Genomic DNA, 115,343 nt, shown 5'->3' with positions numbered 1-115,343 from the left:
ACGGCCCGGGCGAAGATCTCGTCGCGTTCGGTGCCGGCCAGCACGACCGCGCGGGCCTGGTAGGTGAAGACCCCGTCCTCCACGGTGGCGAGCGGGTCGGCGAGGAGGTTGTGGTACCAGTCCGGGTGTCTCGGGCCGCCCCCGGCCGAGGCGATGACGAGGATGCGTTCGCCGTCGGGCAGGTAGCCGACAGGAGTGGTGTGCGGGGCGCCGGAACGGGCCCCGGTGGTGGTGAGCAGGATCAGCCGGGCCCCCTCGAAGGGACCCCCGACCCGGCCGTGGTTGGCGCGGAACTCGTCGATGATCTGCTGGTTGAAGTCGTTGGGCAATGCTCTGCTCTCTGCTCGGGCAGGGATGTGCGGCCACGATGGATCGCCCGCCCGGCGACCGGTGGCGGCGAGGATGCGGATACGCCGGCGGACGACCGGCGTGGACGGTGGGAAGCGCGCTGCGGTGGACGTGACGTCGACACCGGCAATCGCGGGGACGGCGGGCCACGGGCCCGCCCCCGGCTCACCTGACGGCCGGGTGCCCTGTCCGCTCGTGGCCCATGGCCGACCCGGCAGTCACGGATCCGACCGTAGTGCGGGTGACGACGGCTGGCAAGCGCCATCCGGTTGCGGCAGCGGTGGCACGGTGACACGGTCGGGAGATGCCCGAGCTGACCGGCGTCGACGTGGACCGCGCCGTGACCGAGATGACCAACGTGCTCGGCCCGCACACCGGGCGGGACTGGACGGTGCCGGCCGGCGGGCTGGACTGGAGCTGCTGGACCACCGCCGCGCACGTCGCGCACGACCTGCTGGCGTACGCCGGCCAGGTCAGCGGGCGACCCGACGACGGCTACCTGCCGTTCGACCTGACCGTCTCCCCCGCCGCCGGCCCGGCCGAGGTGCTACGGGTCGTCGTCGCCTGCGGCGGCCTGCTGCGGGCGGCCGTCGACGCCGCCCCGCCGCAGACGCGGGCCTGGCACTACGGGCCCTGCGACCCGGCGGGCTTCGCGGCGATGGGGGTGGCGGAGACGCTGCTGCACACCGACGACATCGCCCGCGGCCTCGGGGTGTCCTGGCAGCCGCCCCAACCACTGAGCGCCGCCGTGCTGCGGCGGCTCTTCCCGGACGCGCCCGCCGGGCCCGCGCCGCAGGTGCTGCGGTGGCTGACCGGCCGTGGTGAACTGCCCGGCCGCCCCCGGCGCACGTCCTGGTCGTGGCGGGCGGCGGTGGACTGAGCGGGGGCTACGCCACCCGACGGCGCCAGGGCGGTCGCCAGCCCCGCCGGCGCGGCGCAGCCGCCGGAGGCGGGACCGGAATCGCAGCGGCGGGAGTCTTCCGCTCGGCCCGCCAGCGGCGGAGCACCTCGTCGGCGTTGACCGGGCGCACCGCGACCCGGGGCCCGGTGGGCGCACGCAGCCAGGAGAGGATCTGGGCGTTGAGGTCGGCGACGAACGCGCGCACGGACTCCTCGGTCGGCAGGTCCCGCACCTCGTCGGGCACCTGTTCGATGCGGCGGCGCAGTTGCAGTGGCGTCGGCAGCAGCAGGTCGGTGGGGAGCTTCTCCCGCTCCAGGAAGCTCTTGATCCACCACGACTCGTCGTACGGCTGGCCGCGGCCGGGGATCGGCTTGCCCATGCCCGGCAGGTCGTCGAACTCCCCCTGCTCCTGCGCCGCGCGGATGCGCGCCTCGACGGTCGCTTCCCAGCTGTCCATCTGCCGCCACCTCCCCCGGGCCCCACGGTAACGCGGCCGCCGCGTCGGGGCCGACGGAAGACGTCAGCGCACCGACCCGGCCGGGCATTCCCGGTCCGATCGGGCCCAGCGGGCGTGCCGGTGGCCGTCGCGGGGGAACGGCGGGCGGGCCGGCAGCACCTCCTGGAAGACGTAGCCGGCCTTCTCCGCGACGCGGCAGGACGCGGGGTTGTCGATCTGGTGCAGCAGGTCCAACCGCCGCAGGCCGGCGAACCGGGCGAACGCCCAGTCGGTGACCGTGCCCAGGGCGTGCGGGGCGACGCCCCTGCCCCGCGCGGGTGCGGCGGTCCAGTAGCCGACCTCGGCGTCCTCGCCGCCTTCGGTGACGTTCTTGAGGACCACCTGCGCCACCAGGGTCTCGCCGTCCGGGTGCGGCTCCAGCACGGCGAAGCAGAACCGGTGGCCGTCGTCCCAGTCCCGGTGTGCCGCGGCCAGGAACCGGCGTGCCTCGGCGGTCGTGGTCACCGGCGCCCGGGTCCAGCGCAGCAGCACCGGGTCGCGGTACGCGGCGATCAGGGCGTCGGCGTCGTCGTCGCGCCAGGGACGCAGCAGGAGCTCCGGCAGATTCGCAGTGGCGGGGGCGTGCAGCATCGGCCCAGTGTGCCGGCCGCCGTGTCGAGCGTGGGGGCGCGCGGCACGCCGGCACGGGTCGGCGGCGCGGCGGCGTACGGCGTAGGGTCGGCGCGAGCATCGGCAACGGGGGGAACCATGGTCGGTACGGGTGCACTGGTGGGCATCGCGCTGGTGGCGCTGGGGATGGTGTTGACCCCCGGGCCGAACATGGTCTATCTGGTGTCCCGGTCGGTGACGCAGGGCCGGCGGGCGGGGCTGGTGTCGCTGCTCGGCGTCGCCGCCGGATTCGGCGTCTACCTGGCCGCTGCGGTCGCCGGCATCGCCACGGTGTTCGTGCTGGTGCCCGCCCTGTACACGGCGGTCAAGCTGGCCGGCGCGGCGTACCTGCTGTGGCTGGCCTGGCAGGCGCTGCGACCGGGCGGGCAGTCGCCGTTCGCCCCGGCGCCGCTGCCGCCGGACCCGGCCCGGCGGCTGTTCACCATGGGCCTGGTCACCAACCTGCTGAACCCCAAGATCGCGATCCTCTACGTGTCGCTGCTGCCGCAGTTCATCGACCCGGCCCGTGGCCACGTGGCGGCGCAGAGCCTGCTGCTGGGGCTGACCCAGATCGCGGTGGCGCTGACGGTGAACGCGCTGATCGTGCTCAGCGCCGGCGCGCTCGCCGGGTTCTTCGCCCGCCGGCCGCTGTGGCTGCGGGTGCAGCGACTCGTGATGGGCACGGTGCTGGCGGGGCTGGCGGTGCGGATCGCCGCCGACCGGTCCCGCGCCGCCGTCGCCATGCCCTGACCGCCAGCCTCACCCCTGACCGGCGGGCCCACCCCGACAGCGCTATCCCGGGCCGCCGTCGCTGCCGGTCTCCCGGAGCACGGCCGCGCCCCCGGCGGGCAGGTGCACCTCCGTGGTGGCTGTCGCGCCGGTGAGCAGGTCGACCCCGGCCGCCGGGACCCGCTGCGGCCGGTCGGTGTGGTTGAGCAGGAACAGCCAGCTCGCCCCGGCGGCGCGTCGGCGGACCGCCTCGACCCCGGCCGGCGCCGCCGGGCAGACGGGTGTCGCGCCGGCCGCCCGCGCCGCCCGCGTCAGCAGCCGACGGTAGGTGGCGTCGTCGGGTCGGGTGGACAGGTACCAGGCCGTGCCGGCGCCGCTGCGGTGGCGGGTGACCGCCGGTAGCCCCGCGAGCGGGCCACCCGCGTACGAGGCCACCGGCTCCGCGCCGGCGAGGCGTACCGTCTCGGCCCAGAGGCGACCGGTCCCGGCGTCGGACAGGGGCACCGTCTCGCCGTCGGCGAGGGGGTGGAACTCCTCGACCCGTACGCCCAGCACGTCGCGGAACGCCCCGGGGTGACCGCCGAGCCGGACGCGGGCGTGCTCGTCGGCGACCCCGCTGAGCCACGTCACCAGCAGGTGACCGCCGCCGCGCACGTACCCGCCCACCCAGTCGGCGGTGGCGTCGGAGGCCAGGTAGAGGGCGGGCAGCACCAGCAACCGGTACCCGTCGAGCCGGTCGCCGGGCAGCACGATGTCGGTGCCGAAGCCGGCGCGCCACAGCGCCCGGTGCGCCGCCGACACCTCCTCGCGGTGGTTGAGCAGCGGCGACGGCATCCCCGGGTGGCCCAGGGCCCAGCCGCTGGCGGCGTCCCAGGCCAAGGCGACATCGGCGTCGACGGTGCCGTCGTCGACCTCCGAGATCCGCTCCAGGGTCGCGCCGAGGTCGACGGCCTCCCGGAACACGCGGGTGTCGGGGCCGGCGTGCGGCACCAGCGCGGAGTGGAAACGTTCCGCCCCGCCAGCCGGGGCCCGCCACTGGAAGAACATCGCCCCCCGTGAGCCGCGTGCGACGTGGGAGAGGCTGTGCCGGGCCATCCGGCCGGGCTCCTTGGCGTGCATCCGGCCGCCGCTGTGGATCTGGTTGGGGGCGCTCTCCATCAGCAGCCACCGCGCCGGGCGGCCGGCGTCGCCGCTGCGTCGACCGGCGCCGTGCCGCGCCCAGCCCCGGGCCAGGTCGGCGGCGAGGGCGGTCTGCTCCTCGGCGCCGCCGTCGGTGGCGTCCGGGTAGTGGTCGATCGCCACCAGGTCCACCTCGGCGGCCCAGCGGGCGTGGTCGACCGGCACCCAGTCGCCGAGGACGAAGTTGGTGGTGACCGGCACCGCCGGGTTGGCCGCGCGCAGCAGGTCGCGCTGCTCGGCGTACGCGGCGAGCAGGGTGTCCGACCAGAAGTGGCGGAAGTCCAGCAGGTGCCCCGGGTTGGCCAGGTACTGCGTGGCGCGGGGCGTGTCGACCTGCGCCCAGTCGGTGTAGTGCTGGCTCCAGAAGCTGGTGGCCCAGGCGGCGTTGAGCGCGTCGAGGTCGCCGTGCCGGTCGGCCAGCCAGCGCCGGAACGCCCGGGCGGTGTGCGCGCAGTGGCAGGTGGTGCCGTACTCGTTGTGCACGTGCCACAGCGCGAGGGCGGGGTGGTGGGCGTACCGCTCGGCGAGCGCGGCGGCGATGCGCCCGGCGGCGGACCGGTAGGCGGGCGCGGCGGCGCAGTAGGTGTCCCGGCTGCCGTGGTGCAGGCGTACGCCGTCGGCGGTCACCGGCAGGGCGTCGGGGTGGGCCAGCGAGAACCAGGGCGGGGGCGATGCGGTCGGGGTGGCCAGGGCGACGGAGATGCCGTTGTCGTGCAGCAGGTCCAGCACCTGGTCCAGCCAGTCGAAGGTGTGCCGGCCGGGCTCCGGTTCCAGCCGCGACCAGGCGAACACGCCGACGGTGACCAGGTTGACCCGGGCGCGGCGCATGAGGGCGACGTCCTCGCGCCACACCTCGGCCGGCCACTGTTCGGGGTTGTAGTCGCCGCCGTAGCGCAGCCCCGCGCCGTCACCCCACATCGCTCACCGCCAATTTTGTTGGGGAAGCGTCCAAAATATTGACGGGGTTTGCGCCTGTCAACGCCGATGCTCCGCCGATCCGATGCAGGTTGACGTTGACAGTTAGTTGAGAAGCCAAAGAAACTGGCGGGACCGCCGGAACCATCCTGGAGGAGACGCCGATGCCCTACCGACCGCCGTTGGTCCCGTACGAGACCTTCGTGGCCGACCCACCCGACCTGCCGGTGCGCGGCCCCGGCGAGGACGCGGCCGCCGTCGTCGGTCGGGCCGAGGTCGTCGCGACCGACGCGCACGGGGTGACGTTCAAGGCCGCCCTCTCCGACGGCGCGAGCATGGTGGTGCGCGTCGACGCCGCCGGTGAGGGGGTGATCCGGGTACGCCTGTCCGACGATCCGCAGGCCCGCAGCCGCTCCGCGCGGGCGCTGTCGCTGGTGCGCCCCGGCAGCCACCCGGCCACCGTCACCGTCGACGAGGCCCGCGTCCGGATCGACGCCGGCGCCGTGGTCGCCGAGATCCGGCTGGACCCGTGGCACCTGCGCTTCCTCGACCCGGACGGGCGGCTGCTGCTCGAGCAGGACCCGGGCACCCGCGACATCAGCGGCCGGCGGCGCACCCTGCCGTTCGGCCGCTCCACCGTCGACGGCGCGCCCGTCGCCTGGCACGAGAGCTTCGTGGCCCCCGGCGACGAACGCTTCGTCGGCTTCGGCGAGAAGTTCACCCCCCTGGACAAGCGGGGGCAGCGGCCGCTGATGTGGAACTTCGACGCCTTCGGTGGCGAGTCGGACCGCTCCCACAAGAACGTGCCGTTCTACCTCTCCGACCGGGGCTACGGCGTGCTGGTCGACAGCGGGCTGCCCGTGCAGTTCGACGTCTGCCAGTCCACCCACAGCAGCGTGCAGCTCCTGGTCCCCGACGACCTGCTCGACTACTACGTGCTGGCCGGCCCGACCCCGGCGCAGGTGCTCGACCGCTTCGACCGGCTCACCGGCCGTCCGTACCTGCCGCCGAAGTGGGCGTTCGGCGCCTGGGTCTCCTCGGGCTTCTTCCCCGACTCGCAGGAGCGGGTGCTGGAGCGTGCCCGCCTGCTGCGCGAACGCGGCATCCCCTGCGACGTGCTGCACCTGGACTGCTACTGGCAGGTCGCCGGCCGCTGGTCGGACCTGCAGTGGGACGCCGAGGCGTTCCCCGACCCGACGGCGATGCTGCGGAGCCTCGCGGAGCAGGGCTTCCGGGTCTGCCTCTGGATGAACCCGTACCTGATGACCGACAGCCCGCTCTACGCCGCGGCGGCCGAGGCCGGCTACTTCCTGCGCCACGCCGACGGCACGACGTACGTCGCCGACGTCTGGCACGGCAGCCACCCGGCGAGCGCCATCGTGGACCTCACCAACCCGGCGGCCGTCGAGTGGTTCACCGGGCTGCTGCGGCCCCTGCTGGAGCAGGGCGTCACGGTGTTCAAGACCGACTTCGCCGAGGGCGTGCCCGTCGACGCCGTCGCCCACAACGGAATGACGGGCGTCGAGCTGCACAACGTGTACGCGCTGCTGTTCAACGACGTCGTCGCCGAGGTGACGCAGGAGGTTACCGGGCACCGCACCGTGTGGGCGCGCTCGTCGTACCTGGGCGGGCAGCGGCACAGCGCCCAGTGGAGCGGCGACGTCAACGCCACCTGGCCGGGGCTGGCCAGCACCCTGCGCGGCGGGCTGTCGCACGGGCTCTCCGGCGTGCCGTTCTGGAGCCACGACACCGGCGGCTTCCACGGCACCCCGACACCCGAGCTGTACGTCCGGTGGACCCAGTTCGGCGCGCTGTCGCCGCTGGTCCGCCTGCACGGCACCACCAGCCGGCTGCCGTGGGACTTCCCGGCCGAGACCGAACGCGACGCGGTGGCCGCCCTGCGGCTGCGCTACCGGCTGATGCCGTACCTGTGGTCGGCTGCGGTGCGCTCGGCCGCCGACGGGACGCCGATGATGCGCGCGCTGCTGGTGGACACGCCCGACGACCCGACCGCGTGGACGACGGACCTGCAGTACCGCCTCGGCACCGAACTGCTGGTCGCCCCCGTCACGGACCCGTCCGGGCAGCGCGACGTCTACCTGCCGGTGGGCGACGACTGGGTCGACGCCGCCACCGGCGAGCGGCACCCCGGCGGGCGGCATCTGCGGGTGCACGTGCCGCCGCACCGGCTGCCGCTCTACGTCCGCCACGGCGCGCTCGTGCCGGTCGTCGCGCCGGGCGACACGGTCGGCGACGGGCCGTTCGCCGACGTCACGCTGGTGAGCTGGGGCGCGGTCGACGCCCGTACGGTGCTGCACGACGTCGACGGCGACACCGTCGTCGAGGCGGTCCGCGACGGCGACACCCTGCGGGTACGCACCGACGGTCCGCTGCGGGTGGCGCACGTCAGCGTCGCCGGCGCGGACCTGCCGGCCCGGCTGCTGCTCAACGGCGAGCCGGTCACCCCGGCACCCTTCGACGGATGGTTCCCCGACCCGGCCTGACAGCGAGCGGCGCCCGACCCGTCAGGGGTCGGGCGCCGCTCAGGCTCGGTCAGCCCTTCACCGCACCGGTGATCACACCCTTGGTGAAGTGCCGCTGCACGAACGGATAGACGATCACCGCCGGCACGACGGTCACCATCACCACCGCCATCTTCACCGCCAGGGTCGGCGGATACGCGCTGATGCCCGGCAGGCTCACCGCGGCCCCGGACACGTTCGGCGACTGGCCGGCGAGGATGTAGCTCTGCAACACCCGCTGGATCGGGAACTTGTCGTTGTCGTCGATGTAGAGCACCGCGTTGAAGTAGGCATTCCAGTAGCCGACGGCGTAGAAGAGCCCGACGACGGCGATCACCGCCCTGGACAGCGGCAGCACGATGCGCCACAGGATGTGGAACTCCCCCGCCCCGTCGATGCGGGCGCTGTCGAGCAGCTCACCGGGGACGTTCATGAAGAACGCCCGGATCACCACCAGGTTGAACACGCTGATCGCGCTGGGCAGGATCAGCGACCAGATGCTGTCCTTGAGCCCGAGGCCGGTGACCACGAGGTAGCTGGGCACCAGGCCGGGGAAGATCAGGAAGGTCAGCAGGAAGAAGAAGAGCAGCCCCCGGTGCCCCACCGAGCCGGGCCGGGACAACCCGTACGCGGCGAGGACGGTGAGCACCAGGCTCACGGTCGTGCCGAGGACGGTGACCAGCGTGCTGATCCACACGGCCTGGGTGATCTGCCCGCCGCTGAAGATGGTGACGTACGCCGACGGGTCGATCTCGCGGGGCACCATCACCATCCCGCCGGCCTCGTCGATCGTGCTGCGCGAGGCGAGGCTGGTCACCAGCACCGCCCACAGGGGCACGAGCACGGCCGCGACGAGCGCGGTGAGCACCGTTCCCTTGGCCAGCGTGCCCAGCGGCGTGGGCCGTTCCTCCCAGGCGGGTCGCCGGGACCGCCGCCGCCGGGGCGGCGGATCGGACGTCGGGCGCGCCGGCACGGGGCCGACGCCACTGAGCTGCGCGGTCATGACTTCGCGTAGACCCCCTGCTCGCCGAAGCGGTGCGCCACCTTGTTGGCGGTAAGGATGAGGACCAGTCCGACCACGGCCTTGAACAGGCCGGCGGCGGCGCCGAACCCCCACTGCTGGGTGCTGATGGCCTGGTAGTAGACGAACGTGTCCAGCACCTCGGCGGCCTCCCGGCCGACCGCCTCGCGTTGCAGGATGAACTGCTCGAAGCCGACCGACAGCGCGTCACCCAGCCGCATGATGAGCAGCAGCACGATCACCGGACGCAGGCCCGGCAGGGTGATGTGCCACAGCCGCCGCCACCGGCCGGCCCCGTCGGCGGCCGCCGCCTCGTACAGGTTGGGGTCGATCGCGGACAGCGCGGCCAGGAACACGATCGCGCCCCAGCCGACGTCCTTCCACACCGACTCGGCGGTGACCAGGACGATGAACGTGTCCGGGTTGGTCATCACGTCCCAGGGCTGCATGCCGGCCTCGCGCATCTCCTGGGCCAGCAGGCCCGCGCCGCCGAGCATCTGCACGAAGAACGTGACCACCAGCACCCAGCTGAAGAAGTGCGGCAGGTAGACGACGCTCTGCACGAAGCCCCGCACGCGCCCCGAGACCAGGCTGTTGAGCAGGATCGCCAGCAGGATCGGCAGCGGGAAGAAGAACACGAGCTGGAACGCGGTGATGGTGAGGGTGTTGCGCACCGCGTCCCAGAACAGCGGGTCGCCGAAGAGCGCCTCGAAGTTGCCGAAGCCGATCCACTCGCTGTAGAGGAACGCCTCGAGGGGGTCGTCGCCGACGAACGGGTTGTAGTCCTGGAAGGCGATGACGTTGCCCAGCGTCGGCACGTAGTGGAAGACCAGCAACAGGCACGCGGCCGGCGCCGTCATGGCCAGCAGCGGCCAGTCCCGGCGCAGCCGGTCCCGCAGGGTGCGCCGGGGCCGGACGGGCGGCGTACGACCGGCGCCCCGGCCCCGACGGCGGGGCCGGGGCGGGCGGGTGTCCGCCGGCGCGTCGACCGCGCCGGCGGTGCCCGGGCCGCTCATCGGCCGTTGTCGGCGAGCGCCTTCTCGTGGAACGCGCGCCCCTCCTCACCGCCGGAGGCGAGGAACTCCTTCGTCACCTGGTCGAGGTCGCTGATGGGGCGACGGCCGCGCAGGATGTCGCGGATCTTGTCCTCCGTCGGCTGGAGGATCTTCGACCAGTTGGCCGGCAGTTCCAGCTTGATCCCGGCGAACAGGTCCTTCTCCAGCAGGCCGATGTTCTTCTTGTAGTAGTCCAGGTACTGCTGGACGTAGTTCGGCGTGTCGCTGCTCTTCACCTTCACCGGGACCCGGCAGAAGTTGTACTGGCCGCCCAGCTCCTTGCGGCCGAGGTCGCTGGGCAGCGGACTGCCGTCGGAACCCCGGGTGAAGTGCTTGCCCTCCACGCCGTACTCGCGCAGCTCGAACTCGCGGCTGCCGAACGGCGCGGCGCACCAGTTGAGCACCCGCAGTAGCTCGTCGACCCGCTCCGCGCCGGAGCCCTTCTTCAGGAAGGTGAAGAAGATCGGCTTCTCGCTGCCCCAGATGACCGGCTGGGCGCCGGCCGCGCCGAACACCGGCAGCGGCTGCATGTCGAAGCTCGGCAGCACCTTGGACTGCTCGCCCTGCAGACCCTGCCACGCGCCGAGCCCGTCCTGGAACATCGCGATCTTGCCGGCCTTGAAGAGCTGCTTCTCGTCGGCGCCCTTGCTGGCCACCGTGTCGGGGTGCACCAGTCCCTCGGCGAAGAGCTTCGCGGTGAACTCCAGGGCCGCGCGGAAGGCCGGGTTCTCGAACTTGTGCTCCAGGCCGCCGTCGGCCTTCTTACGCCAGTACTGCTGGCAGCCGAAAAGCTGCTGCACCGAGTCGAAGATGCTGCCGAACGCCCACACCCCCTTGCCCGGGTCGGTGAGCTTCCTGCCCAGCTCGTGCAGCTCCTCCGGCGAGGTGGGCGCGGTCAGTCCGGCCTTGTCGAACAGGTCCTTGCGGTGGAACAGCGCCCACGCGAACACGCCGTCGGTGGGGTACGGCACGGCGTAGAGCCGGCCGGCCCAGACCGAGTACTCCCACGCGCCGGTGGGCAGCGCGGCGAGGTACGGGTACTTCGCGGCGTTGTCGCCCTTGAGGTGGTCGGTGAGGTCCTCGAACAGCGCCTTGACGGCGTCGGAGAACCGGGCGACCTTGTCGACCTCCCAGTTGGGAACCATGAGCAGGTCGGGCACGTCGCGGGCGCCGAGCATCGCGTTGAGCTTGTCGGCGTAGGTCGTGCCGTCCTGCAGGCTCGGGTCCAGGTCCACGCCCAGCTTGGCGTTGACCGCCGCCAGGTAGGAGTTGCGGCCCAGGGTCGGCGGGGTGGGCCCCCACCACGGGCTCATGCTGCGGATCGCCGGGCCGCCCCGGCCGGGCTGCTCGGTGACGGCGTCGACCAGGCTGCGGGGGTAGCTGAGGTAGCCGTCGGGGATCGGCCCCTCCCCGACGATGTCGGGCTTGAGCAGCTCGGCCGGCTTGTGGGTGGGCAGCACCGACCGGATCGCGTCGGCCTGCGTGGCGCTGCCCTTGCTTCCGGCCTCCTTGCTGCAACCGGCCAGGGTGGCGCCGCCCATCGTCGTGGCGGCGCCGAGGCCGAGCAGGCGCAGCAGGGACCGTCGGTCGGTGGATACGCCCGGCAGGGACGGCTTCACGGCGCACTCCCTTCGTCATCGGATAACGGTTTCGCGGACCGTTCGTGTCCGGCTAGAATTAGTTGGGGTTCTAGCCGAACAAACTAATCGACGGTGATCCGTCCCACAAGACAGTGGTCCCTCCCGCCGCGGCGGTACGCGATGATGGGTCGCGCGGCACCACCGGATCGCGCACCGTCGGCCCAGGAAACGGACAGATCGTGATCAGCATCCACAACGAACCGCAGCCGACGGACCTCGGCGACGTCCGGGTGGCCAACCGGGCCGTGGTGCTGCGGCACGTGCGCCGGCACGCGCCCTGTTCCCGGGCCGACATCGCGGCACACACCGGCCTGAACAAGGCCACCGTGTCCAGCCTGGTCGGCGAGCTGATCGAACGGCGGCTGCTGCGCGAGACCGGCCTGACCGAGAACCGGGTCGGGCGCCCCGCGACCATGCTCGTCCTCGACGGCGCCCCGTACGCGGCCCTGGGCATGCAGATCGCCGCCGACGAACTGGTGGTGGTCGCCGTCGACCTGGCCGGCACCCGGCTGCTCACCTGGCGGCGTGCCTTCGCCGCGCCGACGTCCTCCCCCGCCGAGACGGTCCGCGCGCTGGCGGCCCTGGCCCGGCGGGCGATCACCCGGCTGACCGGGCAGGACCGCCGCGTGCTCGGCCTGACCGTGGGCGTGCCCGGCCTCGTCGACGCCGACGGCGCCGTCCCCCGGGCCACCGCGCTCGGCTGGCGGGAGGTGACCCTCGCCGCCGACCTGCGCGCCGCACTGCGCGAGCCCGGTCTCACCGTCGACGTCGACACCGACGCCAACCTCGCCGTCCTCGCCGAGCACCGCCACGGCGCGCACGCCGGGGCCGCCCACCTGGTCCACCTCACCGGCGGGGCCTCCGTCGGCGCGGGGATCGTCGCCGGCGGCCGGCTGCTGCGCGGCGGACGGGGATTCGCGGGCGAGATCGGGCACCTGACGCTCGACCCGGCCGGTCCCGCCTGCGGGTGCGGGCGGCGCGGCTGCCTGGCCGCGTACGCCGGACTGCCTGCGGTCGTCGCCCGCCTGCTGCCCGACACCCAGCAGGACGGGCCGGTCACCGACTACCTGCCGGAGATCGAACGGATCCAGGCGCTGGCCCGCCAGGGCGACCCCGGCGTCCTGGCGGGACTGGCCGACGTCGGCTGCCGGCTCGGGCACGCCGCGTCCGTCCTGGCCAACCTGTTCAACCCGCAGGTCGTGGTGGTCGGCGGGCACTTCGCGACCCTGGCGCAGTGGCTGCTGCCGGCGGCCCGCACGGACTTCGCCGCGCGCACCCACGCCCCGCAGGCCGGCGGCTGCCTGCTCGACGCCTCCACCCTGGACTCGGCGGCCACCGCGCTCGGTGGCGCCACCGCCTCGCTCGCCGCCGTCGAGTCGGGCCGGCTCCCTCCGGCGTGACCCCCGGGGCCTGCAGGCCTTGACCGGACCGGCGCGGGGTGCCAACCTCGAACCGCCGCCCTGTGGCTCGGGCACCCGGGGCGGCATGTCTCGCGCAGTCGTCGAAGCGCTTCAACGCTTCCGGGCCGGCGGCCGCCACCCCCACCGCGACGCCGCTCGCGCCATCGTTCGTCGAAGCGCTTCGACACGGTCGTGACGCGGACCCACGGAAGGCGACCCGACCATGACCGACCACCCCGCCCCCTCCCCGCAGGCCATCGTCGACGACCTGCTGGACCGGCTCACCCTGCCGGAGAAGCTCGGCCTGCTGCACCAGTGGCAGGCGCCCGTGCCCCGCCTCGGCCTACCCCCCTTCCGCACCGGCACCGAGGCGCTGCACGGGGTGGCCTGGCTCGGCAAGGCCACCGTCTTCCCGCAGGCGGTCGGGCTCGCCAGCAGCTGGAACCCCGAGCTGGTCCGGGCCGTCGGCGCCGCCGTCGGCGACGAGGTGCGCGCCAAGCACCACGCCGACCCCGAGCGGGTCGGCCTCAACGTCTGGGCGCCGGTGGTCAACCCGCTGCGCGACCCCCGCTGGGGACGCAACGAGGAGGGCTGGTCCGAGGACCCGTGGCTGACCGGGCGGCTCGCCACCGCGTACGCCCAGGGGCTGCGCGGCGACCACCCGCAGCGGCTGCGTACGGCGCCGACGGTCAAGCACTTCCTCGGCTACAACAACGAGACCGACCGGGCGACCACGTCCAGCGACATGCCACCCCGGGTGCTGCACGAGTACGAGCTGCCCGCCTTCCGCGCCCCCCTCGCCGCCGGCGCGGCCGTCGCCGTGATGGCCTCCTACAACCTGGTCAACGGGGTGCCCGCGCACCTGAGCCCGCTCATCGACAACGAACTGCGCCGCTGGACGCCCGAGGAACTGCTTATCGTCGGCGACGCCGGCGCGGTGACCAACATCGCCGGGGTGCAGGGCCACCTGCCCGACCACGTCAGCGGCTTCGCCGCCGCCCTGCGCGCCGGGATCGACAGCTTCACCGAGGACGACGCCGACAGCGCCCCGACCGTCGCGCGACTGACCGAGGCGCTGGACCGGGGGCTGATCACCGGTTCCGACGTGGACCGCGCCGTCCGGCGGGTCCTCACCGTCCGGGTCCGCCTCGGCGACCTGGACCCGCCGCGCGACGACCCCTTCGCCGGCGTCGCGCCGGACGCCGCCGACCGCCCCGCGCACCGGGACCTGGCCCGCGAGGCCGCCCGCCAGTCGATCGTGCTGCTGCGCAACGACGGGCTGCTCCCGCTGACCGACGCGGGCCTGCGGGTGGCCGTGCTCGGTCCGCTGGCCGACGCCGTCCACGAGGACTGGTACAGCGGCACCCTGCCGTACGCGGTGACCGCGTACCAGGGCCTGGCCGAGCGACTGTCCACCGTCACCACCCACCCCGGCACCGACCGGATCGCGCTGCGCGTCGGCGGGCGCTACGTCGGTTGCCCGGACAGCCCCGACGGCGGCCCGCTCACCGTCGGCGCCGACGCCACCGGGTTCGACGTCTTCGATTGGGGACGCGACGTGGTGGCGCTGCGCGCCGCGGGCAACGGCCGGCACGTCGGGGCCGACGAGGCCGGCACCCTCGCCAACGACCGCCCGGGACCGGGCGGCTGGGTGGTACGCGAGACGTTCCGCTTCCACGACGGCCCCGACGGCACGGTGCTGCTGCACCACCTCGCCACCGACCGGTACGTCGCCGTCGACGCCGACGGGCGGCTGCGCGCCGACGCCCCGACCCCGGGCGACGCGACCCGCTTCACGGTGGAGCTGCTGGCCGACGGGGCCGCCGAGGCCGCCGCCCTGGCCGCCGAGGCCGACGTGGCGGTGGTGGCGCTGGGCAACCACCCGATGGTCAACGGCCGGGAGACCGAGGACCGCGTCGACCTGGCCCTGCCCGCCGGCCAGGAGACGCTGCTGCGGGCGGTGCACGCCGCCAACCCGCGCACCGTGCTGGTGGTGACCAGCAGCTACCCCTACGCCGTGGGCTGGGCCGAGGAACATCTGCCGGCGGTGCTCTGGTCGGCGCACGGCGGCCAGGAGCACGGCACCGCCCTGGGCGACGTGCTGCTGGGCGACGCCGAGCCCGGCGGCCGACTCACCCAGACCTGGTACGCCGACGCCGCCGAACTGCCCGACCTGCTCGACTACGACGTGATCGGCTCCGACGCCACCTACCTGTACCACCGGGGCGACCCGCTGTACCCGTTCGGCCACGGGCTGAGCTACACCCGCTTCGAGTACGCCGGCCTGCGGCTGAGCGTCGACGAGGCCACCGCCGACGAGGAGGTCGAGGTGAGCGTCGAGGTGACCAACGCCGGCGACCGCCCCGGCGAGGAGGTCGTGCAGCTCTACACGCGCCAGCGCCGCTCCCGCGTCAAGCAGCCGCTGCGCCAGCTGCGGGACTTCGCCCGGATCAGCCTCGCGCCGGGGCAGCGGCAGGTGGTGCGGCTGCGGCTGCGTACCGCCGAGCTGAGCTGGTGGGACGAGACCCGGGATCGGCGGGTGGTGGAGGACGCGACCCACACGGTCATGGTCGGGCGCTCCGCGCGCGACGTGCGGCTGGTCGGCACCCTCGCCGTACGCGGCGACGAGGCGGCCCCCGACGGCCGGCCGGCCGTGCCGGCGTCTGGGCGGGCGCGGTGAGCGGGGCGCGCAGGCGCCCGTCGCCCGGGCAGCCCACCATCGCCGACGTCGCCCGGCACGCCGGGGTGGCGGTGAGCACCGTGTCGTACGTGCTCAGCGGCAAGCGCGTCATCTCCGAGGTCACCCGCAACCGGGTGCTGGCCAGCATCCGGTCGCTCGGCTACCACCCGCACGCCGGCGCGCGGGCCCTGGCCAGCCGGCGGGCCAACGTGATCGCGCTGGTCCTGCCGCTGCGCGCGGGGATGCAGGTGCCCGTGGTGATGCAGTTCGCCATGGCCGTGGTCACCACCGCCCGCCGCTTCGACCACGACGTGCTGCTGGTCACCTCCGACGAGGGGCCCGCCGGCCTGCGGCGCGTCGCCGCCACCGCCCTGGTCGACGGCGTCCTGGTCATGGACGTGGAGCTGGACGACCCGCGGGTGCCGCTGCTGCGGGCGCTGGCCCGGCCCAGCGTGCTCATCGGCCTGCCCGCCGACGCCACCGGCCTGACCTGCGTGGACCTGGACTTCCACCGGGCCGGGTGGGCCTGCGTCGCGCACCTGGCCGGGCTGGGGCACCGGCGCGTGGCGCTGCTCGGCGCGCCCGCCGCCGTCTACGACCGGGGCACGGGCTTCGCGCACCGCACCCGCGCCGGTGTGGTCGAGGCCGCCGCCGGGCACGGCGTCGACGCGGTGGCGCTGCCCTGCGAGGAGGGGGCGGCGGCCGTCCGCCGCACCCTCGCCGACCTGCTGGAACGCCACCCCGACGTGTCGGGGCTGATCGTGCAGAACGAGGCCGCCGTGGACCCGGTGCTGGCCACGTTGCCGGCGCTGGGTCGGCGGGTGCCACAGGACGTGTCGGTGGTCGCCGTCTGCCCCGACCGCTTCGCCGAGCAGGCCAGCCCGATGCTCACCGCCGTGCCCGTCCCCGCCGAGGAGATCGGCACGCAGGCCGTGTCGCTGCTGATGCGCAAGCTCGACGGCGAGGCGGTGCCGGAGGTCACCCTGCTGCCGCCGCGGCTGACGGTACGCGGCAGCACCGCCGCCCCCGCCACGGCGGCGAGGGCCGGCCGGTGACCACCGGGCCGTCCCCCGCCGCGCACCGCATCGTCGACACCGCCCCCGCCGGGCGCTGGGAGGACGCGTTTCTCTCCGGCAACGGCGAGGCCGGGATCATGGTGTACGGCCGGCCGCACGCCGAACGCATCATCGTCAACCACCACCGCTTCGTCCTGCCCAACGGCACCCGCGACGCCCGGCCGCCGGAGCTGGCCGCCCTGCTGCCCCGCGTCCGTGAGCTGATCCTCGCCGGCCGGCGCACCGAGGCCAGCCGGCTGCTCGCCGGCGACGGGGTGCTGCGCTGGACGCAGTCGTTCCATCCGGGCTTCGCCCTCACCATCGACGCCGTCGCGCCCGGCCCCGTCGACGACTACCGGCGCCGCACCGAGTTCACCACCGGGGAGGTCGTCGTCGAGTGGGCGGCCGGGCGGCGGCGCTCGTTCGTCTCCCGGGCCGACGCGCTGGTGGTCACCCACGTCGACGCGGGCCCCTGCGAGGTGGGCGTCACCGGGGACCTGCCGGGCCGGCCGGAGTCGGTGCGCTACACCGTCGCCGCGTACCGCCGGGGGGATCTGGTCTTCCTGCGGGTGCGGGGCCGCTACCCCGACGCGGGCGGCGCGTACGGCTTCGAGGGGCTCACCCTGCTGCGCGGCGACGTGGCGGTCCTCGGCGACGACCGGGTGGCGGTGCGCGGCCCGGCGCTGCTGACCACGGCGCTCGACCGCCCCGACACGCCGCCGTGGCGCACCGGCGAGCTGGAGGAGCGGCTGGCGGCCCACGCCGGCGACGACTACGAGAGCCTGCTGGCCCGGCACGTCGTGCCGCACGGCCGCGCCTACGGGCGGGTGAACCTGGACCTGCGGGTGCCGGACGCGCAGCGGGAACTGCCCGTGGGCGAGTTGCTCGCGGCGCGGGACGCCGATGCGGGCACGCTGCGGCCGGCGCTGCTGGAGCGGCTGTTCCACGCCGGCCGTTACCTGCTGCTCAGCTCCAGCGGTGTCCTGCCGCCCCGGCTGACCGGGCTGTGGCTCGGCTCGTGGGACGCCGCCTGGGCGGGCGACTTCACCACCGACGCCAACCTGAACCTGCAACTGGCCGGCGCGAACGTCGGCGCCCTGCCGGAGGTGACCGCGGCCCACGCCAACCTGGTACGCGGCCAGGTCGACGACTGGCGGCGCAACGCCCGGGCGATCTACGGGGCCCGGGGCCTGCTGGCGCCCAGCCGCACCGACGGCGAGCACGGCCACCTGTTCCACCTGCACGAGGACTGGCCCTTCGCCGCGTGGCTGCCCGGCGCGGACTGGCTGCTGCACCCGCTGCACGAGCAGCACCTGGTCACCGGCGCGCCCCTCGGGGAACTGGCCGGCTGGCTGGCGGAGGTGGCGGACTTCTTCGCCGACTTCCTCACCGTCACCGACGAGGCGGGCACGGCGGTCGTGGTGCCGTCGTACTCGGCGGAGACCGGCCCGCACGACGAGCGGGGGCGGGCGGTGCACGTGGCGGTGAACGCCACGATGGACATCGCCGCCGCCCGGCACGCCCTGCGTACCGCCGCCGAGGTGACCGGCTCGCAGCGGTGGGCGGGGCTGCTGGGGCGGCTGCCCGCGTACCGGGTGGACGGGCGCGGGGCGCTGGCCGAGTGGGCGTGGCCCGGCTACCACGGCGACGACGACCACCGCCACGTCAGCCACCTCTACCCGGTGTGGCCGCTCGACGAGATCAACCCGGACGACACCCCCGAGCTGGCCCGGGCCGCGCACCGGGCGCTGACGCTGCGCGGCGACGAGAACCTCTCCGCGCACGGCAGCCTGCACCGGGCGCTGGCCGCCGCCCGGCTGCACGACGGGGCGCTGACCGCCGCGAACCTGCTGAAGATCGTCGGCAACGACATGTTCTTCCGGTCGCTGATGAGCGCGCACAACCCGGGCCTGGTGACGTACAACGCCGACGCCGCGCACGCCTTGCCGGCGGTGCTGATCGAGTCGCTGGTGCAGTCCCGCCCGGGGCTGCTGCGGCTGCTGCCGGCCGTGCTGCCGGGGCTGGACGCGGGGGTGCTGCGCGGCGTGGCCTGTCGGGGCCGCGTCGGCGTCGAGGAGCTGTCCTGGTCGCCGGGGCGGGTGCGGGCCCGCCTGCTCTCCCCCGTCGCGCAGCGGATCAGCGTGCGCAGCCCGTACGGCGAACGGGACGTGGAGCTGGCCGCGGCGACGCCGGTCGAGGTGGCCTTCGGCGCGCCGGACTGACAGCCGCGCCGGACCGCCGGGTCAGCCGGCGCGGTGCCGGCGCCGCATCCCGGCGGCCAGCGGCGCGGCGTCCAGGTCACCGGCGGCGAGCCGGGTGGCGACGGTACGGCGCACGAGCCGGTCGGCCAGCCTCGGCGCGTGCCGGGCGAGGGCCAGTTCGAGGCGCCCTCGCCTGGTGGTGGCCACGTCCCGGGGCGCCCGCCGGGCGGTGGCGGCGCGCAGGATCGCCGCGACGACCCCCGCCACCGGTTCCGGGCGGGACACCCCGTTCAGGGACAGGCCGGCGTCGGCGGTGCTGTCGTGGATCGGCGAGGCGACCATGCTCGGATAGACGACGCTCACCCCGACGTGGGTGCCCACCTCGTGGCGCAGCGCGTCGGCGTAGGCGACCAGCGCCCGCTTGCTGACCCCGTACGCGGCGGCCAGCGGCAGTGGCAGCAGGGCCATCCGGCTGGCGACGAAGACCACCCGCCCCCGGGCGGCCTCCAGGGCGGGCAGCGCGGCGGCGGTGGTGCGCCAGGCGGCGAGCAGGTTCACCTCCAGCTGCTGGCGCACCACCTCGTCGGGCGGCAGCTCGGCCGGGGCGGGTCCGCCGACGCCGGCGTTGTTGACCAGCAGGTCCAGCCCGCCGAGGCGGTCCACGGCGGCGGCGACGGTGGGCGCCACGGCGGCCGGGTCGGTCAGGTCGCAGCCGAGCACCGGCACGCCCCCGCCGTCGCCCGGGTCGCGGTCGACGGCGACGGTGCCCGGTTGCCGGTCGATGCCGACGACCCGTGCCCCGGCGGCGGTGAACGCGGCGCACAGGTGCCGGCCGAAGGTGCCGCTGGCCCCGGTGACCAGCACCCGGCGACCCGCCAGCCCGCTCACGCCGCGGCTCCGCGGGCGCGGCGGGTGCCGGCGGCCAGTTCCCGGCCCAGCTCGGCGAGGTACGCGTCGAAGTCCACCCGCATGGCGGGCCGGCGCTGCCCCCACCGGGCGGTGGCGGCGCGCAGCTCGGCCCGGCAGGCGGCGCGCTGCCGGTGCGGCTCGGGCAGCGCGTAGCGGCCGGACAGCTGCGCCGCGACCAGCTTGGCCTGCGCCTCGACCAGCGGGAACGCCGCACCGGTGGACTGCATCAGCCCGACGAACGCCAACCCGGGCGCGTCGAGGTGGAAGACGTGCCGGTACAGCGGCAGGGTGTCCGCCCCGGCGCCGAGCAACGCCGGGTCGAGGAACGGGATCTCGACCCGGTAGCCGGTGCACCAGATCACCAGGTCGACCTCGTCGACGCGGCCGTCGGTGAAGGTGACCCGGTCGCCGTCGAAGCCGGCGATGCCGGGGCGGGGCTCGATCTCGCCGTGGGTCAGCCGGGACAGCAGCCCGTCCGACAGCGTCGGGTGGTCCTGGAGGAAGCCGTGGGCGGGGGCGGGCAGGCCGTAGCGGGTGGGCGCGCCGACGGTGGCGGCGAGCATCCGTTCGGTGATGCGCTGGCGCAGCCGCCACGGCAACCGGCGGGCGAGGGCCCCATTGAGGGTGTCCGACGGGCGGCCGAGCAGGTGTTTCGGCACCACCCAGACACCCCGGCGCAACGACAGCAGGGTGCGCCGGGCCGCGTACGAGGCGTCCACGGCGATGTCCATGGCGGAGTTGCCGCCGCCGACGACCAGCACCCGCCGGCCGGCGAGCTGGTCGGGGCCCCGGTAGGCGTGGCTGTGCAGCTGCTCGGCGGTGCAGGTGCCCGGGTGGTCGGGGGCGGGCGGTTTCGGCGCCCGGTTGTGGCCGTTGGCGACGACGACGGCGTCGACGGTGACCTCGACACCGCCGTCGGGTCCGTCGGCGTGCACCGTCCACCGGCCGTCGCCGCCGCGGGCGACCCGGTCGACGGTGTGCCGCAGCCGCACCGCGTCGTGCAGCCCGAACCGGTCGGCGTAGTCGGTGAGCCAGCCGGCGACCCGGGCGTGGTCGGGGTAGTCCGGCCAGTGCGCCGGCATCGGGTGGTCGGCGAACTCGGTGCGGGCCTTGCTGGTGTTCAGGTGCAGGGTCCGGTACGCGGGCGAGCCGGGCGCCCCGTACACCCAGAGGCCACCGACGCGGTCGGCCGCCTCGAAGCAGACGGCGGGCACGCCGACGTCGGCGAGCGCCTTGAGGGTGGCCAGTCCGGCCGCGCCCGCGCCGATGACCGCCACCCGGGGCTGTGCACCCATCGCCGGCTCCTCCCCGTTAATCCAACGTGCGTTGGATAATGGCCCGGTACGGGCCGGCACGTCAAGGCGTCGCCGGCCCGTACAGTCCGTCGAGTAAGCGGTGCACGAAGGCGCGGAACTCCCGCCGCTCGCGCGCCTGCGACCCCCCGCCGGCGGCCAGGGCCACCACGTGCCCGTGCACCGCCCACACCAGGCTGCGCACCGTCACGTGCGGCGCCGGCTCGACCAGCGCCCCGGCCGCCGCGGCGGCGCTGAGCAGGTCGGCGACGAGCCGGTACAGCGGCGCCGCGTAGCGCTCGTCGAGTTCGGCGTGCCGTTGTGGCTCCAACCAGCGGCGCAGCCACAACGCGGTGGTCTCCGGCCGGTCCTCCAGGAAGTCCACGAACACGTCCACCAGGTCGTGCAGCGCCCGCCGGACCTCGCCCGGCCCGCTGTGCAGGGCCTGCCGGGCGCGCCCGGCCGCCGCTTCAAGGGCCTCCCGCTCGGCGGCGAAGACCCGCGCGAAGCAGGCGTCGTAAAGTTGCGCCTTCGTACCCGTGTGGTGCGAGACCGTGGCGACGTCGACGCCGGCGGCGGCCGCGACCTCCCGCAGCCCCACGGCGTCGAAGCCCCGCCGGGCGAACAGCGCGGTCGCGGCGGTGAGCACCACCTCCCGGGTCGGTCGGGTCTCCTCGCGGCGGGGCCGCCCGGGTCGACGGCGGGGCATGGTCATGGCCGCCATTCTGCCCCTACAATCCAGCATCCGTTGGATTGCGGGCGGCGTGCCCGCCGAGGAGGCCGCCATGACCGGGCTCGACCAGCAGCCGGCCGGCACGGACACCACCACCGCCCTTCCCCGAGGGCCGTTGCTCGGCTTCGCCGCCGGCTCCCTCGGCATGGGCGTCTGGGTGACGGTGCCCGGCCTGCTGCTGCTCTACTTCCTCACCGACGTGCTGGCCGTCGCCCCCTGGCTGGCCGGCCTGGCGCTGCTGCTGCCGAAGATCGCCGACGTGCTGCTGCACCCCTGGATCGGGCACCGCTGCGACGTCGAACAGGCCCGCCGGGGCGACCGGCGCCGACTGCTGCTGCTCGGCTGCGCCCTGCCGCTGGCCTTCGCCACGCTGTTCGCCGTGCCCGGCGGGCTCACCGGAGCACCGGCCGCCGCCTGGGTGGCGCTCGCCTTCGTCGCCGGCAACCTGCTCTTCGCCGCCTACCAGGTCCCCTACCTGGCCACCCCCGCCGACCTGCGGATCGGCTACCACGAGCGCACCCGGCTGATGGCCTTCCGGATGGTGGTGCTGACCCTCGGCATCCTCGTCTCCGGGCTGCTGGCACCCCTGCTGGCCGGCGGCGAGGACGCCACCCGGGCCGGCTACCAGCGGATGGGCGTGCTGCTGGCCGTCGGGATGCTTGCCGCCATGCTCGTCGGCGTGGCCGGCATCGCCCGGCTGCGCCGGGCCGCCGCCGCGACGCCCGCACCGCACGGCGGCGGCTGGCGGGCACTCGTCGTGGCGCTGCGCGACCGGCAGTTCCGTTGGCTGGTCGCCGCGTACCTGGCCATGTCCACCACCACCCACCTGGTCCTGGCCGCGGTGCCCTACTACGCCGAGTACGAGCTGGGCCGCCCCGGGCTGACCACCGTGCTGGTGGCCGCGTTCGTCGCCCCGGCGCTGCTGGTCACCCCGGCCTGGCTGACGCTGGCCCGCCGCGTCGGCAAGCAGCGGGCGCTGCTGGGCGCCCAGGGCGCCTTCGCGGCCGGCTCGCTGGTCCTCGCCGTCGGTCGTCCCGCCGGGCTGCCCGTGCTGGTGGCCGCCGTCGCGGTGCTCGGAGTCGCCTTCGCCGGCATGCAACTGCTGCCGTTCTCGATGGTGCCCGACGTCATCCGCGCGGGCGGCGGCGCCGCCGGCACCTACACCGGGGTCTGGACGGCCACCGAGGCCACCGGCGCGGCGCTGGGCCCGTGGGCGTACTCGCTGTGCCTGGCCGCGGGCGGGTTCGTCGCCTCCACCGCCGGCGAGGGCGTCACGCAGCCCGACGGCGCGCTGACCGCGATCCGCTGGGGCTTCGGGCTGCTGCCCGCGGCGGTGATGCTCGTCGCGCTGCTGCTGCAACGGCGCTACACCCTGGACCGCACGGCCCGCACGGCCGGCTGAGCAGCCGACCGCCGCCGTCACGCACCCCTCTTCGTCGCGCGTCGGCCGGGCCGCGATCGCTGCGACCCGGGGGCGGCGGGCGCACCGCCGCCGGCCACCGGGCCCGGCAGTAGACTCCGCCCTCGATGGACGCCGAGCCCACCCCCGCCGAGACCCGCCCCTGCGCCCACTGCGGACGCCAGGTGCCGCAGCGCGTCGGCGCCGGCCGGCCGTTCCGCTACTGCCGCGACAACGACGGCGCCTGCCAGCGGGCCTCGCGCAACAGCCGGATGCGGCACCGCAACGCCCCCGGCCTGCCCGGTCAGGTGGCCCGCACCTGGGAGGCGGTCGACCGGCTGGAGCAGGTCGCGGAGACCCTCGCCGACGCCCTGCACGCCGAGCTTTCCCCGGTGGGGGTGGAACGCCAGCTCGCGCAGGCCCGCGCCGACGCGGCGACCCAGGTCGCGGCGGCCCAGACCGAACGCGACGAGGCCCGCCGCGACGCCGAGGACGCCGCCGCGACCGCTGTCCGGGCCCGCGAGGAGGCCCGGTCCGCCGCCGCCGAACGCGACGCCGCCCACGACGAGGCCCGGCGCGCCGCCGAGCGGGCCACGGCCGCCGTCGAGCGCGCCGACCGGGCGGAGGCCGCCCGCGACGACGCCCGCCAGCAGGCCAGCGCCGCGGAGGCCCTGCGCACCCAGGCCGAACGCGACCGCGACACGGCCCGCCACGAGCTGCGTGCGCTTCGCGTCGAGATCGACGCCGAACGCCGCCGCGGCACCGAACTCACCGGCGAACGCGACGCCGCCCGCGCCGACGCCGACCGGGCGACCCGCGCCGCCACCGAGGCCCTCGACCGCGCGCAGCGCCTGCACGCCGAGGCCGAGCAGGCCCGCGAGCGCGCCGGGCAGGCCCGCGCCGAGGCTGACGCCGCCCGCACGGCCGCCGCCGAGGCCGACGCGGCCCGGCAACGCGCCGAAGCCACGCACCGGGACGCCGAGGCCGCCCGGCGGCGCGCCGAGGCCACCGCCGAGCAGGCCCGCACGGAACTGGCCGCGTTCACCGGCCGGCACGACACGCTGCGCGCCGACCTGGCCGCCGCGCGCGAGGCCGCGAGCGCCGCCGAGGGCCGCGCCGCCGAGTTGGCCGTACGGCTGCGCGCCGCCGAGACCGACCGCGACGAGGCGCAGCGGCGGGCGGCCCAGCTCGCCGAGCAGGTCAGCCACCTCGCCGCCGCCCTGGCCCACCTGGGCCCCCGCGCGGCCGGCTGAACGATCTCCGGTCACCCGCCGGCGGTGGCGGTGTAGCGGCGGGCCAGCCGCGCGAAGGCGTCCCTGAGCTCAGCCGGGCCGACGACCTCGATGTCGACGTCGAAGCGGCCGATGGAGGCGGCCAGACCCACCCACGACCACGAACCCGTGACGAGCCGGCAGCGGTGCGGGCCCAGTTCCTCGACGAGCGCGTCGTGCAGGTACCCGGACACCACGGCGGCCGGCAGGTCGAGGATCACCTCGCCGCGGCAGGGCCAGCCGCCGGCGCCCCCGGAGCCCTGGAACCGGCTGGTCACGAAGGCCGCCACGTCACCTCCGGGCAGCTCACGCGGGGCGAACCGGGGCCCGGTGGGAGTACGCGGGCTGATCCGGTCGGCGCGGAAGGTGCGCCAGTCACCGCGGTCGAGGTCCCACGCCACCAGGTACCAGCGTCCGCCCCACGTGACGAGGTGGTGCGGCTGCACCCGGCGCGTCGCGGGCAGCCCGCCGTCGGCCTCCGGTGCGGTCACGCGGGTGTAGTCGAAGCGCAGCACCTCGCGGGCGTGCACGGCGGCGCCGAGCGCCATGAGCACGCCGCTGTCGACCTGCCGGCCCGGCCGCGCCGGGGACCGCTCGACGGCGGTGACCTGGAGGATGTCGATGCGGTGGCGCAGCCGGGCGGGCATGACCTGCCGGACCGTGTGCAGTGCGCGCGCCGCGGCCTCCTCGATGCCGGCGCCGGCGGTGGTGGCGCTCTGCAACGCGATGGCCAGGGCCACGGCCTGCTCGTCGTCGAACAGCAGCGGCGGCAGCTGCGCACCGGCGGCGAGGCGGTAGCCACCGTCGGGTCCCTTGACGGCCGCGATGGGATAGCCCAGCTCGCGCAGCCGCTCGACATCGCGCCGCACGGTGCGCGCGCTCACGTCCAACCGCGCGGCCAACAGCCCTCCCGGCCAGTCCCGGCGGGCCTGCAGCAGCGACAGCAACGCCAGCAGGCGCGCGGAAGTTTTCGGCATTCCCCCATGATGCCCGCAGAAGCGGACACATCCTGTCCGCTTCGGCTGCGAACGTGGTCCACGTGCCCACCGACGACGACACGAAGGACCCGAACGCCGTGACCGACACCGCCACCGCCACGCCCCCGACGACCCTCGACCCCGAGCGGGCCGACCTGCTCGCCGCGCTCTCGACCGCCCGATCCGCCCTGACCGGCACCGTCCGCGGCCTCACCGACGAGCAGCTCGGCCAGCGCCCGACGGCCAGCGCGCTGTGCCTGGGCGGGCTGGTCAAGCACGTCGCGGCCATGGAGCGGTCGTGGCTGCGCTTCGTGGTCGAGGGCCCCTCGGCCATGTCCTTCGCCCTGCCCGACGGGGTCACCTGGGCCGACATCACGGCCGGCACGGCCCGCGAGGTGCCGCAGTGGCTCGTCGAGCACGAGGCCGGCTTCCGGATGCTGCCCGGCGAGACCCTGGCCGGGATCCTCGATGACTACGCGCAGGTCGCCGCCCGCACCGAGGAGACCGTCGCCGCCGTCGCCGACCTGTCGGCGACGCACCCGCTGCCGTCGGCGCCGTGGCACGAGGAGACGGGGGTGCAAAGCGTACGGGGGGTGCTGATGCACGTCATCGCCGAGACCGCCCAGCACGCCGGGCACGCCGACATCCTGCGCGAGAGCCTCGACGGGCAGCGGGCCACCTGAGCGCCCGGCGGGTCCCGGCCACCTGACCGGGACCCGCCCGCCCCGCACCCCGTCGATCCGCAGGGAGGACGTGCCCCGATGACCGTTCTCGACGCCCGGGCGCTCAACCGCGCCACGCTGGCCCGGCAGCTGCTGCTCGACCGCGCCGACGTGCCGGTCCTCGACGCCGTCGCGCACCTGTGCGGCCTACAGGCGCAGGAACCACAGGAGCCGTTCGTCGGGCTCTGGTCCCGGGTACGCGGCTTCGACCCGGCGGCACTGTCGGACCTGCTGACCGGCCGGCGCGTGGTGCGGATGCACCTCATGCGCCGCACCGTGCACCTCGTCACCGCCGACGACGCGCTGGCGTGGCGGGCCCGCCACGACGGCATGCTGCGCCAGCGGGTACTCGGGGTCTACCGTCGCGAACTCGCCGGCGTGGACCTCGACGAGCTCGCCACGGCGGGCCGGGAGGTGCTGGCCGACGGCGAGCCCCGCTCGATGACCGGGCTCGCGCGGGAGCTGGCCGACCGGTGGCCGGCGCCGGGACCGAGGGCGCTGGGCGAGATGCTGCTCGCCCTCGTCCCGGTGGTGCAGCTGCCGCCGCGCGGGCTGTGGCGCACGACGGCGGGCGTACGCAACGTGCCGCTCTCCTCGTGGTTGGGCCGCGAGATCGACCCGCCGCCCCCGCCGGGCCGCGACCCGGTCGGCGCGGCGCTCGTGCGGCGCTACCTGGCCGCCTTCGGTCCGGCCTCGACGGCCGACCTGCGCGCCTGGTCCGGCCTCGCCGGCCTGCCGGCGGCGGTGACCGCGATCCGCGACGAGCTGGTCGTCCTGCGCGACGAGCGCGGGCGGCGGCTGTGGGACCTGCCCGACGCACCGCGCCCCGACGCCGACACGCCCGCGCCGGTGCGGTTCCTGCCGGCGTTCGACAACGCGCTGCTCGGCTACGACGACCGCAGCCGCATCGTCGACGACGCCCACCGTGGCCTGTCGGTCGCCGGCGAGCGCGTCGTCCTGGTCGACGGCCGGGTCGCCGCCACCTGGGGCGTCGCGGCCGGCACCGTGACCGTCGCCCCGCTGCGCCGCCTCTCCCGGGCCGAACGCGCCGCCGTGACCGAGGAGGGCGCGTCGTTGGCGTCGTTGCTCTGCGACGAAGGCCGCGTACGCGTCGCGACGCACGCGCCCTGAGCATCCGCGAGCCGGCCCCGGGGCAGCGGGGCGGCCCGCCACCGGGCCATGATGCCGGGGTGGGAAAGACATACGAGCGCATCGAGGGCCGGCTGCGCAGCTTCATCGAGGACCAGCCGCTGTTCTTCACCGCCACGGCGCCGCTGTCGGGCGACGGCACCATCAACCTGTCCCCGAAGGGGCTGCGCGGCTCGTGGGCGGTCGTCGACGCGCACACCGTGGCCTACCTGGACTTCGCCGGCAGCAACGCCGAGACGATCGCGCACCTGCGGGAGAACGGGCGGATCACGCTCATGTGGTGCGCGTTCGACGGGCCGCCGAACATCGTGCGGGTGCACGGGCGCGGCGAGCCGGTGTTTCGCGACGACCCCCGCTGGGCGGAGCTGACGGGCCACTTCCCGGACATCGACACCAGCGTGCACGGCCTGCGGGCGGTCATCGTCGTGCGCGCCGAACTGATCCGCGACACCTGCGGCTACGCGGTGCCGTTCATGTCCTACGACGCCGACCGCGACCTGCACGCCCGGCGCTTCGCCCGGGAGGACGACGCGTCGCTGAGCGACTACTTCGCCGGCAAGGACCACGTGGCCCGCAGCATCGACGGGCTGCCGGGCCTGCCGCTGCCGCTGCCACCGACCCCGGCGACCTGAGCCAGCCGTCGCGACCTGCGCGGCTGCGGGGCGGCTACCATCGCCGGTGGCACAGCGGAAACCCGACCCGGCCCGGGGCGACCCCACCGGGCGGCTGGCGTGGCCGGCTACCCTTGTGCAGGCTCGCCCGGCCTCCGGGCGGGAATGGCCCGGCGGGAACGGACCGTTACACCGAGAAGACCAGCACCACGAACGAGGGGAAGTCGATCATGGGCGAGCGTATGCTGCGTGGCAGCCGTCTGGGCGCGGTCAGCTACGAATCCGACCGCAACACGGAGCTCGCGCCGCGTCAGACCCGCGAGTACCTCTGCGCCAAGGGCCACCAGTTCGAGGTTCCGTTCGCCGTCGACGCCGAGGTCCCCACGACCTGGGAATGCAAGTTCGACGGCAGCGTGGCCCGGCTGGTCGACGGCAACGAGCCGGAGCAGAAGAAGGCCAAGCCGCCGCGCACCCACTGGGACATGCTGCTGGAGCGGCGTTCCATCGCCGAACTGGAGGACATCCTCGCCGAGCGGCTGCAGGAGGTCCGCACCCGCCGCGGCCGCGCCTGAACCGCACCGTCGACGCCACGGCGCCCCGGGAGCATCCGCTCCCGGGGCGCCGTCGTGTCCGCGTCAGCTCCGGCCGGGCTCGACGATCTCTCCCTCGATGGCGCGGCCCCCGTCGACGACGGTGGGCTCGGCAACCGGCTGCTGCGGCTGCGGATGCGGCTGCTGCGGTGCGCCCCGACGCACCCGCACCCGGCGCGGCCCGAACAGGTCACCGGCGACCATCGACGACACCCGCCGCTCCGCGGCCCGCTGCACCCCGTTGCGGGCCAGCCGACGCACCGGCGGCACCAGCAACGACACCCCCACCAGGCCACTGAGCAGGCCCGGCATCGCCAGCAGCAGCGCCCCGAGCAGACCCACGAGACCGTCGGTGACCTGCCGGCCCGGCGGCTGACCGGCCTGCGCGGAAGCCTTGAAGCCACGCCAGGCGCGCATCCCCTCCCGACGCAGCAGCACCAGCCCCAGCAGCGACACCACGAACACCACCAGCAGCGCCGAGCCGAACCCGATCGCCCGCCCCACCACGACGAACACCACCAGCTCCAGCAGCGTCGCCGCCAACAGGACCAACGGCACAAACCTCAATCCTCGGCGCATCTCACCCCATTCGCCATCAGCGGCGCCTACGGCGGGGTCACCCCGCACGGGCGCCGGCGCCCCATCCAGCATGACACGCCGCCGCTCAGGGCCACCGCACCTGACCGGTGGGGGTGCCGTGCAGGCCCCGCCGCACCGCCTGCCGCCGGTCCTGCACCCCCCACGTCGTGATCCGCCACAACGCCTCCGCCACGATCAGCGGGCTCATCTTGCTGCTGCCGCGCTCCCGCTCGGCGAACGTGATCGGCACCTCCACGATGCGCGCCCCGCAGCGGTGCGCCAGCCGGGACAACTCCACCTGGAACGAGTACCCCTGCGAACAGACCGACGCCAGGTCGAACTCGTCCAGAGCCGCCAGCCGGTACACCCGGTAGCCGCCGGTGGCGTCGGACAGCGGCATGCCCAACACCAGCCGCGCGTACAGGTTGCCGCAACGCGACAACAGCAGCCGCCGCAGCGGCCAGTTCACCACCCGCGCCCCGGCGGTCCACCGGGAACCGATCACCACGTCGGCGTCGCGGGCGGCGGACAACAACGCGGGCAGGTCCTCCGGGGCGTGCGAACCGTCGGCGTCCATCTCCACCACCGCGTCGAAGCCACGCTCACGGGCCCACGCGAACCCCGCCAGGTACGCCGCGCCGAGACCCTGCTTGCCCTCACGGTGCAGCACGTGCACCCGGCGGTCGGCGCCGGCCAGGGCGTCGGCGAGCGCACCCGTGCCGTCGGGACTGTCGTCGTCGGCGACCAGGATGTCCACCGCCGGCGCGGCGCGGCGCACCCGCGCCACGATCTCCGCCACGTTGTCGGCCTCGTTGTAGGTCGGGATCACCACGAGCACCCGACCCACCCCCGGATGACCGGTCTCGGCCCGGGTGCCGGTCGTCTCGCCCACCGTCGCTCCCCCTTCGCCGGCGTACCGGCTGGTGTCACCCGGCGCGCGGCCGGCGGCGCAGCACGCCCGCGCCGACCAGCGCCGCCACGGCCAGGGTGGCCAACGCCACCTCCGGCCACAACCCGACCCGGGTGGCCAGGGTGCGCCCGTCGTCCAGCCGCAGCTGCCGCACCACGACCGCTCGGGTGTTGAACCCGGTGGCGTCGCTTACCCGCCCGTCCGGGGCAACGAACCCGGACACCCCGACCGTGGAGGCCATCAACGCCGGCCGGCCGTGCTCGACCGCCCGCAGCCGCACCATCGCCAACTGCTGGCGCGCCTCGGCCACGTCGAACGTGGCGTTGTTGGTCTGCACCACCAGCAGCTGCGCCCCGCCGACGACGGTGTCACGCACCACCTCGTCGTAGGCGACCTCGAAGCAGATCACGTCGCCGAGCACCGCCGCCCCGGTCCGCAGCACCCCCGGCTCGCTGCCCGCCACGAAGTCGGCGCGGACCCGGTCGACCTGCTTGCTGACCATCCGCGCGAGATCACGCATCGGCACGTACTCGGCGAACGGCACCGGGTGCCGCTTCGTGTACAGCTGCTCCAGGTCCGGACCGCTGCCGGGCCGCCACAGGATCCCCGCGTTGCGCACCTGCCCCTCCCCGGGGCCGCGCAGCACCGCACCGACCAGGATCGGGGCCCCGACCGCGTCGGCGGCCTGCGAGATGCGCGCCCCGGCGTCGGTGTCACGCAGCGGGTCGATGTCGCTGGAGTTCTCCGGCCACACCACCAGGTCGGGGCGGGGCCGCACGCCCGCGGACACCTGCCCGGCCAACTCGATCGTGGCGTCGACGTGGTTGTTCAGCACCGCCTGCCGCTGGGCGTTGAAGTCCAGCCCGAGCCGCGGCACGTTGCCCTGCACGATCGCCACCGTGACCGCGGCACCGCCCCCCGCACCCGACACCGGCACCAGCAGCCCCACGACGGGCACCGCGACCGACGCGGCGGCCAACCCGGCCACCGGCACCCACCAGCGCCGCCGCCCGCCCCACGGCCGCCACAGCGCCGCGACCAGCAGCCCGCCCGTCAGCGCCACCGCGAACGTCACCAGCGGCGCGCCACCCCACGCGGCCAGCCGCAGCAGCGGCGAGCCGTCCTGGCTGAACGCCAGGCGCCCCCACGGGAACCCACCGAACGGGGTGCGGTCGCGCAGCGCCTCCTGCCCCACCCACAACACGCCGGTCACCAACGGCCAACTCCACCGCACCCGCTCGACCAGCGGCGACACGTACGCGCCCGCCGCGCCCAGCAGCGCCAGGTAGCCGGCCTGCAACAACGACAGCAACACCCACGGCAGGTAGCCGGTGTGCAGGTTCGTCCAGCTCAGCAGCGGCGCGAACAACGCCACCCCGGTCAGGAAACCCAGCCCCGCGCCGGCGCGTACCCGCCGCCCGTGCGTCGCCGCGGCCAGCAACGCCACGCCCAACGGCGCGAGCGGCCACAGCCCGTACGGCGGGAACGCCACCAGCAACGCCAACCCGGCGACCACCGCCATCGGCACGGCCACCCGCAGCGGCAGCGCACGCCGCGCCACCCCGGGCGTCCCCGCCCCCACGGCGCCCGGCTGGCTGCTGTCCCCGGCCGGCGCCGGCACGTTGCCCACGATCACGGGCCGAAGGCTACCCGCCCACCACTTCCCGCCCCGCCCGGCGCCGCACCCGACGCCCCGTCACGGCGCGTACGGGCGATTCCTCCCCCGCAGGGGGCCGCAGACACAAATCGGGGCGCGGCTCACGCCGCGCCCCGATGCTCCCAGGCCCTTCCCGGCCGGTGGGGCGAGAATGAGCTGCGCCGACCTTCGGACCGACCCGACGCGGACTGGCTGCCCCCGCCTGGCCGTTGTCTACTGGCCGTGCACCTCACCCTGCCCGTACACCGGTAACCGCGGCCGGTTCGCGCCGCCCCGCCGACCCCCGCCCGCTGGACCTGGCCGCCGCGACGCACTGCTCACATGTCGCTCGGCCAGCGGACGAAGGGACGAAGCGAACAACAGCCGCTTCCCGTAGTAGGACTCAAAGACGGTACGGCGTGGACCCCCGCCGCTGTCAACCCACCCGGGCCTGTCGTGTGATGCACCACGGCGTGTCGCGTCGGCGAGTCTCAATCCGTCGCGAGGTGCCGGCGCAGCAACGCCCCCGCCGCCGCCGGATGCTCGGCGGCCAGCAGCCCACCGGCGGCCAGCACGTAGTCGACGTCGACGACCGGCCGCGCCGCACGCGGCAACGGCCACCCACCGGCGTGGTCGGCCAGCACCGCACCCAACACACCCGCCGCATCCGCCGGCGCGGCATGCCGCAGCACCCCACCGGAACCCACCAGCAGCCGCACGTCACGCAGGTCCCGCCCGGCCCGCTCACCCGTGGCCGCCCCACGGGCGTGCCGACGCAACGCCACCGTCGCCGCCAGAGCCGCGATCCGGGCGTCCACCGCACGCTCCGCGTCCCCCACCGGCAAAAACCCCGGATCACCCGCGCGCACCGCCGCCCCCGCCGCCAGGTCCTCGCCCTGCACGCCGGTCAGCAGCCGCTCCTCGACGGCCGCCCGCACCACCCCCGGCGCGCTCCACCGCATGCCCAGGTCCCCCTCGACGGTACGGGCCCGCCACAGCGACCCCGCCACCTCCCGGCCCGGCCCGGTGGCCCGCTCGTCCGGCGTGAGCACCGAATACACGTCCGTGGTGGCGCCACCCACGTCCACCACCACCAGATCACCACCGAGGGTGTCGGCCAGCACCTCCACGCCCGTCAGCACCGCGTCGGGGGTGGCCGCCCGCACCAGCCGCGCGAACCGCGACCCCCGCGACAGGCGCTTCCCGCCGATCACGTGCCGCAGGAACACCTCCCGGATCGCCGAGCGCGCCGACGCCGGCGCCAGCACCCCGATACGCGGCAGCACGTTGTCGGCCACCGTCACCGGCACCCCCGCCGACGCCAGCACGGCATGCAGGTCGTCGCGGACGTCGACGTTGCCCGCCAACACCACCGGCACCCGCCAGCGGGCCCTCGCCAACCGCGTCGCGTTGTGCGTCAACGTCTCGGCGTCACCACCGTCGGTGCCACCCACCAGCAGCACCACGTCCGGGCGGGCCGCCCGCAGCCCCGCCACGTCCGCCGCACCTAGCCGCCCCGCCGCCACGTGCACCACGTTCGCGCCCGCCGACAGACCCACCCGCCGGCCCGCCTGCGCGGTCACCAGCCGCTCGTAGCCGACGACCGCCAACCGCAACCCACCACCGGCCGACGAACACACGTACCAGGGCACCTGACCCGTCGCCAGGCCGGCGGTGGCCGCCGCCACCGCCGCGTCCAGGCCGTGCAGCACGTCCGTGCCCGCCGTCGTCGGCGCCGACGCCCCCGCCACCAACGCGCCCGCGTCGAGGTCCACCACCGCCACCTTCGTGTACGTGGACCCGACGTCGGCGCAGACCGCGTACCTCACGCCACCGGCGGCACGACCACCGTGCCGGTCGCCGTGACCGCCACGACCGGCTCGTCGAGCACCTCCGCCGCCGACTCACCCCGATCCGGGCGCCCCCGGCACACCACCCGCGCCTCGAAGTCGATGGTGCGGCTACGCGTACCCACCCGGGTCACCGTCGCCGTCACCTCCAACACGTCACCCGCCCGCATCGCCGCCCGGAACTGCACGTCCGAGTACGACGCGAACAACCCCTCGTCACCGTCGGTGCGGATACACACCTCCGTGGCCACGTCCCCGAACAACCCCAGCGCGTACGCCCCGTCGACCAGGTTGCCGGCGTAGTGGGCGTGCGAATACGGCACGTACCGCCGGTGCACGACCGTCAGACCCACCCGGGAATCACTCATGCCTTCGCCTTCTTCTCCGTGACCAACGCGTGCACCAGGAAACTCGCCACCTCACCCGGGGTGGTGCCCCGACCGAAAATCCGGTCCACGCCCAACTCGCCGGCCATCGACTCGTCGAAACGCGGCCCACCCACGATCAGCAACGGCCGGCGCCCCGCCGGCATCGCCTCCCGGAACGCCGCCGACATCTCCCGCGTGTTGTGCAGATGCGCATCCCGCTGCGTCACCACCTGCGACACCAACACCGCATCCGCGCGCTCCACCCGCGCCGCCTCCACCAACTCCGGCACGCTCACCTGCGCACCCAGGTTCGTGACCTTCAACTCCCGGTAGTACTCCAGGCCCTTCTCCCCCGCGATGCCCTTGACGTTGAGGATCGCGTCGATGCCGACCGTGTGCGCGTCCGTGCCGATACACGCCCCCACCACCGACAACTTGCGCCGCAACCGCCGCTTCACCACCGCGTTGACCTCCTTGGCGCTCAGCAGCGGGAAGTCACGCTCCACCACCTGCACCGCCGACAGGTCCACCAGATGGTTCACCCGCCCGTACACCACGAAGAACGTGAACCCGTCACTCATCGGCTTGGCGTGCACCAGCATCGCCGGGTCGATGCCCATCTTGTTCGCCAACTGCACCGCCGCACCCTCGGCCCGCTTGTCGTGCGGCACCGGCAACGTGAACGACACCTGCACCATGCCGTCGCCCGTGGTGTCCCCGTACGGCCGGACGATCTTCTTCCCGGCGTCCCCGCCGGCCTCGACGGCGCTCACGCCCGTGCCACCTCTCCACCCGCCACCGGCGCCTCCAGGATCTCCGTCGCCGGATTGAAGTAGCCCGCCTCGTGCGCGGCCACCCCCGCCAGCCCCTTGCCCCGGTCCGCCGGCCGCTTCATGATCCCGAACGTGCCCTCGGCGATCGCCGTCAACAGCGACTGCTCACCGATGCGCTCCAGCAGGTCGACCGCCTCACCCAGCACCCGGTTCGCCCGCTGCTGGATGAACCCGCCCGCCGCCGGCACGAAGTCCTCGTGCAACCCACCGGCCGCACCCAGCACGTACCGCACGTTCTGCAAAGCGATGTCCCGGTCCGACAACCACGGCGTCACCACCGCCTCGGTCATCATCCCCACCAGCAGGATCCCCTGACCGGTCATCGTGCCCACCAGGTTGAAGAACCCGTCCAGCAGATTGCCCCGGAACACGTCACCCGTCATGTGCTTCGTCGGCGGCATCCACTTCAACGGCGCGTCCGGGAACAACTCCCGCGCCAGCAACGCGTGCGCCAACTCCAGCCGCAACGACTCCGGCACGTCCGGGTTGATCTCGAACGCGTGCCCCAGGCCCAACTGCCAGTCCGCCAACCCCGCCTCGTGCGCGAAGTACTCGTTGAGCAGCTGCGACACCGTCACCGTGTGCGCCTCGTCCACCGCGTCCGCCGTGGTCAGGTAGTTGTCCTCACCGGTGTTGATGATGATCCCCGCCCGCGCGTGCACCTGCCGCGAGAACCGCTGGTCCACGAACGTGCGGATCGGGTTGATGTCGCGGAACAGGATCCCGTACATCGAGTCGTTCAACATCATGTCGAGCCGCTCCAGGCCCGCCAACGTCGCCATCTCCGGCATGCACAGACCCGACGCGTAGTTCGTCAACCGCACGTAGCGGCCCAACTCCCTCGACGAGGAGTCCAACGCCGCCCGCATCAACCGGAAGTTCTCCTGCGTCGCGTACGTGCCCGCGAAACCCTCCCGCGTCGCCCCCTCCGGCACGTAGTCCAGCAACGACTGCCCCGTCGACCGGATCACCGCGATCACGTCCGCACCCGCCCGCGCCGCCGCCTGCGCCTGCGGAATGTCCTCGTAGATGTCGCCCGTCGCCACGATCAGATAGATCCACGGCCGCTGCGCCGGATCCCCGAACCGCTTCACCAGCCGGTCACGCTCCGCGCGCCGCCGGTCGATCGCCCGGATCCCCGCACCCACCGCCCGCCGCGCCGCCTTCCGCGCCGCCGTGGCCGCCTTCCCCGTCGGCACCTCGAACCGCACCGACCCCGCCGCCGCCTTCTGCGCCAGCAACGTCACGTCACCGAGCTGCTCCCGAGCGAGCGCGTCGAACACCGGCAACGCCACCCCGTGCCCCAACCCCACGTCCGCGACCACCGCGTCCACGAGCCGGTTCACCCACGGAATACCGTCCGGATCCGCGCCGACCACCCCGGCCAGCCGCAACACCGCACGCTCCACCGACACCGTCGTGTGGCTGCGCGCCAGATCCACCACCGGCTGCCCCGCACGACGCGCCAACTCCCGCGCCCGCGCCACCAGCCGCGGATCCAGGTCAAGCTTGCCCGTCACACCGTCACCCGACCCTGCCCCGCGACGGCGCCACACGCCGTACCGATGGTTCCCACGCTCACGAAGACCCTTCCTCGTAGATCACGTCACCGCGCAACACCGTGCGCCGACACACCGGCAGCGGCGTCGGGTCCTGCGGACCACGCGCCTCCGGGTCCGCGGCCAACAACACCGGCAACCCCCGGTCCACCCCCGCCGGCGTCGACCACACCGCGAACGTCGCCGGCGCCCCCAACGCCAGCACACCCTCGTTGTCCAGCCGCACCGCACGCCACCCGCCCCGGGTGTGCGCCGCGAACGCCGACCGCACACTCATCCGCTGCGTCGGACTGTGGTGCCACACCGCCGCCCGCACCGAACCCCACGGATCCAGCGGCGTCACCGGCGAATCCGACCCGAACGCCAACGCCACCCCGACGCCGTGCATCGCACCCATCGGATTCGACTCCAACGACCGCTCCAGGCCCAGCCGCGACTCGTACATCCGACCCGCGCCACCCCACAACCGGTCGAACGCAGGCTGCATGCTCGCCACGATCCCGTACTCCACGAACCCGGCGATCAACCGCTTGTTCATGATCTCCGCGTGCTCGATGCGGTGCCGACCCGCCCGCACCCGGTCCGTGCCCAACTTCTCCGCCGCCCCCGCGAAACCCTCCAAAACCGTCGAGACCGCCGCGTCACCGATCGCGTGGAACCCACCCTGCACACCGTGCGCCGCACAGTCCAACAGATGCTCACGCACCTGCTCCGCACTCAGGTAACCGTGCCCGCAACCCCCCTCACCATCCAGGTAGTCACGCGACACGTGCGCCGTACGCGACCCCAACGCCCCGTCGGCGAACAGATCACCCCCCGCCCCCACCGCACCCAACTCCCGGGCCCGCGCCGCCCCCATCAGCTCACCCCAGTACCCGTACACCTCCGCCACACCGTCACCCGACAACGCCAACAGACCCGTGAAGTCCTCCTCGTCGGAGATCTCCGGGCCACCGCACTCGTGCACCGCCGCGATACCCAGCGACGCCGCGTGCGCCAACGCCGCCCGCTGCGCCGCCACCCGCTGCGCCCGCGTCACCGACGCGAACGCCGCCGCCCGCACCACGTGGTGCGCATCCCGCCGCAACCACCCAGACGCGTCGTACCCCGCCGCCGACACCACCTGCGGACACGCCGCCAACAACGCCCCCGACACCAACGCCGAATGGATCGACGCCTGCGACAGATAGACCCGCCGCCCCCCGGCCGCCCGGTCCAACATCGCCGCGTCCGGCAACCGCGGCACCGCCCAACCCGACTCGTCCCAGCCGTGCCCCAGCACCACCGCGTCCGACGGCAACCCCGCCGCGAACCCCGCCACCGCGTCCAGCAACTCCGCCGCCGAACGCACCCCCGACAGATCCAGCCCCGACAACGCCAACCCCGTGTCCGTGGCGTGCACGTGCGCGTCCACGAACGCCGGCGTCACCAACGCGCCGTCCAGATCCACCACCCGCTCGGCGACCGGCGCGTCCGCGTCCACCCCCAACCAGGAGATCCGGCCATCGGTGACCAGCAGAGCCGTCGCGCTCGGATCGGCCGGGCAGTGCAGCGTCCCGCCGCGGTACAGAGTCGAGGGGTTCGTCATGACCATCAGTCTGCCGCCAGACGCGCCTCGAACAACGCCCGCACCCCCGACTCCGAGCGCAACAGACCCAACGCGAACTCGGCGTGCCCCGGCACGTACCCGTTCCCGACCAGCATCGTCACGTCCGCCGCCAGTCCCTCCGCCCCCAACGCCGCCGCCGCGAAACTCGTCGCCATCGAGAAGAACACCACCGTGCCGCCGTCCTCCGTCGCCAGCACCGCACCGTGCTCACACCCCGGCACGTCCACGCAGACCACCGTCACGTCCGCCGGCGCCCCCAACGCCGTCGTCACCGCCGACGACAACGCCACCGGATCCCGCGCGTCGGCCAACGCCACCACGTCCGCCAGCCCCACCGCCGCCAGCGCGTCACGCTCCGCCACGACCGGCACCACCCCGACCGTACGGGCGGCACCCGCCCGCCGCGCCGCGGCCAGAGACAGCGACCCGCTCTTGCCCGCGCCACCGATCACCGCCACCCGCACCGGCGTCGGATCCTCCGCCCGCTCCCGCTCCGCCACGTACCGCGACACCACCCGCGCCGTCAACGCCGGCGCCCCGCACACGTCCAGCACCGCCAGGGACAGCTGCGGATCGAGATCCGCCGGCAGCACCGCCGCGATCGACCGGGCGAACAGGATCGCGTACCCGTCGCACGGCACCTGCTCGCTGCGCCCGTCCCAGCGGGCCAGCCCGTCGAGGATCGTCAGCGGCGTCAGCGTCAGCGACACCAGGGTCGCCACCCGCTGCCCCGCCCGCAGCCCCAGCGGGGACCGCCGCCCCGCCTCCTCCACGGTGCCGATCAGCATCCCGCCCGACCCCGTCACCGGGTTCTGCATCTTGCCGCGCGTCGACACGATCTCAAGCACCTCGGCGCGGACCGCGTCACCGTCCCCGCCGTGCTTCTCCCACAGCTGCCGGAAGCTCGCCGCGTCCAGGTTCAACCGCTCCACCCGGATCCGCACCTCGTTCGGCGCGATCTCCGGACTCGCGTCCAGCCGCCACGCGGCCTGCGGCAGCACCCCCGCCGGTTCGACAACGCGGTGCAGACCCACCGGTGACGTCACGCCGACCTCCCCTGTCACGCCGCCCGAAGCCCCGACCAGGGCTCGCGTAGCGGGAAAACTTACGGCAGACTAATTTCTTCACCGAATATTTTCCAGTAGCCTTCGGGGTCGCTGATCAACCGCACCACATCGAGGAGGGGCCGTGACCCAGACCCAACCGGTAGAGACCCCGCCCGCGCCCCGCCCCGCGCCGGTCGCCGTCCCCACCGCCGGACAGCCCTACGAGTACCGCCGCGCGCCCCTCGTCGAACCCGACTGGACCCGCTTCCCCGGCTGGCGCCACGTCACCCGCGACCAGTGGGAGAACGCCCAGTGGCAGCGCGTCAACTGCGTCAAGAACATCAAGCAGCTGCGCACCGTCCTCGGCGACACCGTCGACGAGACCTTCTACGCCGACCTCGAGGCCGACCAGAAGGCCCTGGCCACCATGTCCATGCTGGTGCCGCCGCAGATGGTCAACACCATGGTCCCGTTCGCGCCGATGACCACCGAGGCGTTCCTCGCCGACCCGATCCGGCGCTACATGATCCCCGTCGCCTCCGACCGGCGCACCGACTGGCCCTCCCACCCGTACGCCAGCCGTGACTCCCTGCACGAACACGACATGTGGGTCGCCGAGGGCCTCACCCACCGCTACCCCACCAAGGTCCTCGCCGAGCTGCTCTCCACCTGCCCCCAGTACTGCGGGCACTGCACCCGCATGGACCTCGTCGGCAACTCCACCCCCGCCGTCGACAAGCTCAAGCTCACCCTCAAGCCCGTCGACCGCTACGACGCCCACATCGGCTACCTCAAGGCCCACCCCGGCGTCCGTGACGTCGTCGTCTCCGGCGGCGACGTGGCCAACGTCCCGTGGAAGAACCTCGAGTCCTACCTGATGCGGCTGCTGGAGATCGAGACCATCCGCGACATCCGGCTCGCCACCAAGGCCCTCATGGGCCTGCCCCAGCACTGGCTCCAGCCCGACGTCGTCGAGGGCCTCGAACGGGTCGCCCGCACCGCCGCCCGCCGCGGCGTCAACCTCGCCATCCATACCCACGTCAATCACGCCCAGTCGCTCACCCCGCTGGTCGCAAGGGCCGCCCAGACCGCCCTCGACGTCGGCGTACGCGACGTCCGCAACCAGGGCGTGCTCATGCGCGGTGTCAACGCCACCGCCCCCGACCTGCTCGACCTCTGCTTCGCCCTCCAGGGCGAGGCGGGCATCCTGCCGTACTACTTCTACATGTGCGACATGATCCCCAACGCCGAGCACTGGCGGGTCCCGGTGTGGCACGCCCAGCAGCTCCAGCACGACATCATGGGCTACCTGCCCGGCTACGCCACCCCGCGCATCGTCTGCGACGTCCCCTTCGTCGGCAAGCGCTGGGTGCACATGCTCACCGAGTACGACCGCGACCGCGGCATCTCGTACTGGACGAAGAACTACCGCACCTCCATCGAGTCCGCCGACGCCGAGGCGCTCAACAAGCGCCACGCCTACTACGACCCGATCGACACCCTGCCCGAGACCGGGCAGCAGTGGTGGGCCGAGCACCGCAACGACTGACCAGCTGCGACACCGTCACCCCCGGAGCCGACCACCGGCCCGGGGGTGACGCGTCTGCGGCCCACGACGGGGCCGCCGCTCCTCGGGCGAGCAACCCGCGAGGGCACAGCCCGCGCTTCACCATCGACACGAACGTCAGCCCGGGACCTGCTGCCCGGGTGAGGCCCGACTTGGTACATCGTCGGCTGTACTATCGCCGACGTGGAGACGTTGACGCACGGGCAGGCGCTGGCCCGCTTCGGCCACGCCCTGTCCGACCCGACCCGGGCGCGGCTGCTGCTGGCACTGCGCGACGGGCCGGGATACCCGGCGGAGCTGGCCGAACTACTGGGCACGACCAGGCAGAACCTGTCGAACCACCTGTCGTGTCTGCGCGGCTGCGGCCTGGTGGTCGCCGTGTCCCAGGGCCGCCGCACCCGATACGAGCTGGCCGACGCCCGGCTGGCACACGCCCTCGCGGACCTGCTCGGACTCGTGCTGACGGTCGACCCGGCCGCGTGCCCGGATTCCGGCGAAAAGGGCTGCTGCTGATGACCCTCCCCCTCACCAACCTGACACCGGCGGGACCCTCGCCGGCGCGCCGCGCGGTCCTCGCCCGCCGGGTACGGCTGCTGGTGGCCGCGACGATCACCTACAACGTCGTCGAGGCGGTCGTGGCGATCACCGCCGGCACGATCGCGTCGTCGACCGCCCTGATCGGCTTCGGCCTGGACTCGGTGATCGAGGTGTCGTCGGCAGCCGCGGTGGCGTGGCAGTTCGCCGGCCGCGATCCGCAAGCTCGGGAGAAGGCGGCGCTGCGGATCATCGCGGTCTCGTTCTTCGCTCTCGCCGCCTATGTGACGGTGGAGTCGGTACGGGCCCTGGTTGGCGGCGCCGACGCCGAGCACTCCGGTGTCGGTCTCGTGCTGGCGGCACTGTCGTTGGCGATCATGCCGGGCCTGTCGTACGCGCAGCGCCGCGCCGGCCGGGAACTCGGTTCGCGGTCGGCGGTCGCGGACTCCAAGCAGACCCTGCTGTGCACCTACCTGTCCGCCGTCCTCCTCGTGGGCCTGGGCCTGAACAGCCTGCTCGGCTGGTCCTGGGCCGATCCGATCGCGGCGCTGGTCATCGCCGTGGTGGCGGCCAAGGAAGGTCGCGAAGCGTGGCGCGGTCACGCCTGCTGCCCGCCCGGGCTCACCCCTGCCGGGCCGGCGGCAGGCAGCAGGACGGAGGGTTGCGCGGACGGCTGCTGCGCGGACGGTTGCTGCGCCGACGAGCGGTAGGCCCTCCAGCCGGGCGGAGCAGCCGGCGGCCCCCGGCCGGTGTGCCGGAGGCCGCCGCACCCGGGTCACCTCGTGAAGGCGTCCTTCACGTCCCGGCCGGCGTCGGTGAGGTGCTCGCCGGCCTGTCGGGCACGCGCGTCGCTCTGCTGCGTGGCGCCCTCGCCGCGCATCCGCTCGTTGTGGGTGGCGCCGCCGAGTCGTTTCCTGGCGGCCCCCGCCACCTGTTGGACCTTGTTCTTCGCCTTGCCGGTGAAGCCCATGTCGCCTCCTCCGCACGGGCCGGGCCTCCCCCGGCCCCTGCTTGCTCGGGTGCCCTCATCACGCAGTCGGAAACCCTGCTGTGCCGGCATGGTAGGGGCCACACCCGCTAAGGCATCCTAGGACACTAGGTGAACGATGGGAAGAGGTCGTCTGATTGACTGGAGGAATGGGAGAGCTTCTGCTGATCCGGCACGGCGAGACCACCTGGAGCGCGAGCCGCCGGCACACCTCGTACACCGACCTCCAGCTCACCCCCGACGGCGAGCGGCAGGCCCGCGCGCTCGGCCGCTTCCTCGCCGGCCGCCGCTGCGCCGCGGTCCTGACCAGCCCCCGCGCCCGGGCGCTGCACACCGCGCGCCTCGCCGGCCTCACGGTCACCGGCACGCTCGACGACCTGGCCGAGTGGAACTACGGGGAGTACGAGGGGCGCACCACCGCCGACATCCGCGACGACCACCCGAACTGGTCCATCTGGGCCGACGGCTGCCCCGGCGGGGAGTCGCCGAACCAGGTCGGCGAGCGCCTCGACCGGGTGCTCGCCCGGATCCATCCGCTGCTCGACCGGGGCACCGTCGCCCTCGTCGGGCACGCCCACAGCCTGCGCGTGCTCGGCGCCCGCTGGGTCGGCCTGCCCCCGTCGGCCGGCGGGCTGCTGCGCCTGGACACCGCCACGGTCAGCGTGCTCGGCCACGAGCACGGCCGGCGGGTCATCCTGCGCTGGAACCAGCCGGTTCCCCCGACCCCCGCGAGCGCACCCGAAGCTGGGGCTCGGCACTGATCTTCGGCGAGCGGTTCTCGTACGGCGTCGACAGCACCACAGTCGTACGGGTCGTCACGTTCGCCGCCGTCCGGATCTCCTGGAGCAGCCGCTCCAGGTCGGCCGGGCTGGCCACCCGCACCAGCAGGAGATAGAAGTCCTCCCCCGCCACCGAGTAGCACGAGTCGATCTCGGGCAGGTGGGCCAGCCGCTCCGGCGCGTCGTCGGGCTGCGACGGGTCGAAGGGCCGGATCGCCACGAACGCGGTAAGCGGCAGGTCCAGTGCCTCGAAGGAGACCCGGGCGGCGTACCCCTTGATCACGCCGCGCTGCTCCAGGCGGCGCACCCGCTGGTGCACGGCGGAGACCGACAGGCCCACCCGCTCCGCCAGATCGGTGTACGACAGCCGACCGTCAGCGGTCAGCGCGGCGATGATGGCGCGGTCGATCTCCTCCACGGCGTGCAACCTACCGGGAAAACCGCGTCGCGGCGACGAGGCGGCCCGCCGGCGCGACGCGGCGCCGGCGGGGCGACGCCCGTCAGCCCTTCGCCAGCGCCCGGGAGATGACCAGCCGCTGGATCTGGTTGGTGCCCTCGACGATCTGGAGCACCTTGGCCTCGCGCATGTAGCGCTCCACCGGGTGGTCGGCCACGTAGCCGGCCCCGCCGAGCACCTGCACCGCGTCCGTGGTCACCCGCATCGCCACGTCGGTGGCGAAGAGCTTCGCCTTCGCCGCCTCGATCGAGTACGGCCGGCCGGCGTCGCGCAGCCGGGCCGCGGCCAGCGTCAGCGCCCGGGCCGCGGAGATCTGGGTGGCCAGGTCGGCGAGCGTGAAGCCCAGCCCCTGGAAGTCGATGATCGCCTTGCCGAACTGCTGGCGCTCCCGGGCGTAGCCGACCGCGTAGTCCAGCGCCGCCTGGGCCAGCCCGACCGCGCAGGCGGCGATGCCGAGGCGTCCCGAGTCGAGGGCGGACATGGCGATGGTGAAGCCCGCCCCCTCCCCGCCGATCAGCCGCTCCGCCGGCACCCGGGCCGAGTCGAAGGCGATCTGCGCCACCGGGGAGGCGCGCAGCCCCATCGTGCGCTCGGCCGCCTGCGGCGCGATGCCGGGCGTGGCGCGGTCGGCCAGCAGGCAGGAGATGCCCTTCGGGCCGGGTCCGCCGGTGCGGCAGAAGATGTTGTAGAAGTCCGCCACCTGCGCATGGGTGATCCACGCCTTGGTGCCGTCGACCACGTAGTCGTCGCCGTCACGCACGGCCTTCGTGGTCAGCGCGGCGGCGTCCGACCCGCCCTGCGGCTCCGACAGGCAGTACGCCCCGAGCAGCTCCCCGCCGACCATGTCGGGCAGCAGCTTGCGCTGCTCGTTCGTCCCGAACTGCGCCAGGGGGTAGCAGGACAGGGTGTGCACGCTGACCGCCTCGGCGACCGCCAGCCACCGGCTGGCCAGGATCTCCAGCACCTGGAGGTAGACCTCGTAGGGCTGGGCGGCGCCGCCGTGCTCCTCGGCGTAGGGCAGGCCGAGCAGGCCGGCCCGCCCGAGGGTGCGCAGCACCTCGCGGGGGAACTCCGCGCGCTCCTCGAACCCGGCGGCCCGCGGCGCGAGCTCCCGGTCGGCGAGTTCGGTGGCGAGGTCGAGCAGGTCGTGGGCCTCGTCGGTGGGGAGGATCCGGTCGACAGTCATAGCGCGATGAGCTCCGTGGGGGTGGTGTTGAGCCGTTGCACGCCGTCCGTGGCGCAGACGACGATGTCCTCGATGCGGGCGCCGTGGCGGCCCGCCAGATAGATGCCCGGTTCGACGGAGAACGCCATCCCCGGCTCCAGGGGGCGGGCGTTGCCGGCCACCACGTAGGGCTCCTCGTGGCCGTCCAGTCCGATGCCGTGGCCGGTGCGGTGCAGGAACTCCGCGCCGAAGCCGGCGGCCGCGATCGGCTCCCGGGCCGCCGCGTCGACGTCCTCGGCGGTGATCCCGGGGCGGACCGCGGCCACCGCGGCCCGCTGGGCGGCGTGCAGCACCGCGTAGTAGTCGACGAACTCGGCCGGCGCCGGGGCGCCCGCGACGTAGGTGCGGGTGCAGTCGGAGCGGTAGCCCGACGGCATCGTCCCGCCGATGTCCACGACGACCGGCTCACCGGCGCCGATCGGGCGGTCGGAGGTGCCGTGGTGCGGGCTGGCGGCGTTCGGGCCGGCGGCGACGATCACGAAGTCCACGCTCACGTGGCCGGCGGCCCGGATCGCCGCGGCGATGTCGACACCCACCTCCGCCTCGGTGCGCCCCGGCCGCAGCCACTGGCCCATCCGCGCGTGCACGGCGTCGATCGCCGCGCCCGCCTCGGCCAGCGCGGCGACCTCGGCCGGGGACTTGCGCAGGCGCATCTCGCGCAGCACCTCGGAGGCCAGCCGCTGGGTGGCGCCGGGCAGCGCCGCGCGCAGGGCCAGGACCTGCTCGGCCCACATCCGGTCGGCCAGGCCGACCGTCGCCATTGGTCCGCCGAGGGCGGCGACGAGCAGCGGGTACGGGTCGGTGCCGTCGGCGTGGTCGACGATGCGTACGCCGGTGGCCGGCGCGGGGGACGCCTCGGCGGCCGGCCGCTCCAGGGTGGGCACGATCAGCGTCGGCTCGCCCTGCGCGGGCAGCACGAGGCAGGTGAGCCGCTCCCCCTCGTGGGCGTCGTAGCCGGTCAGGTAGCGCAGGTCGGAGCCGGGGGTCAGCAGTAGCGCGTCCAGGCCCGCGGCGGCGGTGGCGCGCCGGGCATCGTCCAGCCGCCGTGGCGGATACAGCTCGTCGGATCCCACGCGCTCAGCTTAACGGTCGTTCGGGGCCGGACCCAGCCCACCCGAGGTCGGGCAGCGCCCGCCTCCATCGAACATCATCGTTGACGCGACAGTTAACAATCCTTAGGATTTGGCTGCCTCGAGGATGTCCACCCGTCCCCCACCCGTACGCCCGCACCCGGCGCCCCGCCGCCGACGCGGGCGGCACGGTCGCCACGACCCGCCCACGGGAAGGCCCCCGATGCCCTCATCGCTCTCCCGCCTCAGGTCGGCCCTCGCCGCCGGCCTGCTCACCCTCGCCACCGCCGCCACCACCCTCACCCTGGCCCCCGCCCCCGCGCAGGCCGCCGTGCTGCCCAACGGCTTCCGCAGCGTCGGCTACCTGCCGTCCTGGACCGGCGACGTCAACGCGGTGCAGTACGCCAAGCTGACCCACGTCAACTACGCGTTCGTGCTGCCCAACGGCGACGGCAGCCTCCGCCCGGTGGAGAACCCCGCCAAGCTCTCCCAGCTGGTGTCGCGCGGCCACGCCAGCAACGTCAAGGTGTCGATCGCGATCGGCGGCTGGAACAACGGCGACGACTCCGCCTTCGAGGCGCTCGCCGCCAACGCCGGCAGCCGCACGACGTTCGTCAACAACGTCGTCAACTTCGTCAACCAGTACAACCTCGACGGCGTCGACATGGACTGGGAGTACCCGGACCCGGGCGCCTCGGCCACCAACTACACGGCGCTGATGCAGCAGCTGGCCGGCGCCCTGCACAGCCGGGGCAAGCTGCTCACCGCCGCCGTCGTCTCCGAGGGCTGGTACGCCGAGGGCGTGCAGCCGGCCGTCTTCGGCCACGTGGACTGGCTCAACATCATGGCGTACGACGGCGGCAGCCCGCACGCCAACTACGACTGGTCGATCAACGCCGTCAACTACTGGAAGTCCCGGGGCCTGCCCGCCCGCAAGGCGGTGCTCGGCGTGCCGTTCTACAGCCGGCCCGGCTACCACACGTACGCCGCGCTGGTCGCCATGGACCCGGCCAACGCCAACCGCGACTGCACCACGGTCAACGGCACCCAGCAGTGCTACAACGGCATCCCGACGGTCAAGCGCAAGACCCAGTGGGCCATGGCCAACGCCGGCGGCATGATGAACTGGGAACTGAGCCAGGACACCACCGGCGCCACCTCCCTGGTCAGCGCCATCTACGACACCGCCACCGGCGGCACCACCCCGCCGCCCGTCGGGCGCACCGGCCCGATCACCGGCATCGGCGGCAAGTGCGTCGACGTGGCCGCCGCCGGCACCGCCAACGGCACCGCCGTGCAGCTCTACGCGTGCAACGGCACCAACGCCCAGAGCTGGACGGTGGGCACCGACGGCACCCTGCGCGCCCTCGGCAAGTGCGCCGACGTGACCAGCGCCTCCACCGCCAACGGCGCCAAGGTGCAGCTGTGGGACTGCAACGGCACCGGCGCGCAGGTCTGGCAGGCCCAGGCCAACGGCACGCTGCGCAACCCGGCGTCCAACAGGTGCCTCGACGCCACCGGCAACAGCTCCGCCGACGGCACCCGGCTGCAGATCTGGGACTGCTTCGGCGGCGCCAACCAGGTCTGGCGGCTGCCCGCCTGAGCCCTTTCCGGGGCCCGCCTCGGCGCGGGCCCCGACGGGGCGCGGGCACCCGGGACGACGAGGACCCTGGCCGAGGCGAAACACCGCGAGCCACCGGCCGCCGTAATGCGGCTTCCGCAGGCCCCGGGAGGAACTGCGGGCGCTTCGGCCGGTGCCGTGCGGGGTGCGGCTCTCACCTGGTGGGCCGGCCGTCGCCCGGCACGACCAGAGCGCGACGATCTGAGTCCGGCCCGTCGGCCGCGACCGGCAGCGCGGCGGCGAGCCGGCGGACCCGGTGCGCGTGGGTCAGCACGTCGACATTGTCGACGTACTGGTCGACCGCGCCGAGGGGCGCACGCCCGCGCAGCACCGGATCGGTGATGGCGGCCCGCAGCGCGCCGGCGATCCGACCGGCGTCCAGGACCAGGAACGGCCGCCGGTGGAAGGGCCGGGACCGGGCACGCACCGGGGCCGCCAGGCCGGTGTCGTCGGTCCGGGCGGCGAGGGCCTCCAGCGCCCGGACCAGCCCGTCCTCCCGACTGCGCCAGTCGCCCGGGCCGAGCGCGTCGGCCAGGGCCGCGACCAGGGGCGCCGCGTCGGGCAGCCGGGCGAACAGCGTGCCCAGCCACTTGTCGTACGGGGGCCAGCGGCGGTGCAGCAGCAGACCGAGCCGCATCAGGTCCCGGGCCAGCCCGGCGGTGACCACCCGGCTGCCGAGGTCGTCGCCGGTCTCGGCGCAGCGGCCGGGCAGGTGTTCGGCCTGGGCGACGCGGGTCCACGCGGCGGCGAGCACGTGCCGCCACACGTCGTCCGGATACCACGCCAGCGCCGCCCGGGCCCCGGCCAGCGCGCCGTCGAGACCGTCGTGGAACACCTCGCCGCCGGTCACCTCGGCCAGCCGCTGCGTCGGCGTGGCCAGCCAGTCCGCCGTGCTGACGCCGGCAGCGGGGTCGAAGCCCAGCCGCTCGCGCCACCAGCCGCCCGGCTCGTCGATCGTGACGCCGTGGCGGCTGCCCGCCCGGTCGGCGACCCCCAGCCGGCCCTCCCCGGTGAAGCGGGTGGGCCAGCCGAGGAACTCCGCCGGCAGGTCGGCGTCCAGCGCCGCGCGCAGGTGCGGGATCCGCGCCGCGTCGGCCGCGCCGACGAAGAGCTGCGCGCGCGGCCCCCAGTCGTGGTCGGTGGAGCGCGGGGTGTCCAGGCCGAGCAGCTCGGAGCCGCCGTCGAGCAGCCCGGCCGCGTACGGCAGGTCGGGGAAGCCTCGACGCAGGATCGGGGCGAGCACCTCGTCGTGGAACCGGCGGCCGAGCGTCAGGCCCGCAACGAACGTCACACCGGCAAGTCTGCGCGCGCAGCGGCGGGCCCGCAGCCCGGTTCCGCCGCCGGCGACCGTACGCGCCGATAGGCTGGGCGCGGACGGGTCGCCGACGGAGAGGACCGACCGCCGTGGCAGCGACGGACCGGGAGCGCGCCGCGACCCGACGCCGCCGGCTGCTCTGGGCGGGCATCCTCGCCGTCGCGGGCCTGGTGCTGCTGGCCGTCGGGGTGACAGTCGCCGACGGCACGGCGGCCTGGCTCGAGGTGTCGGTCGCGATCGCGCTGCTGCTCGCCAGCTACGGCCTGCAGTACGTGGCCCGCCGCGAGACGCTGTACCGCGACCACGAACGTCCCTGACCCGCCGCGCCGCGCCCCCTGATCGTCGGTGGGGTGTGCCAGGCTGTCGGGCGTGGCACAGCGACCCCCGATCCTGCTCATCGACGCGCCCAGTCTCTACTTCCGGGCCTACTTCGGCATTCCCGAGTCGGCGGCCCGGGCCGCCGACGGCAGCCCCGTCAACGCGGTGCGCGGCTTCCTCGACATGCTGGCGAGCCTGATCCGCACCCGCCGGCCCGACCGGATGGTCTGCGCGATGGACCACGACTGGCGGCCCGACTGGCGGGTGGCGCTGCTGCCGTCCTACAAGGCCCACCGGGTGGCCCCCGAGGGCGGCGAGGTGGTGCCCGACACGCTCAGCCCGCAGGTCCCGCTGATCCTGGAGGTGCTCGACGCCGTCGGCATCGCCCACGTCGGCGCGACCGGCTACGAGGCCGACGACGTGCTCGGCACCCTCTCGGTGACCCAGCCGGCGCCGGTCGAGGTGGTCTCCGGCGACCGGGACCTGTTCCAGCTCGTCGACGACGCACGCCCCGTGCGACTGCTCTACGTCGGGCGGGGCGTGGCCAAGCTGGACGACTGCGACGACGCCGCGGTGCGCGCCCGCTACGGGGTGCCGGCCGACCGCTACGCCGACTTCGCCGCCCTGCGGGGTGACCCCAGCGACGGGCTGCCCGGGGTGGCGGGCGTGGGCGAGAAGACGGCCGCCCGGCTCGTCGAGCGCTACGGCGACGTCGCGGGCATCCTGGCCGCCCTGGACGACCCGGGCTCCGGCTTCGCCCCCGGGCTGCGCACCAAGCTCGCCGCCGCGCGGGACTACCTGGCCGTCGCGCCGAAGGTGGTCCGGGTCGCCCTCGACGTGCCGCTGCCCGAGCTGGCCACCGAGCTGCCGACCGCGCCGGCCGACCCCGACCGGCTGCTGGAGCTGGCCGACGAGTGGAACCTCGCGGGCTCGGCACGCCGCCTCGTCGACGCCCTCGCCCAGCGGTCCTGACCACCGCGCGCACGCGTCACCGCGTCGATCAGGCGGTGCCGTGCAGACCCGCTGGGCCGCTCGAAATCGTCTGAGCGGGGGCACGACCTGATCCACTGCTTCCCGGCGGAGGGGAGGTCCGCTACCAGCGGCAGGGCAGTGTGACCCTCGATAGCCTGTTGGGAGCCCTGCGGCGGCTCGGGTGCGGGTCGTACGGCGGCGCAGACGACGGGCGGAGGAAGCATGACGGGAGGCGGGCCGGCTCCGGACGGCATCGGCCCGGACGGCGAGCGGCGGAGCCGGCGCTACCTGGCGGCGGTGTTGCTGGGCGCGGCCGGGGGGATCGACTTCCTCACCGGGCTCGCCATCGTCCCGCTCGAGCCGCACGTCGACATCGCCAGCGCGGAGATGTTCCACCTCGATATCACCAGCTGGGGCTGGGTCCGGCTGGTCTTCGGGGCGGCGACCGTCCTGACCGGGCTGGGGGTACTCGTCGACCGACGCGCCACCACCGTCGCGGCAATCGTCACCGCATCGGTGGGCATCGGGCTCGGCATCCTGCTTCTGCCGTACCACCCGATGGCGGTATGGATGGCGGCGATGCTTGCCGCCGTGGCCACCTGGTTGCTCGCCGGGCAGCTCCGCACAGCGAGCCGGACCCCCGCCTCGCGGGTCTGACCTGACCGTCAGCCTGGTTGCCGCAACGGACGGCAGTAGAGTTTCGTCGAGAAGGCCGGCGTGCCGGACGGCACGGTGGGTTCCCAGACCGGGTTGATGCGCAGTGCCAGGTTGGGTGCGTGCCAGGCCGAACCCAGCCGCTCCAGGAGGCCGTACTCCCGGCGTCGGACGTTGACATCCTCGCCTGCGAGAAAGTCGATCAACTGGTCTCCGATGACCGGGCGACCGATGAGCCCTCCGTGGAAGGACGGTGCCTCGACCGCCGGGATGCGGATGTACGGATCCGGTGGCGCCTCGGACGCGGTGACCGTCGGCAGGAAGGCGATCGCCCGGACCCCCGGGACAGGACACAACATGTGCAGGCGATAAAAGGGCCCGTCTTCATCCATCAGTGAGCGGATGAACGGCTCGTCCGGCGTGGCGGCGGCTGTTCTGCCGACCTGCGTGACAGCGAACATCCCCCGCAGCAGCCAGCCGGCGACCAGACCCCAGCCGGTGCTGGCGTCCGGGGGTGGATAGTACGCGCGTCCGGCGCGGACCAGCGGGCTGAACATCGCCAGTGCCTGCACCCGCGGGTCCGGCCGATCGCCGAGGTAGCGCCGGGCCACCATCGCCCCCTCACTTCGGCCGACCAGGGCGATGGGCCTGCCGGTCCGCCGATGCAGCGCGTCCACCTGCGCGGCGAGCAGTTCTGCGCTGGAGTTCAGCGACCGGTGGGTGTCATACCGCCGGTACGGCAGCGGGCGGCCACTCGCATCCAGGCCGGCGTATGAGAACCACTCGACCGCCGGGTCCCCCAACGGGCGGCCGTCGTACGCGGATTCGTGCCCGGCCAGCAGGATCACCGCGTAGCGCACCCTCGCGGGCAACGGCCGGTCGAAGACGGACGGGACGGCAGTGTTCCGTTCGTGGCGGGGCGAGGTGATCACCTGCGACACCAGCGGAGTGGCCAGCGCGAGCACCACAGCGATCGGCACCACCGGCACCCGCCGCCACCGTACCCGCGGCTGGAGCACGGCCGCCCGCACCGTCCGGTTCCACAGCAGGCCGTTGGCCGCGCCCGCGACCGCGGCGACGAGCGGCGTCACCAGCGCGGGAACCTGCCACACCAGGCCACCGGCCACCGAGATCACCACGAAGTCGAGCAGGGACCAACCGACAAGCTCAGCCGAAGGCAGTCCCCGCCACAGGCCCCGGCCCACAGCCATCCGCTGCAGGAAGGGGGCGAGGAGGATCATGGGAGTCAGCGAGGCGAACAGGAACCAGGACAGCGACACCACCGACGCGGCGACCGCGTACGCGGCGAACGGTAGGACGAGGACCGCCGTGAACGCCGCGACTTCGAGGTTGCGCCGCGCCAACGCCCGGTACGGCGGCCGCCGTACGCCTGCCGGCCAGGCCAGGCCGACCAGGGCTGCGGAGTAGAGCCCCCGCAGCACGATCGCGCCCAGCAGAAGGAGCCCGAACATCAACCAGGAGTTGTGGTAAACCAGCAGCCAGCGCATGTCGTGGTACGAGTCGTACGGCCATACCGCAGAGCTCTGTGGTATCAGACCCTGCGCATTGCGGAACGGGATCCAGACCAGGATGACGGCCGCGACCAGGGGCATCGCCGCAGCGAGCCCGAGTAGCGCCAGTAGCCGGCGGGTGGGTCGCACGAGTCCTCCTTCGACACGCGGGCCTCTGCGCCGACTCTCCCTGGTACCGGCTGGCCGCTGAGCCGTATGCCCGAAAATCAACCGCTCCCACGACCTCGATCCGGCCGACATCACCTCGTGGTCGGCGGCGGCGCGCTCATCGTGGTGGCAGCCCGGCACCAAGCTCGCCGCCGCGCGTCACCACCTGGCCGTCGCGCCGAAGGTGGTCCCGGTCGCCCTCGACGTGCCGCTGCCCAAGCCGGCCACGGAACTGCCGACCGCACCGGCCCATCCCGACCGGCTGCTCGAGCTGGCCGGCGGGTGGAACCTGGCCGGCTCGGCACGCCGCCTCGTCGACGCCCTCGCCCAGCGCGCCTGACGCCGCCCGCCGTGCCGCGGCACGGCGGGCGGCGTCGACCCGCTGTACGGGTCAGCGCGGCGGGTTGTCCCGGCGGGACGGGAACGGGGTGCCCGGCCGGCCGAGCGTGGACCGGGCCCGCAGCCCCACCGGGTCGGGCGGCGGCGACGCGCCGGCTGCCGGCTCCGGGCCCCGCAGGGTGTCGAAGTACGCGGCGGCGGCCCGGTCCTCGGCGGTGGGGGCCGCGAGCAGCGCGTAGACCAGCCCGACCACGCCGAACACCACGGCGAGGATGATCGGCACGAGCAGGGTGCTGACGCCGGCGCCCACCACCTCGCCCTGCCCGGAGTGCGAATGCACCGACATGGCGCTCATCCCGGTGAAGTGCATGCCGTTGACGGCGACGCCCATCAGCAGCGCCGAGCCGACGATCGCCAGCCCTCGGCGGACGGTCATCGCGAGCCAGAGCGCCACCGTGGCCGCGACCACCGCGATCACGACCGAGAGCACGACCCGGGTGGTGTCGTAGTCGATCCGGCCGTTGAGCCGCATGGCCGCCATGCCGGTGTAGTGCATCGCGGCGACCCCCGCGCCCGTGAACAGGCCCCCGGCGAGCAGCCGCACGGCGGAGAACCGCCCGGTGCCCACGATGGCCAGGCCGATGCCGACCGCGATCACCGCGATCATCGCGCTGGCCACGGTGATCGGCACGTCGTACCGGATCCGGGTGCCCTCGACGGCGAAGCCGAGCATCGCCATGAAGTGCATGGTCCAGATGGCGGTGCCACCGATGGCCCAGGCCGCCAGGGTTCCCCACCAGGCGCGCTGGCCCGCGCTGCCCGCCGTGCGGATCCGGCCCGCGCAGATCAGCCCCAGGGCCGAGCCCAGCACCGACAGCGCGTAGCTGAGCGCGGGGGTGATCCACCCGTACTCGAAGTGATTGATCTCCGCCACGGCGGCCTTCTCCCAGATCGTTCCACCGACGCGCGATCCCGCGCCGGAGCAATGATCAGGGATGCCGTGACCAGGCACGACGGCACCCCCCGGACAATCCGGGGGGTGCCGTCGCGGTGACTATGCGATGCGTCGATTTCGATATCTGGTGACGGACAGTGACGATCAGGCCGGGGCGTGGTAGGCCAGCACACCCCGGTTCACGGCGCCGATCGCCTGCCGGGCGGTGGACCTGAGCTCCGCCGAGGCGCCGCCGGAGTCGGCGAGCTGGCCGAGCAGGTCGACCACCTGCCGCGCCCAGCGGACGAAGTCGCCGGCCGGCATCTCGCCGTCGATCTCGTGGCCGCTGCCGAGGACCTTCGCGAGCGCCTCGCCCCGCGCCCAGCGGTAGACCGGCCAGGCGAAGCCGAGGTCGGGCTCGCGGGTGACGGTGAGGCCCCGGGCCGCCTCGTCGGCCTCGATCTCACTCCACAGCTTGAGCGTCTCGTCGACCGCCTCGGCCACGGGCCCGCGCGGCAGCGACGCCCGCTCGTCGACGTCGCGGCGCGCCTCGAAGACCACCACGGAGACCGCCGCCGCCAGTTCGGCCGGGGAGAGCCCGTCCCACACCCCGCGCCGCAGGCACTCGGCGACCAGCAGGTCCGCCTCGGTCCAGATCCGGCCGAGCATCCGGCCGGCGTCGGTCACCGCGCCGTCGGGCGCCAGGTAGCCCCGGGCGGTGAGCAGCGCCACGATCCGGTCGAACGTACGGGCCAGCGAGCCGGTCCGGCCGGCCACCCGCTGCCGCAGTTCCTCGGTGTCGTTCTCCAGGCGGCGCCGCCGCTCCGCCCAGCGGGCGTGCTCCTCGCGGTCGGGGCAGGCGTGGCAGGGATGCCGGCGCAGCTCGGTGCGGAGCTGGCTGAGCCGGTGGTCCTCGCCGACGGCCTGCCGGGACCGGCCACCCCGTCGTCCGGCGTGCCGGTCCAGCCCGGTGCCGCTGACCTCGGCGGCCAGATCGCGCCGGGCCGCAGGGGACCGGTGGTTGAAGTGCTTCGGCACCCGGATCCGCGCCAGCACCTCGGCCGGGGTGGTGAAGTCCCCAGGACTGACCCGGCCCGCCCAGCGGTCCTGGGTCAGCACCAGCGGCCGGGGCTCGCCGAAGCCGCCGGTGGCCGGGTCGAGCACGACGGCCAGACCGGCCCGACGGCCCGACGGCACCCGGATCACGTCGCCGATCCGCAGCCGCTCCAGCGAGGCCACCGCGGCGGCCTTGCGCTGGCTCTGCCCCTGCCGGGCGATGGCCCGCTCCCGCTCGCCGATCGCCACCCGCAGCGCGAAGTACTCGTCGAAGTCGCCGTGGTGGCAGGCCGCCTCCGCGCCGTACGCCTCGATGGTCTCGGTGTTGCGCTGCACCTGCCGGGCCAGGCCGACCACCGAGCGGTCCGCCTGGAACTGGGCGAACGAGGACTCCAGCAGCGCACGGGCCGGCTCGGCACCGACCGTGCCGACCAGGTTGACCGCCATGTTGTACGACGGCCGGAAGCTGGACCGCAGCGGGTAGGTGCGGGTGGAGGCGAGACCGGCCACGTGCCGGGGGTCGGTCTCCGGGGACCAGACGACGACGGCGTGCCCCTCGACGTCGATGCCCCGCCGGCCGGCACGGCCCGTGAGCTGGGTGTACTCCCCCGGCGTCAGGTCGACGTGCGCCTCGCCGTTGTATTTCACCAGGCGTTCCAGCACGACGCAGCGGGCCGGCATGTTGATGCCCAGCGCGAGCGTCTCGGTGGCGAAGACCGCCTTGACCAGGCCCCGGACGAAGAGCTCCTCGACGACCTCCTTGAACACCGGCAGCATGCCGGCGTGGTGGGCGGCCAGGCCGCGTTCGAGGCCGTCGAGCCACTCCCAGTAGCCGAGGACGGTCAGGTCCTCGCCGGGGATGGCAGTGACCCGCGACTCGACGACGCGACGGATCTCGGCCCGCTCCTCGGGGGAGGTGAGCCGCAGGCCCGCGGCGAGGCACTGCTGCACGGCGGCGGCGCAGCCCGCGCGGCTGAAGATGAACAGGATCGCCGGCAGCAGCCCCTCCCGGTCGAGCCGGTCGACGATGTCGGGGCGCATCGGACCCCGCCAGCGGGGCCCGCGCCGGCCCCCGCCGGGACCGGCGCTGCGCCCCTCGCCGAGCTCCAGGCGGCGCATGGTGTCGCGGGTGTAGCGCAGCAGCTCGGGGTGCACGTCGTGCTTGCGGGCGGCGTCGGCGTCGTGGAACAGGTCGAACATCCGCTTGCCGACCAGCATGTGCTGCCACAGCGGCACCGGGCGGTGCTCGCTGACCACCACGGCCGTCTCGCCGCGCACGGTGACCAGCCAGTCGGCGAACTCCTCGGCGTTGGACACGGTGGCCGACAGGGAGACCAGGGTGACCGAGGCGGGCAGGTGGATGATCACCTCTTCCCACACCCCGCCACGGAACCGGTCGGCGAGGTAGTGCACCTCGTCCATCACCACGTAGGCCAGGCCGTCGAGCGTGGCCGAGCCGGCGTAGAGCATGTTGCGCAGCACCTCGGTGGTCATCACCACCACCGGGGCGTCGCCGTTGATGGCGTTGTCGCCGGTGAGCAGCCCGACCTGCTCGGCGCCGTAGCGGTCGACCAGGTCGTGGTACTTCTGGTTCGACAGGGCCTTGATCGGGGTGGTGTAGAAGCACTTGCGCCGCCGGGGCGGGGTCCCGTCGCCGCCGGTCGCGGGCGCCGCCGCGCCGCCGGCCGCCGGCGTGCCGCGCAGCGCCAGGTGTACGGCGAACTCGCCGACCACCGTCTTGCCGGCTCCGGTCGGGGCGCAGACCAGGACGCCGCTGCCCCGTTCCAGCGCCTGGCACGCCTCCCGCTGGAAGTCGTCGAGGTCGAACCCCAGATCGAGGGCGAACTCGTCAAGTGCCGGGAACTGTGAGGCCTGCGCGGCCCGGCGGCGCGCCGCGGCGTACCGCTCGGCGGGGCTCGACATGCCTCCAAGATTAATGCGTGCCGCCGACAGCCACCGGACAAGGCCAACCGGCAGGGGGGTCGGGGGCGGTCGGTAGGGTGCACGACGTGCCGGATCATGCCGAACCGCCCCACGCCTCGCGCGGCGCCGACGACGCCGTCCGCCCGGGTCCGTCCCGCCGGCCGGTGGAGGCGGTCCTGCTCGACTTCCACGGCACCCTGGCCCAGGTGGAGGAGCCCCGGGACTGGGTGCTCGCGGCCGCCGCCGCCTGCGGGGTGAGCCTGGAGCGGATGCGGGCCACCGCGCTGGCCGACCGGCTGCTGACCGCCGGCCGGGCGGGCGGGCCGCTGCCCACCCGGGTGCCGCCCCGGTTGGCCGAGCTCTGGGCCGACCGGGATCTCTACCCGCACGCCCACCGGGGCGCCTACACCGGGCTGGCCGAGACCGTGGACGCGGGCATCGAGGGCTTCGCGGAGGCGCTCTACGAGCGAGTGCTGGTGCCCGAGGGGTGGGTGCCCTACCCGGACACCGCGGCGACCCTGGACGCGCTGCGGGCCGGGGGCGTCCGGGTGGCCGTCGTCAGCAACATCGGCTTCGACATCCGGCCGCACTTCGAGGCCTGGGGGCTGGCCGGGCTGGTCGACGCGTTCGTGCTCTCGTACGAGGTGGGGCGCTGCAAGCCGGACCCGGGGATCTTCCTGCGCGCCTGCGGGATGCTCGGCGTCGATCCGGAGCGGACGCTGATGGTGGGCGACACGCCGGCCGACGCGGGGGCCGTCGCGGCCGGGTGCGCGGTGCTGGTGCTGCCGGCCGCCGAGGCGGGTCGGACCAACGGGCTGGGCGCCGTGCTGGACCTGGCCGGCGTCGATCAGCAGCGCTAACGGCACGCCGACAGCACCGTTAACACCTGGCGCTAACGCGAAGGCGTTATCGTCGCTGCCATGATCACCGAGACGTCGCCCCGGGACCGGATCGTCCGGGCCGCCGCCGCGCTGCTCGCCGAGGGCGGCCGGGAGGCCGTCTCCACCCGCGCGGTCAGCCGGGCGGCGGGGGTGCAGGCGCCCACCATCTACCGCCAGTTCGGCGACATGCGCGGCCTGCTGGACGCGGCGGCCAGCTACGGGTTCGCCGCGTACCTGCACGCCCAGGCGGCCGGGGACCTCGCCGACGACCCGGTCGACGACCTGCGCCGGGGCTGGGACCTGCACGTCGGCTTCGGCGTCGCCAACCCGGCGTTCCACGCCCTCATGTACGGCGACCCGCGCCCCGGCGAGACCCCGACCGCGGCCCGGGTGGCGGCCGACATCCTGCGCCAGCTCGTGCACCGGGTGGCCGAGGCGGGTCGACTGCGCACGAGCGTCGACCAGGCGACCGAGATGCTGCACGCCACCGCGTGCGGGGTCACCCTCACCTTGATCCGGACCCCGCCGCCGGGGCGCGACCCGGCCCTGTCGGCCCGGACCCGGGAGGCGGTGCTCGCCGCCCTGGTCACGGACTCCCCCGCCGCCCGGGCGACCTCCCGGGCCGACCGTCCGGTCCGGCACGCGGTGGCGCTGCGCGCCGCCCTCGACACCCTCACCACGGACCTCACCGCCGCCGAACGCACCCTGCTGGCCGAATGGCTGGACCGCATCACCCGCCAAACCCCCTGACCCACGCCCTCGACGCCCTCGACGCCCTCGACGCCCTCGACGCCCTCGACGGGTCGATCATGCACTTCTGGTGCCGGTTTCGCGGGCATACACGGCTTGTGCGGGGCACCACGACTGCATGATCGGCGCCGAGAGAGGGCGGGGAGGGTGGGAGGGAGGGGAGGGTGGGCGGGGTCAGCGGAGGAGGTGGAGGGCGGCGGGGGTGGCCGTGACGGTCAGGGGGAGGGCCAGGGCGCGCTCGCCGTCGGCGTACGTGGTGATGCCCTCGGCGCTCAGCTCGACCGTGCGGGCGCGGTAGCTGCGCACCAGCGGATGCGTCACGTGGGTGCCCCGGTAGATGCGCGGCTTGACCCGCATCAGGGTGCGCCGGTGGAACCGGCCGCCCACCACCACGTCGAGCAGGCCGTCGGTCGGGTCCGCGTCCGGGCAGATCCGCATGCCGCCGCCGTAGCTGGCGCAGTTGCCCACCGCCACCAGCACCGCGTCCACCTCGTGCGGCACCCCGTCGAGGCGCAGGGTGTAGCGGCGCGGGCGCAGCCGGGCAAGCTCCACCAGGATCGCCAGGTCGTAGCGGCGCGGACCGCTCGGCCAGCGCATCCGGTTGGCGCGCTCGTTGACGATCGCGTCGAAGCCGGCCGCGAGCACGGCCCCGTACCACCGGTCCACACCCTCGACCCCCGTCATCCGGGCCAGGTCCACCGGGCGGGTGCGGCCGTCGCGCAACGCCGCCGCGATCACGTCGACGGCGGCGAGCGGGTCGGCCGGGAACCCGGTGTCGGCGGCGAAGTCGTTGCCGGTGCCCGCCGGCACCGGGCCGAACGGGACCCCAGTCCCGGCGACCGCCTGCAGCGCGCGGTGCACGGTCCCGTCGCCGCCGACCGCGACCAGGGCCGACGCCCCGTCGCGCACCGCCGCCCGGCAGGCCGCCTCGGCCTCGTCGGCGGTACGCGCGTGCAGCGGGCGTACCGGGCGGCCGGCAGCCGTGAGCCGGTGCAGGACCTGCGGCAGCAGCCCTCGGTGCCGACCCCGGCCAGCGGTCGGGTTGGCCAGCACGGCGACGGGCCCGACGCCGGCGACGGAGGGGTGATCGTCTGCGGTCACGGCGAGCACCGTACCGCCCCGGGACGGACGGGGGCACCGCCCACCGTGCGGTCGGCGACCCGCCGGCGGAGCACCGCGCACCCCGGGCGCAACTGACATTTGTCACGGCCGACCCGTGCGGCACGCATTCGTCGTCATGACTGAACGCACTGGAACCGCCATAGCCCGAACGGACAGACTCAGATCCGTCAGCAGGACGAAGGCATCGGCCGAACGACGCAGGCACCGGCCGAACAGCGGAGGGAGTGGCCACGGTGGACGAGCGCTACGACAGCTACTGCGCCGCCGACCGGCTCTTCTACGACTCCCTCGGCAGCGCGGTCGAGCAGCCCACCTTCGCGGCGGCGCAGCGGCCCGTCCCCGACGGCTGGCGCTCCGAGCCGCTCGACGACTGGCTGATCTACGCCCCCGAGGGCGGCACGCTGCCCCAGCAGGGCTGGAAGATCCACGTGTCGGCGACGCTGGACAACGCCGAGCGGGTGCTGGACGCCGTCTGGGACTACTGCGTCCCCCGCGGACTGTCCTTCAAGTTCCTCCGCGGCCCGCGCACCCTGCTGCTGCGCAACTCCAAGTACGCCTCCCGGGCGGCCAGCGGCAAGTTCGTCACCGTGTACCCCCGCGACGACGCGGAGCTGGAGCTGGTCTGCAAGGAGCTCGACGAGCTGCTCGCCGGCGAGCCCGGCCCGTACATCCTCAGCGACCTGCGTCACGGCGCCGGCCCGGTGCACGTGCGCTACGGCGGCTTCGCCGCCCGCTACTGCCACTCCCCCGACGGCCAGGTGGTCCCGGCGATCGAGGACGACACGGGCACGCTGGTGCCCGACCGCCGCGACCCCGTGTTCCACGTGCCGTCCTGGGTGACGCTGCCCGACTTCCTCGGCCCGCACCTGGCCGCCCGCAACGCCACCAGCACGAACGAGGTGCCGTACCGGATCGAGAAGGTCATCCACTTCTCCAACGGAGGCGGCCTCTACGTCGGCCGGGACGTGCGGACCGACGACCAACTGGTGCTGAAGGAGGCCCGGCCGCACGCCGGTCTCGACGCCGACGGCGCCGACGCGGTCGCCCGCCTGGCCCGGGAGGCCGACGCGCTGCGCCGGCTGGCCGACCTGCCCCAGGTGCCCCGGGTGCACGACGAGTTCGCCCTCGGCGAGCACCGGTTCCTCGCGCTGGAGTTCATCGAGGGCCGCCCGCTCAACAAGGTCCTGGTCGACCGGTACCCGCTGATCGACGCCGACGCCACGGACGCCGACCGCGCCGACTACACCCGCTGGGCGCTGGACGTGCACCGGCAGGTCGAGGAGGTCGTCACGGCGATCCACGACCGTGGCCTGGTCTACGGCGACCTGCACCTGTTCAACGTCATGGTCCGCCCGGACGACCGGATCGCGCTCGTCGACTTCGAGGTCGCCGCGCCGATCGACGGCCACCGCCGGCCGGGTCTGCGCAACCAGGGCTTCGCCGCGCCCCGGGACCGCACCGGTCCCGCCGTCGACCGGTACGCCCTGGCCTGCCTGCGGCTGGCACTGTTCCTGCCGCTGACCCAGCTCGTCCGGCTCGGGCCGGAGAAGGCCGCGCACCTCGCCGACGTCATCGCCGCTCACTTCCCGGTGCCGAGGGGACTCCTCGACGACGCCGTACGGGAGATCACCGGCCCCGCCCCGGCGGACGCCGACGGGGCACCCGACCTCACCGTCGACGTCGGGCCGGCCCACCGGGAGCGGCTCGCCCGGGCGATCCTCGCCAGCGCGACACCCGACCGGGACGACCGGCTCTTCCCCGGCGACATCGAGCAGTTCCGCAGCGGCGGGCTCAACCTCGCCCACGGCGCCGCCGGCGTCCTGTACGCCCTGCACGTCAGCGGCGCCGGGCGGTGGCCGGAACACGAGCGGTGGCTGGTCCGCCACGCCACGGCACCCGCCTCCGGCACCCGGTGCGGCTTCTACGACGGCCTGCACGGCGTCGCGTACGCCCTGGAGTCGCTCGGCCGCCGGCAGGACGCCCTCGACGTGCTCGACATCTGCCTGCGCCAGCCGCTGGACGGCCTGGACCACAGCCTCTCGGGCGGCCTCGCCGGCATCGCGCTCAACCTGGCCGAGCTGGCCGGACGCACCGGCGAGACGGCGCTGCGCGACGCGGCCTGGCGGGTTGCCGAGCGGGTGGTCGACCAGCTCGCCGACGACCCGGGGCCGGACATCAGCGGCGGGCGCAACCCGTACGCCGGGCTGCTGCGCGGCCGCACCGGGCCGGCGCTGCTGCTGGTGCGGCTGCACGAGCTGACCGGCGACGCGGCCCTGCTGGACCACGCTGCCACGGCCCTGCGCCAGGACCTGCGCCGCTGCGTGGTACGCCCCGACGGCGCGCTGGAGGTCAACGAGGGCTGGCGCACCATGCCCTACCTCGGGCAGGGCAGCGTCGGCATCGGGCTGGTGCTCGACGAGTACCTGCGGCACCGCGCCGACGAGCGGTTCGCCCAGGCCAGCGGCGGCGTACGCCGCGCCGCCCGGTCACCGTTCTACGCGCAGTCCGGCCTCTTCGCCGGACGGGCCGGCATCATCGCCTACCTGGCGGCGTACCCCGACGATCCGGGGCTCTGCCGCGAACGCGACGCCCAGGTGGCCCGGCTGGCCTGGCACGCCCTGCCCTACCGCGACGGCACCGCCTTCCCGGGCGAGCAGCTGCTGCGGCTGTCGATGGACCTCGGCACCGGCACCGCCGGCGTGCTGCTGGCGCTGGCCGCCGCGCGGCCCGACGACCCGGTGCGTCTGCCGTTCCTCGCGCCCCTGACGGGCGCCACCGACTCCCCCGCCTCGGCGAGGGCGACCGATCCGACCGACCAGCACGGAAGGAGGTGACACGACATGGCGCTTCTGGACCTCCAGGGCCTCGAGATGGCCCCCGCCGACCGCACGGGCGGTGGCAGCCGGGCGAGCCTGCTGCTCTGCGGCGACAGCTCGCTGTCCGTCACGACCTGCAACTGAGCCGGACGCCCTCAGCGGCGACATCCAGCACAGGACCATCCGACCGAACAGCACAGAAGGAGATGATCGACATGGCGCTTCTCGACCTTCAGGGCATGGAGATGGCCCCCGCCGACCGCACCGGCGGTGGCAGCCGCGCGAGCCTGCTGCTCTGCGGCGACAGCTCGCTGTCCGTCACGACCTGCAACTGACCAGGTCAACACGCGAGGCCCTGGGTGGACGCCGTGTCCGCCCAGGGCCGCACGTCTTTCGCGGGAGAAGCCATGGGGACGCCGACCGGCACCGACCGGCTGCTGCGGCGGGTGGTCCGCGACGGCGGCGGGTGGACGGTCCTGCTCGGCGCGGTCTCGCTCACCGGCGCCGCCGCCGAACTCGCCCTGCCCGCCGCGCTCGGGCTCGCGGTCGACGCCGCCGTCGACGGCGACCCCGGCGTCTGGTGGCCGGCCGCCGCCTGCGGGCTGATCGCGGTCCTCATGGTCACCGACATCCTCGCCGACGTGGCCAGCGGGTACGGCACGGCCCGGGCCACGGCGCGGCTGCGCCGGCGCCTGCTGCGGCACCTGTTCGCCTGCGACGTCCGCACCGTCCGCCGCCATCCGGTGGGCGACCTGGTCGGGCGGCTCGTCGGGCAGGCCGCCGAGGCCGGGCAGGCCGGCACCGCCGTGGTGCTCGGCGTCGTCGCGCTGCTCCCCCCGGTCGGCAGCGTCGTGGCGCTCACCCTGCTCGAACCGCTGCTCGGCATCACCCTCCTCGGCGGACTGGCCCTGCTCACGCTGCTCATGCGCGCCTTCGTCACCGACGCCTCCGCCGCCGTCGCCGGCTACCAGCGGGTGCTGGGGGACATCGCCGGGCGCCTGCTGGAGGCCCTCGGCGGCGCCCGCACCATCGCCGCCGCCGCGACCGTCGACCGGGAACGCGACCGGGTGCTCGCGGCCCTGCCGGAACTGCGCGGGTACGGGCTGCTCAGCTGGCGGCTGCTGGCCAGGGCGAGCGCCCGCACCGCCGCCGTGGGGCCGCTGCTCCAGGTGGCCGTCGTGGCCGTCGGCGGGTACGCGCTGACCGTCGGCTGGCTCTCCCCCGGCCAACTCGTCGCCGCCGTGCAGTACGCGGCCCTCGGCGCCGGGCTGGGCGCGGTGCTGGCCACCCTGAACCGCCTCGTCCGCGCCCGCGCGGCGGCCGGGCGGATCGCCGAGCCGCTGGCCCACCCCGTACGCCCCGACGGCACCGAGCCGCTGCCGCCCGGCCGGGGGGAACTGCGGCTGCGCGGGGTGGGCGTACACGCCGAGGACGGGCGGGCGGTCCTCGACGGGATCGACCTGACCGTCCCGGCGGGCGCCACGGTGGCCGTCGTCGGCCGCTCCGGCGCCGGCAAGTCGACCCTAGCCGCCGTGGCCGGCCGCCTGCACGACCCGGAGACCGGCGAGGTGCTGCTGGACGGGGTGCCGCTGCGCCGGCTCGACCCGTCCGCGCTGCGCCGGGCCGTCGGGCACGCCTTCGACCGACCCGTACTGGTCGGCGAGACGGTGCACGAGGCGATCGGGCTCGGGCTGCCCGCCGGCTCGGCGCGACCGCCCGCCGGCACCGCACCGGCCACCCCGGCGGTGCTGGCCGCGGCGCGGGCGGCGCAGGTCGCCGACGTCGTCGCCCGCCTGCCCGAGGGCTTCCGCACCCGGCTGGCGGACGCGCCGCTCTCCGGCGGCGAGGCGCAGCGCCTCGGGCTGGCCCGCGCGTTCCCCGCCGAGCGGCTGCTCGTCCTCGACGACGCCACGTCCAGCCTGGACACCGCGACCGAACACCGGATCGCCCGGGCGGTGGCGGCCGGCGCCGGCGGGCGTACCCGACTCGTGGTGACCCACCGCGCGACGACGGCGGCGGCGGCGGACCTGGTGGCGTGGCTCGACGGCGGGCGGCTGCTGGCCGTGGCGCCGCACCGGCAGCTCTGGGCCGACCCGGCCTACCGGGCGGTCTTCACGTCCGGCGGAGACGCCCGATGAGCGGCCCCGGCGTACGCCGCAGCACCTGGGCGGCACTGCGGGCCCGCCGCCGGGCCCTGGGCCGGCTGGCCGTCTGGTCCGCGGTGGAGGCCCTGCCGGCGCTGCTCGGCGGGGTGCTCGTGGCCCGCGCCGTCGACAGGGGTTTCCTGGCCGGTGAGTTCGGCACCGGCCTGGCCTGGCTGGCCGGGCTCGCCGCGGCCGTGCTGGTGGGCGCGGCGGCCAGCGGGCAGGTGTACCGCAGCCTCGGGGCCGTGGTGGAACCGTTCCGCGACGAGTTGGCCGCCCGGGTGGTGCGGGGGGCCCTGCACGACGCCACCCGGGCCGGCGGCCGGGCGGACAGCGCCACCGTGGCCCGGCTGACCCACCAGGTCGAGGTGGTCCGGGACACCTTCGGCGGGCTGCTGCTGGTGGTCCGCGGGTTCCTGTTCACCGCCGGCGCGGCGCTGCTCGGCCTGCTCGCCCTGGCCCCGCCGCTGGCCGGTGCGGTGGCCGCCCCGCTGGTGGTGGGGCTGGCCGTGTTCGGGGCGTCGCTGCCGGCCATGGTGGCGCACCAGCGGGCCCAGGTGACCGCCGGCGAGCGGCTCAGCCGCTCGGCGGCGTCGGCGCTGGCCGGTCACCGCGACGTCGTCGCCTGCGGCGCGCAGGAGCGCGTGGTGTCCGACGTGGACCGGCGGGTCACGGCGCAGGCCGACGCGGAGCGGACGCTGGCCCGGATGGCGGCGCTGCGCAGCCTCAGCCTCGGCGTGGGCGGCTGGCTGCCCGTGGCGGTGCTGGTGCTGGCCGCGCCGTGGCTGGTCCGGCAGGGGCTGAGCGCCGGCGCCGTACTGGGCGCGCTGGTCTACGTCACCACCGGGCTGCAACCCGCCCTGCACGCGGTCGTGCAGGGCGTCGGTGGCGGCGGCCTGCGCTACGCCGTAACCCTGGGCCGCATCCTGCGCACCAGCCCGCCCCCGGGGCCCGACCTCCCGCCGCCCGCCGCCGTCCCGGCGCCCCCGGTCGCCGCCGGCCCGGCCGGTCCCTCACCGGCCGCCGCCGGCCCGGCGTCGTGGGCCGCCGCCGGCGGCGACAACCCGCCGGCGGTCGCGCTCCGGGGGCTGACCTTCCGGTACGGCCCGCACGCCCGCCCCGTCCTGGCGGACCTCACCCTGACGGTGGCGGCCGGCGACCACCTGGCTGTGGTGGGGCCAAGCGGCGCCGGTAAGTCCACCCTGGCCGCGCTGGTCGCCGGGCTGGCGTCACCGGAGTCGGGCACGGTCCACCTGGCCGGCGTACCCGTCGACGGCACGCCGCCGGAGGCGCTGGCCCGGCTGCGGGTGCTGGTGCCGCAGGAGGCGTACGTACGCACCGGTTCCGTCGGCGACAACCTCCGCTACCTGCACGCCGACGCCGACGCCGCGACGGTCCTGGCCGCCGTACGCACCCTCGGCGCCGGTCCCCTGGTGGCCCGCCTCGGCGGCCTGGACGCCGAACTCGACCCCGCCGCCCTCTCCGCCGGGGAGCGCCAGCTCGTCGCCGCGGTCCGGGCCTACCTCGCCCCGGCGCCGCTGGTGATCCTCGACGAGGCGACGTGTCACCTGGACCCGACCCTGGAGGCGACCGTCGAGCACGCCTTCGCCCGCCGGGGCGGCACCCTGGTGGTGATCGCCCACCGGATCAGCTCGGCGACCCGGGCGCGGCGGGTGCTGGTGTTCGACGGCGACCGGCCGCTCGTCGGCAGCCACGACGACCTGCTGACCCGCTCGACCACCTACCGCGAGCTGGTCGGGCACTGGGAGGACGTGACGCCGCCGGACCGCGTGCCGCTCGGCCGGCCCTGACGGTCCCGGGGCCGGCGCCCGTCGTCAGATCCAGCCGGCCTCGCGGGCGACCCGCACCGCCTCCACCCTCGTGCGCGCGCCCGCCTTGCGGGCGATCCGGCCGAGGTGGTTGCGCACGGTCCCCGGGGCGAGCCCGAGCGCCCGGGCGACCTCCACGACCGGCGCCCCGGCCGCGGTCAGGTCGAGGATCTCCGTCTCCCGCGAGGTGAGCGGGCTGTCCCGGCTCAGTGCCGCCATCACCAGGTCGGCGTCGACCACCGACTCGCGGCGGGCGAGCCGCCGGATGCCGTCCAGCACCCGGTGCGGGGAGACGTCGGCGCCGAGGATCCCGACGCTGCGCCCCGGCACGAAGACCCGGTGCAGGCCGCGCGCCCGGCGACGGTCGGCGAGCACCAGCAACGGGCAGTGCCCCGCCACACCCGCGTCGCCGATGAGGTCGAGGTCCACGACCGCCACGTCGGGACGCTGCGTCCGGACCGCCGGCGGCAGGGCGTCGCCCCGGTCCAGTTCCGCCACCACGCTGATGTCCGCCTCGGCGGCGAGCACGAGCGACAGGGCGCCACGGACCAGGGCGCCGTCGAGAGCGAGCAGGGTACGGATCACCGTTGACCCTCCGGAGCGTCGTCAGACAGATCACGGGCCGTCAGAATTCAAACACGTCCCGCCAGATTCCGCTCGGCGGGCGACCCGCCGCCGATCAGGCCGTTTCCAGCGGGCGACCCGCCGCCGTCCAGGCCGGACGAAGGGCGGGACGGTGCTGGCACGCCCCGGCCCGGGCGGGCGGGACCGGCCCGCTACATCCAGCCGTCGCGGCGGGCGCGCCACACCGCCTCCATCCGGTTGCGGGCACCGGTCTTGCGCATGATCGCCGACAGGTGGTTCCGTACCGTTCCGTGCGCCAGGTAGAGCCGGCGGGCGATCTCCTTGAGCGGCAGGCCCTCCGCGGCCACCCGCAGCACCTCCACCTCCCGGCGCGTCAGCGGGCTCGACGCGGGACGCAGCGCCGTCCCGGCGGCGGCGGCGTCGATGACCTTCCCCCCGGCGGCGAGCTCCCGGACGGCGTCGACCAGCGCCTCCAGGGACGCGTCCTTGCCCACCAGGCCCCGTACGCCGGCCGCCAGCAGGTCCCCGACGATCCGCTGGCTCCACCGGCGGCCCATGGCCAGCACGGCGGTGTCGGGCATCGCCCCGGTGATCTCGGCGACGACCTCTACCGGGTGCGGGGCGTCCGGCGCCAGGTCCACCAGCACCACGTCCGGCCGGTGCCGGCGCACCAGGGCGGGCAGCTCCGCCACCCCGGTCACCTCGGCGACGACCTCGATGTCCTCCTCGCTCGACAGTGCCGCGCACAGCGCGGTGCGCAGCAGGCCCATCTCCTCGACAACGACGACGCGGATCAACGGGTGGCTCCGATCTGGGGGTGCGGGGGCGGCGGGCGGTCCCGTTGACGGGACTAGGCAGGCCGGTCGGACGGAACGACTGGATCATGAAGCGCGACAACGACGACCGACGGTCAGGGGCATCCGGGTGGCCCGGCGCGGCGCGCAACGGCCGGAGGGGCCGGACGAGCGCGCGGGCCCGCCGGGACTCAGCCGGGGCGGGCACTCACCCCGGGAGAGCGGTCACCCGGTCCGGCCGGCGCGGGTCGCGGCCCGCCGTCGGCCCCCGTCGGAAGGGCCGCGCCGGAGCGGTGCCCGGCCGGCGCCGGGGCGCGGCCGTGCGCGACGGCCGGGACGGCGGCTCCCCGCCGCACGACGAACGGGGCGACGGGCACCCTGGGCCGCCGCGGCGGGGAGGCGGCCTCCAACCCGGGGACGGCTGGACGACCACACGTCGGGCGACGCACTGGACAGCGACCTCCCTCGTCGGACACGTCGACACATCGTAAAGATCTGCTTACCCGATTGCAGCTCGTGGATGCCTCGTGACGGATTGCCGACTGGGTGCTGACGGCTGACGCGCCGTGCGTTAGGGAGCCCGCCCGCGCGGTGCCGTACGCACCGGGCGGCAACGGAACAAGCCCCCCGGTGAAGGAGGGCTCGTGTCCGTTCGTGATCGGGGGACGACCGGCCGGTCAGGTCATGTCGTCGTAGCGGCGTTCGATCGGCGCCGGCGCGGCGACCGGCTCGGGGGCCGCGATCGGCGCGCTGGCGTCCACCCGCTGCCCGGCCTCCACCGGCTCGGGGTCGAACTCCAGCGGCGACACCTCGTCGTCGCCGATGCCCGCGTAGACCTCCTTGCCACGTCCCTTGCGCTTGTCGTTGAGGAACGCGACACCGACCGCCGCGAAGTAGAGCGCGCAGAGACAGAGCGCCAACGCGGTCATCCCGAACGGGTCGGGGGTCGGCGTGACCACGGCGGAGAACGCGAAGAACACAAAGACCGCGACCCGCCACCAACTAAGCAGCCGCTTCGCGCTGGCGATACCGACGAAGTTCAGCATCAACACCAACAGCGGGAACTCGAACGCCACCCCGAACAGCAGGATCAGGTTGGTGACGAACGAGATGTAGCGGGTGACCTCGAGGTTCGTGGCGATGTCGTCGCCGGAGATGTTGAGCAGGAACTCCAGGCCCTTGGTCGTGACGAAGAACGCCAGCAGGGCACCCGCCGCGAACAGCGGCGCGGCTAGCGCGGCGAAGACGTAGGCGTAGCGCCGCTCTTTCCGGTGCAGGCCGGGCGCGATGAACGCCCAGAGCTGGTAGAGCCAGACCGGGGCCGCGATGATCAACCCCACCCAGAGCCCGATCTTCAGGTTGAGCAGGAAGACGTCCGCGACACCGAGCTGCACGAACTTGCACTTGCCGCTAGCGACATCAATCGACGCCGGCAGGTCGCAGTACGGCTTCGAGAGCAGGATCCGGACCGGACCGGCGAGCCAGATGCCGAATCCGAAGCCGACCAGGATCGCCAGGGATGCCTTGAACAGCCGGTTGCGCAGCTCGCGGATGTGCTCGATGAGCGTCATCGAGCCGTCGGCGGCCCGCTCGAAGTTGCTCGGACCGCGCTTCTTGAGGGCGAAGGCCACGGGTCTCGGGCCCTTCGGTCAGTTGTCGCGGACGCGCTGCACCGGGTCGTTGACCGGGGGTGCGTACGGCTGCTGCTGCGGGGCGACGTGCGGCTGCTGCCCGGCGGGCGGCGGCGCGTACGGCTGACCCTGGACGGTCTGCGGCGGGAGCGGCTGGTAGCCGGACTGCGCGTCGGCCTTCTCGGCGAGGTCGCGGTCGTCGTCGTGCAGGCTCTTGGTCTCGGCCTTGATGATCCGCAGCGAACGGCCCAGCGAACGGGCCGCGTCCGGGAGCCGCTTCGCGCCGAAGAGCAGGATCAGCACGACCACGAGTACGGCGATGTGCCACGGCTTGAGGGCACCCATGGGAAGCTCCAGTCGCTCTGTGTCGTCGTGAGGGGTGTACCGCAGCCCATCGTACGTCCGTCGACGGCCGCTGCCACCCGCCGGGTGATGGTGGTTTGTCCCGGCCGGTGAAGTCTTGACCAACGCGGGACGTCCCGTCAACCATCTGCCGCAGGATCGTTCCTGCGTGAACCGGAGCGGTTCGCGCAGGAACCGGGCACCGATCGATCAGTCGCCGCGTTTCGCCTTGATCACGGCCAGCCGCCGCTGGGTGGTGTCGAGCTGCCCCTGGAGAGCCTCCGCCCGCGCCTGGAGGGTCTCGGCGGTCTCCCGCAGCGCCTCCGCCTCGGTCGCCCGGCGTTGCAGGGCGACGGCCGCGCGACGCAGCCGGGGCAGCCGCGCCAGCACCGGCCGCAGGGCCAGGGCGAACACGACGAGCGCGAACAGCACCACCGCGAGCACGATCCACTTCACCACGGCGGTCAGCCTACTGCGTACCGGCGGTGACCGCCGGGTCGGCCGGGGAGACCGCCCGCGCCGGGTCCGGCCCGCCGACGGGCACGGGTGGCGCGGCCGGCACCGGCGACGCGTACGCGTCGAGGGCGGCTACCGCCGCGGCCCGCACCTGCTCGGCCAGCTCGACCGGGGCGACCACCGCCACGTCCGGGCCCAGGCCCAGCACGAACCGGCGGGCCCAGCCCAGGTCGGTGACCCGCAGCGACACCAGCCACTGGTCGCCGCCGCCGGCCTCGACCCGCTCGCACGGGTAGTACTCGGTCAGCCACCGCTCGCCCCGACCGATCCGCAGGGTGATCAGCGGCAGGTCCGGCAACGGGCGGAACACGCCCTCCGTGAGGTCGTGCGGTCGGGCCTGCGGCGGCACGACCGCCCGCTCCTCCAACTCGGCGACGGCGTCGATGCGGTCGGCCCGGAACAGCCGCACCGCCTCCGCCCGGCGGCACCACGCCTCCACGTAGGCCCGCCCGCCGACCATCAGCATCCGCAGCGGGTCGACGACCCGGTCGGTGGTCTCGTCCCGCGCGGCCGTGTAGTAGGTGATGCGCAGCGCCCGGCCGCTCTCGACGGCCGTCCGCAGCTCCGCCACCCGCCGGGTGTCGGCGGGCAGCCGGACCTCGACCGGCGCCGCCACCAGGTCACCGGCAGCGTGCTCGATCTTCGCGAGGGCCCGCTCGACGGCCTCCCGGTTGGTCACCCCGGGCGTCTCGGCGAGCATCCGCAGCGCCACCACCAGCGCGAGGGCCTCGTCCGGGGTGAGCCGCAGCGGCCGGTCGATGCCGGCGTCGTAGGTGATCGTCACCCGGTCGCCGTCGAAGGCCATGTCGATCAGGTCACCCGGGCCGTAACCGGGCAACCCGCACACCCACAGCAGCTCCAGGTCCTCGCGCAGCTGCCGCTCGGTGACGCCCAGGTCCCCGGCCGCCTCGGCGAGCTCGATGCCGGGTCGGGCCAGCAGGTAGGGCACCAGGTTCAGCAGTCGGGCCAGCCGGTCGGCCGACGCGCGGGAGCCGCCCCGGGCGGCCGGCCGGGTCACCGGACACCCCCGGCGACCGCCAGGTCGTCGTGCCGGGCGGCGATCTCCTTGAGCCGCTGGATCACCGCGTCGCGCACCTCCGGCGGATCGAGCACCCGCACGTCCGGGCCGTAGCCGACGAGCTGGCCCGCGAGGACGTCCGCGTCGGCGTAGGGCAGGACGAGCCGGTCGCCCTCCGGGCAGGCGGTGACGTCGACGGCCCAGCGGCGCAGCCCGGCGGCGCGTCCGGCGGCGACCAGCACGGTGGCCCGCCCGGTGCGCTCCGCCGGCCCCGACCAGCGGGCCACGTGGCTGATCAGATCGACCCCGGCCGGCGGCTCGTAACCTCCGGGAGCGCCGGTCGCCCGGACCGTGCCGACCACCCGGGACAGCCGGAAGCAGCGGGTCGCCTCGCGGTCGAGGTCGTGCCCGACCACGTACCAGCGGCCCCGCCAGCAGACCACGCCCCACGGCTGGAGGCGGCGGCGGGTCGAGTCGTCGCGGTCGGGCACCCGGTAGTCGAAGCTGACCTCGCGCCGGTCCCGGGCCGCGGCGGTGAGCGGCGCGAACGCCGGGTCCACCGTGACCATCGGCTCCAGGCCGAGCGTGGCCTGCGGGTCCACGTCGACGCCGGCGGCGCGCAGCTTCGCCAGCCCGGAGGAGGCGGCGGCGGCCAGGCCGGCGTGCTGCCACAGCCGGGCGGCGATGCCGACCGCGGCGGCCTCGTCCGGTTCGAGGGGGATGTCGGGCAGCGCGTACTCCCGGTGAGCGATCCGGTAGCCGGGCTCCGCGTCGAAGACGCTCGCCGTCCCGGTCTCCAGCGGCACGCCCAGCTCGCGCAGCTCGGCCTTGTCCCGCTCGAACTTGCGCTGGAACGCCTCGTGGTCACGCGCGTCGTCCGGATCGTGCTCGTAGCCGGGCACAGTCGCGGCGATCTGCGCGGCGGTCAGGAACCGCCGCGTGGACAGCAGGCAGATAACCAGGTTGACCAGGCGTTCGGTGCGGGTCCGCGACACGCGGTAGACGCTAGCAGCCCACCCGCCGCGCCCGTGCACCCACGCGGGCAGGACGTGCCCCGCGTCGCGCCCGGCCGGTTCACCGGTCGCCGGGCGGCCGGCCACCGACGACCCTACAGTGACGTGGTGGCCCAGCCGGAGGTCAGGACCGAGAGCGTCGCCACCGTCGTGGTGGCGGGGGCCGCCAACCTCGCCATCGCGGTGGCCAAGCTCATCGCCGGGGTGATCTCCGGGTCGGCGGCGATGCTCTCCGAGGCCGTGCACTCCGTCGCCGACACCACCACCGAGGTGCTGCTGTACCTCGCGTTGCGTCGCGGGGCGCGGCCCGCCGACGCCCGGCACCCGTTCGGGTACGGCAAGGAGAGCTACGTCTGGGCGTTCCTCGCGGCGCTGTTCACGTTCGTCGCCGGCGCCGGCTTCGCGATCACCCACGGCGTCACCACCATCCTGGTGCACGAGCACAGCGGCGAGTACCTGGTCACCTACGTCGTGTTGGCGGTGTCGTTCGCCATCGAGTCGGTCTCGTTGGCCCGCGCCGTGCACCAGGTCCGCGCCGAGTCCCGGCGCTGGCGCACCACGCCGCGCCGGTTCCTGCACCTGACCTCCGACACCCCCCTGAAGGCGGTGTTCCTGGAGGACAGCGCCGCCCTGATCGGGCTGGTGCTGGCCGCCGCAGGGGTGGCCCTGTCGCAGCTCACCGGCGACGAGTTCTGGGACGGCGCCGCCTCCGTCCTGATCGGCGTGCTGCTGCTCGTGGTGGCCGCCGTCCTGGCACACAGCAACATCTCGCTGCTGGTCGGCCGCTCCGTACCGGAACGACTGCGCGGCGAGATCACCGAGGAACTGGCCGGCCTGCCCGCCGTGCGGCGCATCCACACGCTGCTGACGATGCAGCTCGGCCCGAGCGACGTCCTGGTCGCCGCGAAGGTGGACTTCGACGACGACGCGAGCGGCGCGACCATCGAGGACGCCGCCGACCAGGCCGAGCGGCGGCTCACCGCCCGTCACCCACAGATCCGGTACGTCTTCCTCGACCCCACCCGCACCGGCGACGCCCCGGAATCCGGCGGCCCCGACGGCTGACCGCCGGCCCACCGGACCGCCCCGGGCGCGCCCGTCGCGGGCGGCGACGCTAGCGTGCCGGGCATGGTGCGATGGCGGTCGGGAACGGTGACGGCGCTGCGGCGGCAGTGGACCGGGGCGGTGGAACTGGACGTCGAACTGCCCGACGGCGGCACCGTACGCGCCCTGGCCTATCCCGCGCTCGTCGGGCGGCCCGAGCCCGGCGACCGGGTGCTGCTCAACGCCGGCGCGCTGCTGATGGGCCTCGGCACCGGCGGATACGCCCTGGTCGTGGCGCTGCCCGACCGGCTGCCCCCGGATCCGCCGCAGGCCCTCGACAGCCGCGACGCCGGCCACCTCGTCAAGGCCCGCTACACCCCGCTGCAGCCGATCCTGCTCGGCGTCGACGAGGAGGCGTCCCCGCACCGGGAGGTCATGGAGGCCGCCGACGACCTGGCCGGCCTGCCCGTCGTCACCGCCGACCTGCACTCCGCGCTGCCGGCCGTCCTGGCCGGCATCCACGCCGACGCCCCCGCCGCCCGGGTCGCGTACCTGCTCACCGACGGCGGGGCGCTGCCGGCCTGGTTCTCCCGCACCCTCGCCGCGCTGGGCGACTACCTCGTCGGCACGGTCACCGTCGGCCAGGCGTTCGGCGGCGACCTGGAGGCGAGCACCGTGCACAGCGGGCTGCTGGCCGCCCGGCACGTGCTGCGCGCCGACCTGGCGATCGTCGCCCAGGGACCGGGCAACCTGGGCACGGGCACCCGGTGGGGCTTCTCCGGGGTGGCCGTCGGGGAGGCCGTCAACGCCGTCGCCACGCTGGGCGGGCGCCCGATCGGGTCGCTGCGGATCTCCGACGCCGACCCCCGGCCCCGCCACCGGGGTGTGTCGCACCACAGCCTCACCGCGTACGGCCGGGTGGCCCTCGCCCCCGCCGAGCTGGTCGTGCCCGACGGACTGGCGCCGGCGCTGGCCGGCGAGGTGGACGCGGCGCTGGCGCCCCTCACGGCGCGGCACACCGTCGTCCGGGTCCCGACCGGCGGGCTGGACGCCGCGCTGCGGGACACCCCGGTGACGCTGTCCACCATGGGTCGGGGCCTCGACGCCGACCACGCCTACTTCCTGGCCGCCGCCGCGGCCGGCCGGCACGCCGCGCGCCTGCTGTCCTGACCTGCGGCCACCACCGGGCCCCGGCGCCTGCGGGTGCGGCGGTCGCCCGCCCCCGAGCGGCAGGTGCCGGGACCCGGGTGGTGGTCGGTCAGCTCGCCCCGTAGCCGTACCGCACGATGCGCTCGGCGGCCATCTCGTACACCGCCGGGTCCTCCGGGGCCAGCGTGCCCAGCCCGTCCACGTACCGGTTGAACATGCAGAACGCCGCCGCGATCAGGACCGTGTCGTGGATCTCCAGATCCGTCGCGCCGGCGCCCCGGGCGACCTTGACCAGGTCCGCCGTCACCTCCCGGCCACTGCGCTGCACGGCACCGGCGATGTCCAGCAACGCCCGCAGCTTCTCGCTGACCTCGGCGGCCGCCGGATCGGCACGGACCTGTTCCACCAACCGCATGCCCGAGGGCAGCTGCGCCGCCGCGAAGGCCGAGTGCGAGGCGCAGCAGAAGTTGCAATCGTTGAGCCCCGACACGTACGCCGCGATCAGCTCCCGCTCCCCCGCCGTCAGCGTGGGATGCGGAGCGCGCAGCAGCGCCTCCGCCAGCTCGCCGAGCGGCTTGGCCGTCTCGGGACGGAACCGCAGCGGGCCGTTGATGCCCGGATGCTCCCGCTCGTCGAGGCCGAGGTCGATGTGTGCCATACGGTCACCCTCCCTGCCGCGACCACGCAGCGCGCGTGGCCCGTCACCGACAATGCCGAACGGGCACGACGGTTCCAGCTCAGCCGAGACGGCACAACTTCCAGATTGCGGCGTTCCCCGGCCGGGGTGCCGGGTCGGACCGGCGGCCGGGCGGCGCCCCACTTCACGGCCGCCGGGGGACGCGGTTCGGTGTCCAGCGTGAAAGCCGACCCGGCTCGTGGCGTCCGTCGGCGCCGCCGGGCGGGTCAGACCAGGAAGATGAGGGCGAGCCAGGCGCCCACGATCAGCACCAGCGCGAGCGCCAGCACCCAGGTGGGCACCGTGTACTCGCCGCGCCGGTTGCGCTCGATCTCGGCGCGGATCTTCTCGCGGCGGCGCTCGGCCCAGTTCTGTCGCTGCTGGCCGCGCTCGGGGGGTTCGGAAGTCGTCATGGCGCGGTCAGCCTACCGGCCCGGCCGGCCCGGACGGTGATCGCCACCGCACCGGGCCGGCCGGCCGCCGTCACATGCTGGCGATCAGCCGTTCCACCCGCTCGTCGTACGCCCGGAACGGGTCCTTGCAGAGCACCGTGCGCTGCGCCTGGTCGTTGAGCTTGAGGTGCACCCAGTCGACGGTGAAGTCGCGCCGCTTCTCCTGGGCGTGCCGAATGAACTCCCCGCGCAGCCGGGCCCGGGTCGTCTGCGGCGGGGTCTCCTTGGCCTCGAAGATCTCCGGATCGGTCGCCACCCGGTCCACCTCGCCGCGCCGCTCCAGCAGCCCGTAGAGGCCCCGGCCCCGGCGCAGGTCGTGGTAGGCCAGATCCATCTGGGCCACCCGCGGGTGCGACAGCGGCAGGTCGTGCTTGCGCTGGTAGCGCTCGATGAGCCGCAGCTTGGTCACCCAGTCGATCTCCCGCGACACCGGTTCCAGGTCGCCGGTCTCCACCGCGCGCAGCACCCGGCCCCACAGCTCCACCACCCGCTTGGCGGTCTGGTCGCCGCCGCGCCGCTCCACGAACTCGGTCGCCTTGGCCAGGTATTCCTGCTGGATCTCCAGCGCGCTGACCTCCTTGCCGGAGGAGAGCCGCACCTTGCGGCGGCCGGTGATGTCGTGCGACACCTCGCGGATCGCCCGGATCGGGTTCTCCAGCGTCAGGTCGCGCATCACCACCCCGGCCTCGATCATCCGCAGCACGATGTCGGCGGTGCCCACCTTCAGCAGGGTGGTGACCTCGTTCATGTTGGAGTCGCCGACGATGACGTGCAGCCGCCGGTAGCGCTCCGCGTCCGCGTGCGGCTCGTCGCGGGTGTTGATGATCGGCCGGCTCCGGGTCGTCGCCGACGAGACGCCCTCCCAGATGTGCTCGGCCCGCTGCGAGAGGCAGTAGACCGCCCCGCGCGGCGTCTGCAGCACCTTGCCCGCCCCGCAGATCAACTGCCGGGTGACCAGGAACGGGATCAGCACGTCGGCCAGCCGGCCGAACTCCCCGTGCCGCGAGACCAGGTAGTTCTCGTGGCAGCCGTACGAGTTGCCGGCCGAATCGGTGTTGTTCTTGAACAGGTAGATCTCGCCCGCGATGCCCTCGTCGTGCAGCCGCTTCTCCGCGTCGACGAGCAGACCCTCCAGGATCCGCTCGCCGGCCCGGTCGTGCGCGACCAGGTCCACCACCGAGTCGCACTCCGGGGTGGCGTACTCCGGGTGCGAGCCGACGTCCAGGTAGAGCCGGGCGCCGTTGCGCAGGAAAACGTTGCTCGACCGGCCCCACGACACCACACGGCGGAAGAGGTACCGGGCGACCTCGTCAGGGGACAGCCGCCGCTGCCCGCGGTAGGTGCAGGTGACGCCGTACTCGGTCTCGAGGCCGAAGATTCGCCGCTCCATGATGAGACATTAGCCGCCCGAGGCCCCAGATGGGCAGCGCACACCGTGCCGGTCTCACACGGGATCGGTGACGGTCGGTCCCGGGCACCGCAGCGCCGGTCCCGACCAGCACGCGGCGGCCACGGCCCGCTCGTACGCCCGCCGGTCGGGTGCGGTGCGCCGCCGACGTCGCCCTTCCGCGCGAGGCGTCCCGGTTGGACGCTCCGCGCCACGGATCCGCGACGGGCGGGCAGGTCCTGCACGGCGGCGTCGAAGGCCCTGAGACGCCCGAGAGCGGTGGGCGACGACCCTTGAGGCGGCCGGGAACAGCGACGGCGGGCGCGGTGGGGTTGTTGTACGACGGCTTCGGTGGCGCGCAGCCGTACGGCCAACTCGGCGCGCGGGCCGCAGTCGACCCGCACGCCACAGCGGGCCCCGGGCTGGGCGGTCGGGCGTGGACACGCCCGACCGCCCAGCCGGGACGTGCCCGCTACGCCTCGGGGGTGTCCCGGCCCTCCAGGTCCGCCGAGCCGGCCGACGTGGTGGGCTTCTTCGCCTCCTCGGTCGGCGAGGTCGGCGTCTCCGGGCGGGCCGACACCGGCTCCTCGGCCTTGTCGCCGTCGAGCAGCGCGGTAAGCGCAGCCCCGGTGATCCGACGGAACGTCCGCCCCACCCGGCGACGGTCCAGGACCGCCACCTCCAACTGGTTGGCGGCGATGGTCCGGGCGGCGCCGCCCTCTCCCCCGACGCTGCTCAGGGCCTGCACCGCGACCTTGACCGCCTCGCCCAGCGACATGTCCGGACGGTGGTGGGACTTCAGCACGCCGGTGATGGCCTCGGCCTGTCCACCCATCGCCATCCGGCCCGGCTCGTCGTTGACGGATCCGTCGTAGGTGAGCCGGTAGAGCTCGTCGTCCTCGGCGGTGGTGCCGACCTCGGCCACGCAGATCTCCACCTCGAACGGCTTCGACTGCTCGGTGAAGATGGCACCCAGGGTCTGCGCGAAGGCGTTCGCCAGGGCCCGGCCGGTGACGTCACGCCGGTCGTAGCTGAGGCCGTTCAGGTCGGCCATCCGCACGCCGGCGCGGCGCAGGTTCTCGAACTCGTTGTAGCGGCCGACGGCGGCGAAGCCGATCCGGTCGTAGATCTCACTGACCTTGTGCAGGGCGCTGGAGAGGTTCTCGGCGACGAAGAGCACCCCGCCCTCGTAGCTCAGGACCACCGCGCTGCGGCCCCGGGCGATGCCCTTGCGGGCCAGCTCGGAGCGGTCGCGCATGATCTGCTCGGGCGAGGCGTAGAACTGCATGGCCACGGCGGCGGTTCTCCTTAGGGCGCTGTGCTGACGGCTGCTGACTGGTACGGGCGGGAGCGGATCAACCGCCCGGGTTCTCCATCCGGCCGGAGACCACGCTCTCGGCGATCGCCGACATCTCCTCGTCGGTGAGCCGGTGGGTGCCCTCCGCCGTCGCCGTCATCACCACCGGGTAGATCCGCCGGATCAGGTCCGGGCCGCCGGTCGCGGTGTCGTCGTCGGCCGCGTCGTAGAGCGCCTCGACCGCGAGCCGGACCGCCTCGTCGATGGAGAGCCCCGGCTGGAAGCGCTTCTTCAGCGCCGACCGGGCGAAGAGCGAGCCGGAGCCGATCGCGTCGTAGCCGGTCTCCTCGTAGGGGCCGCCGGTGACGTCGAAGCTGAAGATGCGGCCGGCCCGCGCCGGGTCCTTCGCGGCCAGGTCGTAGCCGGCGAAGAGCGGGATGACCGCGAGGCCCTGCATCGCGGCGCCCAGGTTGCCACGGATCATGGAGGCGAGCCGGTTGGCCTTGCCGTCGAGCGAGAGCATCGCGCCCTCGATCTTCTCGTAGTGCTCCAGCTCCACCTGGAACAGTCGCATCAGCTCGATGCCGATCCCCGCCGTGCCGGCGATGCCGACCAGGGAGTACGCGTCGGCCGGGTGAACCTTCTCGATGTCGCGCTGGGCGATCAGGTTGCCCATGGTGGCCCGCCGGTCGCCGGCCATCACGACACCGCCGGCAGCCGAGATGGCCACGATGGTGGTCGCGTGCGGCGCCATGTCGGCGGCCATACCCGGCGGCAGCGGCCGGCGGCCGGGCAACATCTCGGGGGCCACCTTGCTCAGGAACGAGGTGAAGGAGGACGTCCCCGCGTTGGTGAACACATCTGGTAGACGCCCGGATGGATCAAAACCCGCTGCCACGTGGTTCCTCTCAGATATGTGATCGCCCCGGCCAGCCGCGACCGATCGTCACGGAACTGGCCAAGGCCACCGTTGCAGTTGAAGCACAATATCCCGCGCACCCATCCGGTGCGATGATCGTGGTCCAGATGTTGGGGGTCCGGCGTGCCACAGATCGCGCACACCCCGCCCTGCCCGGTCAGGAGCTCCTGGAACTCCTTCTCGCCGACGCCGCAGGTGGTATTCGCGACTGCCGCCGTGGAGCCGCTGGGCCGTCTGCTTGCCCCGAGCGTGGTGACAGGGCTTGCGGTAGCTGCCCGCCTAGGCAAGCCCGTCAGCCCGCCGCCGACTTCGATGGAACTCGGCGACGGGCAGCAAGCGGTTGCACCGGGAGCACACCTTGTCCGACGCCCGAGGCAAATCGGACATAAGTGCTATTCCCCGCCCTTCTGGACATAGCCCCTGACGAACTCCTCGGCGTTCTCCTCGAGGACGGAGTCGATCTCGTCGAGCAGGTCGTCGACGTCCTCGGTGATCTCGGCGTGCCGCTCGGCGACCTCCGGGTTCGCCTCCGTGGTGACGTCCTCGATCTCCTCGCCCTGACGCGACTTGCCCGACTGCGACTGCCCGCCGCTGTCACGAGTGGCCATTGCTGCCTCCTCCACGATCGCCCTGCGATCAACTTACCTCGCGGAGGCGACGAAAAGCCCGCCGCGCGCCGCGTTCGGCACCCGACGGGCAATCGTCGACCCGGTCAGCCGCCGGTCAGGGTCTCCAACAGGTCCTTGGCGCTCGCACAGCGGTCGAAGAGCGCCCCCACGTGCTTGCGGGTGCCGCGCTCCGGCTCCATCATCGGCACCCGCACCAGCGACTCCCGGCCGACGTCGAAGATGACCGAGTCCCAGCTGGCCGCGACGACCTCGGAGGCGTACTGGGCCAGGCAGCGGCCACGGAAGTAGGCCCGGGTGTCCTCCGGCGGTTCGGTCATCGCCGTACGCGTCTGCTCGTCGTCGAGCAGCGTCTTCATCGCGCCCCGCGAGACCAGCCGGTGGTAGAGGCCCTTCTCCGGGCGGACGTCGGAGTACTGGAGGTCGACCAGTTGCAGCTTGTGCGAGCCCCAGCCGAGCTGCTCGCGCTCCCGGTAGCCCTCCAGCAGCCGCAGCTTGGCCACCCAGTCCAGCTCGTCGGCGCAGAGCATGACGTCCCGGCCCAGCCTGTCCAGCACGCGCTCCCAGCGGGCGAGCACGTCGAGGGTCTGCTCGTCGGCGTCGGTGCCGTAGCGGTCGTCCACGAAGGACCGGACCCGCTCGTAGTAGGCCCACTGGAGGTCCAGGGCCGTCAGCCGTCGCCCGTCGCGCAGCCGCATCCGGTGTGTCAGGGACGGGTCGTGGCTGACGGCGCGCAGCTCGCTGACCGGGTCGGCGATGCCGAGGTCGGGGCCGAGCGCCTTCTCCTCGATCATCGTGAGGATCAGCGCCGTGGTGCCGACCTTGAGGTACGTGGAGATCTCCGACAGGTTCGCGTCGCCGATGATGACGTGCAGCCGGCGGTACTTGTCGGCGTCGGCGTGCGGCTCGTCGCGGGTGTTGATGATCGGCCGCTTGAGGGTGGTCTCCAGGCCGACCTCGACCTCGAAGAAGTCCGCACGTTGGGAGATCTGGAAGCCGCTCTGCCCGCCGTCCTGGCCGATGCCGACCCGGCCGGCGCCGCAGACGATCTGCCGGGTCACGAAGAACGGCGTCAGGTACGCGACGATGTCGGCGAACGGCGTCTGCCGGCGCATCAGGTAGTTCTCGTGCGAGCCGTAGCTGGCGCCCTTGTTGTCGGTGTTGTTCTTGTAGAGGTGGATCGGCTGGGTGCCGGGGATGGTGGCGGCGCGGCGGGCCGCCTCGGCCATCACCCGCTCCCCCGCCTTGTCCCAGCGCACCACGTCCAGCGGGTTGGTCACCTCTGGTGTGGAGTACTCCGGGTGGGCGTGGTCGACGTAGAGCCGTGCGCCGTTGGTGAGTATCACGTTGGCCAGCCCGAGGTCCTCGTCGGCGAGCGCCTCGGCCGGGTCGTACGCGGCACCGGAGTAGGTGAAGCCGCGCGCGTCCCGCAGCGGCGACTCCTCCTCGTAGTCCCAGCGGGCGCGGCCGCCCCGGTTGAGTTCCGGGCGCGCCCCGTAGGCGTTGACCACCTGGGAGGAGGTGACCATGGGGTTGGCCCCGGCCTGGCCGGGAACGGAGATGCCGTACTCGACCTCGGTGCCCATGATCCGTCTTACGCTCATCGACCTACCCGCTTCGCTCGCCCGACCCGGTCCCCCGTCACGTCGAGCGTAGTCGGCCGCGCGGCGGATGGGGGCGCGGCGGACCGGGGCGGCGGGGGCGGAGAGGCGGGCACCAACGGGACGGGGCCCGTGGCGCGTCGCGCCACGGGCCCCGTGCGGGTGTCCGTCAGAGGTACTGGCCGGTGTTGCTGGCGGTCTCGATGGACCGGCCGGCCTCCGCGCCCTTGCCGCCGGAGACGAGCGTGCGGATGTAGACGATCCGCTCGCCCTTCTTGCCGGAGATCCGGGCCCAGTCGTCGGGGTTGGTGGTGTTGGGCAGGTCCTCGTTCTCCCGGAACTCGTCGACGCAGGCGTCGAGGAGGTGCTGCAGGCGCAGGCCCTTGCGTCCGGAGGTGAGGAACTCCTTGATGGCCATCTTCTTGCCCCGGTCGACGATGTTCTGGATCATCGCGCCGGAGTTGAAGTCCTTGAAGTAGAGGACTTCCTTGTCGCCGTTGGCGTAGGTGACCTCGAGGAAGCGGTTCTCCTCGGTCTCCGAGTACATCCGCAGCACGACCGCGTCGATCATCGCCGCGACGGTGGCCTGGGGGTCGCCGCCGTGCTCGGCCAGGTCGTCCGGGTGCAGCGGCAGCCCGGAGAGGATGTACTTGGAGAAGATGTCCTTGGCCGCCTCGGCGTCCGGCCGCTCAATCTTGATCTTGACGTCGAGTCGGCCCGGCCGGAGGATCGCCGGGTCGATCATGTCCTCCCGGTTGGAGGCGCCGATGACGATGACGTTCTCCAGCCCCTCCACGCCGTCGATCTCGCTGAGCAGCTGCGGGACGATGGTGTTCTCCACGTCGGAGGAGACGCCGGAGCCGCGGGTCCGGAAGATCGAGTCCATCTCGTCGAAGAACACGATCACCGGGGTGCCCTCGCCGGCCTTCTCGCGGGCCCGCTGGAAGATCAGCCGGATGTGCCGCTCGGTCTCGCCGACGTACTTGTTGAGCAGCTCCGGGCCCTTGATGTTGAGGAAGAAGCTGGTGTGCTTCTCCTTGCCCTCCCGCTCGGCGATCTTCTTCGCCAGCGAGTTGGCCACCGCCTTGGCGATCAGCGTCTTGCCGCAGCCGGGCGGGCCGTAGAGCAGGATGCCCTTCGGCGGGCGGAGCTGGTGCTCGCGGAACAGGTCGGCGTGCAGGAAGGGCAGTTCCACCGCGTCGCGGATCTGCTCGATCTGCGAGTGGAGGCCACCGATGTCGGTGTAGTCGACGTCGGGCACCTCCTCCAGGACCAGTTCCTCGACCTCGCTCTTCGGGATCCGCTCGTACGCGTACGCCGAGCGGGGCTCGATCATGAGCGAGTCGCCGGCCCGGATCGGCGAACCGATCAGGGTGTCGGCGAGGTGCACGATGCGCTCCTCGTCGGAGTGCGAGACCACCAGGGCCCGGTCGCCCGGGCTGCCGTCGGGACCCGCGAGGATCTCCTTGAGCATCGCCACCTCGCCGACTCGCTCGAAACCGAACGCGTCGACGATGTTGAGCGCGTCGTTGAGCAGGACCTCCTGGCCGCGCCGCAGCTCGGCGACGTCCAGCGAGGGCGAGACGGCGACACGGAGCTTGCGTCCGCCGGTGAAGACGTCCACCGTGCCGTCGTCGTGCCGCGCAAGGAAGACGCCGTAACCACTCGGCGGTTGCGCGAGGCGGTCGATCTCCTCCTTGAGCGTCACGATCTGCGCGCGAGCCTCCTTGAGGGTGCTCACGAGCCGGTCGTTGTTCTCGGTCAGCCGCGCCAACTGTGCCTGGGTGGCCGCCAGCCGCTCTTCGAGCTGCCGGACGTGTCGGGGGCTTTCGGTCAACTTGCGCCGCACCAGAGCGAGTTCCTCTTGAAGGAACGCGACCTGCGTGGAGAGATCGTGGGCCTCCTTCTCCCACCGTGCGGCGCGCGAGTCCGCGTCGTCGCTGCGTGCCACGTCCCACCTCCCCGGGGGGCTTGAACGTTCTGCCCTAACACTAGCCGCTATGAGGCCGATTCGGTCCCACGCAACGCGCTCGTCACCGAACCTTGATCGCGAAGGGTGGCCCGGGGGGCCGGTACGGGCGTTCGGGTACCGTCGGGGCGTGGGACGGGAGAACATGGGGGGTGCGCCGTGGCGGAGGTCGTGACGGACGAGTTGCAGGTCTGGGTTGACCAGGATCTCTGCACGGGCGACGGGCTCTGCGTGCAGTACGCGCCCGAGGTCTTCGAGTTCGACGTCGACGGGCTGGCGTACGTCAAGGGCCCCGACGGCGAGCTGCGGATGGCGCCGGGCAGCCGGGTCGACGTGCCGGAGCACCTGCGCCTCGAGGTGATCGACTCGGCGAAGGAGTGCCCGGGCGAGTGCATCCACGTGGTGCGCGGCAGCGACGGCGTCGAGGTGGCCGGCCCGGAGGCCGAGGAGGACTGACGGCCCGGCCCTCCCGCGCCGTGGCGCGGGAGGATCGAGACGTCCGGGAACCCGCCTGCGCGGCCCACCCGGGCGTACGGCTCAGAGCATCGGGCGGCCGACCACCGAGGCGACCAGGCGGGCGAACTCCTCCAGGCGGGCGATCTGTCCGGCGCCGCCGTCGTCGAGGGTCTTGCCGAAGCGCAGCGCGTCGTGCCGGGGCGCGCCCACCGCCTCGTCGCTGGGCGGCGCCTCGTCCAGCGACGTGAGCAGCAGGTAGACGTCGATGCTGTCGACCCGGATCCCGCCGTCCTCGGCGCGGGTGAGCCGGCGCCGGCAGCCGACCTCGGTCACGGTGGAGACCGGCACCACCCGCAACGACGAGGTCATCGAGCCCGGCGGCCCGTCCTCCGGCGGCACGTCCTCGCCGTGCCAGAGGACGAGGCGGCTGCCGTCGCAGACCACGACCTCCTGCCACACCCCGTTGACCTCGTTGACGAAGCGTTCCAGGGTGAAGCCGAGCACCGAAGCGCCGCGCAGCACCCCACCGAGCGCCTCGAGCGCGACGTCGGGGTCGCGCAGGTACGCCCGGGCCGCCGATTCGAGGTCCTGGTAGGGCGACCAGTCCGGGAACACCGCCGGCAGGTCACCCCCGCCGAAGCCGGGCCGGCTCATGCCACCTCCCCGTGCCCGGCCCGCCGGCTCGCGCCGACGGGCGGGATCCGTCCGTTCACTCCTCGTCGCCCCGCTGCGCCGTCACGGCCGTTCCGCGTCCTCGGCCGCCTGCTGCGCCGAGGCAGCCGCCGCCTGCCTGGCGGCTTCGGCCTCGCGCAGCGCCTGGCGGCGTTCGGCGTACGCCTCGGCGCCCTTGCTGGGCTTGCGGCGCCGCGGCGGTGCGGTGACGCCGGGGGCGAGCTTACGCGCGGAGACGAGGAACGCGGTGTGCGCGATCATGCGGTGGTCCGGTCGCACGGCCAGCCCCTCGGCGTGCCAGTCGCGCACCAGCGACTCCCAGGCCCGCGGCTCGGTCCAGCCGCCGCGCTCACGCAGCGCCTCGACCAGCTCGGACAGCTGCGGGGTGGTGGCGACGTAGCCGATGAACACGCCACCGGGCACCAGCGCCCGCTCGACCATGTCGAGGGTCTCCCACGGGGTGAGCATGTCGAGGATGATCCGGTCGAAGCCGGTCTCGGCGCACCCGGCGACGTCGCCGACGTGCAGGTGCCACGCCGGGTGCGGCCCGTTGAAGAACGCCTCGACGTTGCGCCGGGCGATCTGGGCGAAGTCGTCGCGCACCTCGAACGAGTGCAGCTCGCCCCCGGTGCCGACCGCGCGCAGCAGGGAGCAGGACAGCGCGCCGGAGCCGGCGCCGGCCTCCAGGACCTTGGCGCCGGGGAAGATGTCGCCCATGGCGACGATCTGGGCGGAGTCCTTCGGGTAGATCACCTGGGCGCCGCGCGGCATCGAGAGCACGTAGTCCGACAGCAGCGGTCGCAGGGCCAGGAACGCGGTGCCGCCGCCGGTGGTGGTGACCACGCTGCCGTCGGGCAGGCCGATCAGCGCGTCGTGCTCCAGGATGCCGCGGTGGGTGTGGAACGCCTTGCCCGGCTCCAGGGTGACCGTGTGCATCCGCCCCTTGGGGTCGGTCAGCTGCACCCGGTCGCCGATCCGGAACGGGCCGCGGTGCACGGGGGGCAGCGCCGGGGTGTCGGTGGGCACCGGGGTGCCCGGTTCTGCCGGGGCGGCGGGGGGAGTTGCGGTCACGTGTTCATCTTCCGTTGAGGTTCGAGGAGCTGAGCCAGATCCGCGATGTGCAGAATGCCCACGACATCTTCGCCTGAGGTCACCACGTACTGCGCGCCCGGGTGGGTCTGCACGGTCTCCATCACGCGTTCCCCGTCGAGTCCCACCGGCATCGTGGGCAGGTCGGGCAGGGATCGGGCGACCGCGTCGACGGCCAGCCAGGGGCGGCGTTCCACGGGCACGGCGTCCGCCGCCGCCGGGTCGACCAGGGCGACCGGCCGGCCGGCGGTGTCGGTGACCACGAGGGCGGCGCCCGGGGTGCTCCCGTCGGCGCGCCGGCGCTGCGCCTCGGCCAGCGGCGTGCCGGTGGGCACGGCGAGCACGGGCCGGGCCAGCCGGGCCAGGTCGATCAGCGGGAAGCGGCGGCTGATCCGGGCCATCCGGATCGACTGCCCGGCGCCGCGCCACAGGGTGAACGCGACGAGCAGCATCAGCGGCAGCGCCAGTGGCGCCAGGTCGCGGGTGAAGGTGAGCAGGGCGACCAGCGCGGCGGTGCCGACGGCGACGACGCGTCCCACCCAGCCGGCGACCTCGGTGCCGCGGTGCCGGTCGCGGGTCACCGCCCAGACCGCCGCCCGCAGCGCCCGGCCGCCGTCGAGCGGCAGACCGGGCAACATGTTGAACAGCGCGACGATGACGTTGCTCACGGCCAGTTGGAAGGCGAGCTGGTTGGCCAGGGTGCGGTCGGGCAGGGCGAGGGTGGCGGCGACCGCGAGCACGCCGAGCACGGCGGAGACGGCCGGGCCGGCGAGCGACACCAGCAGGTCGATCCGGGGCGTCGGGGCGTCGCGGTCCATCTCGGTGTAGCCGCCGAGCAGTTCCAGGGTGATCCCGCGCACACCGATGCCGTAGCGGCGGGCGGTGAGGGCGTGGCCGAGCTCGTGCAGGAGCACCGAGCCGAGCAGGGAGACCACGAAGCCGAAGCCGATCAGGTAGCCGGCGAGCTGGGACAGGTCGAGCTGGCGGCGGGCGAACTCGGCGTAGAGCACGGTCACCAGCAGGGTGAGCAGCACCATCGAGCCGTTGAGGTGCAGCGGCACCCCGAACACCCGGCCCACGGTCAGGCCGCCCCGCGCGTCGGGCCGGCGGCGCGGTCGCCTCGTCTGCTCCATCGGATCGATGCTACGCGGCGGAGATCATGCGCCGGCGTGGCGACGGGGACCGGACGCCGGCGCGGCGGTCGTGCACAGGCCGGTGACGCGATCATGCACCGGTGCGGCGACGGCGGTGGTGTCACACCGGTGCCCTAACCTTCCGGGCATGACGGCGGAACCGGTGACCACGCAGCATTCCCCGACCCCGGCCGAGGTCCCGGCGACGGTGCGGGCCTCGCTGTCGCCGTCACGGGCGGCGGATTTCAAGACCTGCCCGCTGCTCTACCGGTTCCGCAGCATTGACCGGCTGCCCGAGCGGCCGACCGTCGAGCAGGCCCGGGGCACGCTCGTGCACGCGGTGCTGGAGCGCCTGTTCGACCTGCCGGCCGACGGGCGCACCCCGACGGCCGCCGGCGACCTGGTGGCCCCGCAGTGGGACCGGCTCGTCACCGAGCAGCCCGAGCTGGCGGCGCTGTTCGCCGACGGCGACCCGGCGGCGACCGAGTTCCTCCGCTCCGCCGCCGGGCTGCTCGAGGGCTACTTCGCGGTGGAGGACCCGCGCCGGCTGGAGCCGGCCGAGCGGGAGAGCCTGATCTCGGCGGTGGTCGACGAGGAGCTGCTGATCCGGGGCTACGTCGACCGGCTCGACGTGGCACCCGACGGGGCGCTGCGGGTGGTCGACTACAAGACCGGCGGCGCGCCGCGCGAGGCGTTCGAGGCCCGGGCGTTGTTCCAGCTCAAGTTCTACGCGCTGGTGCTCTGGCGCACCCGGGGCGTGGTCCCCCGGGTGCTGCGGCTGCTCTACCTCAAGGACGCGGAGGTCTGCGACTACGCCCCGGACGCCGACGAGCTGCTGCGCTTCGAGCGCACCGTGGTGGCGTTGTGGCGGGCGATCGAGCAGGCGACCGCCCAGCAGGATTTCCGTCCCCGCCCGAGCCGGCTCTGCGACTGGTGCAGCCACCAGGCGCTCTGCCCGACCTTCGGGGGCACCCCGCCGCCGTTCCCGACGCAGGCGGCGCCGGATCCGCTGCGCGACGCCCGGTCCCGCCCGACGCCTCCCGGCGCCGACGAGTGACCGGCTGACCGGCGCACCGCCATGCGGTGAGGTCCGCCGCCGGTCGGCGGGTGCGTGAGAGGTGACATCGCCGCCGATTCGGCCGGTCCGCCCGGATGGGGCACGCGGCGGACGACACCGCACGGCCGGTCGTCTGGCGCCCCTGCGGCGGTGGCACCCGCCTCGGCCGCCCCGACAGGGACGAGTTGCTCTCCTCCTGAGGGATGAGGCCGGGCTCACCGCCGGCGACGATCAATCGGCCGCCACGGCGGATAGCGTCGCGGGTATGACTTCGGGCCCCCGGCAGTGGCTGCGCCGGCACCCCGTCGCCGTGGACGTGCTGCTCGCCGGCGGGCTCGTCGTGGCGGAGGTGGTGCTCACCGCGTTGACCCCCCGCGAATACTGGCCGGGGCGCCTGCTGGCGGCGCTGGGCTGGAGCGTGGTCTGCGCCGCCCCGGTGGCGTGGCGGCGGGTGGCGCCGTGGGCGGCGGTCGCGCTGGCGGTGGCGACGCTGGCGGTGCCCCTGCTGCTCGGGCCCGCGCCGACCACGCAGGGCATGACCTTCATGGTGCTCACCTACACGGCGGCCGCCGCCGGGCCACCGCGTACGGCGGTCGTGGCGGCGCTGGTGCTGTGGATACCGGTCGCCGCCACCAGCGCCCTAGCACCGCCGCCCGACGAGCTGCTGGCGAACGTCAGTCCCGCCTACCTGGTGCTGAACAACCTGCTGGTGGGGGTGGTGTCGTACTCGGTGGGACGCGCGGTGCACGCCCGTCGGGCCTCCACCGAGGCGCTGCGGGAGCGGGCCCGGGCGGCCGAGGAGAACCAGCGTTCGCTGGCCGAGCGGGCGGTCGCCGACGAACGCCGCCGCATCGCCCGCGAGCTGCACGACGTGGTCGCGCACCACGTCAGCGTGATGGGGGTGCTGGCCACGGGGGCCCGCCGCGTGCTGCCGAAGGATCCGGGCGCGGCCGACGGGGCGATCGCCACCATCGAGGAGACCAGCCGGGCGACGCTGCGGGAGATGCGCCGGCTGCTCGACGTGCTGCGTACCGACGCCGAGCCGGCCGCCGAGCTGGCTCCGCAGCCGGGGCTCGCCGGCATCGAGGCGCTGGTGGAGCAGGTGCGCGACGCCGGCCTGCCGGTGACCCTGCGGGTCGAGGGCACCCCGGCGACGCTGGAGGAGGGGGTGGCGTTGACCCTCTACCGGATCACCCAGGAGGCGCTGACCAACGCGCTCAAGCACGCCGGCGCGGCCACCGCCCAGGTGCTGCTGAGCTTCGATGGGGACACGGTCGACGTGGAGATCGCCGACACCGGGCGCGGCCCCGGGCCCGACGGCGACCGCATCGGGCACGGCCTCGTCGGGATGCGGGAGCGGGTCGCCCTCTACGGTGGTGTCCTGCGTACCGGGGCGCGGCCGGGCGGGGGCTTCCGGGTGTCGGCGAGGATACCGGTGGAACCCCGGGACGCGGCGGCGTGACCGGGGATCGGGACGGGGGAATCAGGTGACCGACGCGACGGTGCCGGCACGGCCGGTACGCATCCTGCTCGCCGACGACCAGCCGCTGCTGCGTACCGGCTTCCGGATGGTGCTGGGCACGGAGGACGACCTGGACATCGTCGCCGAGGCCGCCGACGGCCTGGAGGCGGTGGAGCTGTCCCGCCGGCTGCTGCCCGACGTGGTGCTGATGGACATCCGGATGCCACGGATGGACGGGGTCGCCGCGACCCGGGCGATCGTCGACGCCCGGCTGCCGGTGCGGGTGCTGATCCTGACCACCTTCGACCTGGACGAGTACGTGGTGGGGGCGCTGCGGGCCGGGGCGAGCGGATTCCTGGCCAAGGACGTGCCGGCCGACGACCTGGTGGCGGCGATCCGCACGGTGGCCGCCGGGGACGCGGTGGTCGCGCCGCGGATCCTGCGGCGCCTGCTGGACCGCTTCGCCGACGCGCTGCCCGACCCCGCGGCCGCGCCGCCCCGCACGCTGAACGCGCTGACCGAGCGGGAGCGGGAGGTGCTCGTGCACGTGGCCCGGGGGCTGTCCAACGCCGAGATCGCCCGGGCGTTGTCGGTCAGCGAGACCACCATCAAGACCCACGTCGGGCACGTGCTGACGAAGCTGGGGCTGCGCGACCGGGTGCAGGCCGTGGTGCTGGCGTACGAGTCGGGGCTGGTCCGCCCGCGGGCGTAGCGCCTCGTCGCCGGCCGACGCGGGCCGCGTACCCGGGGATCCGCCACGGCACGCGGCGCGGTTGCCGCCGTCACCTACCGTGACCGGTGACGTCGCCGCGCGGTTGACCCTGACGCGGCGTCACTGTGCAGGATCGGTCCCGGCCGGCGGAACGCCTTCGACCGGCCGCCCACTCAGGGGCAACCCTGAGTTGGCATTGGGGGGCACCCGCAGCGCGAAATCCGCCACGGCTCCGACCGGAGTCGGAGGGATCGGGGCCGGCGAGCACAGATGATGGGACTGCCGTGCCGGACCAGCGGGGGCGGCGCGGACCGAAGACAGACGGAAGAGGTAGATGACGTGACCGCGACGGTAGGCCAGCAGGCGCAGGCCGCGGCCCGGGCGAACGACGTGTGGAAGGTGTACGGCAGCGGCGAGGCGCAGGTCGTCGCGCTGCGGGGGGTCAGCGCGGAGTTCGAGCGGGGCCGGTTCACGGCGATCATGGGGCCGTCGGGCTCGGGCAAGTCGACGTTGATGCACTGCCTCGCGGGCCTGGACTCGGTGACCCGGGGCACGGTGTCGATCGGCGACACGAAGGTCACCGGCCTGGGCGACGCGGGCCTGACGAAGCTGCGCCGCGACAAGGTCGGCTTCATCTTCCAGCAGTTCAACCTGCTGCCGACGTTGACGGCCAAGGAGAACATCCTGCTGCCCCTGTCGATCGCCGGACGCAAGCCGGATCCGGCCTGGTACGACACGGTGATCGCCACGGTCGGGCTGCAGGACCGGCTGGACCACCGGCCGGCGCAGCTCTCCGGCGGCCAGCAGCAGCGGGTGGCGTGCGCCCGGGCGCTGGTCGCCCGGCCCGAGGTGATCTTCGCCGACGAGCCGACCGGCAACCTGGACTCGCGGGCCGGCGCGGAGGTGCTGAACTTCCTGCGCAACTCGGTGCGCGAGCACGGGCAGACCATCGTGATGGTCACCCACGACCCCACCGCCGCCGCGTACGCCGACCGGGTGGTCTTCCTCGCCGACGGGCAGATCGTCACCGAGCTGATCGAGCCGACCGCCGACACGGTGCTGGACACCATGAAGAAGCTGGACACCCCCGCCGAGGTGGCGCGCTGATGTTCCGCGCGACCCTGAAGAGCCTGCTGGCCCGCAAGGTCCGGCTGATCCTCTCCGGCCTGGCCGTGGTGCTGGGCGTCATGTTCGTCTCCGGCGCGTTCGTGCTCACCGACACCCTCGGCCGCTCGTTCGACGCGATCTTCGCCGACGCGTACGAGGGCGTGGACGTCAACGTCGCCGCCAAGCCGAAGATCGACATCGGCGAGACGGAGGGCATGCCGGTGGCGGCGCCGGTGCCGGCGGCCACCCTCGACAAGGTCCGGGCGGTGCCCGGCGTCGCCGAGGCCACCGGCGTGGTCGGCGTCGACGGGGCGCGGCTGATCGGCGGCAACGGCAAGGTGGTCGCCTCGTTCGGCCCGCCGCAGCTCGGCGAGAACTGGACCGGCGAGAGCGACCTGGTGCAGTTGCGCGAGGGGCGGGCCCCGCAGGCCGACGACGAGATCGTCATCAACAAGGCGCTGGCGACGGCCGGCAAGGTCAAGGTCGGCGACCGGGTCGGCGTGCTGACCCTCCAGCCGAAGCAGGAGTTCACCATCGTCGGCGTCTTCGGCTACAGCGGCGGCCGGGACTCCATCGGTGGCGCCAACGAGATCATGTTCACCACGCCGGTCGCGCAGAAGCTGATGCTCGGCACGCCCGACACCTTCAGCAACCTCTCGGTCACCGCCGCCGACGGGGTGTCCGACGAGGCGCTGCGCGACGCCGTGGCCGCCGCCGTGGGCGCCGACTTCGAGGTCAAGACCGGTGCGCAGCTCTCCGAGGACGCGGCGGCCGGCATGAAGGAGGCGCTGTCCTTCTTCAACCGGATCCTGCTCGGCTTCGCCGCGGTGGCGCTGCTGGTGGGCACCTTCCTGATCCTCAACACCTTCTCGATCATCGTGGCGCAGCGCACCCGCGAACTGGCGCTGATGCGCGCCGTGGGGGCCAGCGGCCGGCAGATCATCGGCTCGGTGGTGCTGGAGGCCATCGCGGTGGGGCTGGTCGCCTCGGTGTTGGGCCTCGGCGCGGGCATCGGCATCGGCGCGCTGCTGGCGTACCTGTTCAGCACGTTCGCCGGCGGGCTGACCCTGGCGGGGATCGGCGTGCCGCTCTCCGCCGTGGTCGGCGCGTTCTCCGTCGGTCTCGTGATCACCGTGGTGGCGGCGCTGCTGCCGGCGCTGCGGGCGTCGCGGATCCCGCCGATCGCGGCGATGCAGGACGTGGCCACCCCCGACCGCCCGTTGACCAAGGTCACCGTGGCCGGCGCGATCGTCACGGCCGTCGGCGGCGCGCTGCTGGCGCTGGGGCTCACCGGCAACGCCGGGGGCAACACCCTCGCCACCATCCTCGGCGGGGTGCTGTTCGCCTTCATCGGCGTGGCCCTGCTGACGCCGCTGATCAGCCGGCCGGTGGTGAGCCTGCTAGGCGCGCTCTTCGCCTGGTCGGTGCCGGGCAAGCTGGGCCGGCTCAACTCGGGGCGCAACCCGCGTCGCACCGCCATCACCGCCGCCGCGCTGATGGTCGGCATCGCGCTGGTCACCGGCGTGACGGTGATCCTGGACTCCGCGAAGAGCAGCATCGGCGGGCTCGCCCAGGACAGCCTGAAGGCGGAGCTGGTGATCGCCGGGGCGCAGAGCGGCCCCCGGCCGCCGAGCTTCGACCCGGCGGTGCTGGAGAAGGCCGCCGCGATCCCGGGGGTGCGCCTGGCCGACGGCGAGTACGGCGACCTGGCGATCGTCGGCGGCGAGCGCACCTGGGTGGCGGCGAGCAGTGACGTCGCCGCGCTGCGGCAGATCTTCGGGGCCGAGCCGACCGCCGGCGACATCGACCGGTTGGCGCCGGACGGGATGCTGGTCAGCTCCGACACCGCGACGGCGCGCGGCCTCTCCGTGGGCTCGAAGGTGCCGGTGCAGACGTCCCGGGGCGAGGCGCGCACGTACACCGTGACCGGCATCTACGCCAGTTCCCAGCTGACCAACCCGGTGGTGCTGCCGGCGGAGGCGGCGAGCGGCTTCGCCATCCCGCAGCCCATCCAGGGCTTCATCCAGCTGGCGCCGGGCACCCGGGTGGCCGACGTGCAGCCGCAGATCGAGGCGCTGCTGGCCGACTCCCCCGAGGTGTCGGTGGCCGACCGGGAGGGGTTCATCGAGCAGCAGACCGGTCAGCTCGACGGGCTGCTCATGATGATCCAGATCCTGCTGGCGCTGGCCATCGTGATCGCCGTGCTCGGCATCATCAACACCCTGGCGCTGTCGGTGCTGGAGCGCACCCGGGAGCTGGGGCTGCTGCGGGCCATCGGCCTGCGCCGGGCGCAGACCATGCGGATGATCACCGTGGAGGCGGTGGTGATCTCGGTGTTCGGCGCGCTGCTCGGCGTCGTCGTCGGCGCCGGCCTCGGTGCGGCCGTGGTCGAGGCGCTGCGCGACGAGGGCATCACCGACCTGGTGCTGCCCTGGACCCAGATGGGGATCTTCCTCGGCCTCGCCGCGATCGTCGGGGTGGTCGCCGCGGCGCTCCCGGCGGTGCGGGCCGCCCGGATCAACGTGCTCGGCGCCATCGCCCACGACTGATCCCGCCGCACGACGAGGGCCCCGCCGACCGGCGGGGCCCTCGTCGCCTCAGGCGTCGCTCGTCGCCTCAGGCGTCGCTCGTCGCCTCAGGCGCCGGACGGTGGCGCGCCGAGCAGGGCGGCCAGCAGCTCCAGGTCCGCGCCGGTCAGGCTCTCCAGCTGGTGTACGCCGTCCAGCGGCCCGATCGGCACCTCCGCCGGTACGGCCAGCACCGCCGCGCCGGCGGCGAGCGCGCTGGCCACCCCCGTGGGCGAGTCCTCGATCGCCACGCAGCGGGCGATCGGCACGCCGAGCAGCCGGGCGGCGGTCAGGTACGGCTCCGGGTGCGGCTTGGCCGCCTCGACCTCGTCGCCGCAGACGACCGCGTCGAAGCTGTCGCGCCCGAGGGTGTCCAGCGCCACCTCCACCAGGGGCCGGCCGCTGGAGGTCACCAGCGCCGTCGGGATGCCCGCCGCCCGGACGGCCCGCAGCAGGTTCAGCGCGCCGGGGCGCCAGCGCAGCCCGGTGCGGAACAGCTCCAGGATCCGGGCGTTGATCCACGCCGCGCTGGCCTGCGGGTCGCGCCCGGGCTGGCCCAGGTCGTCGTGCAGGAGGCGCATCGACGCGGCCATGCTGGAGCCGATCATCGCCTTGCGGGCCGCATCGGAGAGGGTGCCGCCGTACTCCGCCGCCAGCTCGTGCAGCGCGACGTCCCACAGCTTCTCACTGTCGACCAGGGTGCCGTCCATGTCGAAGAGCACGGCGGCGGGATGGTGGCTGTTCAGGGGGTCCTCCCTCGGTTGCGTACCCGGGGATCCTCTCAGCCGCCACGCCGCCGGCGCGTGCCCAGTGCCGCGGGGTGACCTGGCCGACGGGTTGCGTGCGGGCGCGAGACTCGGGGACAACCGGTCGCCGGCACGGCGGCCCCTCGCCCGGAGGTCGCCATGCGCGTCCGATCCCTGCTCTCCCGGTGCACCGTGCTCCTGCTCGCCGCCGCCGTCGCGATCTGGCCGGCGGGGCCGGCCGCCGCGGCGAGCCTGCCCCTGGACCGCTGCTACGACCTGGAGACCCCCCAGCACGAGGATGAGCGGGACTGGTTCGCGCCGGGCAACGTGCACACGACGTGGCCCTCCCCGGTGGGCATGGTCGACCGGGACGTGTTCCGGGCGTCGGCCCTGGGCAAGGTCCGCATCGACCACTGGGGCACCCAGAAGTCCATCTCCGGCGAGCTGCCGCTGGCCGGTAGCGGCTGGCCGGCGCCGGACGCCCCCCGGTACGCGCTGATCGCCAAGGTGACCTCGGGGTCCATGCTGGTGCTGAGCACCGGGTTGTTCTACGGGTCGGGCCGCTGGTTCCCGGTCGGCGCCGACAGCGGCTGCATGCTCTACTACAACGCGGGGGCGCCGTCGCGGCTGGTCTTCTCCTTCAACGACCCGAACCTCGGCGACAACGGCGGCGGGGCGTCGGTGTGGGTACGACAGTGGTGGAACTGACTGCGACCCGGCGGCCTCAGCTCAGGTCGCAGGCGGCCAGGGAGCGCTCGTAGCCGCGGAAGAACGACTCCGTGCGCTGCTCGGCGGTGCCGTGCGCCCCCTCGGCGAACCAGGGCTGGTCGGGGGCGTCCCCGACGGCCAGCAGCCCCTCGCGGAACTCCTCCAGGTCACCGTCGGCGAGCTGGAGCGCCTTCGCGCGTACCGAGTCGCCGAGGTAGGCCCCGGCCATGCAGTCGGCCTGCAACTCCTGCTGGATGGTGTAGGAGTAACGGATGCCGAGGCGGGCCTGGATGCCGTGCGCGTACTCGTGGCCGAGCAGGTAGAACACGAAGGCGTCGCCGACCTGGCGGAACGCGTTCACCGACCAGTTCACGTCGTAGGCGATGAAGTCGCCCGCGGAGCAGTAGACCGCGTTGTTGCGCGGCAGCGGCTGCCCGCCGCAGGAGACCTCCCCCGACCGCTCGTACGGGATGATCCGGCGGATCGGGCGGAACCGCTGCCCCGAGGCCTTGAACTGGGCGGCCCAGTACCGCTCGGCAATGCTCTGCGCGTCGGCGACGTCCTGCCGGAACTCCGCGACGCTGGTCGTGCCGTCGGCCCGGGTCTGCTCGGCAGCCGGCGCGGAATCGCCGTCCGGGCGCGGCGGCGCGGGCTGCGGTCCCTCCGGATCGGACACCCCGCCGACCGCGCAGCCGACCGCCGCGACGAGGGCCACCAACAGGCCCGCCAGCGAGGTTCGTCCCCGGCGTCGCACGCGCGTCGTCACAGTGCCCTCCCCGGCGTCGGCGTCGCGGCGTGCAGTACCCCCGTGGTGGCTCTCCCATACCCGGACACGGACGCACCCCGGCGGCAAAGCTGCCCCGGTTCGCCGGCCCGAGGACGGTCAGGGGCTGGCGGCGAGGAAGACGAAGGCGGCGAGCAGCACCAGGTGCACGCCGCCCTGGAGCACGGTGGCCCGCCCCGGCACCACGGTCAGCACGCTGGTGACGACGGTGAGGGCGAGCAGGGTCACCTGGGTGCCGCCGAGGCCGAGCAGCAGCGGGCCCTCCAACCAGATCGAGGCGAGCGCTATCGCCGGGATGGTCAGCCCGATGCTGGCCATGGCCGAGCCCAGGGCCAGGTTCAGGCTGATCTGCACCCGGTCGCGGCGGGCGGCCCGGGCGGCGGCGATCGTCTCGGGCAACAGCACCAGCAGCGCGATGATCACGCCGACGAACGACGGGGGCAGGTTCGCCCCGGCGACGGCGGACTCGATCGCCGGGGAGACCGACTTGGCGTCGCCCACCACGGCGACCAGTGCCACCAGCAGCAGGCCGAGGCTGAGCAGGGCGGCCCGGGCCGACGGCGGCTCGGCGTGTCCCTCCGCGTCGAGAGCCCGGCCCTGGCTGTTGACGGGCAGGAAGTAGTCGCGGTGGCGGCCGGTCTGCACCATGACGAAGAGGCCGTAGAGGGCGAGCGAGACCACGGCGGCGAAGGCGAGCTGCGCCGGGGTGAACTGCGGGCCCGGCCGGCTGGTGGTGAAGGTCGGCACGACGAGGCTCAGGGCGGCGAGGGTGGTCACGGTCGCCAGCGCGCCGCCGGTGCCCTCGGAGTTGAAGACCGCCACCCGGCGGCGCAGCGCCCCGAGCAGCAGCGACAACCCGAGGATCCCGTTGCAGGTGATCATGACGGCGGCGAAGACGGTGTCGCGGGCGAGGGACTGCGTCTTCTCGCCGCCGCTGATCATGAGCGTGACGATCAGGGCGACCTCGATGACGGTGACGGCCACGGCGAGCACGAGCGAGCCGTACGGCTCCCCCACCCTGTGGGCCACCACCTCGGCGTGGTGCACGGCTGCCAGCACCGCCCCGGCCAGCAGCACGGCCACCACGACCACGACGGGGCCGGACAGGTCGCGCCCCCAGGTCAGGATCAACACCAGGATCGCCAGCAGCGGCGTGACGACGGTCCAGTCGGTCAGACGGGTGCGGAACAGCGCGGCCATGCCCCCACCCTCGCAGAGGCGACGATCATCCGGCCCCGGACCGTCAGTCCGGGTCCGGCAACCACGGCCCCAGCACGGCGGGATCGGCGACCGCCTGGCGTACCCGCGACCGCTCCGGTGCGGTCAGCGGGAGGGTCACGAGCCGACCGCCCCAGTCGGGCACCAGCTCCGGCTTGCCCAGCGCGAGCGACAGCTCGATCAACCCGGCCAGCGCCAACGCCTGTTCGACGGCCGGCGCCGCCTCGCCGTGCCGGCGCAGCCCCGAGTTGAGCGCCCGGAAGGCGGCCAGGTCGTCGGTCTTGAACTCGCGCAGGATCCGCGCGTTGTCGAGGACCCGGGCCAGCCCCTGCAACCGCTTGGAACCGCCGTACTCCAGCTCCGCCGGCTCGTCGCGTCGGATGAAGACGATGGTGTTCCCCGACGGATCGACGACGCTGAACCGCGACGCACCGGCACGGTAGCGGGTCATCCGGGGGCGTCCCTTGGCGAGCACCCTGCCGTAGGTGCGGCGCATCGCCTCGCTGAACGCCGCGTGGTACGGCGCGACCTCGTCGACCATCACCAGGCAACCGCCGGTGTTCTCGGCCGACGGGTCCACGCCGCTCGGCGCGCCGCCGTAGTGCAGCTCGAACCCGCTCCACCGGAACGCCAGGTAGACGTATGGCTTCGTCTGCTCGTACGTGACCTCGAAGTCGAGCGCGCGCCAGAACGCCAGGGTCTCCTCCGCCGACACGCAGTGCAGCAGCGGCACCGTGGTCTCGTTCGGCTGGACGTGGTTCTCGGTCATCGTCGGCACCCACTCCCCGTCCGGGTCGACAGCCCGGCCATTGTGCCAACGTGCGTGGCGCCACGCACGCCCCCGGGCGGGGCGAGGACGGGCGTGACCGGCCCCGCCCGACGGATGACGCGGAGGGTCGGGGCGCGGGCTCAGTGCGCCGACGTGGCGCCGAGTTCGACGAGGAGCACACCGGCGGCGATGAGACCGATGCCGAGCATCATGACCTTGGTGAGCGGGTCGTCGAAGGCGAGCCGCGCGATGATCGCGGTCAGGGCGATGCCGGCCGCGGCCCAGACGCCGTAGGCGACGCCGACGGCCATGCCGGCGCGGAGGGCCAGGCTGAGGAAGACGAAGCACGTCATGTAGCCGCGCGCAGCGCGAGGGTCCCGCTCACTTCCAGGCCGATGGCTCCGGCGAGGTACAGCCACTGCTTCACGGTCGTCGCCTTCCACGGTCAGGTCTTCGCGGCGACAGCATGACCCGACCGTGTCGATTGCGGCGAATCGCCCCTCGCCGCGCCCGCGGTGTCTCCACGATGTGAACAAGGTCGGACTCGATACTGAGAGGGGTAGTGCGCATGAGGCGTCGACGCAGCAGGAGGGTACCGCTGCTACAGGCGGCAGCGATGTCCCTAGCGGCGATGGTGGCGGCGGCAGCCGTCGTACGGGCCCGTCGCCGCCGCGCCGCGAACAACGCGGCGGTCGCTGGTGTTCCGGGCCTCGGGGACAGCGCGTTCGCCGATGCGGGCACCGGCGGAGTACCGGTCCCCGGCGGCGCGGCTGCCCGGGACAAGCGGACGGCGTCGCCGGCGGCCGCGACGCGGTGAGGACGGGGAGCGCCGCCCCACGCCCGGGCCGGCACGTCGCCGGCCCGGCGTGACCAGGCGGCGCCCGCCCGCCGGCATCGAAGACGAGCGCCCGTCCCGGGCGTGGGCTGCGCCGGCAGCCGGGCGGTGACGTACAGTTCCGGGTCGGACCTGGCGTGGGCCGGGAATCCACGGCGCGGAAACGGGACGAGACAGCAGCGGCATGACGGCGGACAACATCACCGAAACCGGCCACGACGGCATCGACCGGAGCCAGCTGGAGACCTGTCTCAGCGTCTTCGAGGCGCTGGAGGACCTGCCCCCCGATCACCCCGACGTGGTACGCGTGCAGCGGGCCACCGCGCGGCTCTACAAGGTGATCAAGCAGCGCCGGCGCGAGGAGCGGCGGGACGCGATCGCGGCGGCCGACCGTGCGGTGACGGCGGCCACCGCCACCGGCGCGCCGGGCCGGATCGACGACGAGACCCAGGGGATCCCGCTCGCCTCCCCCACCGAGGGCACGACGGCCGGCTTCCTGCACAACCCGCGCGGCTGCTACGTCTGCAAGCAGCGCTACCGCGAGGTGGACGCCTTCTACCACCAGCTCTGCCCGTCCTGTGCGGCGCTGAACCGGGAGCGCCGCGACGCCCGTACCGACCTGACCGGCCGGCGCGCGCTGCTCACCGGCGGCCGGGCGAAGATCGGCATGTACATCGCGTTGCGGCTGCTGCGCGACGGCGCGCACACCACGATCACCACGCGGTTCCCGCACGACGCGGTGCGCCGGTTCGCGGCGATGCCCGACAGCGGGGAGTGGCTGCACCGCCTGCGGATCGTCGGGATCGACCTGCGCGACCCCGCCCAGGTGATCGCGCTCGCCGACTCGGTCAGCGCCCAGGGGCCCCTCGACATCCTGATCAACAACGCGGCGCAGACCGTGCGGCGCAGCCCCGGGGCGTACGCGCAACTCGTCGCCGCGGAGGCGGCGGCCCTGCCGGAGGGCCCCCTGCCGCAGCTCGTCACGTTCGCCAAGCCGGCCGGGCGGGGCGAGACGGCGGGCGGCCTTACCGCCTCGCCGCAGTCGACCCCGCTCACCCCGCACGCGCTCACCGCCCTCGCGCTGACCAGCGGCTCCGCCTCGCCGGAGCGGATCGCGGCGGCCACCGCCATCGACGCCGGCGGCCTGGTGCCGGACCTCGACCCGGTCAACAGCTGGGTGCAGCGGGTGCAGGAGGTCGACCCGGTCGAGCTGCTGGAAGTGCAACTGTGCAACGTGACGGCGCCGTTCGTACTGGTCAGTCGGCTGCGGCCGGCGATGGCCGCGGCGAAGGCCCGCCGCAAGTACGTGGTGAACGTGTCGGCGATGGAGGGCCAGTTCGGCCGCGGCTACAAGGGGCCGGGGCATCCGCACACCAACATGGCCAAGGCCGCGCTGAACATGCTGACGCGCACCAGCGCCCAGGAGATGCTGACCGACGGCATCCTGATGACCAGCGTGGACACCGGCTGGATCACCGACGAGCGGCCCCACCCGACGAAGATGCGGCTGGCGGATGCCGGCTTCCACGCCCCGCTGGACCTGGTCGACGGCGCGGCCCGGGTGTACGACCCGATCGTCCGTGGCGAGCAGGGCGAGGACCTGTACGGCTGCTTCCTCAAGGACTACGCGCCCTGCGCCTGGTAACCGACGCGTCACCAATCTGACACTATTGCCAACCTTCAATGGGTGTGTAAAAGTTCTTCACTGACTTCAACCTCGTGCAAGAAAACCTTCGAGGGAGACCGGATGAGAAGGACCACCACCTGGCTGCTGGGCCTCGCCACCACGGCGGGGCTCACCGTCACGCTCGGCTCGGCGGCCGTGGCCGAGTCGACGCCGGCCCCGCAGCCACAGCCGCAGTCCGTGGCGGTGTCCGCCGTCGGTCCGCAGCCGGGCACCTTCGTCGGTAAGGGCTTCGACACCTGCACCGCCCCGTCGCAGTCCGCGATGAACGCCTGGCGGGCCAGCTCGCCGTACCGCGCGGTGGGCATCTACATCAGCGGGGCCAGCCGCACCTGTGCGCAGCCCAACCTGACGGCGACCTGGGTCGCCAACCAGGTCGCCAACGGCTGGCGGCTCATCCCCATCGAACTCGGCTACCAGGCGCCCTGCGGCACCCGCGCGCCGAAGATGTCCGCCGACCCCGCCACCGCGCGTTCACAGGGCCGCACCGCCGCCGACAGCGCCGCCAGCGCCGCGCAGGCGCTGGGCATCGGCGCCGGCAGCACCATCTACAACGACGTCGAGCACTACCCGACGACCGCGTCCTGCCGCGCCGCGGTGCTGTCGTTCCTGTCCGGGTGGGTCGAGCGGTTGCACACCAAGGGCTACCTGGCCGGCATGTACTCCAGCGGATCCTCCGGCATCAGGGACGTCTGCCTGGAGTACAACAACGCCAGCTACACCAGGCTGGACCAGATCTGGATCGCCTGGTGGAACGGCGTGGCCGACACCGACGCCGGGAGCTACTGCTCCGACGCCTACTACGCGAACCACCAGCGGTTGCACCAGTACGCCGGGGACGTGACGGAGACCTGGGGCGGCGTGACGATGAAGATCGACCGCAACTACCTGGACGTGAGCACGTCGCAGCAGCCGCCCCCGCAGCAGTGGAGCACCACTATCGACAACACCACGTCCGGCCGGTTCACGGCGGGCGCCAACTGGAGCACGTCGGCGTACTCCGGGCAGCGCTTCGGCACCGACTACCGGTTCGCGAACCCGACCTCGGCCAGCGACGTCGCCTGGTACCGGGCGGACATCCCCGAGACGGGGACCTACGAGATCTCGGTCTGGTACCCCGCCGACCCCGGATACAACGCCCAGACGCCGTACGTCGTCGCCACCGCCTCAGGCAACCGGTCGGTGTCGGTCGACCAGCGCCTCAACGGTGGACGGTGGGTGTCGATCGGCGTCTTCACGCTCGCGGCCGGCGACGGCAACAAGGTCGGGGTGAGCCGCTGGACCAGCGGCAGCGGCTACGTGGTCGCCGACGCGGTACGCATCACCCGCGCCTGACCGGTACGCCAACCGGGTCGACGTCGGCGTCGGCGGGAAGCCGTAGACTCCCGCGATGGCCGCCGGTCGATGGACGCTGCTGATCTCGATGGTGCTGGTCGCTCCGCTGCTGTGGTGGAGCGGAGTGGCCAGCGCCGCCTACGTCGCGAACGGGGCCCTCGGGCCCGGCGACTCGACCCTGCCGTACGCCGTCGCCAACTACCGCAGCGGCGGGCTGAGCATGACCGCCGTCTTCGCTGTCCTCAACCTGCTGCTGATCACGGTCGTGCTGCCGACGGACCGACGGCTGCGCGAGGGCCGCACCGGCACGCGCGTCCGCGGGGTCCTGGCGGCGCTGCTCGTCACCGGCGTCGCCTGGTGCGAATACCGGTTCAATCCGATGACCCACAACTGGAGCGGCGACCCGGACGCCTGGGACGCGGTGGAGGGTCAGGTGCGGCCCTGGCACCCGGTGGCCGGGGCACTCTGGATCGTCCTGAACGCGGTGGCCGCCGCCTCGCTCGCCGTACGGGCCAGGGCGAGGACCCCCTCGGCCGGCTGATCGCCCGTCCGCCGCGCGGCGCCGGCGTGCTGCCGGACCAGCCCCGCCAGTTCACCGCGAGCGCCACCACGACCGTCGGTGCGGTGTGCGGGTGCGCGGCGCCCACGAGAAATCGATTCCCTGGCATAGGATCTCAGGGCCGACCACTCTCGGGCGGGGGGCCGCAACGGACGGTGGTGCCCGTGCGGTCGCAACCGGGGGTCCGGTGCGGGACCGGGCGCGAGAGACACCGACAGGGGACGACCGCATGACGACCATCTACGACGTGGCCCGGGTGGCCCAGGTCTCGGCGTCGACGGTGTCCCGGGTGCTCAACGGGCACTCGTCGGTGGATCCGGACCTGGCCGCGCGGGTACGCCAGGTGGTGCTCGACCTGGACTACCGGCCCAACGCGGTGGCCCGCAGCCTGCGCCGGCAACGCACCAGTCTCTGGGCGGTGATCATCTCCGACATCGGCAACCCGTTCTTCACCTCGCTGGTGCGCGGCATCGAGGACGTGGCGCAGGAGGCGGGCTTCTCCGTGGTCCTGTGCAACGGCGACGAGGATCCCGAGAAGGAGACCCGCTACGTGACGGCGGCCCTGGCCGAGCGGATGGCCGGCGTGATCATCTCGCCGTCGGGACGACCGGCCCTGATCAACCGGCTCACCGGGGCCGGGATGCCGGTCGTGGCCATCGACCGGCAGCCGCACGGGGTGGCCGTGGACACCGTGCTCGTGGACAACGTCCACGGCGCGGAGACGGCCACCGCCCACCTGATCGACAGCGGCTACCGCCGGATCGCCTGCGTCACGGGACCGCGGCGGATCTCCACCGCCGTCCAGCGGCTACGCGGATACCAGCAGGCCCTGCGCGCCGCCGGCCGGAGCGTGCCGGAGAACCTGGTCCGGTACGCCGACTTCCGGGAGGACGGCGGCTACCGGGCCATGGCGTCCCTGCTGAACGCGGCCGAGCCGCCGGACGCGGTCTTCGTCACCAACAACCTGATGACGGTGGGCGCGGTGGAGTGCCTGGTCGACCGGGGCGTCGCCGTGCCCACCCGGTGCGGCGTGGTCGGGTTCGACGACATTCCCTGGGCCCACCTGGTGCGGCCCTCGCTGAGCACCGTCGCGCAGCCCACGTACGACCTGGGGCGGGCCGCGGCGTCGCTGCTCACCGAGCGGATCGCCAACCCCGCGAAGGCGTCCTCGACCGTCACCCTGCGGACGACCCTGCGGGTCCGCGAGAGTTCGGTCCGCTCCCTACCGGACGGACAGCCCGAGGCCGGCCCGGGTGGGCCCACCCGGGCCCGGTGAGCCGGCGACGGGCCACCCGCCCGGTCACAGCGCCACGTCGCCGCACAGGTGCACCCGCACCCCCATCGCGTCGAGCATCGCGGCCTTGACCCGCAGGGCCCGGTCGGCGGCGTCGGCGTCGTCGGCGTAGACCACGTTGACGTGGTTGGCCTTGTGCCGGGCCATCAACTGGTCGCGGCCCACGCCGTGCAGCACGGCGTGCATGATCGGCCACTGCGGCGTGGTGGCCCGCAGCCGACGCCGCGTCTCGGCGGCCGGCAGCTCGACCACGGTGCCCCGGCCCAGGTCGGCGTGCAGCACCCCGTCCATGATGAAGATCCGCGACCAGACGATCTCGCCCGGCCGGGAGACGCCGCTGAGGGTGCCGCCGCCCAGCGGGAAGTACATCGGCGGCTGCCGCATGCTGTACGACCGGTCGTAGCCGCCGTTGTGGGACGCGGGCACCGAGCCGGAGATCTCGAACACCCAGACGAAGTCCGGCCCGTACGACTCCCCCCAGCGGATGTCGTGCAGGGTGGTGGCCGGGTCCATCCCCATCGCGGTCCAGATCCGGTTGGTGACCAGCGAGTCCACCGCCACGCCCTCGTCGACCTCGTTGAAGTGCGGCAGGGCCCGCCCCGCGTACAGCTCGCGCGTGCCGTCCCGGCTGGTGACCGGCGGCCGGGACACGTCGTTGAGCAGCCCCTCGGCCAGGTCGCTCGCCGGCACCGTGTCCTTGAGCCCCTGCTGGTACTGGATGCCGACCGCGTCCAGGCCGAAGTCGTCGGCGATGCGCAGCGCCGCGACGTACATCTTGAACTGGCTGTGCAGTTGGGCGTCGGTCAGTTCGGTGGCCTCGTCCGTGCCGGTGTGGAAGGTCATCCCGGCGGCGTCGAGCCACGCCCGCACCGCGTGCGCCTCCTCGTCGCTCACCCGCGACATCTCCGCTACCAGCGCACTCTGCGACAGCCGTTCCTTGTAGATGCCGAGCGGGTTGAGCAGCTCGTCGTCGATGATCGCGTTGTACATGCCCATGCAGCCCTCGTCGAAGACGCCGACGACGGCCGGCCGGCGCCGCAGTTGGCGGGCCAGCGCCACGCCGAGCGCGACCTCGGGGTCGGGCGGCAACGGCGGCAGGTCCCGCACGTGGCTCTCGTCGTGGACCACCTCGCCGGTCTCCAGCCATGCCTTCAGCCCGTCGCGCGCCCACTCGTCGGTGAAGGCCTCGCTCCACAGCGCCGAGTACCGCACCCCCGCCTTCGTGAGGCTGCCGGCGAGGTTCAGCAGGCCCACCAGGCCGGGGAACTCCCCGCTCCAGTTCGCCACGAGCAGGATCGGGCCGCGGTGGGCGCGCAGCCCGGCCAGCACGTGGTGGCTGTACTGCCACACCGCCTCCACGACGACGAGCGGGGCGTCGACCGGGATCCCCTGGAAGACCTCGATGCCGGCGCGCTGGCTGTCGATGAAGCCGTGGCCCGCGCCGGCGTCCACGGGATGGGCCCGCCGGGTCTGCCAGCCCAGGGCGGTCACCGCGTCGGCGAGGTCCGCCTCCAGGCGTTGCTGGGTCGGCCAACCGGTGACGTTGGCGGCCGGCCGCAGGTCGCCGCTGGCGACCGTGTAGACCGTCCGGGGGACGGCGGCCGGCGGGTCGACCAGCACCGGCATGGTGTAGTTGCTCACGGGTTGACTTCCTCCACTGGCTCATCGGTACCTGGCTGGGGCGGGGTCGCGAGGCGCGTCTGCCGGGCGGCCAACGCGTGGGCGACGGACTTCGAGCCGGCGTAGAGCTGCCGGTACAGCCCGTACAGCTCCGCGTAGTCGGCGGCGAGCGCCGGGCGCGGCTCGCGGACCTCCCGGATCGGGTTCCACAGGTGGATGTCGACCCGCCGCACCGCGCCGGCGGCGAGGAACGCGGCGCCGTAGCTCGCGCCGATGGTGACCGACGGGATGTGCTGCGCCCGGCCGGTGACGTCCGAGACGATCTGCGTCCAGAGGTCGCCCCGGGTGCCGCCGCCCACCGCCACGACGCGGCGGATGTCGCCGCCGGCCGCCTCGATCGTCTCGATGTTGTGGCGCACGGCCAGCCCGGTCGCCTCCAGCGCCGCGCGGTAGATGTCGCCGCGCCCGTGGGAGAGCGTCAGGCCGGCGATGACGCCCCGGGCGTCGGGATCGAGGATGGGGGTGCGCTCACCGGCGAAGAACGGCAGCATGAGCAGCCCCCGCGCGCCCGGCCCGGACCGCTCGGCCAGGCGCAGCAGCTCGGGGTAGTCGGCGGCGTCGAACAGCTCCCGCAGCCATCCGGTGATCGCCCCGGAGGTCGCCATGCCGCCGGCCAGGTTGCGGGTGCCCGGCAGCGCGCCGACCGTGCCCCACAGCGACGGGCTGGTCAGCGGGTGCGGCACCGTGTGCACGAGGAACATCGTGGTGCCGTACATGAGCATCAGGTCGCCGACGCCCTGGGCGCCCACGCTGAGCGCCTCCGACCAGGCGTCGATCGTCCCGGTCACGACCGGGGTGCCCGGCGGCAGCCCGGTGGTCGCGGCGGCCCCGGCGGTCACCGTCCCCGCCACGTCGCCGGGCCACCGCAGCTCGGGCAGCTCCAGCCCCGGGGCGATCTCGTCGGCCCAGGGGCGGTACCAGGTCTGCGCCGCGCTGTCGTACAGCGGCGTGCACTGGCTGGCCGAGTGCTGGTCGAGCAGGTACCGGCCGGTCAGCTGCCAGACCAGCCAGGAGCTCGGCATGAACAGCCGCCGGGCCCGGGCGAACAGCTCCGGCTCGGCGTCGGCGACCCAGGCGACCTTCGCCCCCGCCGCCTGGGTCGACAGCGTCGAGCCGCACCGGCGCAGGATCTCGTCCGCGCCGAAGCGCTCGGTCAGCCGGGCGATCTGCGGCGTGGACCGGGTGTCGACGCCGTAGAGGACGGCCGGGCGCAGGGGCGTGCCGGCGGCGTCGGTGAGCAGCACGCACGGCCCCATCCCGCTGACCCCGACCGACACCACGTGGGCGTCGCCCGCGGCCAGCAGCTCACGGGTGAGGGCGACGAACTCCTCCCACCAGACGCGGCCGTCCATCTCCACCCAGCCGGGTCGCGGCCGGTCCACCCGGTGCTCCCGGACACGGGAGCGCAGCACGCGCCCGGACAGGTCGACGAGGACGCCCTTGCTGCTGGACGTGCCGATGTCGACCCCGAGCACCGCGGCCACCGTCATGCCAGGTCTCCCCCGATCTTCCAGGTCCGGGGCGTGGCCCACCGGGCCGCGCCGGCTCTGCGGTCAGGCGACGCCACCGAGCTTCGCGTACGTCTCGGCGGCGTTCTCCTTCGTGACGCGCATCGTGTCGAGGGTGGTGGTGCGCGGGACGTCCTCGGCGCAGTCGACGAGGATCCGGCGGGCCAGGTCGACGGCCTCCCGCCCGCCCGTGGCGTACTGGAAGGTGGCCGCCAGCCGGCCCTGCTCGACGGCCTTGATCCCGCCCGACGGCACCGGCAGCGCGTCGATGCCGGTGAACTTCACAGTCGTGTGCAGCCCGGCCGCCTTCGCGGCCAGGTACGCGCCCTCGGCCATCGGGTCGTTGTGGGCGTACACGGCGGCGGCGTCCGGGTGGGCCTTGAGCAGCGCGTCGGCCACCGACTGACCCTTCTCCCGCAGCCAGTCCCCGGGCTGGGAGGCGACGACGTCGATCTTCGGGTTGGCCGCGATGCCCTCCCGGAAGCCCTGGGCGCGTTCGGCCGCCGGCGTGGAGCCGGGCAGCCCGGCGATCTCGATGACCTTGCCGCCGGCCGGCAGCAGCGTCGTGGCGTAGAACTCGCCGGCCGCCCTGCCGATGGCGACGTTGTCCCCGCCGATGAAGGCCGTGTACGCCTCGCCCTCCACCTTGCGGTCGAGCACGATGACCGGGACCCCCCGGTCGTACGCCTTGCGCACCACCGCGGTCAGCGGCTTGGCCTCGTTCGGCGAGATGACCAGCAGGTCGATCTTCTGGGTGAGGAAGTTCTCCACGTCGGCGACCTGCTTGCTGTTGTCCTGCGCCGCGTCGGCGACCACCACGGTGAACCCGGGGACGGACTTCGCCGCCGTCTGCACGTCGTTGTTCATGACCTGCCGGTAGGGCTCGGCGTTGTTGGCCTGCGACATGCCGATGAGGAAGTCCTTGCCGGCGCCGCACTTCGCGGCCGTGGCGTCGCCGCCGTCGGACGGCTTCTCCACGCTGCACGCGGTGGAGGTGACGAGCGCGCCGGTGCACAACAGCGCGAGAAGGACGGTACGGGTGCGCATGATGACGCTCCTTGTTCGGTGGCGGTTCAGACGATGCTGCGGCGCAGCTTCTGCAGCCCGGCGGCGGCCACGATCACCAGCCCCTTGATCAGTAGCTGCACGTTGGCGTCGATGTTGTTGAGCGCGAGGATGTTGTTGAGGATGCCGAGCAGCAGCGCCCCGGCGAGGGTGCCGCCCATCGAGCCGGTGCCCCCGGCGAGGCTGGTGCCGCCGATGACGACGGCGGCGATGGCGTCGAGTTCGTAGCCGGCGCCGTCGTTGGGGCTGCCCTGGTTGAGCTGTCCGGCGTGGATGATGCCGGCCACGGCGGCGAGCAGGCCCGCGATCGCGAAGACCGCGACCTTGACCCGCAGCACGGGCACGCCCGAGAGGCGGGCGGCCTTCTCGTTGCCGCCGATGGCGTAGACGTGGCGGGCGAACGCGGTCTTGCGCAGCACGACGACCGCGGCCACCCCGATGCCGATGAACAGCACCGCCGGGACGGGCAGCACCCCGTTGATCGTGCCGTTGAGGATCTCGAACGCCGGGGGCGCCTCCTGCGGGCCGTCGCCGTAGGCGATCGGGATGCCGAGCCCGCCCGACCAGATGCGGGCGAGGCCGCGCGCGACCTGGAGTCCCGCGAGGGTGACGATGAACGACTGGATGCCGAGCCGGGCCGTCGCGTAGCCCTGCAACGCGCCGAAGAGGGCGCCGATCAGCAGCACGACGGTGACGGCGGGCAGGACGCCGAGCCCGGAGTCGACCATCAGCGTGGCGGTGCCGACGGCGGAGAGGCCGAGGATGGCGCCGACGGAGAGGTCGATGCCGCCGAGCAGGACGACGAACGTCATGCCGATGGCGATGATCCCGATCTCGGACACCGCGCGGACGATGTTGCCGAGGTTCTCCGTGGACAGGAAGAGGATCTCGCCGTCGCGGCGGGGCGAGACGGCGATGGCCAGCACGAACACCAGCAGCAGCGCGAAGAGGCTCTGCACGGCGAAGAGCCGCTCGACGAGGTCGCCCCGGCCGCCGGCCCGGCGCCACCGGCCGACGCCGGCGGCCGGCGGCGACCCGCCGGCCGGCGCCAGCGGCGTGCCGGGCCCCTTGTCCGGTGCGCGCAGGTGGGTCATCGGTCGTCCCTTCCGGCGGCCGTGCCGCCCATGGCCGCGGTCAGGATGTCCTCGCCGGTGCAGCCGTCGGCCGCGAGTTCCGCGACGGCCCGTCCGCGCCGCAGGACCACGATCCGGTCGCAGACGCCGGTCAGCTCGGGCAGTTCCGACGAGGCGAGCAGGATGCCCATGCCGTCGTCGGCGAGGCGGCGCAGCAGCCGGTAGATCTCCGCCTTGGCGCCGACGTCGACGCCCCGGGTCGGCTCGTCGAGCAGCAGCAGGCGGGGGCGGGTGAGCAGGTGCCGGGCGAAGACGACCTTCTGCTGGTTGCCGCCGGAGAGCGAGCCGACGGGCGCGGCGGCCGACGACGTCTTGATCGCCAGGGCGGCGACCTGCTGGCGCACCGCGTCGCGCTCGCGTCCGGCGCGGACGACTCCGGCGGTGCTGACCCGGCGCAGGGCGGCCAGGACGATGCTGCGGCCGACGGGGTGCTCCAGCACCAGGGCGGAGCGGCGGCGATCCTCCGGCACGAAGCCGACGCCGGCGCGCAGGGCTGCGCGGGGGCCGCGCGGGGCGTACGGGCGGCCGGCCAGCCGGACCAGGCCGCTGCGGCGACCGGGCGGACCGGCGCCGTACAGGGTCTCCAGCAGTTCGGTGCGGCCCGCCCCCATCAGGCCGGCCAGGCCGACGATCTCCCCGGCGCGGACGGTCAGGCTGACGCCGGCGGGCTCGCAGCGCCCGGGCCGGGTGCCCCGGGGCCGTACGGCGAGGTCGTCGACCTCCAGCACCGGGGGCCCCGCGGGGCGGGCGGGCCCGGCGGATCCCGCGCTGAACAGCGCCTCCGCCGGACGCCCCACCATCAGCGTGATGATCCGCTGCCGGTCGGCGCGGTCCGGGCGCAGCGTGCCGGCCACCTCGCCGTTGCGCAGGACGGTGGCCCGGTCGGCGATGTCCTCGATCTCCTCGAGCCGGTGGGAGATGTAGACGACGGCCACGCCGCGCTCGCGCAGCGCGCGGATGGTGGACATCAGCCGCCGCACCTCGGCGTCGGCGAGCGCGGCGGTCGGCTCGTCCATGACGAGGACGCGGGCGTCGAGGGAGAGCGCCTTGGCGATCTCGACGAGTTGCTGCTCGCCGACGCGCAGCGAACCGACGGGCCGGCGCGGATCGATCTCCGCGCCGAGCGGGCCCAGCCAGTCCCGGGCGGCGCGGGTCATCGCCCGCCGGTCGAGCGTCCGCAGCCGGGTGCGCGGTTCCCGGCCGAGCACCAGGTTCTCGGCCACGGAGAGCGCCGGCACGAGGTCGAGTTCCTGGTGGATCGTGGCGATGCCGGCGGCCTGGGCGGCGGCCGGGCCGGCGAAGCGCGCGGGTTGGCCGCCGATCGAGATCTCCCCGTCGTAACCGGTGACGACGCCGGAGAGGATGTTGATCAGGGTGGACTTCCCGGCCCCGTTCTCCCCCAGCAGGGCGTGGACCTCGCCGGCGCGCAGGACGAGGTCCACGCCGCGCAGGGCGTGGACGCCGCCGAAGCGCTTGGTGATGCCGGACATGGCGACGATCACCTGGTCGCTCACGCGGGCCTCCGGAGAGATCGGAAATCGATTTCTGGCAACATAGACGGGGGTCGAAGTGATGTCAACGCCCCCGGTGCGGGCCGGGCCGCCACCCCGCGCTGCCCGACCCGCACCGGCGGCCCTCAGGGCACCGCGTTGACCGCCGCGTGCACGGTCTCGGCGAACGCGGTGTCCCGCCCCACCCCGCTGGCGGCGAACCGCCACGTCCCGCCCGGGTACCGCCCCGGCGGCCACGCGGCGCCCCCGTTGCGCCACAGCGGCTGCCAGGCCGCCATCGCGTGGCCCGCGTCGTACCAGGTGTTGTCGCCGCGCCACGCCGAGGCCCAGCGGTGGGCGGCCACGAGGGACAGATCCGCGCCGGAGGTCATCGACCACGTCGGCATCCCCGGCACGTCCCCGGTCGGCCGGGCCGCCACGGCGGGGTCCCCGACCGCCGGCAGGGCGCCGTCGACGTTGAACGCCACCTCCCACACCGGCGCCGTCGTCTGGCCGGTCACCGACCAGGTGACGTCGCTCTGCAGCGCCGGCCCGGTCCAGCGGGGCGCCACGGTCAGCAGCCAGTCGGCGGTGACCGGCTCGTCGCCCATCCGCATGCCGACCAGGTTGATCCGGGAACCGTCGGCGGAGACGTCCACCCGTGCCGGCGGGCCCGCCCGGTCCGTGACGTCGAAGCGGCCGACCGCCAGGTAGGGACCGGTGCCCCGGTGCGACGAGTCCAACGCCGGCCGGTAGGCCCCCGTGCCGGCCGGGTCGACCGCCAGGGACGCGATCCGGGTGTGCGGCCAGGTGCGCACGTCGGCGCGCAGGAAGCCGGTGCTCACCTGGTAGCCGCGGGCGACCACCTGGGTGGACCAGGTCAGCGGGGCGAGCCACAGCCCGCCCTGGCCCCAGCCGGCGTGGCTCAGGTACCAGTTCTCCCCGTCGACCACGACCTCGGCGGCGTGCGCGTCGAGCACGGTCACCTTCTCCGCCCCCTCGAAACGCAGGGGGTCGCGGCTGCGGTAGACGGCGGTGCGCCGGTACGCCGCGCCGTAGTCCGTGCCGTCGCAGCAGACGAAGAGGTACCACCAGTCCCCCCGGCGCACCACGAACGGCGACTCCGTCTGCCCAGCGGCCCGGCCGGTGTGCGGCGACGCGTACGCCACGCCCCGGCCGCTCCACGTCCGCAGGTCGGTGCTGGTGCGGTACGCGACCACGTGGTTGCCGCCCTGCGCATTCGAGGTCGCCGTGTAGTACATGACCCAGCGGTCACCGACCCGGGTCACCATCGGGTCGCGCGCCTCCCAGCCGTCGGTGAACAGCGGGTTGGCGGAGCTGCGGGTCCAGGTGAACAGGTCGGTCGAGGTGGCCAGGTGCATCCGGTAGTTCGCATAGTCGGGGCTGCCGGCCGCGTAGAACATGTAGTAGGTGCCCTGGTCGTGGACCACGTGGGGCGCCCAGATCCACTGTTCGCCCCTCGACGGGTCGGCCGTCAGCGCCGGTCGTTGCTTCGTCCACGGCCCGGTGGGCGTGGGCGCCGTGGCGTGGCCGAAGCTCTTCTCGTCCTGCGGCGCGCCGGGCTCGGCGTGGGTGATGGCGAAGGCGTGCCACAGCCCGGTCCGCTGGTCGCGCACGATCGTGTGGTCGTTGTAGTACCACGCCGTCGGCTCCCCCACGCCCGGGTCGAAGACCCGGGTCAGCGGCCCCCGCGCCGGTGTCTCGGCCACCGTCTCATACGCCGTCGTGGTGACCGCCGCCAGCGGGCCGACGCGGCGCAGGGTTAGCGTGTCCAGCCCCGCGAAGAACCCCGTCGAGGAGGCGGAGCGGCCGGTCACCGTCACCGTCAGCCGATGGCTGCCGGCGGCGAGCGAGGCCGATCCCAGCGGTACGGCCTCGACGCGCCGCACGGTCGGGGCGTAGCCGTCGAAGAGCTGGCCGACGGCCACCCCGTCGACGGCGAAGCGCAGGGTGCCGTAGTCCGCGGCGCGGGTGAGCACGGCGCCGATGTCGTACTGCCCGGCCGGCACCGGCGGCAGCGACACGGTGACCGAGTCGCCCGCCCGGGCGGCACGCAGCCAGAGCTGGCGACCGGCCGACCAGGCGACCCCGCAGCAGTTGGCCTGCGCCTCGACCGGGGCGGTCGACGAGAGCACCGTCAGCGACTCCGCCTCGGCCCGCACGACGTCCTCGGCTGCGGCCGGCGCGGCCGGGACGGCCAGCAGGGCGGCGCCGAGCAGGAGCACCGCGAGCATCCGGAGCGCGCGCATCACGACACGCTCGGGCGGGGCAGGTCGGTGCCGGCCGCGAACTGGTCGTGCCACCTGACGCCCGCGCCGAAACCGCCGCCGGTCGACAGCGCCACGTACGCGTCCGCACTGGTCCCCCGCGTGTACGTCACGAGGTCCGCCCTTCCGTCGCCGTTGAAGTCGCCGATGCCGGGCAGCTCGTCGCCGACCGCGAACCAGTCGTGCCACCTGCCGGCCTGCGCGACGAAGCGCGTGCCGTCGGAGAGCGCCACGAACACGTCGCCGGCGGTCCCCCGGGTGAACGTCACCACGTCGTCGCGCCCGTCGCCGTCGACGTCACCCAGCGCCGGCAGCTGGTCGCCGAGGGCGAGCGAGTCGTGCCACTTCCAGCCGTCCTCGACGAACCGCGTCCCGTCGGAGCGGGAGACGAACACGTCGCCGGTGGCGCCGCGGGTGAACGTCACGATGTCGTCGCGCCCGTCGCCGTCGACGTCGCCCACCGCCGGCAGTTCGTCGCCGAGCGCGAAGTGGTCGTGCCACTTGACGCCGGGGCCGAAGCCGCTGCCGGTCGACAGCGCCACGTACACGTCGGCGGCGGCGCCCCGGGTGAAGGTGATGATGTCGGTGCGCCCGTCGCCGTTGACGTCGCCGACGGCGGGAATCTCCGTACCCGTGGCGAAGAAGTCGTGCCACTTGACCCCGGCGGCGTACGTCGTGCCGGTGGAGAGCCCCACATAGACGTCGGCGCTGTCGCCCCGGGTGAAGGTGATGACGTCGGCCCGTCCGTCGCCGTCGACGTCGCCGGTGAACGGGATCTCCTCGCCGACGGCGAAGAAGTCGTTCCACCTCCGGCCGTCCGGCACGAACCGGGTGCCGTCCGACACCGACGTGGTCACGTCGGCGGTGGCGCCCCGGGTGAACGCGACGGCGTCGTCGCGGCGGTCGCCGTTGGCGTCGCTGGTGTTGCGGGTGCGGGTGGTGGCCGACACCTCGACCGAGGGCGCGGAGGCGTTGCCGGCGCCGTCGACCGCGACGATGCGGTAGTGGCGGGTCTGTCCGGCCGGCAGCGGGCCGTGCCGGAACGTGGTCGTCCGGGTCGTGCCGACCAGGTTGGCGGGGATGGTCGCGACGTTGGGGTTGCGCGAGGCGTAGACCCGGTAGCCGGCGACGCCCACGTCGTCCGGCGACGCCGACCAGGACAGGCCGAGGGCGTGCACCCGACCGCCGGCCAGGCCGAGCCCGGTGACCGCGCCCGGCGCGGTGACGTCGAGGAACGGGGGAACCATGCTGTCGGCCTCGTAGCGGGCCGCCGTCCACGCCGGGGCGCCGGCGGCCGGGGTCAGGGTGACCGTGACCGTGGACCGGCCGGCGGTCAGCGCGGCCGGGAGGACGAACTCGTCGGCCAGCCAGCGCTGCCGGTCGTTGCCCAGCGGCTGCCGCCACACCCCGGCCGGCCTGCCGTCCACCGACACGGCGACCTGCTGGTACGCGCCCGCCTGGTCACCGTGCCGGCGTAGCCGTACGCCCTGGTTGGCGGGGTCCACGGCGAGCCGGAAGCTGGCGGCGCCGCCGGTCGCGCGTACCTGGCCGGCGACGGGAGCGTTGTCGTCGTCGCCCTCGTACGCGGCGGTCAGCGGGTACTGGTTTCCGGAGTCGGTGTAGGCGTGCCCGGCGCGGCTGGCGGCGTCGCCGGTGACCAGCGTGTCGGTGCGGCGCAGGGCGACGGTCGGCTGGGTGTAGAGGAAGGCGGTCGAGGCGTAGTTCGCCGGCATGTCGTTGGCGGGTCCGTGCTCGATGCCGAAGCGCAGCGCCGTGGCGTAGGGCACCGCGTCGCCGATCATCAGCCGGTACATGGCGTCGCACTCGTCGGCGCAGCCGCCGGAGCGGAACTGGTGGGCGGTGTTGCCGGTGAAGACGCCGCTGTACTCCCCCCGGTTGAAGTACCAACCGGACTCGTAGAAGTCCTCGGTGCCGGTGCCGTAGATCTGCGGCGTGGGCGAGCCGTCGACGTGGACGCGCTCGTCGCCCTCCAGGTAGTTACGGGTGTTGCCGCCGACGATGTGGCCGCGGGCGGTCTGGGACACGCCGACGAACCGTCCCCGGCCGGCCTGGTCGGCGACGATCCAGTCGTCGCCCCCGGCCGTCTCCGCGCGGCGGGACTGGGTGGTGAAGTAGCCGGCGGCGCCGTCGGGGGCGAGGGCGCCGGTCCACACGGTGCCCGGCGCGGTGGTCACCTCCGCCTGGACGCCGGCGACGGCGGCACCGGTGGGGTTGGCGACCGAGATCGCCGCGGTGGAGCGGAACGGCATCGGCCACCAGGCGCTGTACCAGCCGCCCGGTGCGGAGTCCATGGCGAACATCAGCGAGCGGACGGAGCGCTCGCCCAGGCCGGCGCCGAAGAACTCGCCCACAGGGCTGTCGACCGTGGCGCGCCCGTCGAAGGTGATCCGCAGCCGCAGGCCCGACAGGGTCGGCGCGGTGGCGGCGGCGTCGGGCAGCCGCAGCCGCAGCGCCGTGACCGCGGCGGGGCCGGTGAGCGTGGCGAGTGTCGCCTGCCCGCCCGCCGGAACGTCGACCCGGGCGGTCCTGGTGCTCGCGCCGGGCTGGCTCGGCTTCGGGTCGCGCTGGCCGGCGGCGCGCAGCTTCTCGACCACGTCGGCGGCGGGGTCGGCGGGGTCGAACCTGGACACCCCGACCGCGTCGGCGAACGTGCGGTAGGTGACGTGGTGGAAGAGCGGGTTGAACTGGGTGGTGATCCGCATGGACTCGCGGTAGGGCATGGGGACCTTGACGGTGACCCCGCCGGAGGTCTGGTCGGCGTTGGTGACCAGCGGCCACACGAACGGGGAGCCGAGGCCGCCGTCGACGAGGCGCTGGAGGCTGGTGTCGACCACCGTGACGCCGTCGAGCTCGACGCGGATCCAGCCGGTGGCGCTGACGTTGCCGTCGTCGCGGGTGAACCAGATCGACTGCACCTCACCGGCTCCGCGGTCCTCGGCGATGACGCAGCCGCCGGCCTGGCGCAGGCACGAGTAGGTGCCGACGAAGCCGTCGTCGTTGGAGCCGTCCCGGGCGAAGCTGGAGAACTGCCGGGTGCGGCTGCCGGCCGCCAGCTCGGGCAGCCGGTCGAGGCGGCGGTAGACGTCCCAGCCGACCGGGCCCTTGTCGTCGACGGCGGCGAGCGCCCCGACAGCGTGCGGGACCGGGGCGGGTTCGGCGGCGCGCGCCGCCGTCGGGGGGATCAT

Annotated in this window: 100 protein-coding genes and 2 pseudogenes (2 of these 102 running past the window's edge); 42 read left to right on the top strand and 60 right to left on the bottom strand. The window is 74.2% G+C overall.

Going from position 1 to position 115,343, the window contains the following annotated elements; all coding sequences use genetic code 11:
- Positions 1–329, bottom strand: partial view of a nitroreductase/quinone reductase family protein gene (locus AC0OO9_RS29780; protein ID WP_484514050.1) — the 5' end (the start) only. The gene continues 502 nt to the left of window position 1, outside the view; only the first 329 of its 831 coding nucleotides appear in the window; the start codon lies at positions 327–329; the stop codon falls past the left edge of the window.
- Positions 330–652: 323 nt separating this feature from the next.
- On the opposite strand from AC0OO9_RS29780, the gene AC0OO9_RS29775 reads away from it, so the two are divergent.
- A complete protein-coding gene (locus tag AC0OO9_RS29775; protein ID WP_484514048.1) occupies positions 653–1,228 on the top strand; it encodes a maleylpyruvate isomerase N-terminal domain-containing protein in 576 nt (191 codons plus the stop codon).
- Between the two features lie 7 nt (positions 1,229–1,235).
- On the opposite strand, the gene AC0OO9_RS29770 is transcribed toward AC0OO9_RS29775, so the two are convergent.
- Both AC0OO9_RS29770 and AC0OO9_RS29765 read right to left on the bottom strand, forming a co-directional pair.
- Positions 1,236–1,706: a DnaJ family domain-containing protein gene (locus AC0OO9_RS29770; RefSeq protein WP_484514046.1), complete on the bottom strand. Its 471-nt coding sequence runs from the start codon at positions 1,704–1,706 to the stop codon at positions 1,236–1,238.
- A 63-nt stretch (positions 1,707–1,769) separates the two neighbouring features.
- Positions 1,770–2,336, bottom strand: a complete 567-nt coding sequence (locus AC0OO9_RS29765) for a GNAT family N-acetyltransferase (protein ID WP_484514044.1) — start codon at positions 2,334–2,336, stop codon at positions 1,770–1,772.
- 117 nt (positions 2,337–2,453) lie between these two features.
- On the opposite strand from AC0OO9_RS29765, the gene AC0OO9_RS29760 reads away from it, so the two are divergent.
- Positions 2,454–3,104 (top strand): LysE family translocator, encoded by a 651-nt coding sequence (locus AC0OO9_RS29760; protein ID WP_366643488.1) that lies wholly within the window; start codon positions 2,454–2,456, stop codon positions 3,102–3,104.
- A 42-nt stretch (positions 3,105–3,146) separates the two neighbouring features.
- On the opposite strand, the gene AC0OO9_RS29755 is transcribed toward AC0OO9_RS29760, so the two are convergent.
- Positions 3,147–5,180: a beta-galactosidase gene (locus tag AC0OO9_RS29755; RefSeq protein WP_484514042.1), complete on the bottom strand. Its 2,034-nt coding sequence runs from the start codon at positions 5,178–5,180 to the stop codon at positions 3,147–3,149.
- Positions 5,181–5,341: 161 nt separating this feature from the next.
- Here AC0OO9_RS29755 and AC0OO9_RS29750 point away from each other — a divergent pair, with 161 nt between their 5' ends.
- Complete coding sequence (locus AC0OO9_RS29750) at positions 5,342–7,681, top strand: TIM-barrel domain-containing protein (RefSeq protein WP_484514040.1); 2,340 nt, start codon at positions 5,342–5,344, stop codon at positions 7,679–7,681.
- A gap of 49 nt (positions 7,682–7,730) precedes the next feature.
- Here AC0OO9_RS29750 and AC0OO9_RS29745 read toward each other — a convergent pair whose 3' ends face one another.
- The 3 genes from AC0OO9_RS29745 to AC0OO9_RS29735 are packed head-to-tail and all read right to left on the bottom strand — an operon-like array spanning position 7,731 to position 11,394.
- Positions 7,731–8,702: a carbohydrate ABC transporter permease gene (locus AC0OO9_RS29745; protein WP_484514038.1), complete on the bottom strand. Its 972-nt coding sequence runs from the start codon at positions 8,700–8,702 to the stop codon at positions 7,731–7,733.
- Positions 8,699–9,736 carry an ABC transporter permease gene (locus AC0OO9_RS29740; RefSeq protein ID WP_484514037.1) on the bottom strand — a complete coding sequence of 346 codons (1,038 nt, stop codon included), beginning with the start codon at positions 9,734–9,736 and terminating at the stop codon, positions 8,699–8,701. The genes AC0OO9_RS29745 and AC0OO9_RS29740 overlap by 4 nt, the downstream gene beginning before the upstream one ends.
- Positions 9,733–11,394, bottom strand: a complete 1,662-nt coding sequence (locus tag AC0OO9_RS29735) for an extracellular solute-binding protein (RefSeq protein ID WP_484514035.1) — start codon at positions 11,392–11,394, stop codon at positions 9,733–9,735. Before AC0OO9_RS29735 ends, AC0OO9_RS29740 begins: the two co-directional genes overlap by 4 nt.
- A gap of 200 nt (positions 11,395–11,594) precedes the next feature.
- Between AC0OO9_RS29735 and AC0OO9_RS29730 the strand changes: the two genes are divergently transcribed.
- The 4 genes from AC0OO9_RS29730 (at position 11,595) to AC0OO9_RS29715 (ending at position 18,772) form a co-directional block, all read left to right on the top strand.
- Positions 11,595–12,815, top strand: a complete 1,221-nt coding sequence (locus tag AC0OO9_RS29730) for an ROK family transcriptional regulator (protein ID WP_484514034.1) — start codon at positions 11,595–11,597, stop codon at positions 12,813–12,815.
- Between the two features lie 223 nt (positions 12,816–13,038).
- Positions 13,039–15,495 carry a glycoside hydrolase family 3 C-terminal domain-containing protein gene (locus AC0OO9_RS29725; protein ID WP_484514033.1) on the top strand — a complete coding sequence of 819 codons (2,457 nt, stop codon included), beginning with the start codon at positions 13,039–13,041 and terminating at the stop codon, positions 15,493–15,495.
- Positions 15,492–16,550, top strand: coding sequence for a LacI family DNA-binding transcriptional regulator (locus AC0OO9_RS29720; RefSeq protein WP_484514031.1), 1,059 nt, complete (start codon positions 15,492–15,494; stop codon positions 16,548–16,550). The genes AC0OO9_RS29725 and AC0OO9_RS29720 overlap by 4 nt, the downstream gene beginning before the upstream one ends.
- Positions 16,547–18,772, top strand: a complete 2,226-nt coding sequence (locus AC0OO9_RS29715; protein ID WP_484514029.1) for a glycosyl hydrolase family 95 catalytic domain-containing protein — start codon at positions 16,547–16,549, stop codon at positions 18,770–18,772. The genes AC0OO9_RS29720 and AC0OO9_RS29715 overlap by 4 nt, the downstream gene beginning before the upstream one ends.
- Before the next feature lie 21 nt (positions 18,773–18,793).
- Here AC0OO9_RS29715 and AC0OO9_RS29710 read toward each other — a convergent pair whose 3' ends face one another.
- The 3 genes from AC0OO9_RS29710 to AC0OO9_RS29700 all read right to left on the bottom strand — a co-directional run bounded on the left by AC0OO9_RS29710 (position 18,794) and on the right by AC0OO9_RS29700 (position 21,667).
- Complete coding sequence (locus tag AC0OO9_RS29710; RefSeq protein WP_484514028.1) at positions 18,794–19,639, bottom strand: SDR family NAD(P)-dependent oxidoreductase; 846 nt, start codon at positions 19,637–19,639, stop codon at positions 18,794–18,796.
- On the bottom strand, positions 19,636–20,955 hold the full coding sequence (locus AC0OO9_RS29705) for a flavin-containing monooxygenase (protein WP_484514027.1): 1,320 nt from the start codon (positions 20,953–20,955) through the stop codon (positions 19,636–19,638). Before AC0OO9_RS29705 ends, AC0OO9_RS29710 begins: the two co-directional genes overlap by 4 nt.
- Before the next feature lie 61 nt (positions 20,956–21,016).
- Entirely contained in the window at positions 21,017–21,667 is a 651-nt protein-coding gene (locus tag AC0OO9_RS29700) for a TetR/AcrR family transcriptional regulator (protein ID WP_484514026.1), read from the bottom strand.
- A gap of 70 nt (positions 21,668–21,737) precedes the next feature.
- Between AC0OO9_RS29700 and AC0OO9_RS29695 the strand changes: the two genes are divergently transcribed.
- Together AC0OO9_RS29695 and AC0OO9_RS29690 are read left to right on the top strand one after the other, a co-directional pair.
- Complete coding sequence (locus AC0OO9_RS29695) at positions 21,738–23,087, top strand: MFS transporter (protein ID WP_484514024.1); 1,350 nt, start codon at positions 21,738–21,740, stop codon at positions 23,085–23,087.
- 125 nt (positions 23,088–23,212) lie between these two features.
- Entirely contained in the window at positions 23,213–24,337 is a 1,125-nt protein-coding gene (locus AC0OO9_RS29690) for a hypothetical protein (RefSeq protein ID WP_484514022.1), read from the top strand.
- 11 nt (positions 24,338–24,348) lie between these two features.
- Here the strand turns inward: AC0OO9_RS29690 and AC0OO9_RS29685 are convergent, their stop codons facing one another.
- Positions 24,349–25,332: a helix-turn-helix transcriptional regulator gene (locus AC0OO9_RS29685; protein ID WP_484514020.1), complete on the bottom strand. Its 984-nt coding sequence runs from the start codon at positions 25,330–25,332 to the stop codon at positions 24,349–24,351.
- Positions 25,333–25,394: 62 nt separating this feature from the next.
- On the opposite strand from AC0OO9_RS29685, the gene AC0OO9_RS29680 reads away from it, so the two are divergent.
- From AC0OO9_RS29680 to AC0OO9_RS29665, 4 genes are all read left to right on the top strand, one after another.
- Positions 25,395–26,015 (top strand): DinB family protein, encoded by a 621-nt coding sequence (locus AC0OO9_RS29680; protein WP_484514018.1) that lies wholly within the window; start codon positions 25,395–25,397, stop codon positions 26,013–26,015.
- 78 nt (positions 26,016–26,093) lie between these two features.
- Positions 26,094–27,185: a winged helix DNA-binding domain-containing protein gene (locus AC0OO9_RS29675; RefSeq protein ID WP_484514016.1), complete on the top strand. Its 1,092-nt coding sequence runs from the start codon at positions 26,094–26,096 to the stop codon at positions 27,183–27,185.
- Between the two features lie 59 nt (positions 27,186–27,244).
- A complete protein-coding gene (locus tag AC0OO9_RS29670; RefSeq protein WP_484514015.1) occupies positions 27,245–27,835 on the top strand; it encodes a pyridoxamine 5'-phosphate oxidase family protein in 591 nt (196 codons plus the stop codon).
- Positions 27,836–28,044: 209 nt separating this feature from the next.
- Positions 28,045–28,386, top strand: coding sequence for an RNA polymerase-binding protein RbpA (locus tag AC0OO9_RS29665; protein WP_007460094.1), 342 nt, complete (start codon positions 28,045–28,047; stop codon positions 28,384–28,386).
- 63 nt (positions 28,387–28,449) lie between these two features.
- Here AC0OO9_RS29665 and AC0OO9_RS29660 read toward each other — a convergent pair whose 3' ends face one another.
- From AC0OO9_RS29660 to kdd, 9 genes and pseudogenes are all read right to left on the bottom strand, one after another.
- Positions 28,450–28,983 (bottom strand): FxsA family protein, encoded by a 534-nt coding sequence (locus AC0OO9_RS29660; RefSeq protein WP_484514013.1) that lies wholly within the window; start codon positions 28,981–28,983, stop codon positions 28,450–28,452.
- Between the two features lie 85 nt (positions 28,984–29,068).
- Complete coding sequence (locus tag AC0OO9_RS29655) at positions 29,069–29,875, bottom strand: polyprenol monophosphomannose synthase (RefSeq protein WP_484514011.1); 807 nt, start codon at positions 29,873–29,875, stop codon at positions 29,069–29,071.
- Positions 29,876–29,883: 8 nt separating this feature from the next.
- Positions 29,884–31,415 (bottom strand): annotated as a pseudogene (gene lnt, locus AC0OO9_RS29650) (apolipoprotein N-acyltransferase); the annotation flags it as partial.
- Positions 31,416–32,020: 605 nt separating this feature from the next.
- A complete protein-coding gene (locus tag AC0OO9_RS29645) occupies positions 32,021–33,358 on the bottom strand; it encodes a glutamate mutase L (protein ID WP_484514009.1) in 1,338 nt (445 codons plus the stop codon).
- On the bottom strand, positions 33,355–33,747 hold the full coding sequence (gene kal / locus AC0OO9_RS29640) for a 3-aminobutyryl-CoA ammonia lyase (RefSeq protein ID WP_484514007.1): 393 nt from the start codon (positions 33,745–33,747) through the stop codon (positions 33,355–33,357). Before kal ends, AC0OO9_RS29645 begins: the two co-directional genes overlap by 4 nt.
- Positions 33,744–34,520 (bottom strand): lysine 5,6-aminomutase subunit beta, encoded by a 777-nt coding sequence (gene kamE, locus AC0OO9_RS29635; protein WP_132237542.1) that lies wholly within the window; start codon positions 34,518–34,520, stop codon positions 33,744–33,746. The genes kal and kamE overlap by 4 nt, the downstream gene beginning before the upstream one ends.
- The gene (kamD, locus tag AC0OO9_RS29630) at positions 34,517–36,100 is read right to left on the bottom strand and encodes a lysine 5,6-aminomutase subunit alpha (RefSeq protein ID WP_484514005.1); all 1,584 of its coding nucleotides are present in this window, start codon (positions 36,098–36,100) and stop codon (positions 34,517–34,519) included. Before kamD ends, kamE begins: the two co-directional genes overlap by 4 nt.
- A gap of 58 nt (positions 36,101–36,158) precedes the next feature.
- Complete coding sequence (locus AC0OO9_RS29625; protein ID WP_484514003.1) at positions 36,159–37,727, bottom strand: amidohydrolase; 1,569 nt, start codon at positions 37,725–37,727, stop codon at positions 36,159–36,161.
- A gap of 5 nt (positions 37,728–37,732) precedes the next feature.
- A complete protein-coding gene (gene kdd / locus AC0OO9_RS29620; protein WP_484514001.1) occupies positions 37,733–38,794 on the bottom strand; it encodes an L-erythro-3,5-diaminohexanoate dehydrogenase in 1,062 nt (353 codons plus the stop codon).
- A gap of 142 nt (positions 38,795–38,936) precedes the next feature.
- On the opposite strand from kdd, the gene AC0OO9_RS29615 reads away from it, so the two are divergent.
- The 3 genes from AC0OO9_RS29615 to AC0OO9_RS29605 all read left to right on the top strand — a co-directional run bounded on the left by AC0OO9_RS29615 (position 38,937) and on the right by AC0OO9_RS29605 (position 41,605).
- Positions 38,937–40,343: a KamA family radical SAM protein gene (locus AC0OO9_RS29615; protein WP_357579547.1), complete on the top strand. Its 1,407-nt coding sequence runs from the start codon at positions 38,937–38,939 to the stop codon at positions 40,341–40,343.
- Between the two features lie 201 nt (positions 40,344–40,544).
- A complete protein-coding gene (locus tag AC0OO9_RS29610; protein WP_207914385.1) occupies positions 40,545–40,874 on the top strand; it encodes a metalloregulator ArsR/SmtB family transcription factor in 330 nt (109 codons plus the stop codon).
- Positions 40,874–41,605 carry a cation efflux transmembrane domain-containing protein gene (locus AC0OO9_RS29605; RefSeq protein ID WP_484514000.1) on the top strand — a complete coding sequence of 244 codons (732 nt, stop codon included), beginning with the start codon at positions 40,874–40,876 and terminating at the stop codon, positions 41,603–41,605. Before AC0OO9_RS29610 ends, AC0OO9_RS29605 begins: the two co-directional genes overlap by 1 nt.
- A 65-nt stretch (positions 41,606–41,670) precedes the next feature.
- Here the strand turns inward: AC0OO9_RS29605 and AC0OO9_RS29600 are convergent, their stop codons facing one another.
- Positions 41,671–41,865 (bottom strand): CsbD family protein, encoded by a 195-nt coding sequence (locus tag AC0OO9_RS29600; RefSeq protein WP_311412730.1) that lies wholly within the window; start codon positions 41,863–41,865, stop codon positions 41,671–41,673.
- A gap of 167 nt (positions 41,866–42,032) precedes the next feature.
- Between AC0OO9_RS29600 and AC0OO9_RS29595 the strand changes: the two genes are divergently transcribed.
- The gene (locus AC0OO9_RS29595; protein ID WP_484513998.1) at positions 42,033–42,644 is read left to right on the top strand and encodes a histidine phosphatase family protein; all 612 of its coding nucleotides are present in this window, start codon (positions 42,033–42,035) and stop codon (positions 42,642–42,644) included.
- On the opposite strand, the gene AC0OO9_RS29590 is transcribed toward AC0OO9_RS29595, so the two are convergent.
- The 3 genes from AC0OO9_RS29590 to AC0OO9_RS29580 form a co-directional block, all read right to left on the bottom strand.
- Positions 42,574–43,080: an Lrp/AsnC family transcriptional regulator gene (locus tag AC0OO9_RS29590; RefSeq protein WP_151456848.1), complete on the bottom strand. Its 507-nt coding sequence runs from the start codon at positions 43,078–43,080 to the stop codon at positions 42,574–42,576. The two genes, AC0OO9_RS29595 and AC0OO9_RS29590, sit on opposite strands and share 71 nt — an antisense overlap.
- An 82-nt stretch (positions 43,081–43,162) precedes the next feature.
- Positions 43,163–44,305, bottom strand: a complete 1,143-nt coding sequence (locus AC0OO9_RS29585; RefSeq protein WP_484513996.1) for an acyl-CoA dehydrogenase family protein — start codon at positions 44,303–44,305, stop codon at positions 43,163–43,165.
- The gene (locus tag AC0OO9_RS29580) at positions 44,302–45,417 is read right to left on the bottom strand and encodes a M24 family metallopeptidase (protein WP_484513994.1); all 1,116 of its coding nucleotides are present in this window, start codon (positions 45,415–45,417) and stop codon (positions 44,302–44,304) included. The genes AC0OO9_RS29585 and AC0OO9_RS29580 overlap by 4 nt, the downstream gene beginning before the upstream one ends.
- A 220-nt stretch (positions 45,418–45,637) precedes the next feature.
- Between AC0OO9_RS29580 and AC0OO9_RS29575 the strand changes: the two genes are divergently transcribed.
- Complete coding sequence (locus AC0OO9_RS29575) at positions 45,638–47,017, top strand: glycosyl hydrolase family 18 protein (RefSeq protein ID WP_484513993.1); 1,380 nt, start codon at positions 45,638–45,640, stop codon at positions 47,015–47,017.
- A 172-nt stretch (positions 47,018–47,189) separates the two neighbouring features.
- Here AC0OO9_RS29575 and AC0OO9_RS29570 read toward each other — a convergent pair whose 3' ends face one another.
- A complete protein-coding gene (locus AC0OO9_RS29570) occupies positions 47,190–48,326 on the bottom strand; it encodes a DUF4037 domain-containing protein (protein ID WP_484513992.1) in 1,137 nt (378 codons plus the stop codon).
- Positions 48,327–48,439: 113 nt separating this feature from the next.
- On the opposite strand from AC0OO9_RS29570, the gene AC0OO9_RS29565 reads away from it, so the two are divergent.
- The 3 genes from AC0OO9_RS29565 (at position 48,440) to AC0OO9_RS29555 (ending at position 50,297) form a co-directional block, all read left to right on the top strand.
- Positions 48,440–48,667 carry a hypothetical protein gene (locus tag AC0OO9_RS29565; protein WP_132237509.1) on the top strand — a complete coding sequence of 76 codons (228 nt, stop codon included), beginning with the start codon at positions 48,440–48,442 and terminating at the stop codon, positions 48,665–48,667.
- Between the two features lie 52 nt (positions 48,668–48,719).
- Positions 48,720–49,640 (top strand): 5'-3' exonuclease, encoded by a 921-nt coding sequence (locus AC0OO9_RS29560; RefSeq protein ID WP_484513990.1) that lies wholly within the window; start codon positions 48,720–48,722, stop codon positions 49,638–49,640.
- Positions 49,641–49,862: 222 nt separating this feature from the next.
- Positions 49,863–50,297: a DUF7144 family membrane protein gene (locus tag AC0OO9_RS29555; RefSeq protein WP_484513988.1), complete on the top strand. Its 435-nt coding sequence runs from the start codon at positions 49,863–49,865 to the stop codon at positions 50,295–50,297.
- Between the two features lie 8 nt (positions 50,298–50,305).
- On the opposite strand, the gene AC0OO9_RS29550 is transcribed toward AC0OO9_RS29555, so the two are convergent.
- Positions 50,306–51,955 carry an esterase/lipase family protein gene (locus AC0OO9_RS29550; protein ID WP_484513987.1) on the bottom strand — a complete coding sequence of 550 codons (1,650 nt, stop codon included), beginning with the start codon at positions 51,953–51,955 and terminating at the stop codon, positions 50,306–50,308.
- Positions 51,956–52,115: 160 nt separating this feature from the next.
- Between AC0OO9_RS29550 and AC0OO9_RS29545 the strand changes: the two are divergent.
- Positions 52,116–52,313: pseudogene (locus AC0OO9_RS29545) on the top strand (flap endonuclease); the annotation flags it as partial.
- 51 nt (positions 52,314–52,364) lie between these two features.
- On the opposite strand, the gene AC0OO9_RS29540 reads toward AC0OO9_RS29545, so the two are convergent.
- Both AC0OO9_RS29540 and AC0OO9_RS29535 read right to left on the bottom strand, forming a co-directional pair.
- The gene (locus AC0OO9_RS29540; RefSeq protein ID WP_484513985.1) at positions 52,365–53,246 is read right to left on the bottom strand and encodes an MHYT domain-containing protein; all 882 of its coding nucleotides are present in this window, start codon (positions 53,244–53,246) and stop codon (positions 52,365–52,367) included.
- A gap of 165 nt (positions 53,247–53,411) precedes the next feature.
- On the bottom strand, positions 53,412–56,225 hold the full coding sequence (locus AC0OO9_RS29535) for a DEAD/DEAH box helicase (RefSeq protein ID WP_132237501.1): 2,814 nt from the start codon (positions 56,223–56,225) through the stop codon (positions 53,412–53,414).
- A gap of 86 nt (positions 56,226–56,311) precedes the next feature.
- Between AC0OO9_RS29535 and AC0OO9_RS29530 the strand changes: the two genes are divergently transcribed.
- Both AC0OO9_RS29530 and AC0OO9_RS29525 read left to right on the top strand, forming a co-directional pair.
- Positions 56,312–57,085, top strand: coding sequence for an HAD family hydrolase (locus AC0OO9_RS29530; RefSeq protein ID WP_484513983.1), 774 nt, complete (start codon positions 56,312–56,314; stop codon positions 57,083–57,085).
- Between the two features lie 60 nt (positions 57,086–57,145).
- Positions 57,146–57,856, top strand: coding sequence for a TetR/AcrR family transcriptional regulator (locus tag AC0OO9_RS29525; RefSeq protein ID WP_484513982.1), 711 nt, complete (start codon positions 57,146–57,148; stop codon positions 57,854–57,856).
- Positions 57,857–58,030: 174 nt separating this feature from the next.
- On the opposite strand, the gene AC0OO9_RS29520 is transcribed toward AC0OO9_RS29525, so the two are convergent.
- Positions 58,031–58,966, bottom strand: a complete 936-nt coding sequence (locus tag AC0OO9_RS29520) for a diacylglycerol kinase (protein WP_484513980.1) — start codon at positions 58,964–58,966, stop codon at positions 58,031–58,033.
- A 245-nt stretch (positions 58,967–59,211) separates the two neighbouring features.
- On the opposite strand from AC0OO9_RS29520, the gene lanKC reads away from it, so the two are divergent.
- From lanKC to AC0OO9_RS29495, 5 genes are all read left to right on the top strand, one after another.
- A complete protein-coding gene (lanKC, locus tag AC0OO9_RS29515; protein WP_484513978.1) occupies positions 59,212–61,812 on the top strand; it encodes a class III lanthionine synthetase LanKC in 2,601 nt (866 codons plus the stop codon).
- Between the two features lie 6 nt (positions 61,813–61,818).
- The gene (locus AC0OO9_RS29510) at positions 61,819–61,938 is read left to right on the top strand and encodes a SapB/AmfS family lanthipeptide (protein ID WP_013734295.1); all 120 of its coding nucleotides are present in this window, start codon (positions 61,819–61,821) and stop codon (positions 61,936–61,938) included.
- 71 nt (positions 61,939–62,009) lie between these two features.
- On the top strand, positions 62,010–62,129 hold the full coding sequence (locus tag AC0OO9_RS29505) for a SapB/AmfS family lanthipeptide (RefSeq protein ID WP_089003486.1): 120 nt from the start codon (positions 62,010–62,012) through the stop codon (positions 62,127–62,129).
- Positions 62,130–62,201: 72 nt separating this feature from the next.
- Positions 62,202–63,932 (top strand): ATP-binding cassette domain-containing protein, encoded by a 1,731-nt coding sequence (locus tag AC0OO9_RS29500; RefSeq protein ID WP_484513976.1) that lies wholly within the window; start codon positions 62,202–62,204, stop codon positions 63,930–63,932.
- Positions 63,929–65,749, top strand: a complete 1,821-nt coding sequence (locus tag AC0OO9_RS29495) for an ATP-binding cassette domain-containing protein (RefSeq protein ID WP_484513975.1) — start codon at positions 63,929–63,931, stop codon at positions 65,747–65,749. The genes AC0OO9_RS29500 and AC0OO9_RS29495 overlap by 4 nt, the downstream gene beginning before the upstream one ends.
- 24 nt (positions 65,750–65,773) lie before the next feature.
- On the opposite strand, the gene AC0OO9_RS29490 is transcribed toward AC0OO9_RS29495, so the two are convergent.
- The 7 genes from AC0OO9_RS29490 to AC0OO9_RS29460 all read right to left on the bottom strand — a co-directional run bounded on the left by AC0OO9_RS29490 (position 65,774) and on the right by AC0OO9_RS29460 (position 71,648).
- Positions 65,774–66,352: a response regulator transcription factor gene (locus AC0OO9_RS29490; protein WP_484513973.1), complete on the bottom strand. Its 579-nt coding sequence runs from the start codon at positions 66,350–66,352 to the stop codon at positions 65,774–65,776.
- 191 nt (positions 66,353–66,543) lie between these two features.
- Complete coding sequence (locus tag AC0OO9_RS29485; protein WP_484513971.1) at positions 66,544–67,149, bottom strand: response regulator transcription factor; 606 nt, start codon at positions 67,147–67,149, stop codon at positions 66,544–66,546.
- Positions 67,150–67,823: 674 nt separating this feature from the next.
- Positions 67,824–68,777, bottom strand: a complete 954-nt coding sequence (gene tatC, locus AC0OO9_RS29480) for a twin-arginine translocase subunit TatC (protein ID WP_484513969.1) — start codon at positions 68,775–68,777, stop codon at positions 67,824–67,826.
- A gap of 18 nt (positions 68,778–68,795) precedes the next feature.
- On the bottom strand, positions 68,796–69,122 hold the full coding sequence (tatA, locus tag AC0OO9_RS29475; RefSeq protein WP_121398247.1) for a Sec-independent protein translocase subunit TatA: 327 nt from the start codon (positions 69,120–69,122) through the stop codon (positions 68,796–68,798).
- Between the two features lie 207 nt (positions 69,123–69,329).
- Entirely contained in the window at positions 69,330–69,578 is a 249-nt protein-coding gene (locus AC0OO9_RS29470) for a hypothetical protein (RefSeq protein WP_132237479.1), read from the bottom strand.
- A gap of 10 nt (positions 69,579–69,588) precedes the next feature.
- Positions 69,589–70,653 carry a helix-turn-helix transcriptional regulator gene (locus AC0OO9_RS29465; protein WP_484513967.1) on the bottom strand — a complete coding sequence of 355 codons (1,065 nt, stop codon included), beginning with the start codon at positions 70,651–70,653 and terminating at the stop codon, positions 69,589–69,591.
- On the bottom strand, positions 70,650–71,648 hold the full coding sequence (locus AC0OO9_RS29460; protein ID WP_151455844.1) for a helix-turn-helix transcriptional regulator: 999 nt from the start codon (positions 71,646–71,648) through the stop codon (positions 70,650–70,652). The genes AC0OO9_RS29465 and AC0OO9_RS29460 overlap by 4 nt, the downstream gene beginning before the upstream one ends.
- A 126-nt stretch (positions 71,649–71,774) precedes the next feature.
- On the opposite strand from AC0OO9_RS29460, the gene AC0OO9_RS29455 reads away from it, so the two are divergent.
- Together AC0OO9_RS29455 and AC0OO9_RS29450 are read left to right on the top strand one after the other, a co-directional pair.
- The gene (locus AC0OO9_RS29455; protein ID WP_484513964.1) at positions 71,775–72,731 is read left to right on the top strand and encodes a cation diffusion facilitator family transporter; all 957 of its coding nucleotides are present in this window, start codon (positions 71,775–71,777) and stop codon (positions 72,729–72,731) included.
- Between the two features lie 63 nt (positions 72,732–72,794).
- On the top strand, positions 72,795–73,880 hold the full coding sequence (locus AC0OO9_RS29450) for a DUF3866 family protein (RefSeq protein ID WP_484513963.1): 1,086 nt from the start codon (positions 72,795–72,797) through the stop codon (positions 73,878–73,880).
- Positions 73,881–73,968: 88 nt separating this feature from the next.
- Here AC0OO9_RS29450 and AC0OO9_RS29445 read toward each other — a convergent pair whose 3' ends face one another.
- The 9 genes from AC0OO9_RS29445 to arc all read right to left on the bottom strand — a co-directional run bounded on the left by AC0OO9_RS29445 (position 73,969) and on the right by arc (position 82,768).
- Positions 73,969–74,517 (bottom strand): carboxymuconolactone decarboxylase family protein, encoded by a 549-nt coding sequence (locus AC0OO9_RS29445; protein ID WP_327028278.1) that lies wholly within the window; start codon positions 74,515–74,517, stop codon positions 73,969–73,971.
- 245 nt (positions 74,518–74,762) lie between these two features.
- Positions 74,763–74,948, bottom strand: coding sequence for a hypothetical protein (locus AC0OO9_RS29440; RefSeq protein ID WP_151455848.1), 186 nt, complete (start codon positions 74,946–74,948; stop codon positions 74,763–74,765).
- Between the two features lie 70 nt (positions 74,949–75,018).
- A complete protein-coding gene (gene pafA / locus AC0OO9_RS29435) occupies positions 75,019–76,377 on the bottom strand; it encodes a Pup--protein ligase (RefSeq protein WP_357881540.1) in 1,359 nt (452 codons plus the stop codon).
- A 469-nt stretch (positions 76,378–76,846) separates the two neighbouring features.
- Positions 76,847–77,668, bottom strand: a complete 822-nt coding sequence (gene prcA / locus AC0OO9_RS29430; RefSeq protein ID WP_132237463.1) for a proteasome subunit alpha — start codon at positions 77,666–77,668, stop codon at positions 76,847–76,849.
- A gap of 61 nt (positions 77,669–77,729) precedes the next feature.
- Positions 77,730–78,569: a proteasome subunit beta gene (prcB, locus tag AC0OO9_RS29425; protein ID WP_192581475.1), complete on the bottom strand. Its 840-nt coding sequence runs from the start codon at positions 78,567–78,569 to the stop codon at positions 77,730–77,732.
- The gene (locus AC0OO9_RS29420) at positions 78,488–78,733 is read right to left on the bottom strand and encodes an endonuclease VII domain-containing protein (protein WP_311412757.1); all 246 of its coding nucleotides are present in this window, start codon (positions 78,731–78,733) and stop codon (positions 78,488–78,490) included. The genes prcB and AC0OO9_RS29420 overlap by 82 nt, the downstream gene beginning before the upstream one ends.
- A 249-nt stretch (positions 78,734–78,982) precedes the next feature.
- Positions 78,983–79,198, bottom strand: coding sequence for a ubiquitin-like protein Pup (locus AC0OO9_RS29415; protein ID WP_088993750.1), 216 nt, complete (start codon positions 79,196–79,198; stop codon positions 78,983–78,985).
- A 104-nt stretch (positions 79,199–79,302) separates the two neighbouring features.
- Positions 79,303–80,820: a depupylase/deamidase Dop gene (gene dop, locus AC0OO9_RS29410; RefSeq protein WP_151455852.1), complete on the bottom strand. Its 1,518-nt coding sequence runs from the start codon at positions 80,818–80,820 to the stop codon at positions 79,303–79,305.
- Positions 80,821–80,986: 166 nt separating this feature from the next.
- On the bottom strand, positions 80,987–82,768 hold the full coding sequence (arc, locus tag AC0OO9_RS29405; protein WP_121398236.1) for a proteasome ATPase: 1,782 nt from the start codon (positions 82,766–82,768) through the stop codon (positions 80,987–80,989).
- A 177-nt stretch (positions 82,769–82,945) separates the two neighbouring features.
- Here arc and AC0OO9_RS29400 point away from each other — a divergent pair, with 177 nt between their 5' ends.
- Entirely contained in the window at positions 82,946–83,242 is a 297-nt protein-coding gene (locus AC0OO9_RS29400; RefSeq protein ID WP_366643547.1) for a ferredoxin, read from the top strand.
- An 81-nt stretch (positions 83,243–83,323) separates the two neighbouring features.
- Here AC0OO9_RS29400 and AC0OO9_RS29395 read toward each other — a convergent pair whose 3' ends face one another.
- The 3 genes from AC0OO9_RS29395 to AC0OO9_RS29385 all read right to left on the bottom strand — a co-directional run bounded on the left by AC0OO9_RS29395 (position 83,324) and on the right by AC0OO9_RS29385 (position 86,073).
- The gene (locus tag AC0OO9_RS29395; protein ID WP_132237455.1) at positions 83,324–83,896 is read right to left on the bottom strand and encodes a hypothetical protein; all 573 of its coding nucleotides are present in this window, start codon (positions 83,894–83,896) and stop codon (positions 83,324–83,326) included.
- An 81-nt stretch (positions 83,897–83,977) separates the two neighbouring features.
- The gene (locus tag AC0OO9_RS29390) at positions 83,978–84,985 is read right to left on the bottom strand and encodes a tRNA (adenine-N1)-methyltransferase (protein ID WP_484513958.1); all 1,008 of its coding nucleotides are present in this window, start codon (positions 84,983–84,985) and stop codon (positions 83,978–83,980) included.
- Positions 84,982–86,073, bottom strand: coding sequence for a site-2 protease family protein (locus AC0OO9_RS29385; protein ID WP_484518086.1), 1,092 nt, complete (start codon positions 86,071–86,073; stop codon positions 84,982–84,984). The genes AC0OO9_RS29390 and AC0OO9_RS29385 overlap by 4 nt, the downstream gene beginning before the upstream one ends.
- Positions 86,074–86,284: 211 nt before the next feature.
- Between AC0OO9_RS29385 and AC0OO9_RS29380 the strand changes: the two genes are divergently transcribed.
- The 5 genes from AC0OO9_RS29380 (at position 86,285) to AC0OO9_RS29360 (ending at position 93,023) form a co-directional block, all read left to right on the top strand.
- Positions 86,285–87,193: a RecB family exonuclease gene (locus tag AC0OO9_RS29380; protein WP_484513957.1), complete on the top strand. Its 909-nt coding sequence runs from the start codon at positions 86,285–86,287 to the stop codon at positions 87,191–87,193.
- 265 nt (positions 87,194–87,458) lie between these two features.
- The gene (locus AC0OO9_RS29375; protein ID WP_484513955.1) at positions 87,459–88,655 is read left to right on the top strand and encodes a sensor histidine kinase; all 1,197 of its coding nucleotides are present in this window, start codon (positions 87,459–87,461) and stop codon (positions 88,653–88,655) included.
- A gap of 25 nt (positions 88,656–88,680) precedes the next feature.
- Positions 88,681–89,367, top strand: a complete 687-nt coding sequence (locus AC0OO9_RS29370; protein ID WP_484513954.1) for a response regulator — start codon at positions 88,681–88,683, stop codon at positions 89,365–89,367.
- A 339-nt stretch (positions 89,368–89,706) separates the two neighbouring features.
- On the top strand, positions 89,707–90,474 hold the full coding sequence (locus AC0OO9_RS29365; protein ID WP_484513953.1) for an ABC transporter ATP-binding protein: 768 nt from the start codon (positions 89,707–89,709) through the stop codon (positions 90,472–90,474).
- Complete coding sequence (locus AC0OO9_RS29360) at positions 90,474–93,023, top strand: ABC transporter permease (protein WP_484513952.1); 2,550 nt, start codon at positions 90,474–90,476, stop codon at positions 93,021–93,023. Before AC0OO9_RS29365 ends, AC0OO9_RS29360 begins: the two co-directional genes overlap by 1 nt.
- A gap of 86 nt (positions 93,024–93,109) precedes the next feature.
- Here the strand turns inward: AC0OO9_RS29360 and AC0OO9_RS29355 are convergent, their stop codons facing one another.
- Entirely contained in the window at positions 93,110–93,763 is a 654-nt protein-coding gene (locus AC0OO9_RS29355) for an HAD family hydrolase (protein ID WP_484513951.1), read from the bottom strand.
- Between the two features lie 183 nt (positions 93,764–93,946).
- On the opposite strand from AC0OO9_RS29355, the gene AC0OO9_RS29350 reads away from it, so the two are divergent.
- Positions 93,947–94,495 (top strand): hypothetical protein, encoded by a 549-nt coding sequence (locus AC0OO9_RS29350; protein ID WP_484513950.1) that lies wholly within the window; start codon positions 93,947–93,949, stop codon positions 94,493–94,495.
- A 16-nt stretch (positions 94,496–94,511) separates the two neighbouring features.
- On the opposite strand, the gene AC0OO9_RS29345 is transcribed toward AC0OO9_RS29350, so the two are convergent.
- The 4 genes from AC0OO9_RS29345 to AC0OO9_RS29330 form a co-directional block, all read right to left on the bottom strand.
- Entirely contained in the window at positions 94,512–95,348 is an 837-nt protein-coding gene (locus AC0OO9_RS29345; protein WP_484513948.1) for a neutral zinc metallopeptidase, read from the bottom strand.
- Positions 95,349–95,378: 30 nt separating this feature from the next.
- A complete protein-coding gene (locus AC0OO9_RS29340) occupies positions 95,379–96,479 on the bottom strand; it encodes a calcium:cation antiporter (protein ID WP_484513947.1) in 1,101 nt (366 codons plus the stop codon).
- A gap of 43 nt (positions 96,480–96,522) precedes the next feature.
- Positions 96,523–97,266 carry a VOC family protein gene (locus AC0OO9_RS29335; RefSeq protein WP_484513945.1) on the bottom strand — a complete coding sequence of 248 codons (744 nt, stop codon included), beginning with the start codon at positions 97,264–97,266 and terminating at the stop codon, positions 96,523–96,525.
- A gap of 140 nt (positions 97,267–97,406) precedes the next feature.
- Positions 97,407–97,619 (bottom strand): DMT family transporter, encoded by a 213-nt coding sequence (locus AC0OO9_RS29330; protein WP_484513943.1) that lies wholly within the window; start codon positions 97,617–97,619, stop codon positions 97,407–97,409.
- A gap of 666 nt (positions 97,620–98,285) precedes the next feature.
- Between AC0OO9_RS29330 and AC0OO9_RS29325 the strand changes: the two genes are divergently transcribed.
- The 4 genes from AC0OO9_RS29325 to AC0OO9_RS29310 all read left to right on the top strand — a co-directional run bounded on the left by AC0OO9_RS29325 (position 98,286) and on the right by AC0OO9_RS29310 (position 102,955).
- The gene (locus tag AC0OO9_RS29325; RefSeq protein ID WP_484513942.1) at positions 98,286–99,746 is read left to right on the top strand and encodes an SDR family NAD(P)-dependent oxidoreductase; all 1,461 of its coding nucleotides are present in this window, start codon (positions 98,286–98,288) and stop codon (positions 99,744–99,746) included.
- Positions 99,747–99,848: 102 nt separating this feature from the next.
- Positions 99,849–101,120, top strand: a complete 1,272-nt coding sequence (locus tag AC0OO9_RS29320) for a glycoside hydrolase domain-containing protein (RefSeq protein ID WP_484513941.1) — start codon at positions 99,849–99,851, stop codon at positions 101,118–101,120.
- Positions 101,121–101,175: 55 nt separating this feature from the next.
- A complete protein-coding gene (locus tag AC0OO9_RS29315; RefSeq protein ID WP_484513940.1) occupies positions 101,176–101,661 on the top strand; it encodes a hypothetical protein in 486 nt (161 codons plus the stop codon).
- A gap of 247 nt (positions 101,662–101,908) precedes the next feature.
- Positions 101,909–102,955: a LacI family DNA-binding transcriptional regulator gene (locus AC0OO9_RS29310; protein WP_484513939.1), complete on the top strand. Its 1,047-nt coding sequence runs from the start codon at positions 101,909–101,911 to the stop codon at positions 102,953–102,955.
- 24 nt (positions 102,956–102,979) lie between these two features.
- On the opposite strand, the gene AC0OO9_RS29305 is transcribed toward AC0OO9_RS29310, so the two are convergent.
- The 7 genes from AC0OO9_RS29305 to AC0OO9_RS29275 form a co-directional block, all read right to left on the bottom strand.
- Entirely contained in the window at positions 102,980–104,614 is a 1,635-nt protein-coding gene (locus AC0OO9_RS29305) for a fucose isomerase (protein ID WP_484513937.1), read from the bottom strand.
- Positions 104,611–106,143 carry an FGGY-family carbohydrate kinase gene (locus tag AC0OO9_RS29300; protein WP_484513935.1) on the bottom strand — a complete coding sequence of 511 codons (1,533 nt, stop codon included), beginning with the start codon at positions 106,141–106,143 and terminating at the stop codon, positions 104,611–104,613. The genes AC0OO9_RS29305 and AC0OO9_RS29300 overlap by 4 nt, the downstream gene beginning before the upstream one ends.
- 63 nt (positions 106,144–106,206) lie before the next feature.
- Complete coding sequence (locus tag AC0OO9_RS29295; protein ID WP_484513933.1) at positions 106,207–107,208, bottom strand: substrate-binding domain-containing protein; 1,002 nt, start codon at positions 107,206–107,208, stop codon at positions 106,207–106,209.
- A 26-nt stretch (positions 107,209–107,234) separates the two neighbouring features.
- Positions 107,235–108,320, bottom strand: coding sequence for an ABC transporter permease (locus AC0OO9_RS29290; RefSeq protein ID WP_484513931.1), 1,086 nt, complete (start codon positions 108,318–108,320; stop codon positions 107,235–107,237).
- Entirely contained in the window at positions 108,317–109,873 is a 1,557-nt protein-coding gene (locus AC0OO9_RS29285; protein ID WP_484513929.1) for a sugar ABC transporter ATP-binding protein, read from the bottom strand. Before AC0OO9_RS29285 ends, AC0OO9_RS29290 begins: the two co-directional genes overlap by 4 nt.
- 122 nt (positions 109,874–109,995) lie before the next feature.
- Positions 109,996–112,119 (bottom strand): family 43 glycosylhydrolase, encoded by a 2,124-nt coding sequence (locus tag AC0OO9_RS29280; protein ID WP_484513927.1) that lies wholly within the window; start codon positions 112,117–112,119, stop codon positions 109,996–109,998.
- Positions 112,119–115,343, bottom strand: partial view of a DUF2961 domain-containing protein gene (locus AC0OO9_RS29275; RefSeq protein ID WP_484513926.1) — the 3' portion only. Its footprint extends 51 nt past the window's final position; 3,225 of the gene's 3,276 nt are visible here — the last part of the coding sequence; the start codon falls outside the window, past its right edge — the gene reads right to left on this strand; it ends in the stop codon at positions 112,119–112,121. Before AC0OO9_RS29275 ends, AC0OO9_RS29280 begins: the two co-directional genes overlap by 1 nt.

It is taken from the genome of Micromonospora sp. USAFONa4 (genome assembly GCF_057197825.1).
This window is presented reverse-complemented; position numbering and strand designations above follow the sequence as displayed.

Coding starts and splice junctions, on each gene's coding strand:
- AC0OO9_RS29750 (WP_484514040.1), top strand. CDS start 5,342: ATGCCCTACCGACCGCCGTTGGTCCCGTACGAGACCTTCGTGGCCGAC.
- AC0OO9_RS29280 (WP_484513927.1), bottom strand. CDS start 112,119: ATGCGCGCGCTCCGGATGCTCGCGGTGCTCCTGCTCGGCGCCGCCCTG.
- AC0OO9_RS29575 (WP_484513993.1), top strand. CDS start 45,638: ATGCCCTCATCGCTCTCCCGCCTCAGGTCGGCCCTCGCCGCCGGCCTG.
- AC0OO9_RS29500 (WP_484513976.1), top strand. CDS start 62,202: ATGGGGACGCCGACCGGCACCGACCGGCTGCTGCGGCGGGTGGTCCGC.
- AC0OO9_RS29395 (WP_132237455.1), bottom strand. CDS start 83,896: ATGAGCCGGCCCGGCTTCGGCGGGGGTGACCTGCCGGCGGTGTTCCCG.
- AC0OO9_RS29335 (WP_484513945.1), bottom strand. CDS start 97,266: ATGACCGAGAACCACGTCCAGCCGAACGAGACCACGGTGCCGCTGCTG.
- AC0OO9_RS29585 (WP_484513996.1), bottom strand. CDS start 44,305: ATGACTGTCGACCGGATCCTCCCCACCGACGAGGCCCACGACCTGCTC.
- AC0OO9_RS29745 (WP_484514038.1), bottom strand. CDS start 8,702: ATGACCGCGCAGCTCAGTGGCGTCGGCCCCGTGCCGGCGCGCCCGACG.
- AC0OO9_RS29360 (WP_484513952.1), top strand. CDS start 90,474: ATGTTCCGCGCGACCCTGAAGAGCCTGCTGGCCCGCAAGGTCCGGCTG.
- AC0OO9_RS29775 (WP_484514048.1), top strand. CDS start 653: ATGCCCGAGCTGACCGGCGTCGACGTGGACCGCGCCGTGACCGAGATG.
- kal (WP_484514007.1), bottom strand. CDS start 33,747: ATGAGTGATTCCCGGGTGGGTCTGACGGTCGTGCACCGGCGGTACGTG.
- AC0OO9_RS29300 (WP_484513935.1), bottom strand. CDS start 106,143: ATGACGGTGGCCGCGGTGCTCGGGGTCGACATCGGCACGTCCAGCAGC.
- AC0OO9_RS29440 (WP_151455848.1), bottom strand. CDS start 74,948: ATGACGACTTCCGAACCCCCCGAGCGCGGCCAGCAGCGACAGAACTGG.
- AC0OO9_RS29350 (WP_484513950.1), top strand. CDS start 93,947: ATGCGCGTCCGATCCCTGCTCTCCCGGTGCACCGTGCTCCTGCTCGCC.
- AC0OO9_RS29525 (WP_484513982.1), top strand. CDS start 57,146: ATGATCACCGAGACGTCGCCCCGGGACCGGATCGTCCGGGCCGCCGCC.
- AC0OO9_RS29415 (WP_088993750.1), bottom strand. CDS start 79,198: ATGGCCACTCGTGACAGCGGCGGGCAGTCGCAGTCGGGCAAGTCGCGT.
- AC0OO9_RS29505 (WP_089003486.1), top strand. CDS start 62,010: ATGGCGCTTCTCGACCTTCAGGGCATGGAGATGGCCCCCGCCGACCGC.
- AC0OO9_RS29690 (WP_484514022.1), top strand. CDS start 23,213: ATGGACGCCGAGCCCACCCCCGCCGAGACCCGCCCCTGCGCCCACTGC.
- AC0OO9_RS29685 (WP_484514020.1), bottom strand. CDS start 25,332: ATGCCGAAAACTTCCGCGCGCCTGCTGGCGTTGCTGTCGCTGCTGCAG.
- AC0OO9_RS29725 (WP_484514033.1), top strand. CDS start 13,039: ATGACCGACCACCCCGCCCCCTCCCCGCAGGCCATCGTCGACGACCTG.
- AC0OO9_RS29760 (WP_366643488.1), top strand. CDS start 2,454: ATGGTCGGTACGGGTGCACTGGTGGGCATCGCGCTGGTGGCGCTGGGG.
- AC0OO9_RS29290 (WP_484513931.1), bottom strand. CDS start 108,320: ATGACCCACCTGCGCGCACCGGACAAGGGGCCCGGCACGCCGCTGGCG.
- pafA (WP_357881540.1), bottom strand. CDS start 76,377: ATGGAGCGGCGAATCTTCGGCCTCGAGACCGAGTACGGCGTCACCTGC.
- AC0OO9_RS29675 (WP_484514016.1), top strand. CDS start 26,094: ATGACCGTTCTCGACGCCCGGGCGCTCAACCGCGCCACGCTGGCCCGG.
- AC0OO9_RS29700 (WP_484514026.1), bottom strand. CDS start 21,667: ATGACCATGCCCCGCCGTCGACCCGGGCGGCCCCGCCGCGAGGAGACC.
- AC0OO9_RS29605 (WP_484514000.1), top strand. CDS start 40,874: ATGACCCTCCCCCTCACCAACCTGACACCGGCGGGACCCTCGCCGGCG.
- AC0OO9_RS29695 (WP_484514024.1), top strand. CDS start 21,738: ATGACCGGGCTCGACCAGCAGCCGGCCGGCACGGACACCACCACCGCC.
- AC0OO9_RS29765 (WP_484514044.1), bottom strand. CDS start 2,336: ATGCTGCACGCCCCCGCCACTGCGAATCTGCCGGAGCTCCTGCTGCGT.
- AC0OO9_RS29340 (WP_484513947.1), bottom strand. CDS start 96,479: ATGGCCGCGCTGTTCCGCACCCGTCTGACCGACTGGACCGTCGTCACG.
- AC0OO9_RS29555 (WP_484513988.1), top strand. CDS start 49,863: ATGACGGGAGGCGGGCCGGCTCCGGACGGCATCGGCCCGGACGGCGAG.
- AC0OO9_RS29595 (WP_484513998.1), top strand. CDS start 42,033: ATGGGAGAGCTTCTGCTGATCCGGCACGGCGAGACCACCTGGAGCGCG.
- AC0OO9_RS29325 (WP_484513942.1), top strand. CDS start 98,286: ATGACGGCGGACAACATCACCGAAACCGGCCACGACGGCATCGACCGG.
- AC0OO9_RS29445 (WP_327028278.1), bottom strand. CDS start 74,517: ATGGCACACATCGACCTCGGCCTCGACGAGCGGGAGCATCCGGGCATC.
- AC0OO9_RS29600 (WP_311412730.1), bottom strand. CDS start 41,865: ATGGGCTTCACCGGCAAGGCGAAGAACAAGGTCCAACAGGTGGCGGGG.
- AC0OO9_RS29740 (WP_484514037.1), bottom strand. CDS start 9,736: ATGAGCGGCCCGGGCACCGCCGGCGCGGTCGACGCGCCGGCGGACACC.
- AC0OO9_RS29660 (WP_484514013.1), bottom strand. CDS start 28,983: ATGCGCCGAGGATTGAGGTTTGTGCCGTTGGTCCTGTTGGCGGCGACG.
- AC0OO9_RS29495 (WP_484513975.1), top strand. CDS start 63,929: ATGAGCGGCCCCGGCGTACGCCGCAGCACCTGGGCGGCACTGCGGGCC.
- AC0OO9_RS29665 (WP_007460094.1), top strand. CDS start 28,045: ATGGGCGAGCGTATGCTGCGTGGCAGCCGTCTGGGCGCGGTCAGCTAC.
- AC0OO9_RS29510 (WP_013734295.1), top strand. CDS start 61,819: ATGGCGCTTCTGGACCTCCAGGGCCTCGAGATGGCCCCCGCCGACCGC.
- AC0OO9_RS29705 (WP_484514027.1), bottom strand. CDS start 20,955: ATGGGTGCACAGCCCCGGGTGGCGGTCATCGGCGCGGGCGCGGCCGGA.
- AC0OO9_RS29450 (WP_484513963.1), top strand. CDS start 72,795: ATGGTGCGATGGCGGTCGGGAACGGTGACGGCGCTGCGGCGGCAGTGG.
- AC0OO9_RS29315 (WP_484513940.1), top strand. CDS start 101,176: ATGGCCGCCGGTCGATGGACGCTGCTGATCTCGATGGTGCTGGTCGCT.
- AC0OO9_RS29755 (WP_484514042.1), bottom strand. CDS start 5,180: ATGTGGGGTGACGGCGCGGGGCTGCGCTACGGCGGCGACTACAACCCC.
- AC0OO9_RS29330 (WP_484513943.1), bottom strand. CDS start 97,619: ATGACGTGCTTCGTCTTCCTCAGCCTGGCCCTCCGCGCCGGCATGGCC.
- AC0OO9_RS29295 (WP_484513933.1), bottom strand. CDS start 107,208: ATGCGCACCCGTACCGTCCTTCTCGCGCTGTTGTGCACCGGCGCGCTC.
- AC0OO9_RS29625 (WP_484514003.1), bottom strand. CDS start 37,727: ATGACGAACCCCTCGACTCTGTACCGCGGCGGGACGCTGCACTGCCCG.
- AC0OO9_RS29380 (WP_484513957.1), top strand. CDS start 86,285: ATGACGGCGGAACCGGTGACCACGCAGCATTCCCCGACCCCGGCCGAG.
- AC0OO9_RS29535 (WP_132237501.1), bottom strand. CDS start 56,225: ATGTCGAGCCCCGCCGAGCGGTACGCCGCGGCGCGCCGCCGGGCCGCG.
- dop (WP_151455852.1), bottom strand. CDS start 80,820: ATGAGCGTAAGACGGATCATGGGCACCGAGGTCGAGTACGGCATCTCC.
- AC0OO9_RS29375 (WP_484513955.1), top strand. CDS start 87,459: ATGACTTCGGGCCCCCGGCAGTGGCTGCGCCGGCACCCCGTCGCCGTG.
- AC0OO9_RS29310 (WP_484513939.1), top strand. CDS start 101,909: ATGACGACCATCTACGACGTGGCCCGGGTGGCCCAGGTCTCGGCGTCG.
- tatA (WP_121398247.1), bottom strand. CDS start 69,122: ATGGGTGCCCTCAAGCCGTGGCACATCGCCGTACTCGTGGTCGTGCTG.
- AC0OO9_RS29770 (WP_484514046.1), bottom strand. CDS start 1,706: ATGGACAGCTGGGAAGCGACCGTCGAGGCGCGCATCCGCGCGGCGCAG.
- AC0OO9_RS29320 (WP_484513941.1), top strand. CDS start 99,849: ATGAGAAGGACCACCACCTGGCTGCTGGGCCTCGCCACCACGGCGGGG.